Below are 90,575 nucleotides of genomic sequence, written 5' to 3' on the forward strand. Positions count from 1 at the left end.
GAGTCGCGTGTCAGCGCCTTGAGCCGCAAGGCGGGTGCGACGGTGATGTCCGGATGCCGCGCCACCGCGGCGCGCGCCAGCCGGGCGACGGGGTCACCGCCGCGCCGGCGCGCGGCCGAACGCCGGGTCGGTGCGGGCACGACGGTCAGCGGGGTCGGCACGATCCCCCAGGACAGCAGCCGGTGCACCCCGACGGCCAGTGCGCGCGCCAGCGGCCCGACCAGATCGGCGCGGCCCTGCTCCTTGAGCGCCAGGATCGCGTTCCGGCGTGCGTTGGCGTAGCGGCCCAAGGCGAATACCGGCACCCCCGGGTCGACGCGCGGGTTCACCACATGCGGCTGATCCGCGGCCACCGACAGCTCGGCGGCGCACCAGTCGCACCAGCGGGTCGACGGCGCCCCACAGCCGCCGCATTCGGAGGGCAGGAACAGGTCGAGCATGGCGCCAGTGTGGCGGATGGGTGTGACAGCTATTCCGCGATCGCCGCTGGCCCGACGGCGGCGACCCGCTGCGCCCGGCTCCGCCGCGCTGGCGATCGCCGCTGGCCCGACGGCGGCGACCCGCTGCGCCCGGCTCCGCCGCGCTGGCGATCGCCGCTAACCCGGCAGCACGGGGGCCGCCCCGGGCACCGTCAGCCCGGGCACGTCCGACCAGCCCTGCTGACCGTCGGCCGACGGCGAATACTGCAGCACCCCTTGGGGACCCGCGACGTAGGCCGTCGACGGGTTGGCGACCACCGTGGTCACCGGCATCTGTAAACCGTGCGGCGGGGCGTCGGAGTTCACCCCGTCGATGTTCACGTAAGACACCGGATGGCTGGCATCGGTGCGCGTCACCACGAGGTCGTCACCGGTGCGCCACGACAGCGACACCACCGAATTGCCCAACCCGAAGCCGAGCCGGCGCGGGAAGGTCAGGGCGTACTGCCCGGCCTGGGTCTGCTCGACGCTGGCGAGAATCACCTGGCCGCCGATCACCATCGCGGCGCGGGTGCTGTCGCGGGACAGCTGCAAGTCGGTAATCGGCCCCGGGAACCGGGTGGCCACCGCCACCGAATCCACCGGGAGGCGCGCTGGTTGCCCGGAGGCCGGCTCCTGGATCGCCCGCAACACGTTGTTGCCGTCGACCACGACCCAGACCACGTCGTCCAGCGACCAGGTCGGCCGCGACAGCGTGTGCCCGTCGGCGGACTGCACCGCCTCCTGGCCGAGATCGCCGATCCACAAGGACGCGGCCATGTCCGGGGCACCGCGATGCAGCGTCACCACCGACGCCACCTGCCGCCCGCTGCGCGACAGCGCTGCGCCGGTCTGGTCGCCCATGCGTCCGAACGCGCCGGCCACCATGGCGGTGTGCTGGCCGTCCAGCGCCACCAGTGAGCCGTTCACCAGGGCATGCAGGCCCGCGCCGGCACCGTCGGCCGCGCCGGGATCGGTGGCCGCGACGTCCGAAGTGGTCCACCCGTCGCGGAACCGGTCGTCCAGCGGCGCGCCGTCGGCGCTGATCACATACGGTCCCCGGATGTCGGCCCTGGCCAGGGTCCAAATGATCTGTGCCGCAAGCAATTGCCGGCTGTGCAGATCGGTTGTGGACAGCTTCTCGAGATCGATGCGCGCACCGCCGTAACCGCGCCCGATGCCGTTCTTGCCGCCGTCGGCGCGGGTCACCGGCCCACGCAGCCGCAGTGGCGGTGCGAGCAGGTTGCGGACCGTGTGCGCCATCTCGGGCCGCGGCCCGGCGATCAGCTTGGAGACGAGCTCGGTGGCCAACTGGTCGTGGTCGGGCACCGCGACGTAGCGCGGGTCGGGAACCACCGTCTTGCCGGTGGGGTCGTCGAAGTACAGCGTGTTGCGTTTGTAGGTGGACTGAAACTGTTGCCAATCCAGGAACACCCCGTTGGGCAACCGGTCGATGCGCCAACCGCCGGACGTCTTGACCAATTCGATCGGACCGGGGTCGGGCAGCACGCCCTCGGCGGTCTCGAACACCCCCACGTCCGAAAGCGAACCCAGGATGTCCGCCCGCATGGTGGCCGAAACACGTTCGGCCGCACGTGTTTCGACGAACACCACATGGTCGATCAGCAGTGCGCTACCCGCATCGTCCCAGGCGTTGGACGCCGACTGGGTGAGGAACTGCCGCGCGGCCAGATGCCGGTTCGCGGGATCGGCTGTGGCCTTGAAGAATTCGCGCAGCAGCACGTCGGGGTCCATGCCCGGGGTCGGCTTGGGCAGGTTCGACGGCGCCGGGCGCTCGACGGTGCCGATGGCTTGGGGCGCCGATGAGCTGGGCACCCCGGCGCAGCCGGCGAGCAGCATGACCGGCATCAGCAGGCCCAACAATCGCCGCATCACAGGGTCCTCTCGGCGTGCTCACGCTGGCGCTGCTGGCGTTCCTTGCGCTCGGGCGCACCGGCCTGCGGGGCGGGTTGCGGAATCGGCTTCATGGGCAGCGGACTGGTGGTGACCTTGTGGCCGCGAACGAGCGGCAGCGTCAGCCGGAAGCAGGAGCCGTCGCCCGGTTCACCCCAGGCCTCCAGCCTGCCCTGGTGCAGGCGCGCGTCCTCGATGCTGATCGCCAGGCCGAGCCCGGTGCCGCCGGAGCGGCGCACCCGGGCGGGGTCGGCCCGCCAGAACCGGCTGAACACCAGCTTCTCCTCGCCGGGTCGCAGTCCCACGCCGTAGTCGCGGACGGTGACGGCGACCGTGTCCTCGTCGGCGGCCATGCGGATCTTGACCGGCTTGTGCTCGGCGTGGTCGATGGCGTTGGCGATCAGGTTGCGCAAGATGCGCTCCACCCGGCGGGTGTCGACCTCGGCGATCACCTCTTCGGTTGGCAGATCCACCTTCAGTTCGATGCCGGCGTCTTCGGCCAGATGCCCCACGTTGCTCAGCGCGCTCTGCACGGTGGTGCGCAGGTCGACGGCTTCGACGGACAGCTCGGCGACACCGGCGTCGTGCCGGGAGATTTCGAGCAGGTCGTTGAGCAGCGACTCGAACCGGTCCAGCTCGTTGACCATCAGCTCGGTGGAGCGCGCCAACGTCGGGTCCAGGTCGGCGCTGTGGTCATAGATCAGGTCGGCGGCCATCCGCACGGTGGTCAGCGGGGTACGCAGCTCGTGGCTCACGTCGGATGTGAAGCGGCGCTGCAGATTACCGAATTCCTCGAGCTGGGTGATCTGGCGCGACAGGCTTTCGGCCATGTCGTTGAACGACATGGCCAGCCGCGCCATGTCGTCCTCGCCGCGCACCGGCATTCTTTCGGACAGATGGCCTTCGGCGAACCGTTCGGCGATGCGCGACGCCGACCGCACCGGCACCACCACCTGCCGCGACACCAGCAGAGCGATGCCGGCCAGCAGCACCAGCAGCACGGCGCCGCCGGTGATCATGGTGCCGCGCACCAACTGGATGGTGGCCTGCTCGTTCTTCAGCGGGAAGATCAGATAGAGCTCCAGGTTGGCGACCTGAGACGACGCGGGGGTACCGACAATCAGCGCCGGTCCGGAGAACCCGTCGGTGTGCACGACGGCGTACTGGTAGGCCGCCTGCCCGGCCTTGACGAAACCGCGCAGGGAACCGGGCACCTGGTCGACCGGGCCGGCCGTGGTCGCCGCGCGCGGTCCGTCGCCCGGCACCATCAGCACCGCGTCGAACGCGCCGGCCAGCCCCGCACCCGAGGCCGGATCGGTTTTGGAGGTCAGCGTGTTGCGCGCCAGCTGCAGGCTGCTGTCCAGCGAACGCGCCTCTTCGCCGTTGACGATTCCGCCCACGGTGGTGCGCGCCCGCTCGATCTGTTCCATGGCGGCCTTCACCTTGACATCGAGCACGCGATTGGTGACCTGACTGGTCAATACGAAGCCGAGAGCCAGGATGACCGCGAGGGACAGCCCCAGCGTCAGCGCCACCACCCGCAGCTGCAACGAGCGCCGCCAGGCGATGGCCACGGCCCGACTCACCGTGCCCATGCCACGAGTCATGGGGCCGGAGCGCCCCCAGCGGCTCCGAGTTCGTCGCCGGGAGCCCCAGATCACCGCCGGCGCTCCCCCTGTTCACGACGTTTCACATTGTGGCTACCGGTGCCGGAGCGCCGCTTTCCAGCACTGCGGCGCCCTGCATCGTCGCCCGCGGTCACGGAGGTCCGGCCTTGTATCCCACTCCTCGAACGGTCAACACCACGGTCGGGTTCTCAGGGTCTTTCTCAACCTTGGCCCGCAGACGCTGGACGTGCACGTTCACCAAGCGGGTATCCGCCGGGTGACGATAGCCCCACACCTGTTCGAGCAGCACATCACGAGTAAACACCTGCCGCGGTTTGCGCGCCAACGCCACCAGCAAGTCGAACTCGAGCGGTGTCAGGGAGATCTGCTCGCCGTTGCGTGTCACCTTGTGCGCCGGCACGTCGATCTCGACGTCGGCGATGGACAGCATCTCGGCCGGCTCGTCGTCGTTGCGCCGCAGCCGTGCCCGCACCCGGGCCACCAGCTCCTTCGGCTTGAAGGGCTTCATGATGTAGTCGTCGGCACCCGACTCGAGGCCCAGGACCACATCGACGGTGTCCGTCTTGGCGGTCAGCATCACGATCGGCACGCCGGAATCGGCGCGCAACACCCGGCACACGTCGATGCCGTTCATGCCGGGCAGCATCAGGTCCAACAACACCAAGTCGGGGCGCAGTTCGCGCACCGCAGTCAGGGCCTGGGTGCCGTCACCGATGACCGCAGTGTCGAAACCCTCCCCACGAAGCACGATGGTGAGCATCTCGGCCAGCGAAGCGTCGTCGTCGACGACCAAAATCCTTTGCCTCATGGAGTCCATGGTGTCACCACATCGGGACAAAACTCGGACATCACGCGGGCGTTTCTCCTTCGAAACGGCCGAATCGTGACAAATCTGTGCTAGGTGGCGGCCAAATCGGCTGCCAATCGCCCCGGATCGACGCCCGCGTCGACGCTGCGCCACTGGCCGCCCCAGCCGGCTGCGGCCAACTCTGCGTAGACCGCGCCGGTGCGCTGCTGAAGGCCGTCGTCGCGTTCGTAACTGTCGCGCGCCCGGCCGGGTTCGGACTCGGCGCGGCTGCGGGCGCGCCGCCCGGCCAATTCGGCCGGCACCGCGAGCAGCACCTGCCAGTCGGGCGTGGGCAGCCCGAGGCGCCCGTATTCCAGCGCGTGTATCCACTCCACGGCCGGTCCGGCCGCGTCCTGGTGCAACCGGGCGGCGGTGTATGCCGCGTTGGAGGCGACGTAGCGATCCATGATCACCACGTCGTGCGCGCGACGCAGCGCATCGATTTCGTCGACCGCCCCGGCACGGTCCAGCGCGAACAGCAACGCCATCGCATACACCGACGACGCGAGGTCGCCGTGCTGGCCGTGCAGGGCCTCGGCCGCGATGTCGGCGATCACCGATTCCCCATAGCGCGGAAAGGCCAGCAACGCGACCGACTTGCCGTCGGCCTGAAATAGGTTGCGCAGCTTGTCCGTCAGCGTCCGTTTGCCGGCGCCGTCAATGCCCTCGATCGCGATCAGCACGGCGCGAGCCTATCGCCGCCGAGTGCCACGCTTACGCGACACTCGGCGGTCGCGCGGCTCAGTAGCGGTAGTGGTCGGCCTTGTAGGGGCCGTCGACGTCGACGCCGATGTACTCGGCCTGCTCCTTGGTCAGCTTGGTCAGCTTGCCGCCGAGCGCCTCGACGTGGATGCGGGCCACCTTCTCGTCGAGGTGCTTGGGCAGCCGGTAGACCTCGTTGTCGTACTCGTCGTTCTTGGTCCACAGCTCGATCTGGGCGATGACCTGGTTGGAGAAGCTGTTGCTCATCACGAACGACGGGTGTCCGGTCGCGTTACCGAGGTTCAGCAGCCTGCCCTCGGACAACACGATGATCGACTTGCCGGTGTCCGGGAAGGTCCACAGGTCGACCTGCGGGCGGATGTTGGTCTTGGTGGCACCGGAGCGCTCCAGCCGAGCGATCTGAATCTCGTTGTCGAAGTGGCCGATGTTGCCCAGGATTGCCTTGTCCTTCATCGCCTTCATGTGCTCGAGGGTGATGATGTCCTTGTTGCCGGTGGTGGTGATGATGATGTCGGCTTCGCCGATCACGTCCTCCACCCGCTTGACGTCGAAGCCCTCCATCAGCGCCTGAAGGGCGTTGATCGGGTCGATCTCGGTGACGGTCACCCGCGCGCCCTGGCCGGCCACCGACTCGGCGGAGCCCTTACCGACGTCGCCGTAGCCGCAGATCAGCACCTTTTTGCCACCGATCAGCACGTCGGTGCCGCGGTTGATGCCGTCGATCAGCGAGTGCCGGCAGCCGTACTTGTTGTCGAACTTGCTCTTCGTGACCGAGTCGTTGACGTTGATCGCCGGGAAGGCCAGGTCGCCGGCGGCGGCGAACTGGTAGAGCCGCAGCACACCGGTGGTGGTCTCCTCGGAGACGCCCTTGATCGAGGCGGCGATCTTGGTCCACTTGTCCTTGTCGGTCTCGAAACGCTTGCGCAGCAGGTTCAAGAACACGCGGTGCTCGGTCGAGTCGTCTTCGTCGTCCGGCGGCACCACGCCGGCCCTCTCGTACTGCGCGCCACGCAGCACCAGCATGGTGGCGTCACCGCCGTCGTCCAGGATCATGTTGGCCGGCTCGTCGGGCCAGGTCAGCACCTGCTCGGCCGCCCACCAGTATTCCTCGAGCGTCTCGCCCTTCCAGGCGTACACCGGAACGCCCTTGGGCTCCTCCGGAGTGCCGTGCGGGCCGACGACCACTGCGGCGGCGGCGTGGTCCTGGGTGGAGAAGATGTTGCAGGACGCCCAGCGCACCTCGGCACCCAGCGCGACGAGGGTCTCGATCAGCACCGCGGTCTGCACGGTCATGTGCAGCGAACCCGAGATGCGCGCGCCCTTGAGCGGCTGCACGTCGTGGTACTCGCGGCGCAGCGACATCAGACCCGGCATCTCCTGTTCGGAGAGCTCGATGTCCCGGCGACCGTAATCCGCCAACGAAAGATCGGCGACCTTGAAATCGATGCCGTTCCGGACGTCGGGGGTGAGTGCGTTTTCGGTCGTCGTCATAACGTGTTCTTCCTTTTTCGGCTCGCTCGGTCCAAGCGGTAATTAGCTTAGGTATGTTCTTAGGCCACTGTAGTCGGGGTTGGGTGCGCCCCTCGGCTCAGGGAAGGGCTCAGGGAACGTTGACCACGCCGTGCCGCTCCGCGAATGGCGTCATCAACCGGGCCAGATCGGCCGCCACGTCGTGGTCCGCCTCGGGCGGCATCGACACGTAGCTCAGCGCCAGCCGCACGATCGCACGCGCCAGCACTCCGGCGTCCTCGTCGCTGGTCGCCACCCAGCTCTGGGTCAGCGCCGTGGTCAGCCGTTCGGAGGCGCGGTTGATGATCGGGGCGCTGTCGGTGGTGATGATCTGCAGCAAGTCCGGCTTGGCCACCCCAGTGAGCAGCGAGATCACCAGCGGGTCCGCCGACAACTCGGTGAACAGGTCGCGAAAACCCTGCAGGAACGCCTCATAGATGTTGCCGATGTTGGCTTGCAGCGCGGCGTTGACGGCGTCGACCAGCCAATCGGCCAGACGCAGGCCATACCCCTGCGCCAGGCCCTGCCGCGAGCCGAACTCGTTGTAGATCGTCTGCCGGCTGACGCCCGCGGCGCGGGCCACATCGGACAGCGTGATGGCCGACCAGTCCCGGGTCAGCAGCAGATCGCGCATGGCGTCGAGCACCGAATCGCGCAGCAGGGCACGCGACGCCTCGGCGTACGACATCCGCTTCACAGGCGCGACAATAGCGGCTTTCGACGCGGCGGTGGCGCCGATCATCGGCGCCGCTCCTCCCCATCGCTACGCTGCGCATCGTCGCCGGCGGTCACGAACGGGCGATCTCCACCATCACGAAGTCGGTCTTCGCCGCGCCGCAATCCGGGCAGCTCCAGTCTTCGGGAATGTCGTCCCAGCGGGTTCCGGGCGCAATGCCGTCTTCGGGCCAACCCTTAGCCTCGTCGTACTCGAATCCGCATTGCACGCAGATGAAAAGCTTGTAGTCGTCGTTCATCGGTTCGCTCCTAACCAGTGGTCCGGCTCCTTCTCATCGCGTGGTCCCACGTCGTCGCCGGACGTCGTTTCGAAATCGACCTTCTCGCGCACCGCACAATCGGGGCAGCACCAGTCTTCGGGGATGTCGCTGAAGGGTGTGCCGGGGCGAAAGCCTTCCCGCGGTGCGCCTTTCGCTTCGTCGTAGGTGTAGCCGCAGCCGGGGCAGCGGTAGGCGGTCATGCGGGCACCCCATAGCGCGCCAGTACCTTCTCGCGCAGCCGCGGCTGGATGTTGACCTTGGTGATGTCGCCGTCGTAGTGCGCCAGCACCCGGTGATCCATCACCTTGCGCCACAGCGGGGGAAAGTAGGTGAGCGAGATCAACGACGCGTATCCGCTCGGCAGGTTGGGGGCGCCCTCCATGCTGCGCAGCGTCTGGTACCGACGGGTCGGGTTGGCGTGGTGGTCGCTGTGCCGCTGCAGGTGGTACAGGAACAGATTGGTCACCACGTGGTCGGAGTTCCAGCTGTGCACCGGGGTGCACCGCTCGTAGCGGCCACTTGAGTTCTTCTGCCGCAGTAGGCCGTAGTGCTCGAGGTAATTGACGGATTCCAGGAGGCTGAAGCCGAAGACCGCCTGAATGATCACGAACGGAATCAGCGCCGGGCCGAAGACCGCGATCAGCGCGCCCCACAGCACCACCGACATCAACCAGGCGTTGAGGACGTCGTTGGATAGATACGTCTTGGGGTGCCACGGGCTGGCGCCCTGTCGGCGGATCCGTTGCGCCTCGAGCCGCAGCGACGAGCGCAGGCTGCCGAAGACGCTGCGCGGCAAGAACTCCCAGAAGGTCTCGCCGAAGCGCGCCGACGCCGGGTCCTCCGGGGTGGCGACGCGCACGTGGTGGCCGCGGTTGTGCTCGATGTAGAAGTGCCCGTAGCACGTCTGCGCCAAAGTAATTTTGGACAGCCAGCGCTCCAGCGAGTCCTTCTTGTGGCCCATCTCGTGCGCGGTGTTGATGCCGACGCCCCCGAGCACGCCGACCGACAGCGCCACGCCCAGCTTGCCGGCCCAGCCGAGGGCGCCGTCAAAGCCCAGCCAGCTCAGGTTCGACGCGGTGAACAGGTAGGCGCCAAAGGCGACGCTGAGGTACTGGAACGGGATGTAGACGTAGGTGCAGTACCGGTAGTACTTGTCGTTCTCCAGTTGCTCCATCACCTCGTCGGGAGGGTTCTGCCCGTCGGGCCCGAAGCGGAGGTCGAGGATCGGCAGCACGACCCAGAGCAGGATCGGTCCGATCCACAGCGGCACCTGCGCGGCGGCATGCCAGCCCAGCCGGTTCAGGCCCCAGATGAGCGGCAGCATCACGAACAGGGCCGTCGGGGCGATCAACCCCATCAGCCACAGGCGGCGCTTCTTGTCCCGCCACTGAAGCGGTTCGGATTCCCGGCTCAGCTGCCGTTCGAATGTGGTCATATGCCAAACCTCCTTGTGAGTCACACCACGTTGAGGTTGGACAATACCGATGTTGGCGTCTCCTGTCTAGACAAATGACGGCATTTTGTAAAACCACCTGAGTCTAAGGCACCGGGCTGTGCGGATCGGACTGGAGAGAGTCGCTGCGCTCGGTTTCCCCCTCCTCACGCCGGCCCTGCACCGAGTGCCAGTAGCCGTAGCCGGCGTAGATCGTCGTACCGACCACCAGCCATACACCGAACCGGACCCACGTGAGGGCGGTGAGGTTGAGCATCAGCCATACGCACGCGGCGATCGAGGCGATCGGCAGCAACGGCACCCACGGCGCCTTGAATCCGCGTTGCAGGTCCGGCCGGGTCCGGCGCAGGACGATCACGCCGGCCGAAACCAGGACGAACGCGAACAGCGTTCCGACGTTCACCATCTCCTCGAGTTTGGTGATGGGAAACACCGACGCCGTCACGGCGACCACCGCGGCGACCAGCACGGTGATGCGCACCGGGGTGCCGTGCGCGCCGGTCTTGGCCAGCGACCGTGGCAGCAACCCGTCGCGCGCCATCGCGAACAAGACCCGGCACTGGCCGAGCATCAGGACCATCACCACGGTGGTCAGTCCCGCCAGCGCTCCGATGGAGATGATCTTGCTCGCCCAGTGGATGCCGTTCGCGGTGAAGGCGGTGGCCAGGTTGGCGTGGCCGCGGCCCTGGACCGTCTGGAGTTGGGTGTAGGGGACCATGCCGGACAGCACGATGGCGACCGCGACGTAGAGCAGGGTGACGATGCCCAGCGACGCCAGAATTCCCCGTGGCACGTCGCGCTGCGGATTCTTGGTCTCCTCGGCCATGGTGGCGACGATGTCGAACCCGATGAACGCGAAGAACACGATGGACGCCCCCGCCAGTACGCCGTACCAGCCGTAGTGACTGCTGTGCGCGCCGGTCAGCAACGACAAGACGGACTGATCGATGCCCTTGGCCTGGCTGCCGCCCTCCGCCTTCGGGATGAACGGCGAGTAGTTGGCGCGCTTGATGTAGAAGGCGCCGACCACCACGACGAAGAGCACCACCGACACCTTGATCGCCGTGACGATCGCGGAGAATCTCGACGACAACTTGGTGCCCAATGCGATCAAGGTCGCCACCCCGGCGACGATCACCAGGGCCCCCCAATCCACCTCTGCGGAGCCGAATCTCGCCGTCCCGCCGGCGAACCCGAACACGGTGCCCAGATAGCTGGACCAGCCCTTGGCCACCACGGCGGCACCGATCGCCAATTCCAGCACCAGGTTCCAGCCGATGATCCAGGCCAGAAACTCGCCGAAGGTGGCGTAAGAGAAGGTGTAGGCGCTACCGGCCACGGGCAGCATCGAGGCGAACTCCGCGTAACACAGCGCTGCCAGCGCGCAGGTGCCCGCCGCGATGACGAACGACACCCAGATGGCCGGGCCGGTGATGTCGCCGGTCGTCGAGGCGGTGACGGTGAAGATGCCCGCGCCGATTACCACCGCGACGCCGAACACGACCAGGTCCCGCCAGGTCAGGTCCTTACGTAGCTTGGTGTCCGGCTCGTCGGTATCGGCGATGGATTGCTCGATCGACTTGGTCCGCCATCCATTGGCCATGCATTCGCCCTTCCCCAGCGCTGGGAGCCATTGGTCCGTCACAGTACTGGGTACTCTCGGCAAATGCCGGATAGCAGAAAAACGGCCAGGGATCATGCCGTGGTCATTGGGGGCAGCATCGCCGGTCTTTGCGCCGCTCGGGTGCTTTCGGATTCGTATTCGCGGGTCACGGTGTACGAGCGCGACGAATTGCCGGCCGAGCCGGCGAATCGAGCGACCGTTCCCCAGGACCGGCATCTGCACATGCTGATGGCGCGCGGGGCGATCGAATTCGAGGACCTTTTCCCGGGCCTGCTCGACGACATGGTGAGCGCCGGCGTGCCCAAACTGCACAACCGGCCGGATTGCATCCACCTCGGGGCCGCGGGCCACGTGCTCGGCACCGGGCAAACGCTGCGCGACGAGTTCACCGCCTACGTGCCCAGTCGCCCGCACCTGGAATGGCAGTTGCGAAAACGGGTCCTCGGCATCGACAACATCGCCGTGGCGCGGCGCTCGGTGGCCGAGCCGACGTTCGACCGCGTGCAACAACGGGTCACCGGCGTGTTGCTGAATCCGGCCGACCCCGATAGCAAGGACCCCGAATTCGTAGCGGCGGATCTGGTTGTCGACGCGACCGGCCGGGGCACCCGGCTACCGGTGTGGCTGACGCAATGGGGATTCGACCGCCCGGTCGAACAGGAACTGGACATCGGCATTCATTACGCCACCCAGCGGTTCCGCATCCCCGACGGGCTGATCGCGGAGAAGGTGGTCGTCGCCGGCGCCTCGCATGACATGTCGCTCGGGCTGGGCATGCTCTGCTACGAGGACGGCACCTGGGTCCTCACCACCTTCGGTGTGGCCAACGCGAAACCGCCGCGGACCTTTCCCGACATGCTTGGGCTGGCGCAGCGGCTGCTTCCGGACCACTTCAATGCCGCGCTGACGCGGGCCGAGCCGCTGGGAGAGCCTGCGTTTCACGCCTTTCCGGCGAGCAAGTGGCGCCGCTACGACAAACTGGAGCGCCTGCCGGCCGGCATCATCGCCTTCGGCGATGCGGTGGCCAGCTTCAATCCCACCTTCGGTCAGGGCATGACAATGACCTCACTGCAGGCCGGGCATCTGCGCCGCGCGCTTCAGTTGCCGGACGACCAAGTCGCCGCGGAGCTGAACCGGGCCACCGCCAAAAGCACCTTTCCGGTGTGGACGATGAACGCGATCGGCGACGTCACGTTCCACCATGCCGGCTCCAAGGCGGCGATCCCCTGGTGGTGGCGGCCCTCAGGCGCGCTGTTCGATCAATTTTTGGGCGCCGCGGAGACTGAACCCGTTCTGGCGGAATGGTTCTTGCGGCGGTTCTCGCTGCTCGACAGCCTCTACATGGTTCCGCCGCCGCGAATCATCGGCCGCGCAATGGCGCACAACCTGCGGCTCTGGCTCAGCGAGCGGCGCAAAGCCGCCAAACAGCGGCGGACCTTGGCGATCGCAAGCGCGGCGCAGCCGGGCGAAGCGGGTCGCCACCATCGGGCCTAGCGGCGATCGCAAGCGCGGCGCAGCCGGGCGAAGCGGGTCGCCACCATCAGGCCTAGCGGCGATCGCAAGCGCGGCGCAGCCGGGCGAAGCGGGTCGCCACCATCAGAGCTAGCCTCACAGCCCAACCGTCGCCCTGAACAGCTTGGTGGGTTCATGCGCCACCAGCCGGATCGGCGCGTCATCGGCCGCCACCCAGGCGGCAATTCCCCGCTTCAGCGTCAGCGAGCCGGATTTGCCATGCACCGTCGTCGAACCCTCGCTGCACAACAGGATCTGCGGGCCGTCGTGGCTGCACGTCGCGTCCACCTCGTGGCCGACGTACTCGTCGTCGAGCTCCAGTAGCGCGACGGCGAACTCGTCGGTCGGCGTCTCGTAGATCAGTCCCAAGCCCTCACGGCGGATCCTCGGCCGCAGCTGCTCCTCGGTGGTGGGCGCGAAGTCCAGCACGCGCAGCAGCTCGGGTACATCGACGTGCTTAGGCGTCAGGCCACCGCGTAACACGTTGTCCGAGTTGGCCATCACCTCCACCGCGAAACCGCGCAGGTAGGTGTGCAGATTGCCGGCGGAGACGAAAATGGCCTCACCCGGGGCGAGACTGATGCGGTTGAGCAGCAGCGCCGCCAGCACGCCGGCGTCACCGGGATAACGTTCGCCAAGCTCCAGCACCGTCTTGGCCTCGGCCGCGAATTCGGTTGCGCCCGAGCTGACGTACGCGATGGCACCGTCCAGCACCGCGGTAACCAGCACGTCGATGTCGGGCTGCGGCGCGGTGATCCAGGTGGTGAACAGCGCCCGCAGACCGTCGGCGTCGGACTGGTCGTTGAGCAGCTCGATGAACGGGTCGAGGTCGGAGACGGCCAGGGCCCGCAACAGCTCGACGGTGCGCGAGGCCGGCCGGAAGCCGGCCAGCGCCTCGAACGGGTGCAGCGCGACCAGCAACTCGGGCTTGTGGGATGTGTCGCGGTAGTTACGCACCGGCGACGTCAGCGGAATGCCGACCCGCTCCTCGCGCAGGTAGCCCTCGGCCGCCTGGGCGGCGCTGGGGTGCGCCTGCAAGGACAGCGGCTCGTCGGCGGCCAGCACCTTGACCAGGAACGGCAGCACGTCCCCGAAGCGCGCCCGCGACGTCGGCCCGAGCTGGCCCTCCGGGTCGTCGACCAGCGCCTCGAGCAATGAGACTTCGCCGTTGTCTGTTTCGAGCCACGCCGGATCGCCCGGGTGCGCCCCAAACCAGAGCTCGGCCTCGGGGTGCGCCGCCGGCACCGGACGCTCGGTGAATTCGGCGATGGCGGTACGTGAACCCCAGGCGTACGTTCTCAAGGCCCCGCGAAGCAGTTCCACCGTTGTATCTATCCCCGCACCAGTCGCATGTAAACCGCGGCCATTTCCAGCCGGACGGCCAATACTGCCAGTTGCTGTTCGGGGCTGCCGGGGCCCCCCAGCGCCGGCGAAACCCCGTAGCCTGCCGAGCCGCCGGGCCCGTCGGGCACGTCCTCGGCGGCGAGTAGGTACACGTTGTCCAGCCCGGCGGTGCGGGCGGCCACACCCGCCTGCTCCGACTCCAGGACGACGGCCAGTACGCGCAACCGCTGCGGCAGCGGCCCGTCGATCTGTTCGTCGTGGAACACCGCGGCGTCGGGATCCTGATATCCGTCGGACGCCGCGGCCCGCAAGGCGACCAGCGCGTCCGCGAGCCCGGTGGCCGGCGTCACCTGGTTCGCGACGCGCAGCAGCACGGAGCTGCCGTGCCGGGCCAGCGCAAGCGTCGCGGCGCCGTCGCCCGCCAGCGCCACCTGACGCTCGGCAACGCGCGCGGCCAGCAGCTTGGCCGGGTTGGTGAACAGCTCGCGGCCGGCGCTGTTGCGCAGCGCTTCGGCGTCCAACTCGTCGGCGAGCAATGCCAGATCGACCTTCGGCCGTGGGTCCACCGCATGCACCACGGCCAGCCCGGCGGCTAGGTACCGGCACAATCCGAATTCGTCGTCGGGAACCGAGAGCCGGGGCGCCAGCACCGCCGCGCGCCCGGCGGTGGCGTCCCGCAACGGGCCCTCGTACGGCGCGGTCACCACTACCCGGGCGCCCCGACGCAACCCAGTGGCGGCGGCGGCGGCCAGGGCGGGATCGCCGGGATCGTCGCCCGCGACGATCATCACGTCGAGCGGGCCCACCCACGGCGGTGCCTCGTCGGCGAGAGTGAAGGGCTGAGAAGAGGTGCCACCCAAGGTCGCGGCGAGCACCGTCCCGGCGGTCTCCGCGGTGCCGCGCCCGGCCACCCAGATGACGCTGCGCGCAGGGTCGTTCGCGCGCAGCGGGTCCAGCGCACCCTCGTCGACCGCGGCGGCGACCGCACGCACCTGGGCACCGGCCGACGATGCGGCACGCAGCAGGCCGTCGCGGTCGGCGGCCAACAGTCCCTCGGCGTCCTCGAGATCGATCGCTCGGGTGGCATTCACGGCGTGGCCTTCACGTCCGCCGAGGCCGCGGTGATCTCAAAGCTGATCTGGGCGACGACCTCGGCCACGTCCTCGATCGTGCGCGCCTCCACGTTCAGCCGCAACAACGGCTCGGTATTGGAGCTGCGCAGGTTGAACCAGCTGCCGTCGCCGAGGTCGGCCGTCACCCCATCCACGTGATCGAGTGAGTGAATCCGGGTGCCGAACGACTTCAGCACCGCCTCCGTGCACTTCCCAGCGTCGGCGACGGTGAAGTTGATTTCGCCAGACGATTCGTAGCGCTGGTAATCCGCGGTCAGCTCCGACAGCGGGCGGTCCTGCTCGCCGAGGGCGGCCAGTACGTACAGCGCCGCCAGCATCCCGGAGTCGGCACCCCAGAAGTCGCGGAAGTAGTAATGCGCCGAATGTTCGCCACCGAAAATTGCGCCGGTGTCGGCCATCAGTGCCTTGATATAGGAGTGGCCCACCCTGGACCGCAGCGGCGTGCCGCCGCGCTCGGCGACAAGTTCGGGCACCGCGCGCGACGTGATCACGTTGTGGATGATCGTCGCACCGATCTCCCGGCTCAACTCGCGCGCGGCAACCAGACTGGTCACCGTCGACGGCGAGACGGGGTTGCCGCATTCGTCGACCACGAAGCAGCGGTCCGCGTCGCCGTCGAACGCCAGCCCGATGTCGGCGCCGGTCTCGCGCACGTAAGCCTGCAGGTCCACCAGGTTGGTGGGGTCGAGCGGGTTGGCCTCGTGATTGGGAAACGAACCGTCGAGCTCGAAGTACAACGGCTCCAACGTGATCGAGCCGATCGGGCCGAGCACGGCGGGCGTCGTCAGACCGGCCATGCCGTTGCCGGCGTCCACGGCCACCCGCAGCGGGCGCAGCTTGGAGGTGTCCACCAGCGACCGCAGGAACTGTCCGTAGTCGGCCAGCACGTCACGGTCGCTCACGTTTCCGGGTTCCCCGTCGTAAGCCTCGACGCCGGCGATCACATCATCGGCGATCAGGCGCAGGCCCGTCTCGGCGCCGACCGGTTTGGCCCCCGCCCGGCACAGCTTGATGCCGTTGTAGGCCGCCGGGTTGTGGCTCGCGGTGAACATCGCGCCGGGGCAATCCAGCAGTCCGGAGGCGAAGTAGAGCTGATCGGTCGACGCCAAGCCAATCCGCACCACGTCCAGTCCCTGGGTGGTCACTCCGGCGGCGAACGCCGCGGCCAGCGTAGGCGAACTGTCCCGCATGTCGTGACCGATCACCACCTGGCGGGCACCCTCGCCGCGCATGAGTTTGGCGAACGCTCCCCCAAGATCGGTGACCAGCGGCTGGTCGAGCTCTTCGCCGACTAGCCCACGCACGTCGTACGCCTTGACGACACGGTGGACAGTCGCGGCGGGCCGAGACATGCGGGACTCCTGACGACGTGAACTCTTGGCCGTCAGCCTATCGGGCCACGGAGAACTGGGGCGGCGCTAGTGGGGATCGCAAGCGCGGCGGAGCCGGGCGCGGGGTCGCCACCATCGGCGCTAGTGGGGATCGCAAGCGCGGCGGAGCCGGGCGCGGCGGGTCGCCACCATCGGCACTAGTGGGGATCGCAAGCGCGGCGGAGCCGGGCGCGGGGTCGCCACCATCGGCGCTAGTGGGGATCGCAAGCGCGGCGGAGCCGGGCGCGGCGGGTCGCCACCATCGGCGCTAGTGGGGATCGGGCAACACGCGCAGATGTCCGCGTCGCCGTCCGGAGCGATGCTCGGGCGGGGCCAGCAGACTGCGACTGGGCGCGGTGGCCTGAGATCCGCCGTGATGGATGTGGGCGTCGGCGAAGCCGTTCACCGGTGTCGCACCGCCGGCGTACGGCAAGGCGCGATCGCCGCCCTCGCGCACCGCATCGGCGAGGGCAACCAGGTCGTCCTCGTCGGGGTGGGTGGGCAAGGGGCCGGCGTGGCGTACCAACTCCCACCCGCGGGGCGCGGTGATCCGGCCGGCATGGTTGACGCACAAATCCCAGGAATGCGGTTCCCGCGCCGTCGCCAACGGACCGACGACTGCGGTCGAGTCCGAGTAGACGAACGTCAGGGTCGCCACGGCGTAGTGCGGGCACCCGGGCCGGCAACAGCGACGGGGAACGTTCACGATCGAAAGGCTATCGTGCGCAAACGCCGCCGAAGCGCCGGACACGCGCAACTCCTCGGCCCTCGATGTGCAACCGTTACCATCGGCGCGTGGCTGATTCGCCCAGCTATCCGCGAAGAGATCGGTTCTCCAACGGGCCGGCTCCGCGCCGGAGCGGGACGCACCGACTCTTTCGCAGGGGCCGCGATATGCGCGGCCCGCTGTTGCCCCCGACCGTGCCGGGGTGGCGCAGCCGCGCCGAGCGGTTCGACATGGCGGTGCTGGAGGCCTACGAGCCCATCGAGCGGAGCTGGCAGGACCGGCTGGCCGAACTCGACGTCGCCGTCGACGAGATTCCGCGCATCTCGGCAAAGGATCCCGAGAGCGTGCAGTGGCCACCCGAAGTGATCGCGGACGGTCCGATCCCGCTGGCGCGGTTGATCCCGGCCGGCGTCGACATCCGCGGCAACTCCACCCGGGCGCGAATCGTGTTGTTCCGCAAGCCAATTGAGCGACGGGCCAAAGACACCGTCGAACTCGGCGACCTGCTACACGAAATCCTGGTGGCCCAGGTCGCGATTTACCTCGACGTTGATCCGTCCGTCATCGATCCGACGATCGACGACGAATAACTTCTCCTTGCACGTCGGCCGCCGAACGCTCGGCGTGCGTTGCGATCAGTGTGCGTCAGATGATGCCCCGCTTGAGGCGGCGGCGCTCGCGCTCGGACAAACCGCCCCAGATACCGAAGCGCTCGTCGTGCTCGAGGGCGTACTCAAGGCACTCATGACGCACCTCGCAACCCAGGCAGATCTTCTTGGCCTCTCGGGTGGAGCCACCCTTTTCCGGGAAGAAGGCCTCGGGGTCGGTCTGGGCGCACAGCGCGCGATCCTGCCATTGATCCGCGGCCGGCTCCGGCATGGGCTCGGGCTCGAATGCGATTGGCGCATCAGGGACCACGGTCAAATGCGGCCGAGCGGGACGGTCCGGTGCCGGGTCGATGTCAGTGTGCGGCGTGCTCGCCATGGCGCTTCGAAAAGTGTCGTAAGACATACGGTCGTCCGCCTCCTCAGCTTGTTTGAGAGAGTGTGTGATTGGTTTCCCACTGTTCTGATGTACAGACAATTCGAACAAGTGATCGAATCTCGGTCTGCGACACCGGAGTCGGCCGGCCAACCGGGAAATGACACTGTTGTGATTAGACACGGGTTGACCTGCCGGGTCAAGCACTTCGGCGCATTTCCATACCATCTCGTGATCAAATTTCGGCGTTTCTGTTGTTTTGAGGCTTCGGCGTGTCGATCACACGATCCTCAGCCTTCCCAGAAGTCGCCCACAAGTGGTGGGGAACCGCAACTTTGAGGCACCCCCGATGGGCCCGCCACAGCGCTACCGCCGGGCAGTACTGTCGTGCAATGTGAAGGTCACCGTTCTGGTCGGTGGGGTTGGCGGCGCCCGGTTCCTGCTGGGGGTTCAACAGCTTTTCGGGCTCGGTCAATTTCAAACGCAAGGGTGCCCGGGCACGGAAGCCAACGAACTCACGGCGATCGTCAACATTGGCGATGACGCCTGGATCCACGGATTGCGAATCTGCCCCGATTTGGACACCTGCATGTACACCTTAGGTGGAGGTGTAGATCCGGAGCGAGGGTGGGGGCACCGCGACGAAACCTGGCACGCCAAAGAGGAATTGGCGCGCTACGGGGTGCAGCCGGACTGGTTCGGGCTCGGTGACCGTGACCTGGGCACCCACCTGGTGCGCACCCAGATGCTCAACGCCGGCTATCCCTTGACCCAGATCACCACCGCGCTGTGCGACCGCTGGCAACCCGGCGCGCGGCTGCTGCCCGCCAGCGACGATCGGTGCGAGACACACGTGGTGATAACCGATCCCGACGACGGCAGCCGGCGGGCGATTCACTTCCAGGAGTGGTGGGTGCGCTACCGGGCCCAGGTGCCCACGCACAGCTTCGCCTTCGTCGGCGCTGAAAAGGCGGCCGCCACAATTGATGCCACGGCGGCCATCGCGGACGCCGACGTCATCCTGCTGGCGCCCTCGAACCCGGTGGTGAGCGTCGGCGCCATCCTGGCCGTCCCCGGCATTCGCGGGGCGCTGCGCGGCGCGCGCGCGCCGATTGTCGGCTACTCGCCGATCATCGGTGGAAAGCCATTGCGCGGCATGGCCGATACCTGCCTGTCGGTGATCGGGGTCGAGTCCACCGCCGAGGCGGTCGCCCGGCACTACGGCGCGCGCCGGGACACCGGCATCTTGGACGGCTGGCTGGTGAGCGAAGACGACCGGGCCGGTTTCCAAGGCGACATCGACGGCATCGCGGTGCGCTCGGTACCGCTGGTGATGATCGACCCGAAGGCGACGGCCGAGATGGTCAGGGCCGGACTGGAGCTGGCAGGGGTGACCCCTTGACGTCTCGGCCCGGCGAGCATGGCACCGCCGCCGCGATCGAAATCCTGCCCGTCGCCGGGTTGCCCGAATTCCGGCCCGGTGACGATCTGGGCGCTGCCGTCGCCGCGGCCGCCCCATGGTTGCGCGACGGCGACGTCGTCGTGGTAACCAGCAAGGCGGTGTCCAAATGCGAGGGCCGCCTGGTGCCGGCCCCGCAGGATCCGGAGGAGCGCGACCGACTGAGGCGCAAGCTGGTCGACGACGAAGCCGTCCGGGTGCTGGCCCGCAAGGGCCGGACCCTGATCACCGAGAACCGGATCGGCCTGGTGCAGGCCGCCGCGGGCGTAGACGGATCCAACGTGGGTCGCGACGAACTGGCGCTTCTGCCGGTCGACCCGGACGGCAGCGCCGCGACGCTGCGGGCCGCCCTGCGCGAACGGCTCGGTGTCGAGGTCGCCGTGGTCATCACGGACACGATGGGCCGCGCGTGGCGCAACGGCCAGACCGACGCGGCCGTGGGGGCCGCGGGCATGGCTGTGCTGCACGGCTATTCGGGGGCCGTCGATCAGCATGGCAATGAGTTACTGGTCACCGAGGTGGCGGTCGCCGACGAGATCGCCGCGGCCGCCGATCTGGTCAAGGGCAAACTGACCGCGATGCCGGTGGCAGTGGTGCGCGGCATGTCCGTGACCGACGACGGCTCGACAGCGCGGCGGTTGTTGCGGCCGGGCACCGAAGACCTGTTCTGGCTCGGCACCGCCGAAGCCCTCGAAGCCGGTCGCCGCGAGGCGCAGCTGCTGCGCCGATCGGTGCGCCGCTTCAGCGCCGAACCCGTGCCGGCGGATCTGTTGGAAGCCGCGGTCGCCGAAGCGCTGACCGCGCCGGCTCCGCACCACACCCGCCCGGTGCGGTTCGTCTGGCTGCAGACCCCGGCCATCCGGACCCGGCTGCTGGATCGCATGCGGGACAAGTGGCGCGCCGACCTCGCCGGCGACGGCCGGCCCGCTGACTCGATCGACCGCCGGGTGGCGCGCGGTCAGATCCTCTACGACGCGCCAGAGGTCGTCATCCCGATCCTGGTGCCGGACGGCGCGCACGCTTATCCCGACGCCGCCCGCACCGACGCCGAGCACACCATGTTCACGGTGGCCGTCGGCGCGGCGGTGCAGGCCCTGCTGGTCGCGCTGGCGGTGCGCGGGTTGGGCAGCTGCTGGATCGGCTCGACGATCTTCGCCGCCGACCTGGTGCGCGCCGAGCTCGGGCTGCCCCCCGACTGGGAACCGTTGGGCGCCATTGCCATCGGATATGCCGCCGAACCGGCCGGGCCGCGTGATCCGGCAGACCCCGGTGATTTGCTGATCCGCAAGTAATACTGAGCCCATGAAGTTCGCCGGCAAGGCGGCGGCCTCGGCCGACAAGGTTCGCGGCGGCTACTACACCCCCGCACCGGTGGCCCGGTTCCTGGCCACCTGGGTCCACGCGGCGGGACCGAAGATCGTGGAGCCCTCCTGCGGCGACGGCGCGATCCTGCGCGAGTTGGCCACGCTCAGCGACCGGGTGCAGGGCGTCGAACTGATGGCCGACGAGGCGGCCAAATCCCGCCGGTTCGCCCCCGTCGACGCCGAGAGCCTGTTCGCCTGGCTCGCCACCGCCGAGGCCGGCGGCTGGGACGGGGTCGCCGGCAACCCGCCCTACATTCGTTTTGGCAACTGGCCAGCGCAGCAGCGCGATCCGGCGCTGGCCCTGATGCGGCGCGCGGGTCTGCGCCCCACCCGACTGACCAACGCCTGGGTTCCGTTCGTGGTGGCGAGCACCATGCTGGTGCGCGACGGCGGGCGGGTGGCGCTGGTGCTCCCTGCCGAGCTGCTCCAGGTCAGCTACGCCGCACAGCTGCGCGACTACCTTCTGTCCCGATTCCGCGAGATCACGTTGCTGACGTTCGAGCGCCTGGTGTTCGACGGCATCCTGCAGGAAGTCGTGTTGTTCTGCGGTGTCGCCGGCACCGGTCCCGCACGCATCCGCACCGTGCACCTCCAGGACGCCGGCGCCCTGGCTAGCGTGGACCTAAACGTGCGACACCGTCCTTTCGGGCCCGCGCTCTTGCACGAAAACGAGAAGTGGACCAAGTACTTTCTGGATCCCGCCGCGATCCGGCTGCTGCGCGCGCTCAAGGGTTCGGGCACCCTGACGCGGCTCGGGTTTTTCGCCGAGGTCGACGTCGGAATCGTGACCGGGCGCAACGCCTTCTTCACCTTCACCGACGCTCAGGCCGCCGCGCTGGGGTTACGGCCGCACTGCGTCCCGCTCGTCTCGCGCAGTGCCCAACTGTCCGGGCTGATCTACGACGACGATTGCCGGGCAAGCGACCTCGCCGCCGGGCAGCGCGGCTGGTTACTCAACGCGCCGCGCGAGCCCGCCGATGCGGCGCTGCGAGCCCACATCAGCGCGGGTGAAGCAGCCGGGGTGCACCGCGGCTACAAGTGCTCGATCCGCAAGCCGTGGTTTGCCACGCCCTCGCTGTGGGCGCCCGATCTGTTCCTGCTGCGCCAGATCCACCGGGCGCCGCGGCTGACCGTCAACGCCGCCGCGGCCACGAGCACCGACACCGTGCACCGGGTGCGCCTCAGCGCCCGCGCCGATGCCGGGATCGACCCGGCCGCGCTCGCCGCGGTGTTCCACAACAGCGCGACGTTCGCCTTCAGCGAGATCATCGGTCGCAGTTACGGCGGCGGTGTTCTTGAGCTGGAGCCCCGCGAAGCCGAGCAGCTGCCCATTCCCCCGCCGAATTGCGCGGACGCCGATCTCGTCCGCGACGTCGACCTGCTGCTGAAGGCCAACGAGTTCGACAAGGCGCTCGACCTCGTCGACCGCCGCGTGCTGATCGACGGCCTGGGATTGGCGGCCGAGGCGGTGGCGGACTGCCGCGCGGCGTGGGTGTCGTTGCGGGATCGGCGGAAACGGCGGGGGTCACGATGAGCGTTCGGGAGTCGGCGATCGCGCTGCTGTCGAGCTGGGATCCACCCGACCCGGCCCAGGATTCGTTGCGCCACGCCGTGTTGGCGTTCGTGCACGCCCGCAGCGATGCGTGCCGGCGCGAGTGCGTGCCGGGCCACGTGACCGGGTCCGCGTTGGTACTCGACCACTCCGGCGACCAGGTGCTGCTGACCCTGCACCCCCGCCTGGGCCGGTGGGTGCAGTTGGGCGGCCACTGCGACGATGACGACACCGACGTCCTCGCCGCCGCGCTGCGCGAGGCCACCGAGGAGTCCGGGATCGACGGGCTGCGCATCGAACCCCGATTAGCCGCGGTGCACGTGCACCCGGTGACCTGCTCGCTGGGCGTGCCGACCCGTCATCTGGACCTGCAGTTCGTCGCGCACGCGCCGGCCGGCGCGCAGATCGCGATCAGCGACGAGTCCGAGGACTTGCGGTGGTGGCCCGCCGACGCGCTGCCCGACGGGACGGATTACGCGCTGGCCTATCTGGTCGCCCAAGCCACGCGAGCGGGTTAGCCGCCGAGTGTGCGGCTAGCTTCACGCTCGGCCTCGAATGTGCGGCTAGCGTCACCCTCGGCGAACAGGAGTCTCCGCCGCTAGACGTCGGACGAGTAGCGGATCCCGCCGTCGGGAATCGACACACCGGGCCACACCCGGGCGCCGCGCAACAACTCGCAGCGCGCCCCGATGTCGGCGCCGTCGCCGATCACGCCGTCGCGGATCAGCGCCCGCGGGCCGATGCGCGCGCCGAAGCCGATGATCGATCGCTCGATCACGCTGCCGGCCTCGACCTTGACGCCGTCGAAGATCACCGCGCCGTCCAGCCGGACGCCGGGGCCGATCTCGGCTCCCCTCCCGACAACGGTGCCGCCGACCAGCACCGCGCCCGGCGACACCGCCGCGCCGTCGTGCACCAGCTGCTCGCCGCGGTGGCCGTGCAGCGCCGGCGACGGGGCGATGCCGCGCACCAGATCCGCTGAGCCACGCACGAAGTCTTCCGGGGTGCCCATGTCGCGCCAGTAGCTGGCGTCGACGTAGCCGCAGACCTTCACTCCGGGATCGGACAGCAGCGCGGGGAACACCTCACGTTCCACCGAGACCTCCCGGCCGCGCGGGATCCGGTCGATCATCTGGCGCGAGAAGACGTAGCACCCGGCGTTGATCTGGTCGGTCGGCGGGTCCTGGGTCTTCTCCAGGAAGCCGGTGACGCGGCCTTCCTCGGTGGTCACGCAGCCGAACGCCCGCGGATCGCCCACCCGGACCAGATGCAGTGTGAGGTCGGATTGCTGAGCCGAGTGGAAGTCGAGCATCTGACCCAGGTCGGCTCCGGAAAGCACGTCTCCGTTGAACACCATCACGGTGTCGTGCCGCAGGTGGCCGGCCACGTTGGCGATGCCGCCGCCGGTGCCCAGGGGCCGCTCCTCGGTGACGTACTCGATCTGCAAACCCAGCTTGGAGCCATCACCGAACTCGGCCTCGAACACCGCAGCCTGATACGACGTGCTCAGGATGACGTGGTCCATCCCGGCCGCGGCGATTCGCGAGAGCAGATGCGTGAGGAACGGCAGCCCCGCGGTGGGCAGCATCGGCTTGGGCGCCGACAGCGTCAGCGGCCGCAGCCGGGTGCCCTTGCCGCCGACCAGGATCACCACATCGACTTCTGGAGTTCCCACCTCAGTGACGCCCTTCTAGAAGTTTCCGCCGGCCGGACACGCGCCGCGCACTGCGCACCATCAGGCGCGAACGCACCCTGAGCGAGGCGTGCAGCGTCCAGCGCAGCGGGGCGCGCGACCAACCGGAATGCCGGTCGGCCAGAAACATATACGTGCTCTTGTGATGCGCGGCCAGGTGGCTGGCCGGGTCCGCGCCGGTGGAGTGGCCCTTGTGGTGCAGGACCTCCGCCGACGGCACGTAGACGGACAGCCAACCGGCCTTGCCGAGGCGGTCGCCTAAGTCGACGTCCTCCATATACATGAAGTACCGCTCGTCGAACCCGCCGATCTGGGCGAACGCCGAACGCCGCACCAACAGGCACGACCCCGACAGCCAGCCCACCGGCCGCTCGCTGGGCTCCATCCGCTCCTGGCGGTACGCCGCCGACCACGGGTTGCTTTTCCAGAAGGGTCCGACGACCGCGTGCATGCCGCCGCGGATCAGGCTCGGCAGGTGCCGCGCCGACGGATACACCGATCCGTCGGGATCACGGATCAGCGGGCCCAGCGCGCCGGCCCGCGGCCACCGCGACGCGGCGTCGAGCAGTTCGTCGATGCTGCCCGGTCCCCACTGCACGTCCGGGTTGGCGATGATCACCCAGTCATCGTCGGGATCCAGTTGCGCGACGGCACGATTCACCGCGGTCCCGTAGCCGAGGTTGGCTCCGGTGCGAAACAACCGCACATTGGGATAGCGGTCGACGGCTGCCTCCGGAGTGCCATCGGTGGAGCCGTTGTCGGCCAGCAGCACGCACACCTCCCGCTCCGTGGCCAGCGACAGCGAGGCCAGGAAGCGCTCCAGGTGCGGACCCGGTGAGAAGGTCACCGTCACGACCGGCAGGACGTCAGTCACGCGTAGAGGGTAACGGTCGAACGGCCGCGGCACCGCTATCGGCGGCGGCCAGCGCAGCGGCAAGCGCGGGGCGCCAAGGCCGCAGCGGCCGCATCCCCGCGGCGACGGACTGGCCACTCGACAAGGCGGAGTAGGCCGGTCGGGGGGCGGGGCGGGGAAAGTGCTCGGTGGGGACCGGTCGCACCCGCTCGGGGTCGGCGCCGCATTCCTCGAAAACGGCGCGGGCCTGATCGAACCGCGAGCAGGCTCCTTCATTGGCGGCGTGCAGGATCGGGCCGGGCGTGCCATCGTCGACGATCTGTAATAGCGCGGCGGCGAGGTCGCCGACGTAGGTCGGCGAGCCGATCTGGTCGTAGACCACGTCGACCGGACCGTCCCCGGCCGCCAGCCGGCACATCACGGCGACGAAGTCCTTGCCCGTGCCGCCGGTGTAGACCCAGGCGGTGCGCACGACTATGCCCTGGGACGGGTCGGGCAGCGCCGCGAGCACGGCCCGCTCCCCCGCGACTTTGCTGCGCGCATACACACTCTGCGGGGCGGTGTGATCGGTGGGCTCGTACGGCCGCGGCGGCGCGCCGCCGAAGTCCCCGTTGAATACGTAGTCGGTGGACACGTGGACCAGTCGCGCGCCGACCTGCGAACACGCACGCGCGATGTGCCCCGGTCCGGCTTCGTTGACCGCGAATGCGGCCCCCTCGTCGGTCTCCGCCCGGTCGACGTCGGTATAGGCCGCGCAGTTGATCACCACGTCGCCGCGCCGCACGATCCGCTCGGCGGCCGTGGGCTCGGTGATGTCCCACTGCGACGACGTCAGCGCCAGCGCTGCACGGCCCTGCCTCGCCGTTAACGAGGTCAAATAGCCGCCCAACTGCCCACCGGCACCGGCGATCACGATCCTGCCCGACATGGTTCGAGTCTGGCATGGCCCGCAAAGCTGCAACCACGCCCGGGGCACGCGGGGACCGGCTACCGGTGAAGCACCTGTGTCGCAAGTAATGTAGTGGGATGCCTGTGCAACGTGTGGTTCGTGTGGTTGCCACCGCGCTGACGCTCGCGGTCGTCGTCGGCACCGGGATCGCATGGAGCAATGTCCGGTCCTTCGAAGACGGCATCTTCCACATGTCCGCGCCCTCGCTGGGCAAGGGTGGCGACGACGGCGCGATCGACATCCTGCTGGTCGGCATGGACAGCCGCACCGACGCGCACGGCAATCCCTTGTCGCAGGAGGAACTGGACACGCTGAAGGCCGGCGACGAGGAAGCGACCAACACCGACACGATCATCCTGATCCGCATCCCCAACAACGGGAAGTCGGCCACCGCGATCTCGATCCCGCGGGACTCCTACGTCGCCGCCCCGGGCTTGGGCAAGACCAAGATCAACGGCGTCTACGGCCAGACCCGGGAGGCCAAGCGCACCGCCCTGGTCAGGGCGGGCGCCTCCGCCGCCGAGGCGGCGGCCCAGGGCACCGAGGCGGGCCGCGAGGCGCTGATCAAGACCGTCGCGGACCTCACCGGTGTCACGGTCGACCACTACGCCGAAATCGGCCTGCTCGGCTTTTCCCTGATCACCGATGCCCTCGGCGGCGTCGACGTCTGCCTCAAAGAGCCGGTGTTCGAGCCGCTTTCGGGTGCCGACTTCCCGGCCGGCCCGCAACGACTCAACGGTCCCGAGGCGCTGAGCTTCGTGCGCCAGCGCCACGAGCTGCCGCGCGGCGACCTGGACCGGGTGGTGCGCCAGCAGGTGGTGATGGCCTCGCTGGCCCACCGGGTCATCTCCGGGCAGACGCTGTCCAGCCCCACCACGGTCAAGCGGCTAGAGGCCGCCGTCCAGCGCTCGGTGGTGATCTCGGCCGGTTGGGACGTCATGGATTTCGTGCAGCAGATGCAGAAGCTGGCCGGGGGTAACGTCGCCTTCGCCACCATTCCGGTGCTCGACGGCGCCGGCTGGAGCGACGACGGCATGCAGAGCGTGGTGCGGCTGGACCCACATCAGGTCGCCGACTGGGTGGGCGGCCTGTTGCACGAGCAGGAACAGGGCAAGACCGAGGAGATCGCGTACACCCCCGCCAAGACCACCGCCAGCGTCGTCAACGACACCGATATCAACGGGCTGGCCGCAGCAGTGTCAGACGTGTTGACCGCCAAAGGTTTTGCCGCGGGCACCGTGGGCAACAACGATGAGGCGCACGTCAAGACCAGCCAGGTGCGCGCCGCCAAGAGCGACGACCTGGGGGCCAGGGAGGTCTCGAAGGAATTGGGCGGGCTGCCGGTGATCGCCGACAGCTCGCTGGCCCCGGGCGCGGTACGGGTGGTGCTGGCCGACGACTACAGCGGACCGGGCTCGGGCCTGTCCGGCAGCGAGACGATCATGCCCGCCCGGGTGTCGACCGCCGGCGCGGTGGCGGCCGACCCCAGGGTTCCCGCGCCATCGCCAATCCTGACCGCCGGCTCGGACAAGCCGGAGTGCATAAACTAACGACCGGTGCCTCAACTGACCACGCTGAGCGGGGCGATCCTCGACCCGATGCTGCGGGCCGATCCGGTCGGTCCGCGCATCACCTACTACGACGACGCCACCGGCGAGCGCATCGAACTGTCCGGTGTGACGCTGGCCAACTGGGCCGCCAAGACGGGCAACCTGCTGCGCGACGAATTGGGCGCCGGCCCAAAAAGCCGGGTGGCGATTCTGTTGCCCGCGCATTGGCAGACGGCCGCGGTGCTGTTCGGGGTGTGGTGGATCGGTGCCGAGGCGGTGCTGACCGGCCCGGCAGACCCGGCAAAAGCCTCGAACATAGCGTCGGACATCGCACTGTGCACGGCCGAGCGCCTCGATGAGGCCGACGCCGCCGTGAGCACGGCGGTATCGGGGGGCGAGCTGGCGGTGCTGTCGCTGGACCCGTTCGGCCGGCCGGCACCGGACCTGCCGATCGGCGTGACCGACTACGCCACCGCGGTGCGGGTGCACGGCGATCAGGTCGTTCCCGAACCGCGCCCGGGGCCGGCGCTGGGCGGACGATCGGTCGACCAGGTGCTGGCCGATTGCCAAAGCTCCGCCGCGACAAGGGGATTGACGTCGCGCGATCGGGTGCTGTCCAGCGCGTCGTGGTCCGGGCCCGCCGAGCTGGTGGACGGCCTGCTGGCGATCATGGCCGTCGGCGCCTCGCTGGTGCAGGTGGCCAATGCCGACCCGGCCGGGCAAGAGCGCCGCATCGACACCGAGAAAATCACCCGGGTGCTGTAAAGGCCTGAGGAGCCGACCCCGGGGCCACACCGCGCGCGATACATATTGATATCGCTATATTTCGATGTTAACGTCGTGCAATCATGGGCGAAACGCGCGGACGATAGGAAGGTTGCGGCGATGGCGGTGTACGGGCTTCTGGCGAAGGCGGCAGGCACGGTGGTCACCGGGTTGGTCGGCGTGACCGCCTACGAGGTGGTGCGCAAAGCCGTCGCCAAGGCGCCGCTGCACGAGACGGCGGTCAAAGGGGCCGAGCTCGGACTGCGCGGCACCCGCAAGGCCGAGGAAGCCGCCGAGTCGGCGCGCCTCAAGCTCGCCGACGTCATGGCCGAGGCCCGCGAGCGCATCGGTGAGGAGGCGCCCACGCCCTCGGTCGCCGACACCCACGACCACGAGCACTGATCGGGCGATATGGAACTCGCCCTGGTCCCCGACATCGCAGCCGAGGAGCGAACCGAAGACGCTGCGCTGCAAGTGATTTCGGATGCCGCCGGGCGCATGCGGGTCGCCGTCGAGTGGGTGCGCGCCAGCTCCCGGCGCGCCGTGGCGGTCGAGGAGGCCGTCGCCAAGTGTGAGGGTGTGCGGGTGGTGCACGCCTACCCGCGCACCGGATCGGTCGTCGTCTGGTACTCCCCCCGGCGCTGCGACCGTTCCGCGGTGCTGGCCGCCATCGGCGAGGCGTTGCACGTCGCCGCCGAGCTGATCCCGGTCCGCCCGCCGCATTCGGAGGAGATCCGCAACGCCGACGTGCTGCGCATGGTCATCGGCGGCGCGGCGCTGGCCCTGCTCGGGGTGCGCCGCTACGTCTTCGCGCGGCCGCCACTGCTGGGACCCGGCGGCCGGCTGTTCGCCACCGGCGTCACCGTCTTCACCGGCTATCCGTTCCTGCGGGGCGCGCTGCGTTCGTTGCGCTCCGGCAAGGCCGGCACCGACGCGCTGGTCTCGGCGGCGACCGTGGCGAGCCTGGTGTTGCGCGAGAACGTCGTCGCCCTCACCGTGCTGTGGTTGCTCAATATCGGTGAGTACCTTCAGGATCTGACGCTGCGCCGGACCCGGCGCGCCATCTCCGAACTGCTGCGCGGCAGCCAGGACACGGCGTGGATCCGGCTCGACGACGGTAACGAGGTTCAGGTGCCGATCGACACCGTGCAGATCGGCGACGAGGTGGTGGTCCACGACCACGTCGCCATCCCGGTCGACGGCGAAGTGGTCGACGGCGAGGCGATCGTCGACCAGTCCGCGATCACCGGGGAGAATCTGCCGGTCAGCGTGATGGTCGGCGCGCACGTGCACGCCGGTTCGGTGGTGGTGCGCGGACGCCTGGTGGTGCGCGCCCGCGCCGTCGGCAACCAGACCACCATCGGCCGCATCATCACCCGGGTCGAGGAGGCGCAGCACGACCGGGCGCCGATCCAGACCGTCGGCGAAAACTTCTCGCGCCGTTTCGTTCCCACCTCGTTCATCGTCTCGGCCATCACGCTGGCGGTCACCGGTGACGTCCGCCGGGCGATGACCATGCTGCTGATCGCCTGCCCGTGCGCGGTGGGCCTGGCCACCCCCACCGCGATCAGCGCGGCGATCGGCAACGGTGCTCGCCGCGGCATCCTGATCAAGGGCGGCTCGCACCTCGAGCAGGCCGGCCGGGTGGACGCGATCGTGTTCGACAAGACCGGCACGCTGACAGTCGGCCGCCCCGTGGTCACCAATATCATTGCGCTACACAAGGATTGGCAGCCCGAGCAGGTGCTGGCCTATGCGGCCAGCTCGGAGATCCACTCCCGACACCCGCTGGCCGAGGCGGTGATCCGGTCCACCGAGGAACGCCATATCACCATCCCGCCGCACGAGGAGTGCGAGGTGCTGGTGGGCCTGGGCATGCGCACCTGGGCCGATGGCCGGACCCTGCTGCTTGGCAGCCCCGGACTGCTGCGCGCCGAGAAGGTGCGGGTGTCCAAGAAGGCGTCGGAGTGGGTGGATCGGTTGCGTCGCCAGGCCGAGACCCCGCTGCTGCTCGCCGTCGACGGCAAACTGGTGGGGCTGATCAGCCTGCGCGACGAGGTGCGGCCCGAGGCCCCCGGTGTTCTGGAGAAGTTGCGCGCCAACGGTATTCGCCGGATCATCATGCTCACCGGCGATCACCCGGACATCGCCGAGGTGGTGGCAGGCGAGCTCGGGATCGATGAGTGGCGCGCCGAGGTGATGCCGGAGGACAAGCTCGCCGCGGTGCGCGACCTGCAGGACGAGGGCTACACCGTCGGCATGGTCGGCGACGGCATCAACGACGCCCCCGCCCTGGCCGCCGCCGACATCGGGATCGCGATGGGGTTGGCCGGAACCGACGTCGCCGTCGAGACCGCCGACGTGGCGCTGGCCAACGACGACCTGCATCGCCTGCTCGACGTGGGCGACCTGGGCGCTCGCGCGGTCGACGTGATCCGGGAGAACTACGGCATGTCGATAGCCGTCAACGCCGCCGGCCTGATCATCGGCGCGGGCGGGGCGCTGTCCCCCGTGCTGGCCGCGATCCTGCACAACGCGTCGTCGGTTGCCGTGGTGGCCAACAGTTCTCGTTTGATCCGCTACCGGCTCGAGTCACCGCGCGGCTCGGTGAACGGCGAGCGCGCCGTCTGACGATTCAGCAGCCGCAATCCTCGCCGCGCCAGGCGCGCACGCCCTGCCAGACCGCGACGCCGGCAATGACCAGCCCGACGGCCGGGTCGATCCACCACGCGCAGGAGCACAGCGCCGTCATCGCCAGGCCGATCAGCACCCCGGCGGCCTGGGCGGCGCACAGGTAGTTCTGGGTTCCCTCGGCCTCGGTGGCGCCCGAGCCCAACCGCGTGCCCAACCGGTGGTTGGCCCGCCCGAGCACCGGCATGAGCACCAGCGCGAGCGCGGTCAGCCCGATGCCGATCACGGACACCTCGGCGTGGTGTTCGCCCACCAGGTCGCGGACGGATTCGGCGGCGATATACGGGGCGGTCAGCCAGAACGACATCGCGACACCGCGTTGCGCGCGCCGCTCGGCGCTTACGGACAGTGCGCGCGCCCCGCTGAACCGCCACACCACCATTGCGCTGGCCAGCGCCTCCGCCGCGCCGCCCAGGGCCCACCCGGTGAGGGCGACGGAGGACACCGCGACGCCCTGCCACAGCCCGACCGCGCCCTCGACGAGCACAACGGCCAGGCTGACCCAGGCCAGCCGCCGCGCCCACTCGGCGCCGCGCCGCCAGCCCGCGTCGCGCGCAGCGACGCTCGTGCACCCGATGGCAACCGATGTGGTCATTGCGCGAGGCTAGCCGCGGCCGCGGCGGTTCGCATCGCCGCAACGCCCGCCCGTGATCGATCTGTCACACCTCGCACCTGGGCGCCCGGCGCTCTTAGTTATGGTGGCTAACCAGTAGATCGGAAGGGATTTTCTCGATGGCGCGCAGCGACGACGACACCTGGGACCTCGCGACCAGCGTGGGAGCGACCGCCACGATGGTGGCCGCCGGACGAGCCCGGGCCACCCTCGACGGGCTGATCGACGATCGGTTCGCCCTGCCGCTGGTGCGCGCGGTCGGTGTCGACTTCATGACCCGGTGGGCCGCCGGCGAACTCGCCTCCGTCGATGTCGACGAACCGGACGCCGCGTGGGGCATGCAACGCATGACCGACATGCTGGCAGCCCGCACCCGCTACATCGACGCGTTCTTCGCCGAGGCGGGCGCCGCCGGCATCGATCAGGTGGTCATTCTGGCCTCCGGCCTGGACGCGCGCGCCTACCGGCTGCAATGGGCGCCGGGCACCACGGTGTTCGAGATCGACCAGCCGCGAGTCCTGGAGTTCAAGGCCGCCACCATCGCCGAACTCGACGCCCAGCCCGCCGCCGAGGTGCGCAACGTCCCGATCGACCTGCGCCACGACTGGCCGTCGGCGCTGCGACAAGCCGGCTTCGACACCGGGCGCTCCGCGGCCTGGGCCGCCGAGGGACTGATCGGCTTCCTGCCGCCGCAGGCCCAGGATCGGTTGCTGGACAACATCACCGCCCTGTCCGCCGACAGCAGTCAGCTGGTGGCCGAGGTGTTCGCCAACACGGGAGTCAGCGGGGACGCGCTGAACGCCGCGAGCGAGAAGTGGCGGCGCAACGGCCTCGACATTGCCCTGGGCGAGCTCGGCTTCCCCGGCGAGCGCAACGACGTGGCCACCTACCTGCAGCAGCGGGGCTGGCAGCCGGTCCGCACCCCGTTGAACCAGATGCTGGCCGACAACGGCCTGCCGCTGCAGTCGACCGACCCCGATGCGCCCTTCGCGCAGAACTACTACTGCACCGCGGTGTTGCACAGGGCAGGTTGAAAGGAAGGCGAACGCGATGCCAAACAGCAAGCCCGCCAAGCCACTTGACGGTTTCCGGGTGATCGATTTCACCCAGAACATCGCCGGGCCGATGGCCGGACAGGTGCTGGCCGATCTGGGCGCCGAGGTCATCAAGATCGAGGCGCCGGGTGGCGAGGCGGCCCGGCACATCACCGCGGTCCTGCCCGGGCGCCCACCGCTGGCCACCCTGTTCCTCCCACACAACCGGGGCAAGAAGTCGGTGATGGCCGACCTGCGCAGCGACGAGGCCAAACGGCAGATCCTTGCGCTGGTCGATACCGCCGACGTTGTGCTGGAAGGGTTTCGGCCCGGGGTGATGGAACGCATGGGTCTGGGTCCCGCCGAGCTGCAGTCGCGCAATCCCAAACTCATCTACGCGCGGCTTTCCGCGTACGGCGGCAACGGACCGGAGGGCAGCCGGCCGGGCGTCGACCTGATGGTCGCCGCGGAGTCCGGCATGACCACCGGGATGCCCACGCCCACCGGCAAACCCCAGATCATCCCGTTCCAACTCGTCGACGCCGCCAGCGGTCACGTGCTGGCCCAGGCGGTGCTGGCCGCGCTGCTCAACCGTGAACGCCACGGGGTCGCCGATGTCGTGCGGGTCGCGATGTATGACGTCGCGGTCAGCCTGCAGGCCAGCCAGCTGACCATCCACCTGAACAAGCCGAGCGACGCCCCCACCCCGGACCCGGCACCGAAGGCCAAGCGCCGCAAGGGCGTCGGGTTCGCCACCCAACCGTCGGACGCCTTCAAGGCCGCCGACGGCTACCTGGTGATCAGCGCGTACGTGCCCAAGCACTGGGAGAAGCTGTGCGAGGTCGTCGGCCGGCCGGACATGCGCCACGACGAGCGATTCGCCGACCAGCGCGCGCGGGCGCTCAACTATCCCGAACTGACCGAGGAACTCGAAAAGGCCCTGGCCGCCAAGACCGCGGACGAATGGGTCCGGCTGCTCCAGCAGGCCGGCCTGATGGCCTGCCACGCCCACACCTGGAAGCAGGTGGTCGGCACCGCGCTGTTCGCCGAGAACGAGCTCGCACTGCCCGTCGGCGAGGGCGCCGACGAGGTCACGGTAATCCGTACTCCGGCACGCTATTTGAGTTTCGATGCCGTGGCCGCCGCGCCCCCGCCCGCCCTCGGCCAGCACACCGAGGAGTATCTGGGCGCACCGCAGCCCGCGCCGTAGTCTCACGGCGTCAGCTTGACCACCCGGTTGTTGCCGCGGTCGGCGACATAGACGTTCTGGTCCTTGTCGACCGTCACCGCCAACGGCGTGTTGAGCCCGTTGAACGACAGGACGGTCCCGGTGGTCGCGCCCGGAGCGTACTTCACCACGTCGCTCTTGTCGTGCTCGGTGACGTAGACGGTGCCGCTGTTGTCCACGGCGATGCCCCACGGCACGGACAGGTCACGAAATGGCAACTCCGACTGAGTATTTGAATTGGCGTCCAGCTTCACTACCCTGTTGTTGTCCGTATCGGCGACGTAGACGGTGCCCCCGGCGTCGACGGCCACGCCATCGGGATTCTTCAGCCCGGTGAACGGCAACTCGGTCTGGGCCGTGGAGCCCGCCGCCAGTTTCAGCACCCTGCTGTTGCCGCGGTCGGCGACATACACGGCGCCCTGGCTGTCGACCGCGACGCCCTCCGGGTAGCTCAGGCCGTTGAACGGCAGCACCTTCTGGTCGTTGGATCCCGCGGCCAAACTGACCACACGATTGTTGAAATCAGCGACATACACGGTGCCCGCGCCGTCGACGGCCAGACCCTGCGGCTGGTAGAGCCCGTGGAACGGCAGCACCGTCGTGGCGTCCGAACCGGCCGAGAGCTTCACCACCCGGCCATACATGCCTTCGCTGGTGACATAGACGCCGCCGGCGCTGTCCAGCGCCACCCCGCCCGGGGAAAGGCGGAAGTCAATACCCTTGAACGGCAACACGCTTTGACCACTCGCCTGCTTCGACGGCGATTCGGTGGACAGGTAGCCCACGACCGCCACGACGAAAGCAACCAGCGCGACGAGCACGATGGCGCCGACGATGATCCACTGCTTGCGTTTGTCGTTCGGCGCGGCTGGCCTTCCGAAGTCCGGCGCGGGCCCGTATACGGGGCCGGATGTCGTTGGGGCGGGCCGGATCAGCGACGGGTTACGGCCGGAGTGCTCGGACCAACCGGTGCCGCCCGCCCTGGCCGCCGCCGGACCCACCATGGTCTCGGCGCCGGGCCACGCTGCGCCCGAGTGCGGCGCGGACTCCGGGCGTCGAGCCGACGCCTGTGCGCGCTGGGCCGCGTCTTCCCCCTCGCGCAGGATCGTGGTGGCCTTGCGCTGCTCGGACGTGTTCAGCGCGTGATGCGCGGCGGCGGCGAATTCGCCGGCGGTGCGATAGCGATCCTCGGGACGTTTGGCCATGCCCTTTGCGATCACCTGATCCAACGCGGGCGGAAACGCGCCGGGGCGCAATTGGCTGGGCGGCGCGGCCGTCTTCGTCAGATGCGCGGCGACCAGCCGTTCGATGGTGTCGGCCGGGTAGGGCGGCGAGCCGGTCAAACACTCGCTCAAAACACAGGCGAGCGAATAGATGTCGACGCTGTGGGTGACATCGTCGTCGGTGAATCGTTCCGGGGCCATGTAGTAATAGGTTCCGATCGCGGTCCCGACCTGGGTCAGGCCAGGATCGGTCGCGGCCCGCGCGATGCCGAAGTCGGCCAGGTAGGCGAAATCGTTGGGGGTGACCAGAATGTTCCCCGGTGTGACGTCGCGGTGCGCAACCCCGGCGGCGTGCGCCGCGTCGAGCGCGGCGGCGACCTGGCTGATGATGGCGATCGCGCGCGGCGCGGCCAATGGCCCGTCCCGGCGCAACAGCGTACCCAGGTCGACCCCGTCGACGAGGCGCATCTCCACGAAGAATCGCCCGTCGATCTCGCCGTAGTCGTGGATCGGTACCACGTGCGGTTCGGTCAGCCGTCCCGCGATGTCGGCCTCGCGCTGTAGCCGGGCGCGGAACTCCGCATTGCCGGAAAACTGCTGGGAGATCAGTTTCAGGGCCACCAAGCGGCGCTTGCGGGCGTCCTCGGCCTCGTAAACCTCACCCATGCCGCCCTGGCGCAGAAGTCGCACCAGCCGGTACGGGCCGAACCAGGATCCCTCCCGCGAGGCGGGCCCGCTATCGCTCACCCTCGAGCCTCCTTCGCATCGTCAGGAAATGGCATTGACCGCGCTCGACAGCTTCGACGTGAACGAGCTGGGCAGCGGGATGGAACCGTATTGGTCCAAACCGTCCTGGCCCGGACCGATCGCCGCCTGCATGAACGCCTTCACCGCCGCGCCCGTGGCCGCGTCCGGGTACTTCGAGCAGACGATTTCATAGGTCGCGAGCACGATCGGGTACGCGCCGGACTGCGTCGGCTTGTAGAACGACGAGGTGTCCAGCACCAGGTCGTTGCCCTGCCCGCTGAAGGTCGCGCCGGCGATCGTCTTCTCGACGGAGTCCTTGGTGATCGGCACCGCGTCCGGTCCTGCCGACGTGATGATCGATGCCATCGTCAGCTGCTTACCCACCGCGAAGGACCACTCGTTGTAGGTGATCGACCCCTCGGTGTTCTGCAGCAGCGCCGACGTGCCGTTGTTCCCGCTGGCTCCCTGTCCGACGCCGCCGTTGAACGTCTCGCTGCCACCCTTGCCCCATGCGCCGTTGGACGCGCCGTCCAGATACTTCTGAAAATTCGCGGTGGTACCGGATTTGTCACTGCGGAAGATGACCGTGATGGGTGTCGACGGCAGGTTGATGCCGGAGTTGATGGCCTTCAGTGCCGGGTCGTCCCACTTGGTGATCGTGCCGTTGAAGATCTTCGCGACGGTGGGTCCGTCCAGTTTCAGCCCGCTCACCCCGGTGAGGTGGTAGGTGACCGCGATCGGCCCGAACACCGTGGGCAGATCCCACGCCGGTGAACCGCAGCGCTGCGCCGCCCGGTCGTTCTGACCGGTGGACGGGTCCAGAGGGATATCGGAACCCGCGAGATCGGTCTGATTGTTGAGGAACTGGGTCAGTCCGGCGCCGGATCCGTTGGCGTTGTAATCCAGCGTGTAACCCGGGCAGGCCCGAATGTAGGCGTAGACGAACTGCTCGATGGCGTTTTGCTGCGCGGTCGAGCCGCTGTCTTTCAGCACCTTCTTGCCGCCGCAATCCACTTTCGCCGGCTTCTCGCCCGATCCCGACGACGAGTTGCTGTCGCCGCATCCCGCCAGCGCGAGCGCGGCGACGGCCACCAGGCTGAGTGCGACGCCAGGTCGAGCGAACCTCACGAAACTCCTTCGGTCTTCAACAAAAGTTAACTATTCGCGAATATACAAACCCTTGACGAACAATAAGAGGTGAATTGCCGGTGACCGCGCGCCGCGCGCGAACACGTAACATCAGTTGTCGATGCGTCGCGAACAACAGTTCCAGGCCGCAACTGCGGCTGCCGCTGCCGATGACGGCGGCGTTAGCGTGCGCTCGGTCGACCTGACCCTGGGATTCGGCCCCAAAACAGTCCTCGAGCACGTGAGCCTCGACTTTCCCGCCCGATCCGTCACCACACTGCTGGGGCCGACCGGTTCGGGCAAGACCACCTTCCTGCGCACCCTGAACCGGATGAACGACAAGGTTTCGGGTTTCCGGCACAGTGGTGACGTCCTGTTGGGCGGGCGCACCATCTTCTCCGACCGCGACCTGATGGAGTTCCGCCGCAGCGTGGGCATGCTGTTTCAGCGTCCCAACCCGTTTCCGATGTCGATCGTGGACAACGTCGTGGCCGGCGTGCGTGCGCACAAGATCGCGCCGCGCAAGGAATTCAAAAGCGTCGCCGAGGCACGGCTCACCGAGGTCGGTCTCTGGGATGCGGTCAAGGATCGGCTCGGTGATTCCCCATTCCGGCTCTCCGGGGGACAGCAGCAGTTGCTGTGTTTGGCCCGTGCCCTAGCGGTTAACCCGGAGGTGCTATTGCTCGACGAGCCCACCTCCTCGCTGGACCCGACCACGACCGAAAAGATCGAGGGGCTCATTCGATCCCTCGCCGGCCGGCTGACGGTGATCATGGTGACCCACGATCTCGCGCAGGCCGCCCGCACCGGTGACCGGACCGCATTCTTCTTCGAGGGCAGGCTGGTCGAGGAGGGACCAACCAAACAGTTGTTCTTATCGCCGGAGCACGAGGAGACCATCCGCTACTTCGCGCCGTTCCGACCGGCCGGGGGCTCCTCGCATCAGGTGGGGATGACGGAAAGACATTAGCGCAGAGAAGGTTTCGCCGGAATAGGACACGACGGGGAACAGGAAGCGAGGACGTGAGGGGTCGTCTGGGCGCGCTGCTGGGCCTGGTGGCAATTGGGCCACCAGCTTTAGGCATCGCAGGTTGTGGCTCCAACTCCCTACGTGGTGCGCCAACTACCGGGCCGACCGCCGGCAGCGTCGCCACCACGCCGGCTGCATCCACGATTGAGCTCTCCGAGACCGGCAGCACGCTGCTCTACCCGCTGTTCAGCGAGTGGGGCGCCGCCTATCGTGCGAAGTATCCGAACGTCACCATCACCACCCAGAGCAGCGGCTCGGGCGCGGGAATCTCCCAGGTTGCGGCCCAGGCGGTCGTCATCGGCGCCTCCGATGCCTACCTGTCCGAGGGCGACACGGCCGCCCACCGGGGGCTGATGAACATCGCGCTGGCCATTTCGGCGCAACAGGTCAACTACAACCTGCCCGGCGTCCATCAGCATCTCAAGCTCAACGGCAGGGTGCTGGCCGCCATGTATCGGGGCACGATCAAAACGTGGAACGACCCACAGATCGCCGGCATCAACCCCGGCCTGCACCTCCCCGATACCCCGGTCGTTCCGCTGCACCGCTCCGACGGGTCCGGCAGCACGTTCCAGTTCACCCAGTACCTGTCCAAGCAGGATCCCGACGGCTGGGGCCGCTGGCCCGGCTTCGGCACCACCATCGCCTTCCCGGCGGTGCCCGACGCGCTGGGCGAGAACGGCGACGGTGCCATGGTGACCGGTTGCGCCGCGAACCCCGGCTGTGTGGCGTACACCAGCATTGGCTCGCTCGACGAGGCCGATGAGCACGGACTCAGTCAGGCCAAGCTGGACAACGCCTCCGGCAGATACCTGCTGCCCACCGCCAAGAACATCCAGGCCGCGGCGTCCGGCTTCGCCTCGAAAACCCCGCCGAACCAAGCCATCTCGCTGATCAACGGCCCCGCCGCGGACGGCTACCCGATCGTCAACTACGAGTACGCGATCGTCAACAGCAGCCAGAAAGACGCCGCCACCGCACAGACCCTGCAGGCCTTCCTGCACTGGGCGGTCACCGACGGCAACAACGCCTCGTTCCTGGACAAGATGCACTTCCAGCCGCTGCCGCCCGAGGTGGCGAAGCTATCGGACGCCCAGATCACCAAGATCAGCGGATGAGCACGGTAACGCAAGGCGCACAAGGGAAAAGGAGAAGGTTGTGAAAGTTCGTCTGACTAGATTGCTGGCAATGGGCGCGACGGCGCCATTGGTTTTCGCCCTCGGGGTGGGCATGGCCGCGTGTGGTTCGAACTCGCAGAGCGGTGCGCCGAATCAGGGTGGCGGCGGCCCGGTTGCGACGACGCCGGCATCCTCGCCGATCACGCTGTCGGAGACCGGTAGCACGCTGCTGTACCCGCTGTTCAACCTGTGGGCCCCGGCCTATCACGGCAAGTACTCGAACGTGACGCTCACGCCCCAGGGCACGGGTTCGGGTACCGGGATCTCCCAGGCGGCGGCGGGGGCGGTCAACATCGGCGCCTCCGACGCCTACCTGTCCGAGGGCGACATGGCCGCACACAAAGGACTGATGAACATCGCGCTGGCCATTTCCGCGCAGCAGGTCAACTACAACCTGCCGGGGGTCACCGAACACATCAAATTGAACGGCAAGGTGCTGGCCGGCATGTACAACGGCACCGTGAAAACCTGGAACGATCCGCAGATCACCGGGCTCAACCCCGGCGTGAATCTGCCGGCCACGCCGGTGGTTCCGTTGCACCGCTCCGACGGTTCCGGTGACACCTTCCTGTTCACCCAGTACCTGTCCAAGCAGGATCCCGACGGCTGGGGCCGCTCGCCCGGCTTCGGCACCACTGTCGCCTTCCCGACGGTGCCCGGCGCACTCGGCGAGAACGGCAACGGCGGGATGGTGACCGGCTGCGCGGACACCCCGGGCTGCGTGGCCTACATCGGCATCAGCTTCCTCGACCAGGCCCAGCAGAAGGGGCTCGGCGAGGCGCAACTGGCCAACGCCTCGGACAAGTACCTGCTGCCCGAAGCCAAGAGCATCCAGGCCGCGGCGTCCGGCTTCGCCTCGAAAACCCCGCCGAATCAGGCGATCTCGCTGATCAACGGCCCCGCCGCGGACGGCTACCCGATCGTCAACTACGAGTACGCGATCGTCAACAGCAGCCAGAAGGACGCCGCCACCGCGCAGACCCTGCAGGCCTTCCTGCACTGGGCGGTCACCGACGGCAACAACGCCTCGTTTTTGGACAAGGTGCACTTCCAGCCGCTGCCGCCGGAGGTGGCGAAGCTGTCGGACGCCCAGATCGCCAAGATCAGCGGCCAGTAGGAGTTCGGTGACCGATTTCACGATGGGCAGCGCGCTGGCCCGGGTTCGCGGCGTGCGCCGACCGGGCCTCGCCATCCGTTCGTTGGGCGCGGTGGGTGCGGCGATTCCGCTGCTCGCGCTCGTGTTCGTGCTCGCGACCCTGCTCCTCGAGGCGCTGCCGGCGATCAAGGTCAACGGGTTGCACTTCTTCACCGCCACCGACTGGAATCCGGGCAACACGTATGGCGACGCCGTCGTCACCCGCGGCGTCCGGCATCCGGTCGGCGCCCACTACGGGGCATTGCCGATGATCGTCGGGACGCTGGCGACGTCGGCGATCGCGTTGATCATCGCGGTGCCGGTGTCGATCGGCGCGGCGTTGGTGATCGTCGAACGGCTGCCCAGACGGATCGCGTCGGCCATCGGAATGCTGCTCGAATTGCTCGCCGGCATTCCCAGCGTCATCGTCGGCTTATGGGGCGCAATGACCTTCGGGCCGTTCATCGCCCACGATGTGGCTCCGGTGATCGCCCGCAACGCTCCGGACGTGCCGGTGCTCGACTACTTTCGCGGCAACACCGGTAACGGCGAGGGCTTGCTGGTGTCCGGCCTGGTGTTGGCGGTGATGGTCATTCCCATCATCGCGAGCACCACCCGCGACCTGATCCGGCAGGTGCCGGTGCTGCCCCGCGAGGGTGCGGTCGCGCTGGGGATGACCGACTGGGAATGCGCGCGACGGGTCACCCTGCCGTGGGTGTCGAGCGGTATCGTCGGCGCCATTGTGCTCGGGCTCGGACGCGCGCTGGGCGAGACGATGGCCGTCGCCATGGTGTCGGGTGCGGTGTTGGGTGCGATGCCGGCAAACATCTACTCGACGATGACCACCATCGCTGCCACCGTTGTGTCACAGTTGGATTCGGCGATGACCGACTTCACCGACTTCGCGGTGAAGACCCTCGCGGAACTCTCGCTGGTGCTGATGCTGATCACGTTGCTGACCAACGTGGCGGCCCGCGCGATGGTGCGCCGGGTATCGGGTACCGCACTGCCCGTGGGACGAGGTGTCTGAGGTGAACACAACCCGGCGCAAGATTGTCAACGCGGTGTTCTGGGCTGCGTGCGTGTGCTGTCTGGCGGTGGTGGTGGTGCCGACACTGTGGATGCTGTTCGAAGTCGTCGGCCGCGCTGCGCCGGTGTTCAAATGGACTGTGCTGGTGCAAGACACGCGTGGCAACGGTGGTGGTTTGCGTAACGCCATCATCGGCACCCTGGTCGTCGGCTTCGGGGTCATGCTGATCGGGGGCTCGGTCAGCGTGTTGACCGGCATCTATCTGTCCGAATTCGCCAGTGGCAGAACACGTTCCGTTCTTCGCGGCGCTTACGAGGTACTCTCGGGCATCCCGTCCATCGTGCTCGGTTACGTCGGCTATCTGGCGCTGGTGGTGACATTTCACTGGGGGTTTTCTCTGGCGGCCGGGGTGCTGACGCTCTCGGCGATGAGCATTCCATACATCGCGAAGGCCACCGAGTCCGCGCTCTCCCAGGTGCCTACGTCCTACCGGGAGGGAGCGGAGGCGCTCGGGCTGCCGCTGGGGTGGACCTTGCGCAAAATCGTGCTCAAATCGGCGATCCCCGGAATCGTCACCGGCCTGCTGGTGGCGCTGGCGCTGGCGGTCGGCGAGACGGCGCCGATGTTGTACACGGCCGGCTGGTCGAATTCCCCACCGACCGGGCAGCTCACCGACTCACCGGTCGGCTACCTGACGTACCCGATCTGGACGTTCTACAACCTGCCCTCCAAGGCTGCTCGCGAGCTGTCCTATGACGCGGCATTTTTGCTGATCGTTTTCGTCTTGCTGCTGATCATCTTCGGTCGGCTGATCACCTGGTTCGCCCGGCGGCACTCGGCGGAATCGGTCTAGCGCACTTAGGATCCGTTGCCAGGCAGCCGCACCACCTGAACGAAGAACTCGTCGATCTGCCGGACGGCCTTCATGAATTGGTCCAGGTCAACGGGTTTGGTGACGTAGGCGTTCGCGTGCAGCTTGTAGCTCTTGAGAATGTCTTCCTCTGCCGAGGAGGTGGTGAGCACCACGACCGGGATGCGCGACAGGTCGGGGTCGGACTTGACCTTCTCCAGTAGCTGGCGACCGTCGTATTTGGGCAGATTCAAGTCGAGCAGGATGAGGTCGGGTCGCGGCGCGTCGGCGAACTCACCGCGCCGGTAGAGGTAATTGAGGCCCTCCTCCCCGTCATGGGCGACATGGAGCCTGTTCTTGAGCTTGTTGTGCTCGAACGCTTCTCGGGTGATGAGCTCGTCGCCCGGGTCGTCCTCGACGAGCAGGATGTCGATTGCTCTGCCTTCTGGTGTCGTCATTGATGCGCTCCTTCCAAAGCAGCCGAGTCTGCGTCGTCGACGGGTTCGAGCATGGGCAGGGTCAATTCGAATCGGGTCCCCTCGGTGTAGGACGTGTCGATCCGGACGGTGCCGCCGTGGTGCTCGATGATCTTCTTGACCAGTGCCAGGCCTACTCCCGTCCCGGCGTACACATCCCGGCCGTGCAGCCGCTGGAAGATCACGAAAACCTTGTCGGAGAATTCCTCCGGGATGCCGATTCCGTTGTCCGCCACGCTCAGCAGCCATTCCCGGTCGTGGGTGCCGGTGCCGGGTGCGCATTCGATGACGACGCGCGGCCGACGGTCCTTGTGCCGGAACTTGATCGCGTTGCCGATCAGGTTCTGCCACAGCATCGTCAGCAGCATCGGATCCCCGACGATCTGCGGCAGCGGCTGCGCCGGGCGCACGATCTGCGCATCGGTCTCCTCGATCGAGGCGGCCAGATTCGCCAGGCCGGCATCGAGCGTCTCGTCGAGCCGCACCTCGGTCTCCGTGGTGCCCAACCGGCCGACTCGGGAGAAGGTGAGCAGGTCGTTGATCAGCGCCTGCATTCGCTTGGCGCCGTCGACCGCGAACCCGATGTATTCGACGCCCCGCTCGTCGAGCTTGTCGCCGTAGCGCTTTTCCAGCAGCTGGCAAAAGGACGCAACCTTGCGCAGCGGCTCCTGCAGATCATGGGAGGCGACGTAGGCGAACTGCTCGAGTTCGGTGTTGGATCGCCGTAATTCTGCGGCCTGTTCGTCCAGTTGCGCCTGCGCCGACTGCGACACCTCGAGCTCCTCGACGATGCGCTTGCGCATGTTCTCCACGTCGATCGCCATGTTACGAATGTCTTTGGGCCGCCGCGGAGGTGAGATCGTCTCCTCGAAGTTGCCCTCGGTGATGCTTCGGCAGGACGCGGCCAGCGCCGCGATGGGCCGGGTGATCGCGGCGCGGCTGAGCAACCCCAGCACCACGGCCGCCCCAATCACGATCAGCACCGTGGTACCCAGCACCCAATCGCGCCAGCTGTTGATCTCGTTGAGCTCGTCGGTGGCAGCGGCAGAGGCCGCCGACAGGTGGGCGTTCTGCGTATCGAAAAGCTCACGCAGATGGTCGAATTTGACCTTGCCCGTGTCGGCGGTGCGGGCGCTGACGTAGGCGGGCGTCCTGGGAGCCACCTCGGCGATCAGCGGCTCGGCATAATTTGTCCGCCAATCGGCGGCGGCGGCTTGCACCGCGTCCAGATCGGCCATCAGTTCCGCGCGCCCGCCCACCAGACGCCGAATCTCGTCGGCCGCAGCCCGTTCGGCGCGCTGCCCGTCGTAATACGGCGCGAGGAACTGCCGGTCGGCGGCGATCAGGTAGCCGCGCATGCCCGTCTCCTGGTCACGCAGGGCCGCCTGCAAGTGCGTCGCGGCGACGCGTGCCGGCTGGATGTTGTGCGCCACCTGGCGCGACACCTCGTCGGTGCGATGCAGCAACACGGCGCCCACCAACGCCCCGACGAGCACGATCACGCCCATTACCCACAGCACCAACGCCAGCCATCCCCGCACGGTGAGCTCCGTGAGCCGAAGCGGACGCGATCGGATCACGTGGTAGTCCTCTCGACGCGCAGGACGGCGATGTCATCGGTCAGGCCGCCGCGTGGCTGTGCGAGCGCCTGGGCGTCGTTGATGAGCGCGTCGACGAACGCGGGGCCGGGCCGATTCGCGTGCGCGCGAGCCAGGGCAAGCAAGCCTTCCTCGCCGAGGCGCCGGGTGCCGTCTCCCGAATAGCCCTCGAAGAGGCCGTCGGTCAACAAGAGCAGGGCGTGCCCGGCGGGCAGGTCCAGCTCCTCGGACGGCCAGTCGCCGGCGCGCAGGCCCAGTGCCGGGCCACCCGACGGCTCATGCCACTGGACGTTTCCCGCGGCCTGCACCAACATCCCCGGATGGCCGGCGCGGACCACACTGACCCGAGGGCTGTCGGGCGAGATCTCGAGGCTGAGCACGGTCGCGAAAATGCCGGAGTCGGTTCGTTCCGAATACAAGACCCGCTCGAGCTGGCGCAGCCGGTCGACGCCGTGCACGCCGGCGAAGGTGAGCGCGCGAAACGCGATCCGTAACGCCGCGCCCAGCGCGGCCTCGTGCGGACCGTGCCCGGCCACGTCGCCGATCAGCACGTGCACGATTCGGTCGGCGGTCTGGACGACGTCGTAGAAGTCTCCGCACAGCAATGCGTCTTCGCGGCTCGGCCGGTACCTGGCGACGATGTCGACGCCCGGGTTGTCCAGCAGCAGCGGCGAGGGCAGCAGGCCGCGTTCCAGCAGCGCGTTCTCCCGGGCCCGCAGTTGCGTCGCCTGCAGATCGGCGGCGATGAGTTCGGCGCGCTTGCGCTCGATGGCGTACAGCAGCGCTCGGCGCAGCATTTCCGGCTCGACCCGACCCTTGACCAAATAGTCCTGGGCGCCCGCGGCCACCGCCGAAGCCCCGAAGTTCTCGTCGTTGAGTCCGGTCAGCACCACGATCGGCACGGTGGCGTCTAGCTTGGCGATGCGGTTGAGCGCGTCGATCCCGCTGGCGTCGGGCAGGTGCAGATCCAGCAGCACGCAGTCGGGGCGGGCGGATTTCAGCTCGCGTTCGGCGTGTGCCATCGACTTGGCCCACACCACCCGGATGTCGGTGACCGCGTCGGTGATCAGGTCTTCCACCAGCACCGCGTCGGCGCGGTCGTCCTCGACCAACAGCAACGACAACGACTGCCAGCTCGCCGTGGGGGTGGCCGGAGCGCGTGTCGGTATCAATATCCGGCCATCTGTGGACGGGCACCGGAAGTCACGTTCTGCACTGCAGACCCCTTCGCCGCGATAAGCCCTTTGCTGTGTGACAGTGGTCGGACGTAAATCGGTGGCTGTTTACCGATCGTCGGTGTGGACTTCACGCACCGAGTGCAGATCCTAAGCGGTACGGCCGGACCCTTCGCAAGAGCATCGCCGGAAAACTATCAGCGCAGCAACGCCCGCGACATCACCACGCGCTGAATCTGATTGGTGCCCTCGTAGATCTGAGTGATCTTGGCGTCGCGCATCATCCGCTCGACCGGGAAGTCAGTGGTGTAGCCGGCGCCGCCGAACAGTTGCACGGCCGCCTCCGTCACGTCCATGGCGGTGTCGGAGGCGAAGCACTTTGCGGCCGCGGAGATGAATCCGAGATTCGGCTCGCCGCGTTCGGCGCGGGCGGCGGCGGTGTAGACCATCAGCCGGGCCGCCTCGACCTTCATCGCCATGTCGGCCAGCTCGAACTGCACACCCTGAAAGTCCGAGATCGACCGGCCGAACTGCTTGCGCTCCTTCGTGTATGCGACGGCGGCGTCCACCGCGCCCTGCGCGAGGCCCACCGCCTGCGCGCCCACGGTGGGGCGGGTGTGGTCGAGGGTCTGCAGTGCGGTCTTGAACCCGGTGCCGGGTTCGCCGATGATCCGGTCGCCCGGGATGCGGCAGTTCTCGAAGTACAACTCGGTGGTCGGTGAGCCCTTGATGCCCATCTTCTTTTCCTTCGGGCCGAAGGAAAAGCCCTCATCGTCTTTGTGCACCATGAACGCCGAGATGCCGTTGGGGCCTTTGTCCGGATCGGTCACCGCCATCACGGTGTACCAGGTCGACTTGCCCCCGTTGGTGATCCAGCACTTGGTGCCGTTCAGAATCCAGTCGTCCCCGTCGGCCTTGGCCCTGGTCCGCATCGATGCCGCGTCGCTGCCGGCTTCGCGCTCGCTCAATGCGTAAGACGCCATCGCCCCCTCGGTGGCCAGCGACGGCAGCACCTGCTTCTTCAACTCCTCCGAGCCCTGCAGGATCAGGCCCATGGTGCCCAGCTTGTTGACGGCGGGAATCAGCGAGGCGGATCCGTCGACGCGCGCCACTTCCTCGATCACGATGCATGCGGCGACCGAGTCCGCGCCCTGACCGCCGTATTCCTCGGGAATGTGAACCGCATTGAAGCCGGATGCGTTCAGCGCGTCCAGGGCCTCCTGCGGAAATCGGGAATTCTCGTCCACGTCGGCGGCGTGCGGAGCGATCTCTTTTTCCGCCAGCGCCCTGATCGCCGCCCGCAATTCCTGGTGCTCGTCGGGTAGTTGGAACAAATCGAACGCGGGATCTCCGGCCCACTGAGCCATGTTGGCCTCCTTGCTACTCGCCGGTAACTTTACCTTGGCGCTCCTGCAGCGCTTCATCCTTGGCCCGCACGCTCTCGGCCAGCCGGCCTTGAAACTCAACGATCCGCGCCCGCAGCGCAGGGTCTGAGGACCCGAGGATGCGCACGGCGAGCAGGCCGGCGTTGCGGGCGCCCCCGATGGAGACCGTGGCCACCGGGACTCCGGCGGGCATCTGCACGATCGACAGCAACGAGTCCAGGCCGTCGAGGCGCGCCAGCGGCACCGGCACGCCGATGACCGGCAGCGGCGTCGCGGACGCGACCATGCCGGGCAGGTGCGCGGCTCCGCCGGCCCCGGCGATGATCACTTCGATGCCACGGCCGGCCGCCTCGCGCGCGTACTCGAACATCACCTGCGGCGTGCGGTGCGCGGAGACGACCCGGACCTCGGCAGGCACGTCGAACTCGGCGAGCGCGGCAGCGGCGTCGGCCATCACCGACCAGTCGCTGTCGCTGCCCATGATCACCCCGACCCGAGGCGCATGCTCCGTCATTTCCGCCGCTTCTCCTCATCGCTTCGCTCTGCGTCGTCGGCGCCATGTGGATCCCACCCGTCCATCCACTGCCCGTGTGACAACCAGTGTGCCGCCAGATCGGCGCGTTCCCGCAGCTTCCCTACGCTTTTCTGGTCCGTCGGCCCGGAGCCGACGAAGTTGATGTGGCCGACCTTGCGGCCGGGACGTTCCCGTTTGCCGTAGAGGTGGACGCGGGCGTCGGGCATCCGGGCGAACAGGTGATGCAGCCGCTCGTCGACGCTCATCTGGGGGACTTCGGGTGCGCCCAGCACGTTGGCCATCACGGTCATCGGTGCGATGGCGTCGGTGTCGCCGAGCGGGTAGTCCAGCACCGCGCGCAGGTGCTGCTCGAACTGACTGGTGCGCGACCCGTCCATGGTCCAGTGCCCGGAGTTGTGCGGCCGCATCGCCAGTTCGTTGACCAGCAGTTCACCGTCGACCGTCTCGAAGAGCTCCACGGCGAGCACTCCGACCACGCCGAGCTCGGCCGCCAGCCGCAACGCCAGCTGTTGCGCCGTGGCGGCCCGTTCGGCGGGCAGCCCCGGCGCGGGTGCGATCACCTGCACGCAGATCCCGTCTCGCTGCACCGTCTCGACGACCGGCCACGCGGCGCCCTGGCCGAACGGTGACCGCGCCACCAGGGCCGACAGTTCGCGACGCAGGTCCACCTGCTCCTCGGCCATCAGCGGCACGCGATCGGCCAGGAAGGCCGCCGCGATCTCACGGGCGTGCGACGGGTCGCGTGCCATCCGTACCCCCCGCCCGTCGTAACCGCCGCGGACCGCTTTCACGACCACGGGGCCGCCGATGCGGCGCGCGAAGGCATCGAGTTCGTCGACGCTTCGGATCTCGGCATAGCGGGGCACCCGGACGCCGAGGGCCTCGAGCCGGCGGCGCATGACGAGCTTGTCCTGAGCGTGCATCAGGGCCTGTGGCGGCGGCGCCACGTTGACACCCTCGGCGACGAGCTTTTCCAGCAGTTCGTTCGGGACGTGTTCGTGGTCGAAGGTCAGCACGTCGGCACCTGCGGCGACCCCGCGGAGGTCGTCGAGTTCGGTGTGTGAACCGATGACGACGTCGGGCGCGACCAGCGCGGCCGGCTCGTCGGCGGCGGTGGCCAGCACCCTCAGCGTCTGCCCCAAGGCGATCGCCGCCTGGTGGGTCATCCGGGCGAGCTGACCGCCACCGACCATTGCGACCACGGGGACGACGCGCGGGACGGTTCGCACAGCCGCGGCTGGGGCTGCGCCCGGGGGGCGTGAACTCGGCACGGCATCATGGTGTCACGGCGAAACAAACCGGCGCCAAAGGTGTGTTGACCGGGACCGACACAGAATTGTTATGTACGATTTTGCGTCAAATTTGTGTCCGTCCGTAGACTGACGTGTTGTGTCCTTCGCCGAAGCCACGATCGCGCGTCTACCTAGGGTTTTGCAGCCCTATTTGCTACGCCACCATGAACTGATCAAATTCGCCATCGTCGGCGGAACCACATTCGTCATCGACTCGGCAATTTTCTACACGCTGAAGCTGACAATTCTCGAACCCAAACCCGTGACCGCAAAGGTGATCGCCGGCATTGTCGCGGTCATCGCGTCCTACGTGCTGAACCGGGAATGGAGCTTCCGCAATCGCGGCGGCCGTGAGCGCCACCACGAGGCGCTGCTGTTCTTCGCGTTCAGCGGCGTCGGGGTGCTGCTCTCCATGGCGCCGCTGTGGTTCTCCAGCTATGTGTTGCAGCTGCGCGAGCCGACGGTGTCGCTGGCGGTCGAAAACGTCGCCGACTTCATCTCGGCTTACATCATCGGCAACTTGCTGCAGATGGCATTCCGGTTCTGGGCGTTTCGGCGCTGGGTGTTTCCCGACCAGTTCGCGCGCGAACCCGACAAGGCACTGGAATCCGCCCTTACCGCCGGCGGCATCGCCGAGGTCTTCGAGGACGAGATCGAGGGGGGCAACGTCACGCTGCTGCGCGCCTGGCGCAACCGCGCCGGCCGGCCTACTCAGCTGGGCGATTCCTCGGAACCCAGGGTGTCGAAGACTTCGTGATATAGCAGCGCGTGTACCTCGCGCAGCCGCGGAATGTCGTAGAACTCCAACGGATCTTGTGACGCCGATTCGATGATCAGCGTCCCGGTGCGAAACATGCGCTCGGTGATCCGGTCACGGAACTCCACGCTGTTGATCCGGGCCAGCGGGATATCGATGCCGGTGCGGGTCAGCACCCCGTGCCGGAACATCACCCGTCGGTTGGTCACCACGAAATGGGTGGTGAGCCAGCTTCCGAACGGCCACAGCGTCAGCCAGCCCACGATGACCAGCCAGATCCCCCAGATGACGCCGTCGATGATGTTCTTGGCGAGCTGGTCCCAGTGCGTCGAGTTGAGGTATCCGGAGCCGAAGGCGGCCAGTCCGGTCACCAGTATGAGAACCAGCACTGGCCAGATCAGCCGCTTCCAGTGCGGGTGGCGGTGCACGATGACGTGTTCGCCGGCGGCCAGAACGTTATCCGGGTAGCCCATGCCCGCCGACATTAGCTGCGCGGCGCGACAATCCGCAGGTAACTAGTGCAAATGGTGGCGACCCGCCGCGCCCGGCTCCGCCGCGCTTGCGATCGCCACTAGCGCAAATGCACCACATCGCCGGCCGCGACGACGACGGTCTGCCCGTGGCTTTCCAGGCAGAGCCTGCCCTGGTCATCGATGGCGCTCGCCGTCCCGTCGACCTGCTTGCCGCCGGGCAGATGCGCGCGGACCCGGGTGCCGATGGTCAGGCTGCGCCCGCGGTAGTCGGCGGCGAGCGCCCAGTCGGCCCCGCGCGCGGCGCGCCAGGCCACGATGCGCCGGCCCAGCTCGCGCAGCAGGGCGGCGGCCAGCTGCGTGCGGTCGGGCGCGGCGACGCCCAGGTCGAGCAGCGACGTGAGCGCGGGGGCCCCGGGGTCGTCGATCTCGTCGGCGGACTGAGTCACGTTGAGCCCCAAGCCGATAACGACGACGGGCTTCGCCACCTCGGCCAGGATTCCGGCCAGCTTGCCCCGCGAATCCGGCGGGCCGGCGAGCACGTCGTTGGGCCATTTGAGACCCGCCTGCGCGCCCGCCCCCGCCAGCAACGGCGTGACGGTGTCGACCACCGCCACCCCGGTGGCCAGCGGCAGCCAGCCCCACCCCGTGGTCGGGACGTCGACGACGCTGACCCCGACCGACATGGTGATCTGGGCCCGCGGCGTGGCCGACCAGCCGCGACCGTGCCGGCCGCGCCCAGCGGTCTGGTGCTCGGCGATCAGCACGGCCCCGGCTACGTCGTCACCAGACGCGGCCCGCGCCAGCAGGTCGGCGTTGGTGGAGCCGGTCTGTTCGACGACGTCGAGCTTGCGCCAGCCCAGCCCGGTGCCGATCAACTCGGCGCGCAATGCGCTCTCGTCCAACGGTGTTCGGAGCCGATCTCGTTCTGTCACCGCACCCAGCCTAGAACTCAGGGCCGCCGGTCGCGCATGTCCAGCACGGCCAAATGGCTGAACAGCATGCTGGTTCCGATCGGATTACCGCCGCCGGGATACGCGGTGCCGCTAGGCGCGGCCATGGTGTTGCCCGCCGCGTACAGGCCGGGGATGGGGTCGCCGGACGTGTCCAGCACCCGCGCCGCGGCGTCGGTGCGCAGGCCGCCCTTGGTGCCCAGATCGGAAATGCCGAACGCGGCGGCGTGATAGGGCGGCGAGTCGATGGGGATCAGCGGCGACGCGCCGGCCGAGAAGGCGCGGTCGAACGCCTCGTCGCCGCGGCCGAAGTCCTCGTCGACACCGGCAGCGGCGAACCCGTTGAACCGGGCCACCGTCGCCGCCAGCCGCCCACCCGGAACCCCGATCTTGGCGGCCAGTTCCTCGAGCGTGTCCGCGGTATGCCACAGGCCGGCGGCGACGTACTTCTCGGTCTCCACGATGGTGACGTTGGCCGCCTTCACCGGCGGCACCTCGCCCTCCTTGTCGTCGTAAATCATCCAGTACGGCAAGGTGATCGACCCGTCGGCCAGCAGTGCGATGATCTCGCGGCCGGCCCGGTCGTACGCCCGGGATTCGTTGACGAACCGGTTGCCGGCCTGGTTCACGAAGATGCCACCGGTGAACCACAGCGCGAAGGCGGACCGGCCGTCGGGGTGGGTCATGCCGGGCGACCACCAGGCCTGGTCGAGCAGGTCGGTGTCGGCGCCCGCGGCGATGCCGGCCTGCAGCGCCAGGCCGCGACTTCCCGGGCCGCCCATGGTGTCTCGCGATGTCCCGGGCACGCCGTAGCGCCGGCGCAGCTCGTCGTTGGCTTCAAAGCCGCCGGCGGCCAACAGCACTCCCCGGCGGGCGCGGATCGCCCGTCGTTCGCCGGCGGTCTCGACGATCGCGCCGGTGACCCGCCCGTCGGACGCCACCAGCTCGACCAGGGCGGTGTCGCGCCGCAGCGACGCCGTCGGGTACTGCCCGATGGCCTTGAGGAATCGCGCGATCAGCGCGCGGCCACCCAGGTAGTAGTCCGAAGAGGGTTCGGCACCGAGCCAATCGGTGTCCAGCGGTCCGCGGATCACCTCGCGCAGTTCCGGCGCGGCGTCCACTTTCAGGGGCTTGGCGGCGATGTGGCGTTTGCCGTCCAGCCGCGCCTTGGGCGCCTTGCCGTAATAGTCGGGCCACGGCAGCGGCACGAATTTCAGGTTCGGGTCGGCTTCCAGGTACTCGATCAGCGGCGCTCCGCCGCGCACATAGGTTTCCTGCAGCTCGCGAGGGGTCCGGTCGCCGACCACGGCCTGGTAGTAAGTGAGCGCGTCCTCGACGGTGTCGTCGAAGGCGCCAGGTGGGCAGGCGCGGACCAGCACGGGATTACACGGGAACCAGACACCGCCCCCGCCGGAGTAGGCGGTGGTGCCACCGAATTTCGACGTCGCCTCGACCAGCAACACGTCGAGGCCTTCACGCGCCGCGGTGTACGCACCGGTCACGCCGCCGCCGCCCGAGCCCGCGATCAGCACGTCGCATTCGGCCGCCCAGTCCGCGGTTCCCAACGGGCGGGCGTCCATCAGCGGAGAGTACCGCGCCGCTAAGCTCGACTCCCATGACGAGCGTTACCGACCACACTGCGGAACCGGCCGCCGAGCACAGCATCGACATCCACACCACCGCGGGCAAGCTGGCCGAGCTGCACAAGCGCCGGGAAGAGTCACTGCACCCGGTGGGCGAAGAGGCCGTCGAGAAGGTACACGCCAAGGGCAAGCTCACCGCCCGCGAACGCATCCTCGCCCTGCTCGACGAGGACTCGTTCGTGGAGCTCGACGCGCTGGCGCGGCACCGCAGCAAGAACTTCGGCCTGGAGAACAACCGCCCGCTGGGCGACGGCGTGATCACCGGCTATGGCACCGTCGACGGTCGCGAGGTGTGCATCTTCAGCCAGGACGCCACGGTGTTCGGCGGCAGCCTGGGCGAGGTGTACGGCGAGAAGATCGTCAAAATCCAGGACCTGGCGATCAAGACCGGACGCCCGCTCATCGGCATCAATGACGGCGCCGGCGCGCGGATCCAGGAGGGCGTCGTCTCGCTCGGCCTGTACAGCCGCATCTTCCGAAACAACATCCTGGCCTCCGGTGTCGTCCCGCAGATCTCGTTGATCATGGGGGCGGCCGCCGGCGGGCACGTCTACTCCCCCGCCCTGACCGACTTCGTGGTCATGGTCGACCAGACCAGCCAGATGTTCATCACCGGACCCGACGTGATCAAGACCGTCACCGGCGAGGACGTCACCATGGAGGAGCTGGGCGGCGCCCACACCCACATGGCCAAGTCGGGCACCCTGCACTACGTCGCCTCCGGCGAGCAGGACGCCTTCGACTGGGTCCGCGACCTGCTGAGCTACCTGCCACCCAACAACGCCACCGACGCGCCGCGCTACGCCGAGCCGCATCCCCCGGGCGCCATCGAGGACAACCTCACCGACGAGGACCTCGAGCTGGACACGCTGATCCCGGACTCGCCCAACCAGCCCTACGACATGCACGAGGTGATCACCCGCATCCTCGACGACGACGAGTTCCTCGAGATCCAGGGTGGCTACGCGCAGAACATCGTCGTCGGGTTCGGCCGCATCGAGGGCCGCCCGGTCGGGATCGTGGCCAACCAGCCGACCCAGTTCGCCGGCTGCCTGGACATCAACGCCTCGGAGAAGGCCGCCCGGTTCGTGCGGACCTGCGACTGCTTCAACATCCCGATCATCATGCTGGTCGACGTCCCGGGCTTCCTGCCGGGCACCGGCCAGGAGTACAACGGCATCATCCGCCGCGGCGCCAAGCTGCTGTTCGCCTACGGCGAGGCCACGGTCCCGAAGATCACCGTCATCACCCGCAAGGCCTACGGCGGCGCCTACTGCGTGATGGGGTCCAAGGACATGGGCTGCGACGTCAACCTGGCGTGGCCGACGGCGCAGATCGCCGTGATGGGGGCCTCCGGCGCCGTCGGCTTCGTCTACCGCAAGCAGCTGAGCGAGGCCGCCAAGGAGGGCAAGGACGTCGACGCGCTGCGCCTGCAACTGCAACAGGAATACGAAGACACCTTGGTCAACCCGTACGTCGCCGCCGAACGGGGCTACGTCGACGCGGTGATCCCGCCGTCGCACACCCGCGGTTACATCGGCACGGCGCTGCGCCTGCTGGAGCGCAAGATCTCCCACCTGCCCCCGAAGAAGCACGGGAACATCCCCCTATGACCGAGCAGAACGACGCGCACGCCGACGGGGTCGCGGCCGGAGACGCTTTGCAGCCGCACGCGCACGAGCCGCACATTCAGATCCTCAAGGGTGAACCCACGGTCGAGGAGGTGGCCGCGCTGGTCGCGGTGCTGGGCTGCGCCGGCGGCGCGCCGGAGCCCGAACAGCCCGAGCGGACCCGCTGGGGTCTCCCGGTCGACCGCCTGCGGTTCGCGATGACCAACTATCAGCGGCTGACGTTCCAGCAAATGACTCACATGAGGCATTGACCCGCCTGGTGCTGGCGTCGGCGTCGGCCGGCCGGCTCAAAGTGCTGCGCCAGGCGGGCGTCGATCCGCTGGTCGTGATCTCGGGCGTCGACGAGGATGCCGTTGCCACCGCGCAGGGGCCGGAGGCATCGCCGGCCGACGTGGTGTGCGCCCTGGCCCGGGCCAAGGCCGAACAGGTGGCGGGCGAACTGGATGGCGGGGTTGCGGCCGATTGCGTTGTCCTCGGCTGTGATTCGATGCTGTCCGTGGACGGCCAGTTGTGCGGTAAACCCGGATCGGCCGATGCCGCCGCGAGCCAGTGGCGCCTGATGGGCGGCCGCGCCGGCGAATTGCACACCGGGCACTGCCTGCTGCGGCTGCGCGAGGCCGCCATCACCCACCGTGAATTTGAATCCCAGTGCACGACAGTGCATTTCGCCGTCCCGACGGACGAAGACCTGCGGGCGTATGTCGCCAACGGCGAACCGTGGCACGTAGCCGGGGGCTTCACCCTCGACGGCCTGGGCGGCTGGTTCGTCGACGGGATCGTCGGTGACCCGTCGAACGTGATCGGCGTCAGCCTGCCGCTGCTGCGGTCGCTGCTGGGACGGGCCGGGCTGTCGGTGTCCGCGTTGTGGGCGGGCAACTAGCCTGGCGGTAGGCTCGGCAGCGTGGCATTACCACCCGATCCAAGCCCGACATTGTCCGAATACGCCCACCCCGAGCGACTGGTCACCGCCGACTGGCTGTCCGCCAACCAGGGCACTCCCGGCCTGGCGATCGTCGAATCAGACGAGGACGTCCTGCTCTACGACGTCGGTCACATCCCCGGCGCGGTGAAGGTCGACTGGCACACCGACCTCAACGACCCCCACGTCCGCGACTACATCGACGGGGCGCAGTTCGCGGAGCTGATGGACCGCAAGGGCATCGCCCGCGACGACACCGTGGTGATCTACGGCGACAAGAGCAACTGGTGGGCGGCGTACGCACTCTGGGTGTTCACGCTGTTCGGCCACCCCGACGTGCGGCTGCTCAACGGTGGCCGCGACCTGTGGCTGGCCGAACGCCGGGAGACCACGCTGGACGTGCCCACCAAGACATCCACCGGCTATCCCGTCGTCACCCGTAACGACGCGCCCATTCGCGCCTTCAAGGACGACGTGCTGGGAATTCTCGGCACCCAGCCGCTGATCGACGTGCGCTCGCCGGACGAGTACACCGGCAAGCGCACGCACATGCCCGAGTACCCCGAGGAGGGCGTGCTGCGCGGCGGCCACATCCCCACCGCCCGGTCGATCCCATGGGCCAAAGCGGTCGACGAGAGCGGGCGGTTCCGCAGCCGCGAGGAGCTCGAGGAGCTGTACGGATTCATCCAGCCGGACGACAAGACCGTCGTGTACTGCCGCATCGGCGAGCGCTCCAGCCACACCTGGTTCGTGCTGACGCATCTGCTCGGCAAGCCGGGGGTGCGCAACTACGACGGATCGTGGACGGAGTGGGGCAACACCGTGCGCACGCCGATCGTGGCAGGCGAATCCCCAGGCGCGGTCCCGGTCTGATCGCGATGAGTATGCCCGCGCCGCTGGCCGAGGTGGTGTCCGATTTCGCCGAAGTCGAGGGCCAGGACAAGCTGGCGCTGCTGCTGGAGTTCGCCAATGAACTTCCGGCGCTGCCGTCCGACCTGGAAGAAGCGGCCATGGAGCCGGTGCCGGAATGCCAGACCCCGCTGTTTTTGCACGTCGATGCCAGCGACCCCGAGCGGGTGCGGCTGCACTTCAGCGCACCGGCGGAATCGCCGACCACGCGGGGGTTCGCGTCGATTCTGGCCGCCGGTCTCGACGAACAGCCGGCCGCCGACATTCTGGCGGTGCCCGAGGATTTTTACGCCGACCTCGGGCTGGCCGCTCTGATCAGCCCGCTGCGGTTGCGCGGCCTGTCGGCGATGCTCGCCCGCATCAAGCGCAGGCTGCGCGAGAGTGCGTAAAAAACCACGAAATTCCGGACCGCCTCGTGGGGCGAAACGGTGCGACGCTTAGACTTCCCCAGAACTCGTTGTAAGAAATTCTCTTAGAGAAGTCCGCGCAAATACGTCCGCGGATATGCCAAACAGGAGGCGCAGTGGCTAGTCACGCCAGCTCGAGGATCTCCAAGGTGCTCGTCGCCAACCGCGGCGAAATCGCTGTCCGGGTGATCCGCGCGGCCCGCGATGCGGGCCTGTCCAGCGTGGCGGTGTACGCCGAGCCCGACGCCGACGCGCCGCACGTGCGGCTGGCCGACGAGGCGTTCGCGTTGGGCGGCCAGACCTCCGCGGAGTCCTACCTGGACTTCGCGAAAATCCTTGACGCGGCGGCCAAGTCGGGCGCCAACGCCATCCACCCCGGCTACGGCTTCCTGTCGGAGAACGCCGACTTCGCACAGGCGGTCCTGGACGCGAATCTGATCTGGATCGGGCCCAGCCCGCAGTCCATCCGTGACCTCGGTGACAAGGTCACCGCCCGCCACATCGCCGCGCGCGCCCAGGCCCCGCTGGTGCCCGGCACCCCGGACCCGGTGAAGGACGCCGACGAGGTGGTGGCCTTCGCCAAGGAGTACGGCGTGCCGATCGCGATCAAGGCGGCTTTCGGCGGCGGCGGCCGCGGCATGAAGGTGGCCCGCACCATCGAAGAGATCCCCGAGCTGTTCGAGTCGGCCACCCGTGAGGCCGTCGCGGCGTTCGGCCGCGGCGAGTGCTTCGTCGAGCGCTACCTGGACAAGCCGCGCCACGTCGAGGCGCAGGTGATCGCCGATCAGCACGGCAACGTGATCGTTGCGGGCACCCGTGACTGCTCGCTGCAGCGCCGTTTCCAGAAGCTGGTGGAGGAGGCTCCCGCGCCCTTTTTGACCGACGCGCAGCGCAAGGAGATCCACGAGTCGGCGAAGCGCATCTGCAAGGAGGCGCACTACTACGGCGCCGGGACCGTCGAATACCTGGTCGGCCAGGACGGCCTGATCTCCTTCCTGGAGGTCAACACCCGTCTGCAGGTCGAGCACCCGGTCACCGAGGAGACCGCGGGCATCGACCTGGTGCTGCAGCAGTTCAAGATCGCCAACGGCGAGAAGCTGGACCTCACCGAGGACCCGACGCCGCGCGGGCACGCCATCGAGTTCCGGATCAACGGCGAGGACGCCGGACGGGGCTTTTTGCCCGCTCCCGGTCCGGTCACCCGCTACGACATCCCCACCGGCCCCGGCGTCCGCCTGGACTCGGGTGTCGAGGCCGGTTCGGTCATCGGCGGTCAGTTCGACTCGATGCTGTCCAAGCTGATCGTGCACGGCGCCACCCGCGAGGAGGCGCTCGCCCGCTCCCGCCGGGCCCTCGACGAGTTCCACGTCGAAGGTCTGGCCACGGTCATCCCGTTCCACCGAGCCGTCGTGAGTGACCCGGCGTTCATCGGTGACGGCGATGGCTTCTCGGTGCACACCCGCTGGATCGAGACCGAGTGGAACAACACCATCGAACCCTTCACCGGCGGCGAGCCGCTGGACGAAGAGGACTCCAGGCCGCGCCAGAAGGTGGTCGTGGAGGTCGGCGGCCGCCGGCTGGAGGTGTCGCTGCCCGGCGACCTGGCGCTGTCGGGCGGTGGCGCGGCGGATCCGGCCGGTGTCATCCGCAAGAAGCCCAAGGCGCGCAAGCGCGGGGCGCACGCGGGCGCGGCTGCATCGGGTGACGCGGTGACCGCCCCCATGCAGGGCACCGTCGTCAAGGTCGCGGTCGAGGAAGGCCAGGGGGTTGCCGCGGGCGATCTGGTGGTGGTGCTCGAGGCGATGAAGATGGAGAATCCGGTCACCGCGCACAAGGACGGTGTCATCACCGGACTCGCGGTCGAGGCCGGCGCCGCCATCACCCAGGGCACGGTGCTCGCCGAGATCAAGTAGCGCTTGGCAAGAGTTTTTCCGACAACGCTGTCGGCCCTGGCTATTCGGGAGTAGGGTCTCGTACAAGGTTGAGTTCACAGCCGCCCGGGATACGTCGGTGACGTGGGGGTAGGCGGAATTCCCTCCTTCTTCGAACTATTTTCACACCGCTGACGTATCCACAGCAGGAATGTCCCTCGATGGGATGGAGTCAGCTATGTCTGTGGCCCAATCTTGGCAACAAAGCCGCACAGCACAATTCACCGCCCGCTGGGGTCCAGCGGGCACGCTGATCACGGTGGACGGCGAGCTCGACGCGGCCAATGCGGATCAACTGGTCGCGTACGTGCAGCACAGCACCAACCGCTCCCGGCGAGTGATCCTTGACCTGCGCGGCCTCAAATTCATTGGCACTGCGGGCTTTTCGGCCCTGCACCGGATCAATGTGGCCTGCTCGGGCGCTCAGGTGTCCTGGGCCATGGCGCCGAGCCCGGCGGTGGACAGGCTGCTGCGGGTCTGCGACCCGGACGCGACGCTGCCGGTGACCACGCAGCGGGCCGAGCCACTGCTGGAACCGCTGTGGGTCGAAGAAGAGCCCCGGCCGCTACTGCAGCTGGTCACGGAGCCGCGCTAGCGACTTCGCCAGCAGCCGCGACACGTGCATCTGCGAGATGCCGACCCGCTCGGCGATCTGCGTCTGCGTCATCGACTCGAAGAATCGCAGCACCAACACCGTCCGTTCCCGTTCGGGCAGCGCCTCGAGCAGCGGACGTAACGATTCCTGATCCTCGATCCGGTCCAGGCCGGTGTCGACGTCACCGAGGGTGTCCGCGATAGCGCGGGCCTCCTCCTCCTCACCGCCGCCACCGCTGTCGATGGACAGGGTGTTGTACGAGCTGCCCGCCACCAGCCCCTCGACCACCTCTTCGCGGTCCATGTCCAGCTCCGCGGCGAGTTCGGTCGCGGTGGGCGCCCGGCCGAGCCGCTGCGAGAGGTCGGCTGTGGCGGTGCCCAGCCGCAGGTGCAGTTCCTTCAGCCGCCGCGGGACTTTGACCGACCAGCTGTTGTCGCGGAAGTGGCGGCGAACCTCTCCCATGATCGTCGGCACCGCGAAGGAAACGAAGTCCGACCCGGTGTCGACGTCGAACCGGACCACCGCGTTGACCAATCCGACGCGCGCCACCTGAACCAGGTCGTCACGCGGTTCGCCGCGACCCTCGAAGCGGCGCGCGATGTGGTCGGCGAGCGGCAGGCACCGCTCGACGATTTTGTCCCGTTGACGTTGGAATTCCACCGAGTCGGACGCGGCAGCGGCCAGCTCACGGAACATGTCCGGAACATCGGCGTATTCGTTCGGACGCGAAACCGAACCGCCGGCAGCTCGCGCTGTCACCTGCTGGAGGCCGCCCGTCGCGCCGTCAGTGTGATGCCGAAAACACTGCCGGTTTCATTGGGTTCGCGACCGTCATGGAAAGTCTGAACGTCGTCGGCGAGCGACGTCAGCACATGCCAGCTGAAACTGCCGGGCGCCACCACGTCGTGAGTGTCGCATGCCGCGGAAGCTTCCACTACCAATTGGTCATCCTGGGGATCGACCACGACGACCAGGGTCGCGTCGGGAGTGGCCGAACGAATCAACCTGGTGCACACTTCGTCGACCGCGAGCCGCAGGTCCGCCACCGCATCGAAATCCAGGTCCTCGAAAGTGCCGATGGCACCGACCAGGGTGCGCAGCATCGCGAGGTTCTCCAGCCGCGCAGCAACGTGAAGTTCGACAGCACGATGGCCGCGCGGACGCTTGTTAGCGTGCAATCCAGCATCGTTCATATGGTCTCCCGGCAATGTTCGAGTGACACTACTACTGCTTCGCAGTCCGCCGTGGACGTCGCGCTCGAGCCGGTTAGTCATGGTCGCCACCGGATATTCGGCCCGCTATGGGCGGGCCTGACACGACCGACACGATCCGGACGCGCCGAGACCGGCGCTTCGCGGTGATCGCCGGGGTCACGCTGGTCATATCGATAGTCGTTGCAGTAGGCATGTACATCGGTGTATTCGTGATTCCGTCCCCCATGATGGGGTGACCACGCAACCGTTCCGGCACTCATCATGGTGCAAACCTGATACCCACATGTTCGCGCCGGTAACCTCGCAATTTCCTTTCATGCGCAATATCACAGGCGCGGCGTCACGGCAGGTCATGCCGAGAAAAGACACGATCGAAAGGGCGCGTGCGGGCTGGTCTGCGTCCCTAGCTGGCCGGCCGTTGCCGGTACACATCCGGATGTTCGGTGTACCAACGATCGCAGATCCGGCGAATCCTGCGGTGCTCCACCGCCAGCCAGGCCAGCCCCAGCACCGCGGCGATGACCCCGACGATCCCCGCCGTCATGCCTTCGTGGTGATGTCCGCTGCCGAAGGCCGCAAGACTGCCGCATGTTCCGATCACGCCCGCGACGACTAAGAGGTATCCGGGCCAGTGCAGGACGTCGATCAGCGACTCGCCGGCGAGCGGCCGTGTTGTCCTCAGATGGTCGACGGGGTCGTGGTAGGTGTCTCCCATAGCTGCTCCTCACCGCACCATCCACGTTAGATCGCGGGAGGACAAACCTAAAGGGCCAGTACCGGACCGGCGATCGGCGCCACCCCCATGGCGACCATCAACGCCATCGCGGTCAACAGGAACCAGCCGGCGCCATGCCATGCCCACCAGGTCCCCCGGGCCTTCCACACCAGATACGTGCGCACGAACGCCCAGATCCCGGCGCCGAGCGCGATCAGCGGTCCCCCGAAGGCCAGCAGGGTGCGCTGCGGGGCACCACACGCCACCGTGTCCGTCCCGACTCCCGGGCAGGTGCTGACCCACACCGCGGCGATCAACAGGAAGCCGACAGCGGCCAGCGTGGACAGGACGGCGAACCGGATCGCGGCGTGCACCTCGCCGTCCTCCTGGCCCAAGCGGTCACCGCCTGATCGCGCGTCCGCTTTCTGCATCGTTTTCACCTCCCATTGGGTACCCCGCGGCCAGTTCATCGCTCGCTACGTCGCATTAGTTACAGGGCAAGCATTGCCCGCGCTGGTAGCTGCGGAAACGCATGGGATCAAATACCCCGGGGCAAACGGCGGTAAACGACATCGACGCGAGGTCAAGCCCTAGTTCAGGGCCGAAGCCGGCTGCGGTATCGCCGATGCCGACATCGGGACGTCCGGAGCGGAAATCGGCGGCGCGTTCGCGAGGACGTTCGCGCGGAAATGACACCGGCGGCGGGCGCGATCCGACACCGGCTTCTCGGCGGCCTACGCGCGCCAAACTACCGGCACCGTCAATTATTTCGGTGACTTACCGCTGGTAGGGATGGAGTTCGAATGAATCCAATGTGGCTGGCGTGCCACGTCCGATGAGTACTATCTGACACATGCCAACAGCCCGCAGGCGCCTGTCTCCCGAGGATCGCCGCGCCGAGCTGCTCGCTTTAGGAGCAGAGGTCTTCGGGAAGCGACCCTACGACGAGGTCCGCATCGACGAGATCGCGGAACGCGCGGGGGTGTCGCGGGCTCTGATGTACCACTACTTCCCCGACAAGCGCGCATTCTTCGCGGCCGTCGTCAAGGACGAGGCCGATCGCCTGTACGAGAACACCAACATGGACGACGCGACCGGTCTGACCATGTACGAGGAGATCCGGGTCGGTGTGCTGGCCTACATGGCCTACCACGAGCAGAACCCGGAGGCCGCCTGGGCGGCGTACGTCGGCCTCGGCCGGTCCGATCCGGTTCTGCTCGGCGTCGAAGACGATGCCAAGAACCGGCAGATGGAACACATCATGTCCCGGATCAACCGGTTGATCGCCGAGGTCAACGCACCCAGCATGGCACCCGACGTCGAGCGACACCTGCGGGTGATTCTGAACGGCTGGCTGGCACTGACCTTCGAGATCTGCCGGCAGCGGATCATCGACCCCAGCACCGACGCCGAGAAGCTCGCCGACGCCTGCGCGCACGCGCTGCTGGACGCGATCGGACGGGTCCCGGAGCTCCCGGAGGCGCTCGGCGAGGCGATGTCCAACTCGCGTTTGTGAGCGGAGCTGCATCTTGTCGGTGACCGTTGGCACGATGGCTAGGTGAGCACTCGCGCTGACTTGAGGCCGCCCGGCCGCTCCGACCCGTTGGGCCGGTTCAGCGCGATCACCCGCGAGTGGTTCACCAGCACCTTCGACGCGCCGACCACCGCGCAGGCCGACGCCTGGAGCGCCATCGCCGACGGCCACAACACCCTGGTGATCGCGCCGACCGGTTCGGGCAAGACGCTGGCGGCGTTCCTTTGGGCGCTGGATAGCCTCGCCGGTTCGACGGAACGCCCGCCCGGCACGCGGGTGCTCTACGTCTCGCCGCTCAAGGCGCTGGCAGTCGATGTCGAGCGCAACCTGCGCACCCCCCTGGCCGGGCTCACCCGCATCGCCGAACGCCAGGGGCTGCCGGCCCCCGATATCAGCGTCGGGGTCCGTTCGGGCGACACCCCGCCCGCCGCCCGACGCCAGCTGATCAACCGACCGCCCGACGTGCTGATAACTACTCCCGAGTCGCTGTTCCTGATGCTCACGTCGGCCGCCCGCGAGACCCTGGCCGGTGTGCAGACGGTGATCGTCGACGAGATCCACGCCATCGCCGCCGGCAAGCGCGGCGCGCACCTGGCCGTGTCCCTCGAGCGCCTGGACGCGCTGCGCGAGGACAAACCCGCGCAGCGCATCGGGTTGTCGGCGACGGTGCGTCCGCCCGAGGAACTTGCGCGATTCCTCTCCGGGCACGCGCCGACGACCATCGTGGCCCCGCCGTCGGCCAAGACGGTCGAGCTCAACGTCCAGGTGCCGGTGCCCGATATGGCGAACATGGCGAACAACACCATCTGGCCGGACGTCGAGAACCGCCTGGTCGATCTGATCGAATCGCACAACTCCACCATCGTCTTCGCCAATTCGCGCCGACTGGCCGAGCGACTAACCGCCCGCCTCAACGAGATTCACGCCGAACGCAGCGGTGCGGTGGAAGAACCTCTTGCTTCCGGGGGATCGGCCGCCGACGCAAATCCGAAGGTGGCCGGCGGCGCGCCGGCGCACATCATGGGCAGCGGCCAGACCTACGGCGCCGAACCGATCCTGGCCCGCGCCCACCACGGCTCGATGAGCAAGGAACAGCGCGCCCTGGTCGAAGAGGACCTCAAGCGCGGGCTGCTCAAGGCGGTGGTGGCCACCTCGAGCCTCGAGCTGGGTATCGACATGGGCGCCGTCGACCTGGTGATCCAGGTGGAGGCGCCGCCCTCGGTGGCCAGCGGCCTGCAGCGCATCGGCCGTGCGGGCCACCAGGTCGGCGAGGTCTCGCGGGGCGTGCTGTTCCCCAAACACCGCACCGATTTGATCGGCTGCGCGGTCAGCGTGCAGCGCATGCTCGCCGGCCAGATCGAAACCATGCGGGTACCTGCCAACCCGCTCGACATCCTGGCGCAGCAGACCGTGGCGGCGGCCGCCCTGGAACCGTTGGACGCCGACCGGTGGTTCGACACGGTGCGGCGGGCCGCGCCGTTCGCGACGCTGCCGCGCAGCGTGTACGAGGCCACCCTGGACCTGTTGAGCGGCAAATACCCGTCCACCGAATTCGCGGAGCTGCGGCCGCGGCTGGTGTACGACCGCGACACCGGCACGTTGACCGCCCGCCCCGGCGCGCAGCGGCTGGCCGTGACGTCCGGCGGCGCCATCCCCGATCGCGGACTGTTCACCGTCTACCTTGCCTCCGAGGCCGAAAAGCCTTCCCGGGTAGGCGAACTCGAAGAGGAAATGGTTTACGAGTCACGTCCCGGCGATGTCATCTCGCTGGGCGCCACCAGCTGGCGGATCACCGAGATCACCCACGACCGGGTGCTGGTGATCCCGGCACCCGGCCAGCCGGCCCGATTGCCGTTCTGGCGCGGCGACGGTCTGGGCCGCCCGGCCGAGCTGGGCGCCGCACTCGGCGCGTTCACCGGCGAGCTGGCCGGCTTGAAGCGGGAGGATTTCGAAACGCGCTGCGCCGGACTGGGTTTCGATGCATACGCCACCGAGAACCTGCTGCGCCTGCTCGACGAACAGCGGAGCGCCGCCGGGGTGGTGCCCACCGACACCACCCTGCTGGTCGAGCGGTTCCGTGACGAGCTGGGCGACTGGCGAGTGATCCTGCACTCGCCGTACGGGCTTGCAGTCAACGGACCACTGGCGCTGGCGGTGGCCCGCCGGCTGCGCGAGCGCTACGGCATCGACGAGAAGCCCACCGCCTCAGACGACGGTGTCGTGGTCCGACTGCCGGACACGTTCTCCGATTTCGCATCGGACACCGGCTCCGGGGCTCCGCCGGGCGCCGAACTTTTCGTCTTCGATGCCGAGGAGATCGACCCGATCGTCACCGCAGAGGTGGGCGGCTCGGCGCTGTTTGCGTCACGGTTCCGCGAGTGCGCGGCCCGGGCCCTACTATTGCCGCGCCGGCACGCCGGGCGCCGTTCGCCGCTGTGGCAGCAACGCCAGCGTGCTGCCCAGTTACTAGATGTGGCCCGCAAATATCCCGACTTTCCGGTGGTTCTGGAGACCATCCGCGAATGCCTGCAGGACGTCTACGACGTACCGGCCCTGACAATGCTGATGACCGGTATCGCGCAGCGGCGCGTGCGGGTGCTCGAGGTCGAGACGCAGCGGCCGTCGCCGTTCGCGGCGTCGCTGCTGTTCGGCTACGTCGGCGCGTTCATGTACGAAGGCGACAGCCCGTTGGCCGAGCGCCGGGCCGCCGCGCTCTCGCTGGACAGCACGCTGCTGGCCGAATTGCTGGGCCGGGTGGAGTTGCGCGACCTGCTCGATCCCGAGGTCATCGCCGCCACCGGCCGCCAGCTTCAGCACCTCTCGACCGACCGGGCCGCCCGCGACGCCGAGGCGGTCGCTGACCTGCTGCGGCTGCTGGGCCCACTGACCGAGGACGAGGTGGCCGCCCGGGCCGGCGACGCCGACGTGGGCGGGTGGCTGGAGGGACTGCGCGCGGCGCGGCGCGCGCTGACCGTGTCGTTCGCCGGCCGCAGCTGGTGGGTGGCCATCGAGGACATCGGCCGGCTGCGCGACGGCATCGGCATCGCGGTTCCGCTCGGCGTGCCGGCCGCCTTCACCGAGGAGGTCGCCGACCCGCTGGGCGAATTGCTGGGTCGCTACGCGCGCACCCACACCCCGTTCACCACGGCCGAGGCCGCCGCCCGGTTCGGGCTGGGACTGCGAGTGACCGCAGACATCCTGGGCCGGCTCGCCGGCGACGGCCGGCTGGTGCGCGGCGACTTCGTCGCCACTGCCGAGGCGGCGGAGGTGCCGATGGCCGGGGGTGAGCAGTGGTGTGATGCCGATGTATTGCGCATCCTGCGGCGGCGGTCGCTGGCGGCGCTGCGGGCCCAGGTCGAGCCCGTCAGCACCGCCGCCTACGGCCGGTTCCTGCCGGCCTGGCATCGGGTGGGGACGGCCGAATCGTCGCGCTCCCCAAGCTATTCCGGGCTGGATGGCCTGATGTCGGTGATCGACCAGCTGGCCGGCGTACGGATGCCCGCCTCGGCGATCGAGCCGCTGGTGCTGGCCCCCCGCGTCCGCGACTATTCCCCCGCACTGCTCGACGAGCTGCTGGCCACCGGCGAGGTCACCTGGTCGGGGGCCGGGTCGATTTCGAACGGCGACGGTTGGATCGCGTTGCACCCCAGCGAATCCGCGCCGTTGACACTGCAAGCGCCCGCCGACATCGAGCTGGGCGACGCCCACCGCGCCATCCTGGACACGCTCGCGCCGGGGGGCGCCTACTTCTTCCGCCAGCTCACGCAAAGCGGGTTCGGTGAGTCCGAGCTCAAAGGCGCCTTGTGGGAGCTGATCTGGGCCGGTTGGATCACGGGCGACACGTTCGCCCCGGTGCGCGCCCTGCTCGGTGGCGCCGGAACCCGCAGGCGCTCGGCGCCCGCGCACCGGTCGCATCGCCCGCCGCGGCTGAGCCGATACAGCGTCGCGCACCCGCAGTCCCGGCCCGCCGACCCGACCGTGGCCGGCCGGTGGTCGATCCTGCCAGCCCCGGAGCCGGACTCCACGCTGCGCGCCCACTACCAAGCCGAGCTCTTGCTGGGCCGCCACGGCGTGCTGACCCGCGGCGCGGTGACGGCCGAGGGCGTGCCCGGCGGGTTCGCCACCCTGTACAAAGTGCTGAGCACTTTCGAGGATGCCGGCCGGTGCCAGCGCGGCTACTTCATCGAGTCGCTGGGCGGGGCACAGTTCGCGGTCGCATCGACGGTCGACCGGCTGCGCGCTTACTCCGACGGCGTCGATCCGGAAAGGCCGGAGTACCGGGCGGTCGCGCTGGCCGCCTCGGATCCGGCCAACCCGTACGGCGCGGCGCTGACCTGGCCCGCCTCCCGGGGCGACGGGGTCTCGGGGTCTGGTGGGTCGGGGGCACGCCCTGGCCGCAAGGCCGGTGCAATGGTGGTCCTGGTCGACGGTGAGCTGACCTGGTTCCTCGAGCGCGGCGGGCGGTCGCTGCTCACCTTCACCGACGACCCCGCCGCCCATCAGGCTGCGGCAACGGCGCTGGCCGACCTGGTCTCGTCCCGTCGCGTCGCGTCGATCCTGGTCGAACGCATCGACGGGGTGCCCGCCCTTCAGCCCCGCGCGGACGGGCCCGGCCCGATCGACGCCCTTTCCGACGCCGGATTCGCCCGAACTCCGCGTGGAATGCGGCTGCGCTGACATGCCCGAAGGTGACACCGTCTGGCACACCGCCGCCGTACTGCGCGAGCGCCTGGTCGCCGACACCCTGACCCGGTGCGACGTCCGGGTGCCGCGGTTCGCCACCGTTGACCTCACCGGTCGGGTGGTCGACGAGGTGCTCAGCCGGGGAAAGCACTTGTTCATCCGGGTGGGTGACGCCAGCATTCACTCGCATCTGAAGATGGACGGCAGCTGGCGGGTCGGCAACCGCTCGGTGCGGGTCGACCACCGCGCGCGCATCATCTTGGAGACCGACAGCGTCCGCGCCGTCGGCGTCGATTTGGGCGTGCTGGAGATCCTGGAGCGCGAGCGTGACGGCGACGCGGTCGCGCACCTGGGCCCCGATCTGCTGGGCAAGGATTGGAATCCCGCGCTGGCCGCCGCCAACCTGACGGCCGACCCGGACCGGCCGATCGCCGGGGCACTGTTGGACCAGCGCCTGCTGGCCGGCATCGGCAACGTCTACAGCAACGAACTGTGTTTCCTGTCCGGGCATCTGCCCACCGCGCCGGTGCGCGACATCGCCGACCCGCATAGGCTCGTCTCGCGGGCACGGGACATGTTGTGGCTCAACCGCTTTCGGTGGAACCGGTGCACCACGGGCGACACCCGGGCCGGACGGCAGCTGTGGGTCTACGGGCGATCCGGGCAGCCGTGCCGGCGCTGCGGTACCCCGATCGCCTTCGACGACTCCGGGGATCGGGTGACGTACTGGTGCCCGTCCTGCCAGCGCTGAAGCGCGTGGCCCTTGGTCGCGGGCCTAGCCGCGGGCGTGGGCGAGGAAGAACTGGGCGATCGCCTCGGACCCGTCGAGCGCGCGGGTGGTGGGACCGATGACGGCCGCCGGCAGATATTGCTTGCCGCCCGGCCAGGTGTGTCCGCCTTTGTTGATCTTGTAGAACACCACCTCGGTGTTGTCCGCGCATCCCGTGAACTGGTAGCGGTGCACCACGGTGCCGTCGCGGACATCGGGTAGCGCCTCCATCGCCTGCTTTGTTTGGCAGCCATCGACCGAGCGCCACTTTTCCACCATGCTGTCCGCCGAGATGGAGTGGCTGACCCCGCCGCGGCCGCGCACCGTCCCACCTTTGAAGGGCACCAGCGGGTCGGCGGTCCCGTGGGCTTCCCAGACCGACACCGGCCGCGACGGGTTACAGGCCACCCCCACGCCCAGAGTCCCGGCCACCGGGGCGACCGCGGCGAACACGTCGGCGCGGTCGCATGCCAGCCGGTTGCTCATGAAGCCGCCGTTGGACATCCCCGTGACGAAAACATGCCCCGCAGCGATGCCGTAGTCGTTCTGCAGCTTGTTGACCAGCCCGACCAGGAAGGCCACGTCATTGATGTGGCGGCGATCGGCGGGCGAGGCACCACGCCCGTCGGCCCAGCTCTTGTCGTAACCGTCGGGGTAAACGACCAACAGGTTGTGGGCGTCAGCAACGGAGTTGAACCCCGTCAGGCCGCGCTGCGAGAACCCGGTACCGCCCGCACCGTGCAAACTGAGCACCAGCCCGACGGGCTCGCCCGTCGGCACGTGCAACATGTAGGTTCGGTCCATGCCGCCGGAGCGAAAGGTGCCCGAGATGTCTCGAGCGTTGGCCGCCGGCAGGTGCCGCACACCGCAGCCGACCACGCATATTGCCACCACACCGAGCCACAACCACCGTGCGTATGCCATGTCGTCAGATCACCGGCGGCGCGTCGCCGAAGGGTCGCTGGTTACGTGTTTGCGACTGCGGAGCAAACGCTTGGGTGGCACACATCGCATTATCGGCGATACGGCTTCGGCGGACGCCGCAAGATGCAAGCATGCGAACTAGCCCGCCTTCAGCAAGCAACGACACTTCTGTTCCACGGGAGTATCAGAAATGACGACCACCACGATGCGCAAGCGCAGCCGATCGCTATGGCTCCTGGCGATGGGCGTGCTGCCGGTGGCCGGGCTGCTCGGCGTGCTGGGTGCATCCGCGACAGCTGGCGCCACGTCCGCCGATGACGAATTCCTGGCCGCGCTGAAAGCCAAGGGCATCAACTACGAGTCAGCCGACGCCGCGGTCAATTCCGGGCACACCGTGTGTCACGAACTCGATATGGGCCAGACACCGGAACAGGTCGCCAACAACGTCCTGTCCAGCAGCCACCTGGACAGCTATCACGCCGGCTACTTCGTCGGGGTCAGCATCAAGGCGTACTGCCCGAAGTACGCGGCGGCACCCGGTTCCTGAAAAAACCGACCTGCCAAAAAGTCCCGTGCGCCTGTACGCGATTGCGCAAATTCGTTTGTTCACGGTCGGTAAATCCAGCGGCAACTCGCTGGCGCCGCGGTCGCCGATTATTTGTGGTGGTCTTGACTGATTGAGGGTCGTCCGGCCCAAGGCTCAGCGACAGGTGGATGACATTGGAACAATCAAACCTGTTGCGGCTCAGAACATATCGGCCTGTGTCCGAGCACATCGACGGCGCCTGGTGGCCGCGGTCGACGAGCCTGGCCGACGAGCTGCCGGGCCTGGTGGCGTCGTTGTCGAATCGGCTGGGGTAGATCGTCATGGTGGGCTATCGCCGCCACGACTGACACAACATGCCCGCTCTGGCTGAATTCGACGGGCACACAATCGAATTGTTGGGCTTCGTCAATGACGAGCAGGCCGGCGTCATCGTGATGGGCGGGAACGCCCGTCGGGCACTCGATGCGGTGCGAGTGTTCGGCGCCGCCCCGGTTTCTCCGGCCGTCCGAATCACGGTGGGGCGATCGGTCGCGGAGTTGGCCGACATGCTGGCCCGTCACCAGGGGCTCGGTGAGCAACGGCGCGACGCTCAGATCCGGCGGTGGTGCGAGGAGACGGCGCAACGATTCATCGAGGCGCCGGTGCAGACCTTCGTCCCCATTCTGGTCGAACACATCGTCGGCAACCGCATGATGGAGTCGCGCAGGCAGCGCTATCCGGCCGACGGCGGCCTGTGCATCACGGTGCCCGGCAGTTCCGCACCGTACTCAATATCGTCGTAGTCGCGCCCCTTACGCCGGCGACCGTTCGCCGAGCCGCCCGTAGGGCGCATCGGGACCATCGGGAGCATGGGTGTCTGGCCGGCCCCCGGTGGCAGCGCGGAGACCGCGGACGCCAGCTGCACCGGCGCCGACGACCCCAGCATTCCCACCGTCGCGGGCGGCATGGTCAGGTTGCCGAGCGAAATACCGACGCCCAGCGTGGCACGTGGCGCCAACGATCCGGTGGCGCCGACCGCGCCGATCAGTTGCGTCTCCGCCGACGACAGCGCCGCCGTGCCTTCGGTCAATCCGCCGAAAATGTCTGTGGCCGCGCCGAATTGCAGGCTGTTGGCGGCGTTCAACTGGGCGAGATAGCTGAGCAGGTTGACGGGAAACCCGCTCGCGATGAACTGGTTGCCCCATGTGCTGAAATATCCGAACCAACCGCGGCTGGGGTCGCCGTCGCTGCCGAACAGGCCGGCGGCACCGGAGGCCGCCTGGAGCGTCGCGGCGTCGGAGGCGGCCTGGCCCGGACCCGAACTGGCGGCGGCGATCTGCGCGCCGGAGTTTCCCGTCGCCGTAGCCGGCACGATGGCGGCTTGCCTCGTCACGCCCGACGGATCGGAAACCGGAGGCGGCGACGAGAACTGGGGCGGTCTGACGGTGCTCGCCGAGGTCGCGTCGTAGCGGACCAATGCCGCCGAGTTGTTCACCCACATGGTGTTGTACTCGGCCTCGGTCTCGGCGATGGCCGGGTAGTTGATCCCAAAGAAGTTGGTGGCCAACAACATCGCCAGCCGCGCGCGGTTGGCGGCGACCAGCGAGGGATGCACCACCGTCCAGTGCGTCAACTCGAACGCCGCGGTCATGACTTCCACCGACGTCGCGATTTCCTGGCACTGCGCGGCGGTGACGCGCAGCCAGTCCAAATAGGGCTCCAGCGCTCGGGCCATCGCCATGGCGGACGGGCCATGCCACGTCGTCATCAGCCACGACAGCTCGGCGGTGTAGCCGGCGGCAGATTGCTCGAGCTCAGCGCTGAGCTCCTGCCAGGCGCCGGCGGCCGCGATCCATGACCAAGCGCCTGGTCCAGAGTGGATCAGCGCCGAAGTGACCTCCGGCGGCAGTATCCCGAAATCCATGAACCTTTACCTTGGGAAATGCCGTCGGTTGGGCCAACGCTCGGCGTCGGCCCGTCCGGCGCTACGCGAGTGAATGAGGCCGGGACATCGCGGTGTCCTGCTGCTGGTCGACGTTGACCTGCACGGTGGCGGAATTCGGCATCCGCCGTCGTGGGGCGCCATCGTCTCATCCCGCCGATGGGTTTCGGGGCATCACGTTACCCGTGACCTCCCGGCCGACGGCGACGTCTTCGTACTTCTGCTGTTTACGCTTTCGCCAGCCGGTGCCCGCCGAAGCTGTCGTCGGCGGCACCATCATCGGCATTATCGGCAATCCAGACTCCGCCGCCGGCAGCGGCGAGGCGGCGGACGCGAGCTGCACCCCGGTCTGCGTGCCGGGTAGCAGGCCCACCACGGCGGGAGGCGCGGTCAGCTTGCCAAGCGACACCCCGACGCCCATCGCCCCCGACGGCGCCATGCCCGCGCCGATACCTTTGACCGCGTTGGACAGGCTCGCCGTGGCCGCTCCGAGCCCCTCTGACAGGCCACTGCCGATGTCGCCGCCGACGCTCTGCAGCGCGCTGGCCGACGAGTTCTGCGCCAGGTAGCTCAGCATGTTGATGGGAAAGCCGGAGGAGATGAACTGGTTGCCCCAGGTGCTGAAATAGCCGAACCACCCGCTGTTGGGGTCACCGTCGCTGCCGAAGAGGCCGGCGCCCGAGAGGTTCGAAGCCAGTGCGTTCCCCGCGTTGCCGGCGCCGAGAGCCTGGGCCTGGTTGACCGCTAGCTCTTGTCTGGTCGTCCCGCCCGGATCGGTGGCCGATAGCGGCGAATTGAAATTCGACAACTGCGTGGTCGCCTGCGACGAGGACGCCTGATATCGGCCCATTGCCGCCGAGTTGTTGGCCCACATGGTCTGGTATTCGTTCTCGGTCTCAGCGATGGCCGCGGTGTTGGTGCCGAATCGATTGGTGGCCAGCAGCTGCGCGAGCCGCGTCCTGTTGGCGGTGACCACCGAGGGATGAACCACTGTGGACCGGACGGCGGTGAAAGCCGTAGCGGCGGCCTCGGCCGAGGTGGCCATCTGCGCGGATTGCTGGGCGGTCTCGCGCAGCCATAGCAGGTAGGGCTGGACGGACTGCAGCATCGCCATGGCCGACGGCCCGTCCCAGGAATCGATCAGCGACGACAACGTCGAGGCATAGGTGGAGACCGAATTCTCCAGTTCGACGGCCAGGCGCTGCCAGGCGCCGGCGGCCTCGATCAGCGAACCCGCTCCCGGTCCGGTGTGGATGAGCGTCGAGGTGACCTCGGGGGGTGCAAAAAGATCCATCACGTCTCACAATGCCCACGCTGAGAACGCCTCAGCAAATTTGCGTTAACCAGGCCGCGAAGAACCTTGAAACTCTGCACGTCGAAGCCTGTTCACTGCAGCCGGGACCTCCCAGTTTCGACTGCCATGTGTCCAGGACACCCTATACCTAAAGTTGAGAGCGATTTGACATTCGCTGGCCACCGGGACTATGCGACAGCGGCCGTCAGTCAAACGGTCACCGAGGAGCCGCGGTCCAGCGTGATGATCCGGTCCCCGAGGCCGCGGCGCTGCATTTCCCGGGTGAATTCGGCCAGCGGCGAAGCGAAGGCCGCATAGTCGTCGAAGTGAACCGGGATGACCTTCGGCAGGGCCAGCATCGCGACGAGTTCGGCGCCCTGACGGCCGTCCATAGTCACGGTCAGTCCGAACGGAAGCCGCCCGCCGGCCGGCAGTCGGGTGCCACCGAGGTGCAGCATGCCCGCGTCGATCGGGTCGAACCGCGCGGGAATCTCCTTGAGCTCCTCGATCAAGAGGGTATCGCCGGAAATGTAGAGCCGGCGCCGGGACGAGCCATCGTCGGCGGCGACGTCCAGCATGGTGCCCATCACCGGCGGGAGCAGCCGCTGACTCCACCCGGGCGCGTGCCGCCCCGGCAACGATGTCAGGGTGAGCGTGGTGCCGCCCTTGGTGATCGTGTGCTGCTGCCAGGTGGTCAGGCCACGCGCCTGCGCGAAGCCACGCTTGTGCAGTCGCTTGGCGGCGTGGGGGGTAGTGACGACGGGCAGTTCGTGATCGAGGCCCTTCTGCGCCACCCTGTCCCAGTGATCGCCGTGCATGTGTGACAGCACGATCGCGTCGACCGGCGGCAGTTCGCTGAGCTGCAACGCCGGCTCCTTGAGCCGTTTGGATACCAGCCCATGGCCTAGGTAGGCGCGTTGCCCCCGGTGCAAGAAGTTGGGGTCGGTCAACAGCGTCAACCCGCCCGCGGAAATGAGCGTGGTGGCGTTGCCGACGAACGTGACCGTGATGTCCATAGCCGCGGGCTACCCGGTCCCGTGGCGTCCATACCGCTAGAAGGGCGGCGGATCGTCGGCGTCGGGCGGGGCGGGGCCGCTGACGCTTCTAGCGGAACTGCTGCTCGAGCCCGAGGCCGTAGACACGCTTTGCGCCCGTCGGCCCATGCGGGCGTCGCGGTTGTGCCGGCGTTCGGAGGCGATGCGCCCGGCGCGGTCCTGGGCGCGCGTGCGGCGCCGGGTCGGCATCATCGCCGTGCGGTCGCCGCAGTAATCGGGCGCCACGTCGGACTCGGCGGCCGCGATAGCGCCCACGCCCTGACACAAACTCGGAAATAGCAGTGCGCTGCCCGGCGTGGTGACATACATGCGCCCGGCCGGTGAGGTCAGGATCAGCGTCCCGTCGGGCAGCTGCGTTTCCTGCCAACCCCAGAAGGTTTTCACCAAATGATGTGTGCGGCAATAACATTTGAGGTTCGACGCGTGCGTGCGCCCGCCGTCCGCGTAGGGAATCGTATGGTCCACGTCGCAATTGACGGCGGGCTGGTCGCAGCCGGGCCAGCGGCACGTCAAGTCGCGGCAGCGCACGAAATCAGCCAGCGCCTTCGAGGGCACATAACCCGGCTCCGGTGCCGCATCACCTGGGTGAGTCAGCGGCGCGAGCGTGGCCGACGCGGCCAGCTCGGCGATCAATTCCGGCGCGATCAAGCCTTCGGCGCCCAGCTCGTAGCCCGGCGCCGAGCCGGTGCCGTCCAGACTGCCGCGCTCGGCGACCACGTGGATCACCACCGGTCCCGCGGGCCGTTGACCGGCCGTGCAGTCGCGACGTCCGCAGCGGCATCCCAACCGGTCCGCCCCGCCCGCCAGCGCTCCCAACGCATCGGCGCGGCGCTGCTCACGGGTGCGCGGATCGTGTTCGCACACCGTAGCCGCCAACGCGTCCAGGCGCCGGTCCAGCAGATGCGCATCGGGGGCGAGCAGACTGCCTTGGATATGCGACATGCCGTCCCCCCCGTCGCCGATCCAGATCTCCCGCTGCACTACGCGCTCCCGACGGCGCCGCACCGCATCCGCGTCGGCCCGCGCGACGACCTTGTCCACCTGGGCGGCCAGCCGTCCGGAAGTCATCGACGGCCAGCGCGCCACATTGGCCGCAAGCCGGGCATCCACGACCGCCAGCACCTGCGGGTCGGTGATCAGGTCGGTGCGGTACACCACGGTGGCGAACATCCGAAAGTCGATATCGCCGGCCTTGAACACCTCCCCAACGCGCGGCAGCCGCTCACGCATGGCGCGGGCGTAGCGCACCTTGCTGGCCCCCAGGCCCTGACTGATCCGCAGCTCGGCGGCGACCTCCGCACTGACCGCCGCCTCGGTGTCGACGGCCCAGCTTTCGGTTTCCGAGCATCGCGACAGCCGATACCCGAACAACTCACCGATGGCCGCGAGTTGGGCGGCCGCCGCCCGGTTCTCCGCGCGCGAGGACGCGCCGATCCGTCCCAACAGTTCCGCCGCCGCGCGCGTTCGCGACGGATAGTGCCGCTCGAAGAGCTCGTCGAACCGGGCGATCACCTCCGGCGGCGACTGATAACCCGAGTTCTCGAACATACGTTCGATTATGCCATGAGCCACTGACAACCTATGACGCCGCGGTAGACCTACGGCTCAACTCTGCGGCTGACGAACGTACGCCGCGCGCCGGTGAGTGGATCGGTGAACTCGATGCGCTGCGCCAATAGCCGCAGCGGCGTGCTGAAGTCGTCGGACGCGACGTCGATGATCTCGGGATACAACGGATCACCCTCGATAGGAATCCCCAGCGAGGCCATGTGCAGGCGCAGTTGATGGGTGCGTCCGGTGCGGGGAGTGAGCCGGTACAGCCCGCCCGGTGACACCAGCTCCACGTGGGTCTCGGCATTGGGCGCGCCGGGCTCGCACACAGCCTGTAAGTGGCTGCGGTGCTTGATGATTCGGCTCTTCACCACACGAGGAAACTCCAGCTTCGGGTCGACGGCGGCCCGGGCCAGGTATGTCTTGCCGACCACTCCGCGGGAGAACAGCGTCTGGTAGGCGCCGCGCACCTCGCGCCTCGCGGTGAACAGCAACACCCCGGCGGTGAGGCGGTCCAGCCGGTGCGCGGGGCTCAGCTCGGGCAACTCCAGTTCCCGTCGCAACCGCACCAGCGCGGTCTGCGCGACGTGGCGCCCGCGTGGCATGGTGGCCAAAAAGTGCGGCTTGTCGACGACCACGATGTCGGCGTCGCGGTGCAGCACCGCGATGTCGAACGGGACGGGCACCTCGTCCGGCAGCTCGCGGTACAGGTAGACACTCGCGCCGGCGGGAAGCACTGTGGTGCTGTCGATTACCGCGCCGTCGGCGCCGACGACCTCTGCGGCCAGCACCTTGGCGCGTGCCCGCGGGCCGAACCGGGCGGTGAGCTCGGCCAGCACCGGACCACCCCGCAGCCGCACCCGCGCCGGACCGAGTCCGTCCCGCGCGGGCAGTGGCGCCGGCGTTGCGGCCATTGTCAGGGCCTGCTCAACTAAGTGGGACCGGCTCGAGGATCTCGGCGCGCGCCTCTGGCGCGCTTGCCCGCAACTCGTCGGCGGACACGTCATCCGGCTGGGCCTGGGACAGGATCTCGGCCTCCACCCGAGCGGTGTAATTCGCGACCTCACGCCCGATCTCCTCCGCCGACCAGCCCAGCACCGGCGCCACGACGTCGGCGACCTCGCGCGCGCAGTCGACGCCACGGTGCGGGTATTCGATGGAGACCCGCATCCGGCGGGCCAGGATGTCCTCCAAATGCAAAGCGCCCTCGGCGGTTACGGCATACATCGCCTCCACCCGCAAATAGCCCGGCGCCTCCTTGATCGGTTCGAGCAGATCGGGGCTTTGCGCCGCCAGCGCCAGCACATCACCGATCAGCGAGCCATATCGGTCCAGCAGATGACGCACCCGGTAGGGATGCAGGCCCTGCAGCTGGGCGACGTGTTCGGCCTGGTTGATCAGCGCGAAGTAGCCGTCGGCACCTAGCAGGCTGACCTTCTCGGTGATCGACGGCGCGACCCTAGCCGGAATGAATTGGGCAGCAGCATCGATCGCATCGGCGGCCATCACCCGATAAGTGGTGTACTTGCCGCCGGCGATGGCCACCAGGCCCGGTGCGGGCACCGCCACGGCGTGCTCCCGCGACAGCTTGGAGGTCTCCTCGCTCTCCCCGGCCAGCAGCGGCCGCAGCCCCGCGTACACACCGTCGATGTCGGCATGCGTCAACGGGATGGCCAGCACGGTGTTGACGGTTTGCAAGATGTAGTCGATGTCGGCCTTGGTGGCCGCGGGGTGGGCCAGGTCGAGGTTCCACTCGGTGTCGGTGGTTCCGATGATCCAGTGGCTGCCCCACGGGATGACGAACATCACCGATTTCTCGGTGCGCAGGATGATCGCGACGTCACTGACGATGCGGTCGCGGGGCACCACCACGTGCACACCCTTGGACGCCCGGACCTGAAAACGCCCGCGCTGCTTGGACAGTGCCTGGATCTCGTCGGTCCACACCCCGGTCGCGTTGACCACCACGTGGCCGCGGACCTCGGTGATGGCGCCGTCCTCGGAGTCGCGAACCCGTACACCGGTCACCCGATCACCTTCGCGCAGCAGGGCGACCACCTGGGTGGAGGTGCGGACCACCACGCCGTAGTGCGCGGCGGTGCGCGCGACGGTCATGGTGTGCCGGGCGTCATCGACAACCGTGTCGTAGTAACGGATTCCGCCGATCAGCGAGCTTCGCTTGAGGCCGGGGCTCAGCCGCAACGCGCCCGCACGCGTCAAATGCTTTTGCGCCGGAACGGATTTCGCGCCACCCAGCCGGTCGTACAGAAAAATGCCGGCGGCGATGTACGGACGTTCCCACACGCGATTAGTCAACGGGAACAAAAACGGCATCGGCTTGACCAGGTGCGGCGCCAGCTTGGTCAGCGACAGCTCACGTTCGTAGAGCGCCTCACGCACCAACCCGAACTCGAGCTGTTCGAGATAGCGCAGGCCACCATGGAACATCTTCGACGAGCGGCTCGAGGTGCCCGAGGCGAAGTCACGCGCTTCCACGAGCGCCACTTTGAGGCCGCGGGTCGCGGCGTCCAGCGCGCAGCCCGAACCCACCACGCCACCGCCGATCACCACCACGTCGAACTGCTCGGTGCCCAACCGTTCCCAGGCTGCCTCGCGCTGCCGGGGCCCCAGCACGGAAACAGGTGAGCTGCGCTGGTTGGGTGCGTGCACGGATTCAGTCACGACCAGGACTCCTCACGGGGAAACTCCTCGGTTACTCGTCAGTAGGCGTGCTGCACCAAGGCTAACGGTTCCGGCGCTGGCACGCGGGTCGGCGCCGGGCCGTCGATCACCACCGGTCCGATCGCCATTAGTCCAGATCGTCGTGCGCCATCAGCCGCCGCGCGGCCTCGGTGATCGAGCCGGACAACGACGGGTAAACGGCCAGCGTCTGTGCCAGCTCATTGACGGTGATTCGGTTCGTCACGGCGACGGCGATCGGCAGGATCAGCTCGGAGGCGATGGGGGCCACCACCACGCCGCCGATCACCACGCCGGTGGCCTGGCGGCAGAACAGCTTCACGAAGCCCTGGCGCAGCCCCGACATCTTGGCCCGCGCGTTGGTCCGCAGCGGCAGCATGACCGTGCGGGCCGGCACCGAACCGTCGTCGATCATCGTCTGCGGGACCCCGACGGCGGCGATCTCGGGCCTGGTGAACACCGTCGCCGCCACGGTGCGCAGCCGGATCGGGCTGACGCCCTCGCCCAGCGCGTGATACATCGCGATCCGGCCCTGCATGGCCGCGACCGAGGCCAGCGGCAGGAGCCCGGTGCAGTCACCGGCGGCGTAGATGCCGGCCACCGAGGTCCGCGACACCCGGTCGACGTTCAGGTAGCCGCCGCGGCCCAGCTCAATGCCGACCCGATCCAGCCCCAGGCCGTCGGTGTTGGGCACCGACCCGATGGTCATCAGGGCGTGGCTGCCCTCGACCGTGCGCCCGTCGGCCAAGGTGACCAGCACTCCGTCCCCCGTACGGGTGACCGATTGCGCGCGGGCATTCTTGACCAGCTGGACGCCGCGCTCGGAGAACGCTTCCTCCAGGACCAGGGCGGCGTCGGCGTCCTCGTAGGGCAGCACCCGGTCCCGGCTGGCCACCACGGTCACCGGGACGCCCAATTCGGTGTAGGCGTGCACGAATTCGGCGCCGGTGACCCCGGATCCGACCACGATGAGGTGCTCGGGCAGCGATTCCAGGTTGTACAGCTGGCGCCAGGTCAGGATCCGCTCGCCGTCCGGGGGCGCCGACGGCAACACCCGCGGGCTGGCACCCGTGGCGATCAGCACGACGTCGGCCTCGTACTCGCTGGTGCATTGGCCGTCGGGTCCCGGATCGGGATGTGTCGCTTTCACGCGGTGACAGGCCAGCCCGGGCGTGGGATCGATCAACTCGCCGCGGCCGGCCACCACGTGCACGCCCATGCCGAGCAGCTGGTCGGTGATGTCGGCGGACTGCTCGGTGGCCAGACGTTTGACCCGGGCATGGATCTGCGGCAGCGAGATCTTGGCATCGTCGATGTCGATGTCGAACCCGAGCCGGGGCGCGCGGCGCAATTCGGTGCGCAGCCAGGTCGAGGCGATGAACGTCTTGGACGGCACGCAGTCATCCAGGACGGCCGCCCCGCCGATGCCCTCGGAGTCGATCACCGTGACGCGGGTCGTATCGGGATGCGAGGTCGCGGCCACCAGCGCGGCTTCGTAACCGGCCGGGCCTCCACCGAGGATCACGATGCGGGTCACCACAGCCCCCAACCTAACGAAGGGCCGCTGCGAATGCTCAGGGAAGACCGGCCAGCAGCGGACGTCTAAGCTTTCCCCGTGCCGCTCTACGCCGCTTACGGGTCGAACATGGATCCCGAGCAGATGCAGAAACGCGCGCCACATTCGCCGATGGCCGGAACCGGCTGGCTGCACGGATGGCGATTGACCTTCGGCGGCGAGGACATCGGCTGGGAGGGCGCCCTGGCCACCGTCGTCGAGGACCCGGACTCGAAGGTGTTCGTCGTCCTCTACGACATGACGCCGGCGGACGAGAAGAACCTGGACCGCTGGGAGGGCTCCGAGTTCGGCGTCCACAAGAAGATCCGGTGCCGCGTGGAGCGCATCGCGTCGGACACCGACACCGACCCGGTCCTGGCGTGGTTGTATGTGTTGGACGCCTGGGAGGGCGGAATGCCGTCGGCCCGGTACTTGGGTGTGATGGCCGACGCCGCCGAAATCGCCGGGGCGCCAAGCGAATACGTGCATGGTCTGCGGACCCGCCCGGCCCGCAACATCGGCCCGGGCACCAGCGCCTGATCCCGGGAAGGAAAATCGGCTGTCAGTTCTGTCCGTACCGCTGGTGGCCGACGCCCTCGCGCGCGCCTTCGCCGCCGTGGTCAACCCCACCCCCAAGGCCGCCGTGCGATTCCCGGAGATTGCGGGCCGAACCAGCGAGATCGCCATCGAAACCCGCCACGGCCCGGTATCCGCAACCGTCTATCACCCGCCGGCGACGACGAACCCCGCCGTCTACGTCAACGTGCACGGCGGCGGCTTCATAATCGGACACCGCGAGCAGGACGATCCGTGGTGCCGATACCTGGCCGCCCACGCGGGCGTGCTGGTGATCAACCCCGACTATGTCCTGGCGCCGCGGCATCGCTTTCCCACCGCGGTGCATCAGATCTATGACGTCGTGTGCTGGGCGGCCGGCTCCGACCGCGACTGGGACGGCACGCGGCTGTGCGTCGGAGGCCAAAGCGCGGGCGGCAACCTGTCCGCCGCGGCGGCACGGCTCGCGCTGGACGACGGTGGCCCCGACATCGCGCTGCAGGTGTTGCACTACGCGCCGCTGGACCTGGTCACGCCCAGCCGCGACAAGCCATCCACGCTCGGCCGCCGGGCAATCATGAAGCCGTGGATGAGCGAGGTCTTCGACACCGCCTACATCCCCAAGCGGGCCCAGCGGCGCGACCGCCTGGCCTCGCCCGCCTGGGGCGACAACGCCGACAACATCGCCGGCATCGCGCCCGCGCTGATCGTCACGGCCGAGCACGATCGGCTGCGTGACGAAGCCCGAAGATACGCAGGCAAACTCGAGGCCGTCGCGGCGTTAGCGGAGTACCACGAGGTGGCCGGCGTCGACCACGGCTACAACATCATGAGCGAGGCCGGCGACGTCACGCGGCATACCTACGCCCATATCGCCGAACACGTCGTTCGCGCCACCGGCGCCTAGGACCGCTCGAACGCGGCCGACTGCTCGACGATGTTCGTCATCACGCGGACGCCGATCGGCAGGGCCCGCTCGTCGAGATTGAACGTCGGCTGGTGCAGGTCCAGCTGAGGTCCTACTCCCGGCCACACGCCCAAGCGGGCCATCGCGCCGGGAACCTCCTCCAGATACCAGGAGAAGTCCTCCCCGCCACCGGACTGACGGGTGTCGGCAAGCGCATCGGGGCCGATCTGTTCGATCGCGTGGGTGAGGATGCGCGTCGAGACGTCCTCGTTGACCACCGGTGGTACGCCGCGCCGGTATTGCAGTGTGTGCTCGATGGCCAGCGGCGCCAGCAGATCGGACACCGTTTCGCGGATGATCTCCTCCATGCCCACCCAGGTCTGCCGGCTGGCGGTGCGCACGGTGCCCGCCAGCGCGCCAGTCTGCGGGATGGCGTTTGCGGCGACGCCGGCGTTGACCGCGCCCCAGACCAGCACGGTGCCGTTGCGCGGGTCGATGCGTCGCGACAACACCCCGGGTAGGCCGGTGATCAGCGTGCCAAGCCCGTACACCAGGTCGGCAGTCAGATGCGGGCGCGACGTGTGCCCGCCCGGTGAATACAACGTGATCTCTATCTGGTCGGCCGCCGAGGTGATGGGGCCGTGCCGGACCGCGATTTTGCCGACCTCCAGCCGGGGGTCGCAGTGCAGCGCGAAGATCCGCGACACCCCGGTTATGGCGCCCGCCGCGATCGCGTCGATCGCCCCGCCGGGCATCAGCTCCTCGGCGGCCTGGAAGATCAGTCGCACCCCGACCGGCAGCTCGGGCACCGACGCCAGCACCAGGGCGGTGCCCAGCAGGATCGCGGTGTGCGCGTCATGGCCGCAGGCATGCGCCACGCCCGGCATGGTCGATGCGTACGGAATGTCGGTGAGCTCGGCCATCGGCAGGGCATCCATGTCGGCGCGCAACGCGATCCTGGGCTCGTGCTGGGGCCCGATGTCGCAGACGAGTCCGGTTCCGCCCGGCAGCACCTTCGGGTTGAGCCCGGCCTCGGCCAGCCGCTCGCCGACGAACTGGGTCGTGGCGTACTCCTGGCGGCCCAACTCGGGGTAGCGGTGAATGTGGCGGCGCCATTCGACCAGGTCCTGCTGATGGGCGGCCAGCCAGTAACCGGTGGCGTCGACCAGGCTCATGATTGCCCCTCGCTGCGCCTGCGCTCCTGCGCGTCCATCACCCGGTCACGCTGGGCGGGCGTCTGGGCCAGCTGAACCACCGTACGCGCCAGCATGATCGCGCCCTCGACGACCGCGCGATCGGCGCTGGGGCCCGCGGCGGCGTCGGCGAAGGCGCGCTGGTGCACCATGGCGCCGCCGGCGTCGACCCCGACAACCGGGTGGATCCCCGGCAGCACGTGCGTGACGTTGCCCATGTCGGTGCTGCCCATCGGAAGCGTCCCCTCATACTCGCGGGCCACCGGCTCGCGGCCGAGCCGGCACATCTCGCCACGGAAGGTGTCGGCCAGCCATTGGTCGGGCTGCAGTTCGTCATAAGGGGGTGCGGGAATGTCGATCTCGTATTCGCAGCCGGTGGCCAGCGCCCCGGCGCCGAAGCAGGCGTAGATCCTTCCCTCCAGCTCCCGCAGCGAATCCGATTCGACCGCTCGCATCGCGTACTGCAACGCCGCGTGCCCAGGGATGACGTTGACCGCCTGTCCGCCGTTGGTGACTATCCCGTGCACCAGCTGCCCGGGCGCCAGTTGCTGGCGCAGCAGCCCGATCGCCACCTGCGCGACCGTCACGGCGTCGACCGCGTTGACACCTAGGTGCGGCGCGACGGCCGCGTGGGATTCCTTGCCGCGGTACTTCACGGTTGCCTCGGACAGGGCCAGCGAGCGGGCCCCGGCGATGTCGACCGGGCCGGGGTGGAGCATGACCGCCGCGGCGATGTCGTCGAACACCCCGGCCTTCAGCAGTAACACCTTGCCGCCGCCGGCCTCCTCGGCCGGCGTCCCCAGCAGCGACACCCGCAGGCCCAAGTCGTCGGCCACCTCGGCTAAGGCCAGGGCGGTGCCCACCGCCGACGCCGCGATGATGTTGTGGCCGCAGGCGTGACCGATCTCAGGCAACGCGTCGTATTCGGCGCAGATCCCGATGGTCAGTGGCCCGCTGCCGAAGTCCGCGCGAAAGGCGGTGTCCAGCCCGCCGGCGCCCGCGGTGATCTCGAAGCCACGCTCGGCGACCAGCGTCTGCGCCTTGGCGCAGCTGCGATGCTCGTCGAAGGCCAGCTCGGGCTCGGCATGGATGTCATGGGACAACTCGACAAGGTCGGCACCACGCCGCCGCACGACATCTTCGACGCTGTCTAACGGGGTTACGGGCACTCTCGCAGTATGTCGCAGTATGGTTTGCGGGCCCAACCCCGTCGGGGCTACACCAACCCGGCGAGGAATCCCGCCGCCTGGCCGGGGTAGGGCGGCACTGAGTAGTCGTGGTGCGCGTCCCGGTCGCGGCCGCCGACGACACAGACGGGATCACCTTCGCTGCACAAGTCGATGGCGCGGCCGGCGAAGGCACCCGTCGTCGAAAGTGGCGTGTTGAAGCGGTTGCCGGGGTTGCCGAACACCGCTACCGCCGCGATCTTGTTGGCCAGACCGGGATCCAGCGCGGGAGCCGAACCGAAGTTGCCGATGCGCGCTCCGAGCGGCGGCACGCCTGCGAGCATCGAGACCGCGGCGGCGCCCTGCGAGAAGCCTCCCAGCACCAGCCGCGTGGACGGGCACTGGTCGACCATCTGCGCGATGTGATCGCGCGCGTCGTTCGCACCGTCGGCGGTGGTCAAGAAGTTATAGCTGGCCGGATAGTTCACCGCGTAGGAGTCGACATTGCGCGACCGCAGCGCGGGCTGCAGCGCACCGAACAAGGCGTCGCCCACGAGCCCCAACCCGGGCGGCTCGGCGGTACCGCGGGCGAAGATGAGTTGCACGTCTGGACAGTCCGCCTTGGCCGACGGCGCCGGGCCGAAGGTGATCGAAACCACCGACAGCACAACACCGACGGCTACCCCCATGGCCGGGCCAACCACCGGCCACCTACGAAGATTCATACGGCAGATCCTGACATACAGCGGCGACACCGTCGCGCGGCCAGGTTGGTTCGATCGCCCCACTGGCCACTCGCGCCGCTATCGGCGCTCGCCGTCGCGGGGCTAGCCTCGATCGCCCCACTGGCCACTCGCGCCGCTATCGGCGCTCGCCGTCGCGGGGCTAGGCTCGATCGCCCCACTCCTCACTCGCGCCGCTATCGGCGCTCGCCGTCGCGGCGCTAGGCTCCCCCACTGTGACCGAAACCCCGTCGGACCCAGGCGACCTCGCTCGCCGGGCGGCTGAGGTCATCACCGAACGCACCGGTGTCGCCGACCACGACGTCGCCATCGTGCTCGGATCGGGCTGGCGGCCGGCGGTCACCGCGCTCGGCACGCCGAACGCCGTGCTGGCACAGGCCGAGCTGCCGGGCTTCGCCCCGCCCACCGCGGTCGGGCACACCGGCGAGCTGTTGTCGATGCACATCGGTGCACACCGGGTGCTCGTGCTGGTCGGTCGCGTCCACGCCTACGAGGGCCACGACCTGTGTCACGTCGTGCACTCGGTACGGGCGGCCTGCGCGGCCGGCGTGCGCGCCGTGGTGCTCACCAATGCGGCGGGCGGTCTGCGCGCGGACATGGCCGTCGGCGAACCCGTGCTGATCAGCGACCATCTGAACCTGACCGCCCGTTCGCCGCTGGTCGGCCCGCAATTCGTGGACCTCACCGACGCCTACTCGCCGCGGCTGCGCGAACTCGCCCGCCAGGCCGACCCCACGCTGACCGAGGGTGTCTACGCCGGGCTGCCCGGCCCGCACTACGAAACGCCCGCAGAGATCCGGATGCTGCGCACGCTGGGCGCCGACCTGGTCGGCATGTCGACGGTGCACGAGACCATCGCGGCCCGTGCGGCCGGCGCCGAGGTGCTTGGGGTGTCGCTGGTGACCAACCTGGCGGCCGGGATCGGCGGCGAACCACTGAGCCACACCGACGTGCTGGCCGCCGGCGCCGCGGCGGCAACCCGAATGGGGGCACTGCTGGCCTCGATCCTTTCCCAGCTCCCCCGGTTCTAGGGCCATGACGCCCGACGAGTGGATCGCCCACGATCCCGACCCGGCGACGGCGGCCGAGCTCGCCGCATGTGACCCCGCCGAACTCGCCGAGCGATTCGCCCGCCCCTTGATGTTCGGCACGGCGGGCCTGCGCGGGCCGGTGCGCGGCGGGCCGGACGCCATGAACGTCGCGGTGGTCACGCGCGCAACCTGGGCCGTCGCACAGGTACTGATCGGGCGTGGCATGCAGGGATCGTCGGTGATCGTGGGACGCGACGCCCGGCACGGCTCGGCGTTATTCGCCACGGTGACCGCTGAAGTGCTTGCCGCCCAGGGATTTTCCGTACTGTTGCTGTCCGGCCCGGTACCCACCCCGGTGGTGGCGTTCGCGGTCCGGCACACCGGCGCATCGGCCGGGATCCAGATCACCGCGTCGCATAACCCGCCCGCCGACAACGGCTACAAGGTGTATCTCGACGGCGGAATCCAGATCGTCTCCCCCACCGACCGCGAGATCGAGGCCGCGATGGCCGCAGCCCCGCCGGCCGACCAAATCGGCAGGGCCCCGGTCGAACCCGCGCGGGCGGATCTGGTCGAGCGCTACATCGGGCGGGCCGCCGGGTTACGGCGTGGCAACGGTTCGGCGCGGGTGGCGCTGACTGCACTGCACGGGGTGGGCGGCGCGGTGGCCGTCGAGACGTTGCACCGCGCAGGATTCATCGAAGTGCATTCCGTCGGAGCCCAATTCGCGCCCGACCCGGACTTTCCCACGGTCGCCTTCCCCAACCCCGAGGAGCCCGGCGCCACCGACGCGCTGCTGGCCCTGGCCGTAGACATCGGCGCCGACGTGGCGATCGCACTCGACCCCGATGCCGACCGATGTGCCGTCGGCATCAAAGACGGGCGGGGTTGGCGGATGCTGTCAGGCGACGAAACCGGTTGGCTACTAGGAGATTACCTGTTGTCCACGAATCAAACGGACAAACCGGTGGTTGCCAGCACGGTCGTGTCGTCGCGGATGCTGTCGTCCATCGCCGCGCACCACGGTGCCGTCCACGTCGAAACCCTCACCGGCTTCAAGTGGCTGGCCCGCGCCGACGCGAAAGTGCCTGGGGGCACGTTGATCTACGCCTACGAGGAAGCGATCGGGCACTGCGTGGACCCCGCCGCCGTGCGCGACAAGGACGGCATCAGCGCCGCGGTGCTGATCTGCGACCTGGTGGCCACGGCCATAGGGCAGGGCCGTTCGGTCCGGAACCTGCTCGACGAACTGGCCAGGCGCTACGGGGTGCACGACATCGCCGCGGTGTCGCGCCGGGTTGCCGATGCCGCCGAGGCGCGCGGACTGATGCAGCGGTGGCGCGGGGACCCACCGACCTCACTGGCCGGTTACGCCGTGAACCTTACCGACATCAACGACGCGCTGATCTTTTCCGGCGGCGACGACGACACGTCGATCAGGCTGGTGGTGCGGCCCTCCGGGACCGAGCCGAAGTTGAAGTGCTACTTTGAGATTCGCTGTGCGGTTTGCGACGACCTGGAATCTTCGCGGCGGCGCGCCGGCGCCCTGCGCGAGGCGTTGATCGCTGCTGTGCAAGGCTGGTGAACAGGTTGGGCCCGAATTGGCGGTCGCCGGCATCGCCCAGACCCGGCACAATATAGGCGGATTTGTTCAGTCCCTTGTCGATCGCGGCGCTGAAAACTCGCGCGTCCGGTGCCGCTTTCTTCACCGCCGCAAGGCCTTCCGGAGCCGCCACCACACAGAGCACCGTGATATCGGTTGCGCCGCGGCCTCGTAGCAGGCCGATGCTGTGCGCCATCGAACCCCCGGTGGCCAGCATGGGATCGAGGATCAGCACCGGCCTGCCCGCGAGCCTGTCCGGCAGCGCCTCCAGATACGGCACCGGCAGATGGGTTTTTTCGTCGCGCGCGACACCGACGAATCCGGCCTCCGCCTCCGGTAGCGCGGCGTGTGCGGCGTCGAGCATGCCCAGCCCGGCGCGCAGCACCGGCACCAGCAGCGGTGGCTTGACCAAGCGCGTGCCGACTGCCGACGCCACCGGGGTGCGAATTCTCACCGACTTTCGCGGCGCGTCCCTGCTGGCTTCGTAGACCAGCATCAGCGTCAGGTCGCGCAGCGCCGCACGAAAACCGGCGTTATCGGTGCGTTCGTCACGCAGCACCGTCAGCCGGGCGGCGGCCAGCGGGTGGTCGATGACGCGAATTTCCATGGGGTCGAGGGTATATAACGATCAGACAAAGCCCTTCTGACACGCTCGGCCAGACGGGGAAAGCGGCTGCGCTCGTTCATATACTCCGGGCGTGTTGCGCGAACTTCGAAGTCCGGCCGCCACAGCCTGTCGCAGCCTGCGGTTACTGGGAGCGCTGGCGTTGGTGGCACTGGCGGGCAGCCCGTTGCCGCCGCGCATAGGCCTTGCGGCAGCGGCCATTCCGCAACCAGCGCACATCGTGATCGTCGTTGAGGAGAACCGCTCCGAGAACGGCATCATCGGAAACAAATCGGCGCCCTTCATCACGACGCTGGCCTCACGCGGCGCCAACATGACCCAGTCGTTCGCCGAAACCCATCCCAGTGAACCGAATTACCTGGCGCTCTTCGCCGGCAACACCTTCGGGGTGACCAAAGACCAGTGTCCGGTCAACGCCGGCGCCGCGCCGAACCTCGGCTCCGAATTGCTCGCCGCCGGCTACACATTCGTCGGGTTCGCGGAGGGGCTGCCGGCGGTCGGGTCACCGGTTTGCAGCGCGGGCAAATACGCGCGCAAGCATGTGCCGTGGGCCAACTTCACCAATGTGCCTGCAGCCAACTCGCTGCCGTTCTCCGCGTTCCCGATGGGCAACTACTCCAGCCTGCCGACCGTCTCGTTCGTCATCCCGAACAACGACGACAACATGCATGACGGTTCGATCGCGCAGGCCGATGCCTGGCTGAACCGCGAACTGTCCGGGTACGCGAACTGGGCGGTGGACAACAACAGCCTGCTGATCGTGACGTTCGACGAGGACGACAATTCCAATGTGGGAGGCAGCCGCAACCAGATCCCCACGGTGTTCTACGGCGCCCACGTCCGTCCCGGCAACTACAACGAACAGATCAACCACTACAACGTGCTGTCCACGGTGGAGCAGATGTATGGATTGCCCAAGACGGGCTATGCCGCCAGCGCCGCGCCCATCACCGATATCTGGGGCTAGGCCTAAATGGTGACGACCCGCTTCGCCCGGCTCCACCGCGCTCGCGATCGCCACAGGCCCGACGGTGGCCCCATAAGCGCGTTCGCCGGTCGTCGCTATTGTGTGCCGCATGGTTGCTGACCTCGTGCCCATTCGCCTGAGCCTGTCCGATGGTGACCGCTACACCGTGTGGGCACCCCGCTGGCGTGACTCCGGCGACGAGTGGGAGGCGTTCCTGGGCAAGGACGAGGACCTGTTCGCGTTCTCCTCCGTCGCCGACCTGGTCGCGTTCGTGCGTTCGGACGACGACAACGACCTGGTCGACCACCCGGCGTGGAAGGAGTTGCGGGCGGCGCACGCGCACGCGTTCGAGCCCGCCGACGACAAGCAGTTCGACCTGATCGCCGTCGAGGAGCTGGTGGCCGAGAAGCCCACCGAGCAGTCGGTGTCCGCGCTGGCCGGCACGCTGGCCATCGTGTCGTCCATCGGATCGGTGTGCGAGTTGGCGGCGGTGTCGAAGTTCTTCAACGGCAATCCCAGCCTGGGCACCGTGTCCGGTGGAATCGAGAACTTCACCGGCAAGGCCGGCGCCAAGCGCTGGCACGCGATCGCCGAGGTGATCGGGCGCAGCTGGGACGACGTGCTCGCCGCGATCGACGACGTCGTCGCCACCCCCGAGGTCGACTCCAAGCTGGCGGACAAGGCCGCCGACGAACTGGCCGAGGAGCGCGCAGAGGACGAGCCGGACGAAGACAGCGCCGCCGAGGACGCCGTCGAGGAGGGCACCCCTGACGGGTCCGCGCACGACGGCGACGAGGCCGAAGACGAGGCCGAAGACGAGGACACCGAGGACGAGGCGGACCGGGCGACCGGCGACAGCGTCGTGCTGGGCAGCGACAAGGACTTCTGGCTGCAGGTGGGCATCGACCCGATCCGGATCATGACGAGTTCTGGCACCTTCTACACGCTGCGCTGCTACCTGGACGACCAACCGATCTTCCTGGGTCGCAACGGGCGCATCAGCGTCTTCACGTCCGAGCGCGCGCTCGCCCGCTACCTGGCCGACGAGCACGACCACGACCTGGCCGACCTGAGCACCTACGACGACATCCGCACCGCCGCGACCGACGGCTCGCTTGCGGTTGAGGTCACCGAGGACAACGTCTACGTGCTCAGCGGGCTGGCCGACGACCTGGCCGACGGGCCGAACGCCGTGGATCGCGAGCAACTGGAACTCGCCGTCGAGGTGCTCCGCGACATCGGCGACTACTCCGAGGAGAGCACCGTCGACAAGGCGCTCGAGACCAGCCGGCCGCTGGGCAAGCTGGTGGCCGCCGTGCTCGAGCCCGACTCGGTCACCAAGCCGTCGCCGCCGTACGCGGCGGCGGTGCGCGAGTGGGAGAAACTGGAGCAGTTCGTCGACGGGCGGCTCCGCCGCGAGTAGTCCCGTCGTTTGACGGGCCGGGCTTCGACGGGAAGGTTGGGTGACGTGTCGCTTCCCGGTATCGGCCCGTTGCCGCTCTACGGATTCCAGCGTCCCGCCCTGCTGTTGTTCGCTTTGGTGCCCCTGGCCCTGTTGGCGGTCTACGTCGTGGTCCAGGCGCGGCGACGCCAACGGCTGCACCGCTACACGGATGCGCCGGTGACGCAGTCGCCGTGGCGGCATCTCCCGATCGCCATGTCGCTGCTGTGCCTAGCCCTGTTGACGATCGCGCTGGGCACGCCCACCCACGACATGCGCATCCCGCGCAATCGCGCCGTCATCATGTTGGTGATCGACATGTCGCAGTCCATGCGGGCGACCGACGTCGAACCCAACCGCCTCAAGGCGGCCGAACAGGCCGCGACCCAGTTCGCCAGTCAGCTCACGCCGGGCATCAACCTCGGACTGGTGGGTTTCGCGGGCACGCCGTATTTGCTGGTGCCGCCGACCCCGCAGCACCAGGCCACTATCGACGCCCTGAAGAAGCTGGAGTTCGCCGACAGCACCGCGACGGGTGAAGCGATCTTCACCGCCCTGCATGCGATCAGCGCGACCGCGGTTGTCGGCGGCGACGCCCCACCACCGGCGCGGATCGTGCTGGAGTCCGACGGCGCCGAGAACGTGCCGCTGGACCCCAATGCCCCGCAGGGGGCGTTCACCGCGGCCCGGGCCGCCAAGGCCGGGGGCGTGCAGATCTCCACGATCTCGTTCGGCACTCCGTACGGCACTGTCGACTACGAGGGCGCCACCATCCCGGTTCCGGTGGATGACCAGACCCTGCAGAAGATCTGCGAGATCACCGACGGCCAGTCGTTCCACGCCGACAGCCTGGATTCGCTGAAGAACGTGTATTCGACACTGCAGCGCCAGATCGGCTACGAGACCGTGAAAGGTG

At 68.4% G+C, this 90,575-nt stretch carries 84 protein-coding genes and 1 pseudogene; 38 read left to right on the forward strand and 47 right to left on the reverse strand.

Features of this window, described 5'->3' with window-relative positions; genetic code table 11:
• The 11 genes from A5686_RS21070 to A5686_RS21120 all read right to left on the reverse strand — a co-directional run.
• Positions 1–440: ComF family protein (locus A5686_RS21070; RefSeq protein WP_067938273.1), on the reverse strand; the 440-nt coding region annotated here is incomplete at its 3' end.
• A gap of 156 nt (positions 441–596) precedes the next feature.
• Positions 597–2,351, reverse strand: coding sequence for an MtrAB system accessory lipoprotein LpqB (gene lpqB / locus A5686_RS21075; RefSeq protein ID WP_156750167.1), 1,755 nt, complete (start codon positions 2,349–2,351; stop codon positions 597–599).
• A complete protein-coding gene (gene mtrB / locus A5686_RS21080; RefSeq protein ID WP_082947733.1) occupies positions 2,351–4,033 on the reverse strand; it encodes an MtrAB system histidine kinase MtrB in 1,683 nt (560 codons plus the stop codon). The genes lpqB and mtrB overlap by 1 nt, the downstream gene beginning before the upstream one ends.
• Before the next feature lie 97 nt (positions 4,034–4,130).
• Positions 4,131–4,817 carry a two-component system response regulator MtrA gene (gene mtrA, locus A5686_RS21085; protein WP_007168097.1) on the reverse strand — a complete coding sequence of 229 codons (687 nt, stop codon included), beginning with the start codon at positions 4,815–4,817 and terminating at the stop codon, positions 4,131–4,133.
• An 80-nt stretch (positions 4,818–4,897) separates the two neighbouring features.
• Entirely contained in the window at positions 4,898–5,530 is a 633-nt protein-coding gene (locus A5686_RS21090) for a dTMP kinase (RefSeq protein WP_067938278.1), read from the reverse strand.
• A 58-nt stretch (positions 5,531–5,588) separates the two neighbouring features.
• Positions 5,589–7,061, reverse strand: a complete 1,473-nt coding sequence (gene ahcY, locus A5686_RS21095) for an adenosylhomocysteinase (RefSeq protein WP_067938280.1) — start codon at positions 7,059–7,061, stop codon at positions 5,589–5,591.
• A 109-nt stretch (positions 7,062–7,170) separates the two neighbouring features.
• Positions 7,171–7,821: a TetR family transcriptional regulator gene (locus A5686_RS21100; protein ID WP_067938282.1), complete on the reverse strand. Its 651-nt coding sequence runs from the start codon at positions 7,819–7,821 to the stop codon at positions 7,171–7,173.
• A 46-nt stretch (positions 7,822–7,867) separates the two neighbouring features.
• Positions 7,868–8,053: a rubredoxin gene (locus A5686_RS21105; RefSeq protein WP_067938284.1), complete on the reverse strand. Its 186-nt coding sequence runs from the start codon at positions 8,051–8,053 to the stop codon at positions 7,868–7,870.
• Complete coding sequence (locus tag A5686_RS21110) at positions 8,050–8,274, reverse strand: rubredoxin (protein ID WP_067938286.1); 225 nt, start codon at positions 8,272–8,274, stop codon at positions 8,050–8,052. The genes A5686_RS21105 and A5686_RS21110 overlap by 4 nt, the downstream gene beginning before the upstream one ends.
• The gene (locus A5686_RS21115) at positions 8,271–9,509 is read right to left on the reverse strand and encodes an alkane 1-monooxygenase (protein WP_067938288.1); all 1,239 of its coding nucleotides are present in this window, start codon (positions 9,507–9,509) and stop codon (positions 8,271–8,273) included. Before A5686_RS21115 ends, A5686_RS21110 begins: the two co-directional genes overlap by 4 nt.
• Before the next feature lie 103 nt (positions 9,510–9,612).
• Entirely contained in the window at positions 9,613–11,130 is a 1,518-nt protein-coding gene (locus tag A5686_RS21120; RefSeq protein WP_067938290.1) for an amino acid permease, read from the reverse strand.
• Positions 11,131–11,229: 99 nt separating this feature from the next.
• Between A5686_RS21120 and A5686_RS21125 the strand changes: the two genes are divergently transcribed.
• On the forward strand, positions 11,230–12,645 hold the full coding sequence (locus A5686_RS21125) for an NAD(P)/FAD-dependent oxidoreductase (RefSeq protein WP_156750170.1): 1,416 nt from the start codon (positions 11,230–11,232) through the stop codon (positions 12,643–12,645).
• A 114-nt stretch (positions 12,646–12,759) separates the two neighbouring features.
• Here A5686_RS21125 and manA read toward each other — a convergent pair whose 3' ends face one another.
• From manA to A5686_RS21145, 4 genes are all read right to left on the reverse strand, one after another.
• Entirely contained in the window at positions 12,760–13,986 is a 1,227-nt protein-coding gene (manA, locus tag A5686_RS21130; protein ID WP_067938295.1) for a mannose-6-phosphate isomerase, class I, read from the reverse strand.
• An 8-nt stretch (positions 13,987–13,994) separates the two neighbouring features.
• Entirely contained in the window at positions 13,995–15,098 is a 1,104-nt protein-coding gene (locus A5686_RS21135) for a TobH protein (RefSeq protein WP_067938297.1), read from the reverse strand.
• Positions 15,095–16,492, reverse strand: coding sequence for a phosphomannomutase/phosphoglucomutase (locus tag A5686_RS21140; RefSeq protein WP_067938299.1), 1,398 nt, complete (start codon positions 16,490–16,492; stop codon positions 15,095–15,097). The genes A5686_RS21135 and A5686_RS21140 overlap by 4 nt, the downstream gene beginning before the upstream one ends.
• 286 nt (positions 16,493–16,778) lie before the next feature.
• A complete protein-coding gene (locus A5686_RS21145) occupies positions 16,779–17,216 on the reverse strand; it encodes a DUF3499 domain-containing protein (RefSeq protein ID WP_197520661.1) in 438 nt (145 codons plus the stop codon).
• A gap of 188 nt (positions 17,217–17,404) precedes the next feature.
• Here A5686_RS21145 and A5686_RS21150 point away from each other — a divergent pair, with 188 nt between their 5' ends.
• A complete protein-coding gene (locus A5686_RS21150) occupies positions 17,405–17,827 on the forward strand; it encodes a metallopeptidase family protein (RefSeq protein ID WP_067938304.1) in 423 nt (140 codons plus the stop codon).
• 55 nt (positions 17,828–17,882) lie between these two features.
• Here the strand turns inward: A5686_RS21150 and A5686_RS21155 are convergent, their stop codons facing one another.
• Positions 17,883–18,221 (reverse strand): WhiB family transcriptional regulator, encoded by a 339-nt coding sequence (locus A5686_RS21155; protein WP_067938306.1) that lies wholly within the window; start codon positions 18,219–18,221, stop codon positions 17,883–17,885.
• 391 nt (positions 18,222–18,612) lie between these two features.
• On the opposite strand from A5686_RS21155, the gene cofD reads away from it, so the two are divergent.
• The 4 genes from cofD to A5686_RS21175 are packed head-to-tail and all read left to right on the forward strand — an operon-like array spanning position 18,613 to position 23,111.
• The gene (cofD, locus tag A5686_RS21160; protein WP_067938416.1) at positions 18,613–19,620 is read left to right on the forward strand and encodes a 2-phospho-L-lactate transferase; all 1,008 of its coding nucleotides are present in this window, start codon (positions 18,613–18,615) and stop codon (positions 19,618–19,620) included.
• Positions 19,617–20,969 carry a coenzyme F420-0:L-glutamate ligase gene (locus A5686_RS21165; protein WP_067938308.1) on the forward strand — a complete coding sequence of 451 codons (1,353 nt, stop codon included), beginning with the start codon at positions 19,617–19,619 and terminating at the stop codon, positions 20,967–20,969. The genes cofD and A5686_RS21165 overlap by 4 nt, the downstream gene beginning before the upstream one ends.
• A 10-nt stretch (positions 20,970–20,979) precedes the next feature.
• A complete protein-coding gene (locus A5686_RS21170; protein ID WP_067938310.1) occupies positions 20,980–22,575 on the forward strand; it encodes a class I SAM-dependent methyltransferase in 1,596 nt (531 codons plus the stop codon).
• On the forward strand, positions 22,572–23,111 hold the full coding sequence (locus A5686_RS21175; protein WP_067938312.1) for an NUDIX hydrolase: 540 nt from the start codon (positions 22,572–22,574) through the stop codon (positions 23,109–23,111). The genes A5686_RS21170 and A5686_RS21175 overlap by 4 nt, the downstream gene beginning before the upstream one ends.
• A gap of 80 nt (positions 23,112–23,191) precedes the next feature.
• Here the strand turns inward: A5686_RS21175 and A5686_RS21180 are convergent, their stop codons facing one another.
• The 3 genes from A5686_RS21180 to rfbD are packed head-to-tail and all read right to left on the reverse strand — an operon-like array spanning position 23,192 to position 26,067.
• Positions 23,192–24,268 (reverse strand): sugar phosphate nucleotidyltransferase, encoded by a 1,077-nt coding sequence (locus tag A5686_RS21180; protein ID WP_067938314.1) that lies wholly within the window; start codon positions 24,266–24,268, stop codon positions 23,192–23,194.
• A gap of 1 nt (position 24,269) precedes the next feature.
• Entirely contained in the window at positions 24,270–25,160 is an 891-nt protein-coding gene (locus A5686_RS21185; RefSeq protein WP_067938316.1) for a glycosyltransferase family 2 protein, read from the reverse strand.
• Positions 25,153–26,067, reverse strand: a complete 915-nt coding sequence (gene rfbD, locus A5686_RS21190) for a dTDP-4-dehydrorhamnose reductase (protein ID WP_067938318.1) — start codon at positions 26,065–26,067, stop codon at positions 25,153–25,155. The genes A5686_RS21185 and rfbD overlap by 8 nt, the downstream gene beginning before the upstream one ends.
• Positions 26,068–26,165: 98 nt before the next feature.
• Here rfbD and A5686_RS21195 point away from each other — a divergent pair, with 98 nt between their 5' ends.
• The 4 genes from A5686_RS21195 to ctpC all read left to right on the forward strand — a co-directional run bounded on the left by A5686_RS21195 (position 26,166) and on the right by ctpC (position 31,034).
• A complete protein-coding gene (locus tag A5686_RS21195) occupies positions 26,166–27,638 on the forward strand; it encodes an LCP family protein (RefSeq protein WP_067938321.1) in 1,473 nt (490 codons plus the stop codon).
• Between the two features lie 6 nt (positions 27,639–27,644).
• Positions 27,645–28,403, forward strand: coding sequence for a TIGR03089 family protein (locus tag A5686_RS21200; RefSeq protein ID WP_197520662.1), 759 nt, complete (start codon positions 27,645–27,647; stop codon positions 28,401–28,403).
• A gap of 120 nt (positions 28,404–28,523) precedes the next feature.
• Positions 28,524–28,805 (forward strand): DUF1490 family protein, encoded by a 282-nt coding sequence (locus tag A5686_RS21205; RefSeq protein ID WP_067938420.1) that lies wholly within the window; start codon positions 28,524–28,526, stop codon positions 28,803–28,805.
• A 9-nt stretch (positions 28,806–28,814) separates the two neighbouring features.
• Positions 28,815–31,034, forward strand: a complete 2,220-nt coding sequence (gene ctpC, locus A5686_RS21210; RefSeq protein WP_067938322.1) for a manganese-exporting P-type ATPase CtpC — start codon at positions 28,815–28,817, stop codon at positions 31,032–31,034.
• Between the two features lie 4 nt (positions 31,035–31,038).
• Here ctpC and A5686_RS21215 read toward each other — a convergent pair whose 3' ends face one another.
• Positions 31,039–31,689: a cation transporter gene (locus A5686_RS21215; protein ID WP_067938324.1), complete on the reverse strand. Its 651-nt coding sequence runs from the start codon at positions 31,687–31,689 to the stop codon at positions 31,039–31,041.
• A gap of 137 nt (positions 31,690–31,826) precedes the next feature.
• Here A5686_RS21215 and A5686_RS21220 point away from each other — a divergent pair, with 137 nt between their 5' ends.
• Both A5686_RS21220 and A5686_RS21225 read left to right on the forward strand, forming a co-directional pair.
• Positions 31,827–32,741 (forward strand): class I SAM-dependent methyltransferase, encoded by a 915-nt coding sequence (locus A5686_RS21220; protein WP_067938326.1) that lies wholly within the window; start codon positions 31,827–31,829, stop codon positions 32,739–32,741.
• Positions 32,742–32,757: 16 nt separating this feature from the next.
• Entirely contained in the window at positions 32,758–33,951 is a 1,194-nt protein-coding gene (locus A5686_RS21225) for a CoA transferase (RefSeq protein ID WP_067938327.1), read from the forward strand.
• 2 nt (positions 33,952–33,953) lie between these two features.
• Here the strand turns inward: A5686_RS21225 and A5686_RS21230 are convergent, their stop codons facing one another.
• Positions 33,954–35,939: a serine/threonine-protein kinase PknD gene (locus tag A5686_RS21230; protein ID WP_067938329.1), complete on the reverse strand. Its 1,986-nt coding sequence runs from the start codon at positions 35,937–35,939 to the stop codon at positions 33,954–33,956.
• 21 nt (positions 35,940–35,960) lie between these two features.
• Positions 35,961–37,067 (reverse strand): phosphate ABC transporter substrate-binding protein PstS, encoded by a 1,107-nt coding sequence (gene pstS / locus A5686_RS21235; protein ID WP_067938330.1) that lies wholly within the window; start codon positions 37,065–37,067, stop codon positions 35,961–35,963.
• Positions 37,068–37,254: 187 nt separating this feature from the next.
• On the opposite strand from pstS (A5686_RS21235), the gene A5686_RS21240 reads away from it, so the two are divergent.
• Genes A5686_RS21240 through pstA form a run of 5 tightly spaced genes read left to right on the forward strand, consistent with a single transcriptional unit; the run spans position 37,255 to position 42,293 of the window.
• Positions 37,255–38,037: an ATP-binding cassette domain-containing protein gene (locus tag A5686_RS21240; protein ID WP_067938422.1), complete on the forward strand. Its 783-nt coding sequence runs from the start codon at positions 37,255–37,257 to the stop codon at positions 38,035–38,037.
• Positions 38,038–38,090: 53 nt separating this feature from the next.
• A complete protein-coding gene (pstS, locus tag A5686_RS21245; protein ID WP_067938332.1) occupies positions 38,091–39,215 on the forward strand; it encodes a phosphate ABC transporter substrate-binding protein PstS in 1,125 nt (374 codons plus the stop codon).
• A 40-nt stretch (positions 39,216–39,255) separates the two neighbouring features.
• Positions 39,256–40,392, forward strand: coding sequence for a phosphate ABC transporter substrate-binding protein PstS (gene pstS, locus A5686_RS21250; protein WP_156750168.1), 1,137 nt, complete (start codon positions 39,256–39,258; stop codon positions 40,390–40,392).
• A gap of 22 nt (positions 40,393–40,414) precedes the next feature.
• Positions 40,415–41,440: a phosphate ABC transporter permease subunit PstC gene (gene pstC / locus A5686_RS21255; RefSeq protein ID WP_067938426.1), complete on the forward strand. Its 1,026-nt coding sequence runs from the start codon at positions 40,415–40,417 to the stop codon at positions 41,438–41,440.
• Position 41,441: 1 nt separating this feature from the next.
• Positions 41,442–42,293 (forward strand): phosphate ABC transporter permease PstA, encoded by an 852-nt coding sequence (gene pstA / locus A5686_RS21260; RefSeq protein WP_067938336.1) that lies wholly within the window; start codon positions 41,442–41,444, stop codon positions 42,291–42,293.
• A gap of 5 nt (positions 42,294–42,298) precedes the next feature.
• Here the strand turns inward: pstA and A5686_RS21265 are convergent, their stop codons facing one another.
• The 6 genes from A5686_RS21265 to A5686_RS21290 all read right to left on the reverse strand — a co-directional run bounded on the left by A5686_RS21265 (position 42,299) and on the right by A5686_RS21290 (position 48,661).
• Positions 42,299–42,748: a response regulator gene (locus tag A5686_RS21265; protein WP_067938338.1), complete on the reverse strand. Its 450-nt coding sequence runs from the start codon at positions 42,746–42,748 to the stop codon at positions 42,299–42,301.
• The gene (locus tag A5686_RS21270) at positions 42,745–44,346 is read right to left on the reverse strand and encodes a CHASE3 domain-containing protein (RefSeq protein WP_067938340.1); all 1,602 of its coding nucleotides are present in this window, start codon (positions 44,344–44,346) and stop codon (positions 42,745–42,747) included. Before A5686_RS21270 ends, A5686_RS21265 begins: the two co-directional genes overlap by 4 nt.
• On the reverse strand, positions 44,343–45,488 hold the full coding sequence (locus A5686_RS21275) for a PP2C family protein-serine/threonine phosphatase (RefSeq protein ID WP_156750169.1): 1,146 nt from the start codon (positions 45,486–45,488) through the stop codon (positions 44,343–44,345). The genes A5686_RS21270 and A5686_RS21275 overlap by 4 nt, the downstream gene beginning before the upstream one ends.
• Positions 45,489–45,736: 248 nt before the next feature.
• The gene (locus A5686_RS21280) at positions 45,737–46,906 is read right to left on the reverse strand and encodes an acyl-CoA dehydrogenase (protein WP_067938344.1); all 1,170 of its coding nucleotides are present in this window, start codon (positions 46,904–46,906) and stop codon (positions 45,737–45,739) included.
• A 13-nt stretch (positions 46,907–46,919) separates the two neighbouring features.
• Positions 46,920–47,438, reverse strand: a complete 519-nt coding sequence (gene purE / locus A5686_RS21285) for a 5-(carboxyamino)imidazole ribonucleotide mutase (RefSeq protein WP_067938346.1) — start codon at positions 47,436–47,438, stop codon at positions 46,920–46,922.
• On the reverse strand, positions 47,435–48,661 hold the full coding sequence (locus A5686_RS21290; RefSeq protein ID WP_369829734.1) for a 5-(carboxyamino)imidazole ribonucleotide synthase: 1,227 nt from the start codon (positions 48,659–48,661) through the stop codon (positions 47,435–47,437). The genes purE and A5686_RS21290 overlap by 4 nt, the downstream gene beginning before the upstream one ends.
• Positions 48,662–48,848: 187 nt before the next feature.
• Between A5686_RS21290 and A5686_RS21295 the strand changes: the two genes are divergently transcribed.
• A complete protein-coding gene (locus A5686_RS21295) occupies positions 48,849–49,508 on the forward strand; it encodes a GtrA family protein (RefSeq protein WP_067938350.1) in 660 nt (219 codons plus the stop codon).
• Here A5686_RS21295 and A5686_RS21300 read toward each other — a convergent pair.
• The 3 genes from A5686_RS21300 to A5686_RS21310 all read right to left on the reverse strand — a co-directional run bounded on the left by A5686_RS21300 (position 49,463) and on the right by A5686_RS21310 (position 52,511).
• Complete coding sequence (locus A5686_RS21300) at positions 49,463–49,981, reverse strand: PH domain-containing protein (RefSeq protein ID WP_067938428.1); 519 nt, start codon at positions 49,979–49,981, stop codon at positions 49,463–49,465. The two genes, A5686_RS21295 and A5686_RS21300, sit on opposite strands and share 46 nt — an antisense overlap.
• A gap of 98 nt (positions 49,982–50,079) precedes the next feature.
• A complete protein-coding gene (locus tag A5686_RS21305; protein ID WP_067938352.1) occupies positions 50,080–50,913 on the reverse strand; it encodes a biotin--[acetyl-CoA-carboxylase] ligase in 834 nt (277 codons plus the stop codon).
• A 17-nt stretch (positions 50,914–50,930) separates the two neighbouring features.
• Entirely contained in the window at positions 50,931–52,511 is a 1,581-nt protein-coding gene (locus tag A5686_RS21310) for an FAD-binding protein (protein ID WP_067938354.1), read from the reverse strand.
• Between the two features lie 35 nt (positions 52,512–52,546).
• Between A5686_RS21310 and A5686_RS21315 the strand changes: the two genes are divergently transcribed.
• From A5686_RS21315 to A5686_RS21345, 7 genes are all read left to right on the forward strand, one after another.
• Positions 52,547–54,187: an acyl-CoA carboxylase subunit beta gene (locus A5686_RS21315; protein WP_067938356.1), complete on the forward strand. Its 1,641-nt coding sequence runs from the start codon at positions 52,547–52,549 to the stop codon at positions 54,185–54,187.
• Positions 54,184–54,456: an acyl-CoA carboxylase subunit epsilon gene (locus tag A5686_RS21320; protein WP_067938358.1), complete on the forward strand. Its 273-nt coding sequence runs from the start codon at positions 54,184–54,186 to the stop codon at positions 54,454–54,456. Before A5686_RS21315 ends, A5686_RS21320 begins: the two co-directional genes overlap by 4 nt.
• Positions 54,453–55,085, forward strand: coding sequence for a nucleoside triphosphate pyrophosphatase (locus A5686_RS21325; RefSeq protein WP_067938360.1), 633 nt, complete (start codon positions 54,453–54,455; stop codon positions 55,083–55,085). Before A5686_RS21320 ends, A5686_RS21325 begins: the two co-directional genes overlap by 4 nt.
• A gap of 21 nt (positions 55,086–55,106) precedes the next feature.
• Positions 55,107–55,997, forward strand: a complete 891-nt coding sequence (locus A5686_RS21330; RefSeq protein ID WP_067938362.1) for a sulfurtransferase — start codon at positions 55,107–55,109, stop codon at positions 55,995–55,997.
• A 5-nt stretch (positions 55,998–56,002) separates the two neighbouring features.
• Positions 56,003–56,422 (forward strand): SufE family protein, encoded by a 420-nt coding sequence (locus A5686_RS21335; RefSeq protein WP_067938364.1) that lies wholly within the window; start codon positions 56,003–56,005, stop codon positions 56,420–56,422.
• Between the two features lie 134 nt (positions 56,423–56,556).
• Positions 56,557–58,353 (forward strand): acetyl/propionyl/methylcrotonyl-CoA carboxylase subunit alpha, encoded by a 1,797-nt coding sequence (locus tag A5686_RS21340; protein WP_067938366.1) that lies wholly within the window; start codon positions 56,557–56,559, stop codon positions 58,351–58,353.
• Between the two features lie 184 nt (positions 58,354–58,537).
• The gene (locus A5686_RS21345; RefSeq protein WP_067938430.1) at positions 58,538–58,966 is read left to right on the forward strand and encodes an STAS domain-containing protein; all 429 of its coding nucleotides are present in this window, start codon (positions 58,538–58,540) and stop codon (positions 58,964–58,966) included.
• On the opposite strand, the gene A5686_RS21350 is transcribed toward A5686_RS21345, so the two are convergent.
• The 4 genes from A5686_RS21350 to A5686_RS21365 all read right to left on the reverse strand — a co-directional run bounded on the left by A5686_RS21350 (position 58,937) and on the right by A5686_RS21365 (position 61,326).
• Positions 58,937–59,725 carry an RNA polymerase sigma factor SigF gene (locus tag A5686_RS21350; protein WP_067938368.1) on the reverse strand — a complete coding sequence of 263 codons (789 nt, stop codon included), beginning with the start codon at positions 59,723–59,725 and terminating at the stop codon, positions 58,937–58,939. The two genes, A5686_RS21345 and A5686_RS21350, sit on opposite strands and share 30 nt — an antisense overlap.
• Complete coding sequence (locus A5686_RS21355; RefSeq protein ID WP_067938370.1) at positions 59,722–60,159, reverse strand: ATP-binding protein; 438 nt, start codon at positions 60,157–60,159, stop codon at positions 59,722–59,724. Before A5686_RS21355 ends, A5686_RS21350 begins: the two co-directional genes overlap by 4 nt.
• Before the next feature lie 424 nt (positions 60,160–60,583).
• Positions 60,584–60,895 carry a protein UsfY gene (gene usfY, locus A5686_RS21360; protein WP_067938372.1) on the reverse strand — a complete coding sequence of 104 codons (312 nt, stop codon included), beginning with the start codon at positions 60,893–60,895 and terminating at the stop codon, positions 60,584–60,586.
• Positions 60,896–60,942: 47 nt separating this feature from the next.
• The gene (locus A5686_RS21365) at positions 60,943–61,326 is read right to left on the reverse strand and encodes a hypothetical protein (protein ID WP_067938434.1); all 384 of its coding nucleotides are present in this window, start codon (positions 61,324–61,326) and stop codon (positions 60,943–60,945) included.
• A gap of 422 nt (positions 61,327–61,748) precedes the next feature.
• On the opposite strand from A5686_RS21365, the gene A5686_RS21370 reads away from it, so the two are divergent.
• From A5686_RS21370 to nei2, 3 genes are read left to right on the forward strand one after another with little or no spacing between them, the layout of a single operon-like run.
• Positions 61,749–62,411, forward strand: coding sequence for a TetR/AcrR family transcriptional regulator (locus A5686_RS21370; RefSeq protein WP_067938374.1), 663 nt, complete (start codon positions 61,749–61,751; stop codon positions 62,409–62,411).
• Positions 62,412–62,453: 42 nt separating this feature from the next.
• On the forward strand, positions 62,454–67,106 hold the full coding sequence (locus A5686_RS21375; RefSeq protein WP_067938376.1) for an ATP-dependent helicase: 4,653 nt from the start codon (positions 62,454–62,456) through the stop codon (positions 67,104–67,106).
• A 1-nt stretch (position 67,107) separates the two neighbouring features.
• A complete protein-coding gene (gene nei2 / locus A5686_RS21380) occupies positions 67,108–67,863 on the forward strand; it encodes an endonuclease VIII Nei2 (RefSeq protein ID WP_067938378.1) in 756 nt (251 codons plus the stop codon).
• A gap of 24 nt (positions 67,864–67,887) precedes the next feature.
• On the opposite strand, the gene A5686_RS21385 is transcribed toward nei2, so the two are convergent.
• On the reverse strand, positions 67,888–68,805 hold the full coding sequence (locus tag A5686_RS21385) for a PHB depolymerase family esterase (RefSeq protein ID WP_067938380.1): 918 nt from the start codon (positions 68,803–68,805) through the stop codon (positions 67,888–67,890).
• Between the two features lie 190 nt (positions 68,806–68,995).
• Here A5686_RS21385 and A5686_RS21390 point away from each other — a divergent pair, with 190 nt between their 5' ends.
• From A5686_RS21390 to A5686_RS21395, 3 genes are all read left to right on the forward strand, one after another.
• A complete protein-coding gene (locus A5686_RS21390; RefSeq protein ID WP_067938382.1) occupies positions 68,996–69,352 on the forward strand; it encodes a DUF732 domain-containing protein in 357 nt (118 codons plus the stop codon).
• Between the two features lie 167 nt (positions 69,353–69,519).
• Positions 69,520–69,666 (forward strand): DUF5994 family protein, encoded by a 147-nt coding sequence (locus A5686_RS28075; RefSeq protein WP_255405049.1) that lies wholly within the window; start codon positions 69,520–69,522, stop codon positions 69,664–69,666.
• 39 nt (positions 69,667–69,705) lie between these two features.
• Positions 69,706–70,134 (forward strand): three-helix bundle dimerization domain-containing protein, encoded by a 429-nt coding sequence (locus A5686_RS21395; protein ID WP_067938384.1) that lies wholly within the window; start codon positions 69,706–69,708, stop codon positions 70,132–70,134.
• On the opposite strand, the gene A5686_RS21400 is transcribed toward A5686_RS21395, so the two are convergent.
• From A5686_RS21400 to A5686_RS21430, 7 genes are all read right to left on the reverse strand, one after another.
• Positions 70,065–71,255, reverse strand: a complete 1,191-nt coding sequence (locus A5686_RS21400; RefSeq protein ID WP_067938386.1) for a PPE family protein — start codon at positions 71,253–71,255, stop codon at positions 70,065–70,067. The genes A5686_RS21395 and A5686_RS21400 overlap by 70 nt on opposite strands.
• A 166-nt stretch (positions 71,256–71,421) precedes the next feature.
• Entirely contained in the window at positions 71,422–72,567 is a 1,146-nt protein-coding gene (locus A5686_RS21405; RefSeq protein WP_067938388.1) for a PPE family protein, read from the reverse strand.
• Between the two features lie 209 nt (positions 72,568–72,776).
• A complete protein-coding gene (locus A5686_RS21410; protein ID WP_067938390.1) occupies positions 72,777–73,583 on the reverse strand; it encodes an MBL fold metallo-hydrolase in 807 nt (268 codons plus the stop codon).
• Between the two features lie 36 nt (positions 73,584–73,619).
• A complete protein-coding gene (locus A5686_RS21415) occupies positions 73,620–75,170 on the reverse strand; it encodes an HNH endonuclease signature motif containing protein (protein WP_067938392.1) in 1,551 nt (516 codons plus the stop codon).
• 50 nt (positions 75,171–75,220) lie between these two features.
• A complete protein-coding gene (locus A5686_RS21420) occupies positions 75,221–76,087 on the reverse strand; it encodes a pseudouridine synthase (RefSeq protein ID WP_067938395.1) in 867 nt (288 codons plus the stop codon).
• Between the two features lie 13 nt (positions 76,088–76,100).
• Positions 76,101–77,855 (reverse strand): glycerol-3-phosphate dehydrogenase/oxidase, encoded by a 1,755-nt coding sequence (locus A5686_RS21425; protein ID WP_067938397.1) that lies wholly within the window; start codon positions 77,853–77,855, stop codon positions 76,101–76,103.
• A gap of 127 nt (positions 77,856–77,982) precedes the next feature.
• Positions 77,983–79,413 (reverse strand): NAD(P)H-quinone dehydrogenase, encoded by a 1,431-nt coding sequence (locus A5686_RS21430; protein ID WP_067938399.1) that lies wholly within the window; start codon positions 79,411–79,413, stop codon positions 77,983–77,985.
• 75 nt (positions 79,414–79,488) lie between these two features.
• Between A5686_RS21430 and A5686_RS21435 the strand changes: the two genes are divergently transcribed.
• Entirely contained in the window at positions 79,489–79,968 is a 480-nt protein-coding gene (locus A5686_RS21435; protein ID WP_067938401.1) for a gamma-glutamylcyclotransferase, read from the forward strand.
• Positions 79,969–80,071: 103 nt separating this feature from the next.
• Positions 80,072–80,890, forward strand: coding sequence for an alpha/beta hydrolase (locus A5686_RS21440; protein ID WP_067938436.1), 819 nt, complete (start codon positions 80,072–80,074; stop codon positions 80,888–80,890).
• Here the strand turns inward: A5686_RS21440 and A5686_RS21445 are convergent.
• From A5686_RS21445 to A5686_RS21455, 3 genes are read right to left on the reverse strand one after another with little or no spacing between them, the layout of a single operon-like run.
• Complete coding sequence (locus A5686_RS21445; protein ID WP_067938403.1) at positions 80,887–82,065, reverse strand: M20 family metallopeptidase; 1,179 nt, start codon at positions 82,063–82,065, stop codon at positions 80,887–80,889. The genes A5686_RS21440 and A5686_RS21445 overlap by 4 nt on opposite strands.
• Positions 82,062–83,252: a M20 family metallopeptidase gene (locus A5686_RS21450; protein ID WP_067938405.1), complete on the reverse strand. Its 1,191-nt coding sequence runs from the start codon at positions 83,250–83,252 to the stop codon at positions 82,062–82,064. The genes A5686_RS21445 and A5686_RS21450 overlap by 4 nt, the downstream gene beginning before the upstream one ends.
• Positions 83,253–83,299: 47 nt before the next feature.
• The gene (locus tag A5686_RS21455; RefSeq protein ID WP_197520664.1) at positions 83,300–83,914 is read right to left on the reverse strand and encodes a cutinase family protein; all 615 of its coding nucleotides are present in this window, start codon (positions 83,912–83,914) and stop codon (positions 83,300–83,302) included.
• A 293-nt stretch (positions 83,915–84,207) separates the two neighbouring features.
• Between A5686_RS21455 and A5686_RS21460 the strand changes: the two genes are divergently transcribed.
• Together A5686_RS21460 and A5686_RS21465 are read left to right on the forward strand one after the other, a co-directional pair.
• Complete coding sequence (locus A5686_RS21460) at positions 84,208–85,023, forward strand: purine-nucleoside phosphorylase (RefSeq protein ID WP_067938408.1); 816 nt, start codon at positions 84,208–84,210, stop codon at positions 85,021–85,023.
• A gap of 4 nt (positions 85,024–85,027) precedes the next feature.
• The gene (locus A5686_RS21465) at positions 85,028–86,608 is read left to right on the forward strand and encodes a phospho-sugar mutase (protein WP_067938410.1); all 1,581 of its coding nucleotides are present in this window, start codon (positions 85,028–85,030) and stop codon (positions 86,606–86,608) included.
• Positions 86,609–86,615: 7 nt separating this feature from the next.
• Here A5686_RS21465 and upp read toward each other — a convergent pair.
• A pseudogene (gene upp / locus A5686_RS26905) lies at positions 86,616–87,233 on the reverse strand (uracil phosphoribosyltransferase); the annotation flags it as partial.
• Between the two features lie 94 nt (positions 87,234–87,327).
• Between upp and A5686_RS21475 the strand changes: the two are divergent.
• The 3 genes from A5686_RS21475 to A5686_RS21485 form a co-directional block, all read left to right on the forward strand.
• Positions 87,328–88,218, forward strand: coding sequence for an alkaline phosphatase family protein (locus tag A5686_RS21475; protein ID WP_369829735.1), 891 nt, complete (start codon positions 87,328–87,330; stop codon positions 88,216–88,218).
• 109 nt (positions 88,219–88,327) lie between these two features.
• Positions 88,328–89,641, forward strand: coding sequence for a primosomal protein (locus tag A5686_RS21480; protein ID WP_067938412.1), 1,314 nt, complete (start codon positions 88,328–88,330; stop codon positions 89,639–89,641).
• Between the two features lie 45 nt (positions 89,642–89,686).
• Positions 89,687–90,575, forward strand: an 889-nt coding sequence (locus A5686_RS21485) for a VWA domain-containing protein (RefSeq protein ID WP_067938414.1), incomplete at its 3' end; no start/stop codon positions are given.

Source organism: Mycobacterium sp. E2479, from assembly GCF_001667925.1.
Lineage (GTDB): Bacteria > Actinomycetota > Actinomycetes > Mycobacteriales > Mycobacteriaceae > Mycobacterium.

What these genes read in the sequence shown, in the direction of transcription:
- A5686_RS21410 (WP_067938390.1), bottom strand. Translation starts at nt 73,583, where the DNA reads ATGGACATCACGGTCACGTTCGTCGGCAACGCCACCACGCTCATTTCC.
- A5686_RS21280 (WP_067938344.1), bottom strand. Translation starts at nt 46,906, where the DNA reads ATGGCTCAGTGGGCCGGAGATCCCGCGTTCGATTTGTTCCAACTACCC.
- A5686_RS21355 (WP_067938370.1), bottom strand. Translation starts at nt 60,159, where the DNA reads ATGAACGATGCTGGATTGCACGCTAACAAGCGTCCGCGCGGCCATCGT.
- pstC (WP_067938426.1), top strand. Translation starts at nt 40,415, where the DNA reads ATGGGCAGCGCGCTGGCCCGGGTTCGCGGCGTGCGCCGACCGGGCCTC.
- A5686_RS21140 (WP_067938299.1), bottom strand. Translation starts at nt 16,492, where the DNA reads ATGTCTCGGCCCGCCGCGACTGTCCACCGTGTCGTCAAGGCGTACGAC.
- A5686_RS21215 (WP_067938324.1), bottom strand. Translation starts at nt 31,689, where the DNA reads ATGACCACATCGGTTGCCATCGGGTGCACGAGCGTCGCTGCGCGCGAC.
- A5686_RS21100 (WP_067938282.1), bottom strand. Translation starts at nt 7,821, where the DNA reads ATGATCGGCGCCACCGCCGCGTCGAAAGCCGCTATTGTCGCGCCTGTG.
- A5686_RS21225 (WP_067938327.1), top strand. Translation starts at nt 32,758, where the DNA reads ATGCCAAACAGCAAGCCCGCCAAGCCACTTGACGGTTTCCGGGTGATC.
- A5686_RS21385 (WP_067938380.1), bottom strand. Translation starts at nt 68,805, where the DNA reads ATGGCATACGCACGGTGGTTGTGGCTCGGTGTGGTGGCAATATGCGTG.
- ahcY (WP_067938280.1), bottom strand. Translation starts at nt 7,061, where the DNA reads ATGACGACGACCGAAAACGCACTCACCCCCGACGTCCGGAACGGCATC.
- A5686_RS21115 (WP_067938288.1), bottom strand. Translation starts at nt 9,509, where the DNA reads ATGACCACATTCGAACGGCAGCTGAGCCGGGAATCCGAACCGCTTCAG.
- A5686_RS21315 (WP_067938356.1), top strand. Translation starts at nt 52,547, where the DNA reads ATGACGAGCGTTACCGACCACACTGCGGAACCGGCCGCCGAGCACAGC.
- A5686_RS21480 (WP_067938412.1), top strand. Translation starts at nt 88,328, where the DNA reads ATGGTTGCTGACCTCGTGCCCATTCGCCTGAGCCTGTCCGATGGTGAC.
- A5686_RS21445 (WP_067938403.1), bottom strand. Translation starts at nt 82,065, where the DNA reads ATGAGCCTGGTCGACGCCACCGGTTACTGGCTGGCCGCCCATCAGCAG.
- A5686_RS21320 (WP_067938358.1), top strand. Translation starts at nt 54,184, where the DNA reads ATGACCGAGCAGAACGACGCGCACGCCGACGGGGTCGCGGCCGGAGAC.
- A5686_RS21155 (WP_067938306.1), bottom strand. Translation starts at nt 18,221, where the DNA reads ATGGCGAGCACGCCGCACACTGACATCGACCCGGCACCGGACCGTCCC.
- A5686_RS21465 (WP_067938410.1), top strand. Translation starts at nt 85,028, where the DNA reads ATGACGCCCGACGAGTGGATCGCCCACGATCCCGACCCGGCGACGGCG.
- mtrA (WP_007168097.1), bottom strand. Translation starts at nt 4,817, where the DNA reads ATGGACTCCATGAGGCAAAGGATTTTGGTCGTCGACGACGACGCTTCG.
- A5686_RS28075 (WP_255405049.1), top strand. Translation starts at nt 69,520, where the DNA reads ATGACATTGGAACAATCAAACCTGTTGCGGCTCAGAACATATCGGCCT.
- A5686_RS21400 (WP_067938386.1), bottom strand. Translation starts at nt 71,255, where the DNA reads ATGGATTTCGGGATACTGCCGCCGGAGGTCACTTCGGCGCTGATCCAC.
- A5686_RS21120 (WP_067938290.1), bottom strand. Translation starts at nt 11,130, where the DNA reads ATGGCCAATGGATGGCGGACCAAGTCGATCGAGCAATCCATCGCCGAT.
- purE (WP_067938346.1), bottom strand. Translation starts at nt 47,438, where the DNA reads ATGACGGAGCATGCGCCTCGGGTCGGGGTGATCATGGGCAGCGACAGC.
- A5686_RS21405 (WP_067938388.1), bottom strand. Translation starts at nt 72,567, where the DNA reads ATGGATCTTTTTGCACCCCCCGAGGTCACCTCGACGCTCATCCACACC.
- A5686_RS21310 (WP_067938354.1), bottom strand. Translation starts at nt 52,511, where the DNA reads ATGGACGCCCGCCCGTTGGGAACCGCGGACTGGGCGGCCGAATGCGAC.
- A5686_RS21195 (WP_067938321.1), top strand. Translation starts at nt 26,166, where the DNA reads ATGCCTGTGCAACGTGTGGTTCGTGTGGTTGCCACCGCGCTGACGCTC.
- A5686_RS21220 (WP_067938326.1), top strand. Translation starts at nt 31,827, where the DNA reads ATGGCGCGCAGCGACGACGACACCTGGGACCTCGCGACCAGCGTGGGA.
- A5686_RS21335 (WP_067938364.1), top strand. Translation starts at nt 56,003, where the DNA reads ATGAGTATGCCCGCGCCGCTGGCCGAGGTGGTGTCCGATTTCGCCGAA.
- nei2 (WP_067938378.1), top strand. Translation starts at nt 67,108, where the DNA reads ATGCCCGAAGGTGACACCGTCTGGCACACCGCCGCCGTACTGCGCGAG.
- A5686_RS21365 (WP_067938434.1), bottom strand. Translation starts at nt 61,326, where the DNA reads ATGCAGAAAGCGGACGCGCGATCAGGCGGTGACCGCTTGGGCCAGGAG.
- A5686_RS21110 (WP_067938286.1), bottom strand. Translation starts at nt 8,274, where the DNA reads ATGACCGCCTACCGCTGCCCCGGCTGCGGCTACACCTACGACGAAGCG.
- rfbD (WP_067938318.1), bottom strand. Translation starts at nt 26,067, where the DNA reads ATGTCGGGCAGGATCGTGATCGCCGGTGCCGGTGGGCAGTTGGGCGGC.
- A5686_RS21415 (WP_067938392.1), bottom strand. Translation starts at nt 75,170, where the DNA reads ATGTTCGAGAACTCGGGTTATCAGTCGCCGCCGGAGGTGATCGCCCGG.
- A5686_RS21370 (WP_067938374.1), top strand. Translation starts at nt 61,749, where the DNA reads ATGCCAACAGCCCGCAGGCGCCTGTCTCCCGAGGATCGCCGCGCCGAG.
- A5686_RS21395 (WP_067938384.1), top strand. Translation starts at nt 69,706, where the DNA reads ATGCCCGCTCTGGCTGAATTCGACGGGCACACAATCGAATTGTTGGGC.
- A5686_RS21345 (WP_067938430.1), top strand. Translation starts at nt 58,538, where the DNA reads ATGGAGTCAGCTATGTCTGTGGCCCAATCTTGGCAACAAAGCCGCACA.
- A5686_RS21170 (WP_067938310.1), top strand. Translation starts at nt 20,980, where the DNA reads ATGAAGTTCGCCGGCAAGGCGGCGGCCTCGGCCGACAAGGTTCGCGGC.
- ctpC (WP_067938322.1), top strand. Translation starts at nt 28,815, where the DNA reads ATGGAACTCGCCCTGGTCCCCGACATCGCAGCCGAGGAGCGAACCGAA.
- A5686_RS21390 (WP_067938382.1), top strand. Translation starts at nt 68,996, where the DNA reads ATGACGACCACCACGATGCGCAAGCGCAGCCGATCGCTATGGCTCCTG.
- A5686_RS21420 (WP_067938395.1), bottom strand. Translation starts at nt 76,087, where the DNA reads ATGGCCGCAACGCCGGCGCCACTGCCCGCGCGGGACGGACTCGGTCCG.
- A5686_RS21265 (WP_067938338.1), bottom strand. Translation starts at nt 42,748, where the DNA reads ATGACGACACCAGAAGGCAGAGCAATCGACATCCTGCTCGTCGAGGAC.
- A5686_RS21175 (WP_067938312.1), top strand. Translation starts at nt 22,572, where the DNA reads ATGAGCGTTCGGGAGTCGGCGATCGCGCTGCTGTCGAGCTGGGATCCA.
- lpqB (WP_156750167.1), bottom strand. Translation starts at nt 2,351, where the DNA reads ATGCGGCGATTGTTGGGCCTGCTGATGCCGGTCATGCTGCTCGCCGGC.
- A5686_RS21150 (WP_067938304.1), top strand. Translation starts at nt 17,405, where the DNA reads ATGCGCGGCCCGCTGTTGCCCCCGACCGTGCCGGGGTGGCGCAGCCGC.
- usfY (WP_067938372.1), bottom strand. Translation starts at nt 60,895, where the DNA reads ATGGGAGACACCTACCACGACCCCGTCGACCATCTGAGGACAACACGG.
- A5686_RS21105 (WP_067938284.1), bottom strand. Translation starts at nt 8,053, where the DNA reads ATGAACGACGACTACAAGCTTTTCATCTGCGTGCAATGCGGATTCGAG.
- A5686_RS21205 (WP_067938420.1), top strand. Translation starts at nt 28,524, where the DNA reads ATGGCGGTGTACGGGCTTCTGGCGAAGGCGGCAGGCACGGTGGTCACC.
- A5686_RS21300 (WP_067938428.1), bottom strand. Translation starts at nt 49,981, where the DNA reads ATGGGCTACCCGGATAACGTTCTGGCCGCCGGCGAACACGTCATCGTG.